This is a genomic window from Halarcobacter mediterraneus, assembly GCF_004116625.1.
Classification (GTDB): Bacteria; Campylobacterota; Campylobacteria; order Campylobacterales; family Arcobacteraceae; genus Halarcobacter; species Halarcobacter mediterraneus.
This window is the reverse complement of sequence record NZ_NXIE01000002.1, coordinates 173015-288357: the sequence shown is the minus strand read 5'-3', so window position 1 is coordinate 288357 and position 115343 is coordinate 173015. Positions and strand designations below refer to the sequence as shown.

Sequence of the window (115343 nt, the reverse complement as noted above, 5' to 3'; positions counted from 1 at the left end):
TCTTATTTAATTTTTAATACAGGAAATAATATTCAAATGAAATCTAGCGAATCTTCAAAGTCTTTGGATTTATCCAATGCAACATATTGTAATGGAACAAGATATGATGGTTCAAAAGAAAAAGCTTTTTATAAAAAGAATAAAAAATATATATTTCACTATCTATTATTTGAGGATAGTTTATTTAAGTCATTAATTAAAGATGAAAATAAATTAAACTCAAGTAGTGAAATCTTAATAGGACAAAATATCTTACTTAAAGAGCTTAATGATATCTCTTTAGTTGACAATAATATTAGAGAATTATATTATGAATCAAAAATTCTAGAATTAGCTTACAGTACAGTAAACAATATTAATGAGTCTTTATCTAGAAGTTTACATTTTCTAAATGAAAAGGATATACAGTCTTTAAAAAGAGCAAAAGATATATTAATTGAGAATATACACAATCCTCCTTCTTTAAAAGAATTAGCCTATAAATCAGCAATAAATGAGTTTAAACTAAAAAAAGGTTTTAAAGAACTTTTTGGTAATACAGTGTATGGTTTTTTACAAGAATATAGGTTAAATGAAGCAAAAAAACTTTTAGAAACAAATGATATAAATATATCAGAGGCTGCATATTTAGTAGGGTATAAAAATATAAGTCATTTCAGTACTATATTTAAAAAACATTTTGGATATTCTCCAATTAATATTAGAAAAAAACAAAAAAGATATTATTTGTAAAACAGGCAAAAAGCCTGTTTTTTAGAATGTATATTTTACAGAGAATTTAAAGTTTCTACCTGGTTCATATCTATATGCTGGAGGAGTTCCTGCTTCAATAGAAGTATGTTTTCCATAGGCTTTATCTGTTAAGTTATCAACACCTGCATAAAAAGTCCAATCTGAATAATTTGAAGGTGTATATCTAATATTAATATCATGAGTTATATAACCTGGTCTTACTACAGGATTATTGATACCTTTTACTGCACTAAGAGTATATGCTAAGTTAAAATTATTATTTATGTCATAATAATTTGTCCAAACTACTTTTCTAGTATCATAGGCACCAACTCTTCTAATAGCAATTGCTTCATTTACTCCTGTTGTACTTGTAGCATTTTCATTATTTGTTTCTGCATTTATGTGAGAATAAGATAAGTTTGTAGTATAGTTTTCATAGTTCCATAAAAATTTAATTTCAAAACCTTCAATTTCAAATTCATTAGAACTATTATATATGTCTTCTAAAGTTCTTCCTCCTTCTCCACTTCCTCCATCAACATCTCTTGCGATAATTAAATCTTCAATTTGTGTTTTAAATAGATTTATATCAAAGGTAAAATAGTCATTGTTTGTTAGTAAGTCATTTGTATTATATTTATATCCTATTTCATATTTTTTTGATGTTTCTGCATTTAAATCATCTGAATAAGTAGTATCTTTTTTTATATGATTCATCCAAGTAAATGGTATAATTCCTGTCATTCTACTACTCTCTCCATAGTTTGCATAAAACTTTGAAGACTCATTAAGTTCATAATCAAAACCTAAGTTAGGAGATAGAGTTGTATCTGTAGCTTTTCCTAAACCTGTTTCAAACTCATAATCATCAAATCTTAGTCCATAGTAGATATTTAATGCATTTATATTCATTCTATTTTGAATAAAAATAGCTTTATTTTCAGAATTTACATCTGCATATTTAGTAATTGCTTCATGACTAGCAAATGGTGTGAATTCTCCTTCTCCTTCTTGTTGTTCATATTGAGCACCAAAAGAGAGTCTATTTGTAGTATTCAAGAAATTAAAATTAAAATGATTTTGACCTTTTATTCCTAATGTTTCATTATCATATTCTAAGTCATTATCTTGTCTGTCAACATTTACAGTAGATAAGTTTAAATCAGTTTGTAAGTTAATTAGATTATTGTCTGGATTATAATTGTGTTGTGCAGAGTAGCTTGTTGTAGTTGAAACAATTTTTTCTAAAGGGTATGGACCATCAGGGTCATGTAGTCCAGCATCACTTCCTAATCTTCCCCATTGAAATCTTCCACTATTTTCATTTTTTCCAAAAGAAGCTTTTAAAGTATGGTCTTCATAATCTAATAAACTAAATTTTAAAAAATAGTCCCTATCTTTATAGGCTGTTGCATATAGTTCACTTTCATTCCCATCTTCATAGTTATCACTATTTACACCTGAAATATTTGCATAAACACCAAAGTATGGATTTATAACATTATATGCAATCAAACTTCCAAGTTTTGTATTAGCATTTGTTTCATATCCTGTTTTGATAATTCCACCAAATGTTTTATCCCCTGTTACAAAATCTTGTGCATCTTTTGTTTCCATAATAATAGAACCACCTAGTGCCCCTGAATTATCAGAAGCATCAGTGTATGTTTTTACTTGAACTTGTTTTAGGATATCAGGGTTTACTCCTAGTTCATTTCCTCTATGTTGGAAAATATTTTTACCTTGTTTTGCTCCATCTAAAGTAATATTTAAACTTGTACTTTCAACACCTCTTAAATAAATTCTTTGGACATTGATAGCTCCTCCTCCAACATCTGTTGATGGGTTATCTTTAAATAAATCAAATAAGGAGTTTACTTGATTATTTTGTGCTCTTTGTAAATCTATTTGAATATTATTTGTGTCATTAAGAACTTCAATAACATCAACTTTTTCTAACTGTGTAGGTGTTTGTGCATATAAGGCATATGGCAATAAAGCAGCTAAACTAAGTTTTATTGGTTTTAGTTTCATTAACTATCCTTGTGTGTTACTTGCAACTAAGTTGCAGTTATAAATTTGTGAATTATACAAAATGCAACTTAGTTGTAAATAAAATAAATATAAGAAATAGTTATATAAGTATATAAATAATAATCGTTATCAATATTATAAAAGATTAAGTTTATAATTGCTAATATTCTAATATTTATTATCAAAAAAATATAAAGGAAAATAAAATGATTTTTGAAAATGATTACAGTGCTTTTATGCGATCAATTTATTTAAATGATATTCAAAAAGCAGAAAGTATTATTGCAGCTTCAGATGTAAAAAATAGTTTTATATCAAATGCAATTGAAGATTTTGGAGAGATGAGAATAAAGACTTTTTTAAATAGCTTTAAAAGTAGTGGGCTTAAAAGAAGTATTTCTAGTTATATAGACCTTTAAAAAGTGTTGCTATGAGGATAAATTATGACAAAAATGATGAATATAATTGAAAAGACCATAAAAGTATTAATTATAGAAGATGAAATGGTTTTAAATATTGATGTGCAAAATTCTTTGGAGGAAATGGGTTATAAAATCTCAGGAATAGAATCAACTGCTCATGGAGCAATAAATAATATTAAAAATAAAAGCCCAAATATTATAATTGTAGATATACATTTAAAAGGTTATATAAGAGGACTTGAGTTAGTAAAACAAATTTGGGAGAAACATAAAATCCCAGTTGTTTTTTTGACTTCATATAGTGGTGATTTAGTTATTAAAAACTCTATGGAGTTTGAACCTTACGCTTATTTAATAAAACCTTCTAAAGAAAGAGATATTGATACTGCTATAAAAATAGCACTAGATATGATTACTTTAAACAATATCTAATTTTAAAGAGTTATTTAATTCTTCTTCTAAAGCATTTTTATACATTTGTTGTAAAACTTCGAAAGTATTATCAATTTTTTCTTGGTCAATTCCTTCAAGTAATTGACCAAGATTATCTTGACCTGCTTGTACAAGTTCTTCTCTTAATTCAAGAGCTTTAGGCGTAGCTTCAATTAGAGAAGCTCTTTTATCTTTTGGATGTTTAATTTTACGTATATAACCTCTTTGTTCCATTCTTTTTAAAGTCATATTTATATTAGAAGGTTCAGTTAAAGTTTTTTCACATAGTTCTCTTTGCGACATTGCTCCATAAGTAAATAGTTTTAAGATTATTTGCCTTTGTTCCAAGGTAATATCATATTTACGAAGCTTTTGATTTAATCTATGTCTTAGCTTTAATTGAACCTTTGAAATTAAAAAGGCTAAACAGGCTTTTTCATCAGTAATTTGTTCATTCATAACATTTATAATACAATAAAATATCTAATAAATTACTTTTTTCTCACCTTTAAACTCTATTAGCTTAAGCTCTACTTCATACGCATGGGATAAAATCTCTTCTTTTAATTTCTTTTTCTCCCCATAAAAAATATTTTCACCATTTTTTAGAAGAAGTATTTTATTTGCATATTTTAAAGCAAGATTTAAATCATGTAAGACTACATAAGTAGTTAAGTTTTTTTGCTTTGTCATATTTTTTGTAATGTCCATTATTTCAAGCTGGTTTTTTATATCTAAATGGTTTATGGGTTCATCTAAAAAAAGGATATTTCCTTCTTGAACTAAAGACCTTGCAATTAAGACTTTCTGAAACTCTCCACCGCTTAGTTTTAGCACATTTTTTTCTTTGAACTTTTCTAAATTAAGTTCATTTATTATTTTTTCACATTTATCATAGTCTTCTTTTTTTGGGAAAAATCTCATATGTGGTTTTCTTCCCAATAAAATGCAATCTTCAACACTACAGGCAATAGCTTTTGTTGTTTGAGGTAAATATGAAATAAGTTTTGATAGTTGTTTATTATCAAAATATTCAATTTGTTTATTATCCAAAGAGATTTCTCCCGAATCTTTTTGAATAAATTTTCTAAGAAGTTTTAAAAAAGTACTTTTTCCTGCTCCATTTGGTCCAATTATAGCAGTAACATCTCCACTTTTTGAATTTATTGTAATATCTTTTAGTATTTGTTTATTTTTTAATGAATAATTTAATTTTTGAGTTTCAATCACGTAAAGACCTTTTTATAAGAATAAATAAAAATAGAGGAACTCCTGCAAAAGCAGTTAAGATTCCTACAGGCACAGTAATTGGTGATAACACTTGCTTTGCAAGTAAATCTGCTCCCATAAGAAAAACTCCACCTAAAACTGAAGAGGAAAAAAATAAAAAGTGATGTTTGGGGTTTTCAAAAAGAAGTTTTATAACATGAGGAGCAATTAAACCTACAAAGCCTATTATTCCATAAAAGGCAGTGGCAATTGCTGCAAGTAAAGATGAAAATAAAAGAGCATAAATTCTTAAACTCAAAACTTTTACTCCTAAGCTTTTTGCATGATTATCTCCCCAAACAATGGTATTAAAATCCCAACCTTTTAAAATAATAAATAAAAGACCTAAAAACCAAAAAGAACAAACAAAAAGTATCTCAGTCCATTTTCCTTTACTTAAATCACCAAAAGTCCAAAATATTGCTGCTGCTAATTGATTGTCATTTGAAAAGTATTGAAGTAGCATTGTGGCCGCATTAAAAAAAGCTGCAATTGCAACCCCTGCTAAAATAAGACCTTGGGAGTTTATTTTTTTTATTGTTGAAAATATTAAAACAAATAAAGAAGAGATTAAGGCTCCCACAAAAGCTCCTATAACCACATAACTTATATTATCAAAACCTGCGATAGAAAAAGTTGCTGAACCTAGAATTATTATACTAAATGAAGCTCCAAATGCAGCACCTTGAGATAAACCTAAAGTAAAAGGAGAGGCTAGGGGATTTTTTAAAACACTTTGTAAAATTGCTCCTGAGAGAGCTAAAACTCCTCCCACACAAAATGCAGATATCATTCTAGGAATTCTTAATTCCCAAATTAAGTAACTGATATTACTATTGTCTGATATGAAAAACAAGGCTTCAAAACTCTCTTTAAAGCTCATATTTACATAGCCTATTTTTAATGTTAATGAAAAAATTAATAAGATAAAAATAAAAAGAATAAACCAAAAATTTCTTTGTGATATCATTGTTATATACTTTCTACTTCTAATTTATTATTTTTAAGGTTTACTTTTTGAAATCCACCCATATCTTTTTTAATCATTTCATATAAGGGTTCTCCTACAAAATGTGTAAAAATCTCATTTGCTTTTTTCACAGGATCTAAGTTTTTATATTTGTTAGGATAAAGTTGTTTTGCGATAAAAAAGCTATTGGCTAACATTTGATCCAAATTGATATAATAAAAGGTATTGGGTAAAGTGATAAAACAATTCTTTTTAAAGGCTTGGAGTTTTTCAAAGTACTCTTTGTTTTTGCCAAACTCCTCTTCAACCAATTGCCATCCTGCATAGTCTATAAAAATAGTAGAAGGATTTTTAAAAAGAAGATACTCTTTATTTATAAAAAGATGTCCTTTCTTTTTTACATCTAAAGCTATATTTGAAACTTGTGCCAACTTAAAAGGCATAAAATCTGCTTGAGTACTAGTAATTCCTTGTAGACCTTTATATGCAACTGCTCCTATATAGGCTTCTTTTTTTTGAGTTATCTCTTTAAATTGATTTTGTATGGTTTTTATATAAGAAATAAGTTCCTTTGCTCTTTTTTCTTTATTTAAGATTTTTGAGCTTATTTCTAAAGATTTATAAATATGTTTAAAATTAATTGCATCCAATCCATAACCTAAAACTACTACAGGAATATTTAATTGAGATGAAAGTAAATCGGCTTCTTTTCTATCTTGCGTTATCGTAAAAATAATATCCGGATTTAAGACTTTTATTGCTTCAAGGTTAGGTCTTTTAGCTCTTCCTCCTTGACCAACTATGGGTAAGTCTTTCGCCCAGTTTCTATTTACATAAGTGTAGGTTCTTTTTTTTATATCTTTTAAGTCTATGGCTTCAATACCTAAAACCACCTCTCTTGCATTTAAATATGTTATAAAGCTCAAGCTTGTACCTAAGGCAATTACTTTTTTTACGTCTTGTTTGATTGTAACTTCTCTATCTAAGACATCTGTTATTTTGATTTGTTCTGCAAAAATGACACTATTTAATATAAAAAATAGTATCAATATCTTTATTTTTCCCATATGAGTAACTCCAGTTTTGTATCTATTTTATAGATCAGATTATTATTGTTTTCTATCTTATGTATAATTTCTTTTGTTTGTGCATCATTGAGTTTAAACTCACTTAAAAAGTATATTTTAGATTTACTCTTATGTCTCTTCCTGGCTCACCTACTGCTTCACCATTACTTGTTAATGAAGTATGTGCAGAATAATCTTTATCAAATAGATTATTAATAGCTATAGAAAATGTTAGGTTCTTGAATTCTATAGGAGTATAAGAAGCTGAAATATCATGTACTGCATATCCTGCTTTATTATTAACATTATCTGTTGTATCATCATTTTCTAATACTCCTGTTAATGTATATCCTAATGTTAAATTATCACTTGGTGCATAGTTAAAATCTGCGATAATTCTATCACCATAACTTCCTGCTAATCTTTTACTTGTTCCAATTAAAGTTTCTCCATTTTGTTCAACATCTGTATGTGAGTAGCTAAGAGACATATTTAAATTTTGTATTTTATAATTACTACTTATTTCAAAACCTTTTGATTGGATATCATCATCATTTATAATATCACTTACCGCAGCTCCTCTTCGTCCTCCTGTTCCTACAACAATTGGATTTTCTATATCAGTTTTAAATAAAGTTAGTTTTAAACCTAGATTATCATTTTTTGAAAAAATGCTAGAACTTTGCCAAGCAGTTCCAAGTTCTATCTTTTTTGATTTTTGAGGATCTAAATTTGAAGTATTGGAACCATTAAATGTAAGATTCTGGCTTAAGTTACTTAACCACCCTACAGGAATAGTGTTTGCTCCACTTACTGCTTCTCCATATCCTGCAAAGACAGTTAGATTTTCAGTTAATGAATAATCGGCATTAATATTAAATGAAATATCTTCATCACTTGTATTTCTGTAGATTAAATCATTTTCAAAGTCATCATATCTTGCTCCAAATGATAAATTGAATTCTTCAAAAGCCATTCTATTTTGTAGAAATAGACCTTTATTTTCATATGTTACACTTCCACTTTGACTTATTCCTTCTTCTTCCTCATAATCGATACCAGCTGTTAAACTATTTACAAAGTTTTTATTTATAAATTCAAAAGTATTTCTAAAATCTACACCTTTACTTTCACTTTCAATATTAGAAGAACCATCTCTTTCTAAATAACTTAAAGTAGTATCATTTTTGTAAAGTTTTAAGTTTGTATTTATATAAGAATTTGAAGGATTATATTTATGATTTAAAATTGTAGTTTCTCTTTCAACTTCTTGTCTTTCTAGTTCTCTATTTCCATCTGGATCATGATATCCCATATCACTTCCTGGACCTCCAGATTGATATAAACCTTCTTGAGTGTTTTTTTCAGTACTTATTTTTAAATCATGGTCATTAAGGTTTAAGAGACTAAGTTTTACTAAATAGTTATCTACTTCTTCTGAAGAACCATAAACTGTCCTTCCATTTCCTGTTTTATAGTCATCTCCATCACCCTTTGTTCCATATAATAAAATTCCAAGATTTTCATACTTTCCATACAAAGCTAGGCTATTTTTGTATGAATCATCAATACTATTAAAACCACTTTTTATAAAAGCGCCATAATTCTTTCCATCTTTTAACAAATCTTGGGCATCTACTGTTTCAAGTTTAATACTTCCTCCAAGGTTTCCTGCTCCTGAATCAGCAGTTGCTACTCCAGGGTTTACACTTACTGTTTTAAGTAATTCTGTATCAATATTACTTAGTCCACCTCTGTGTTGATGTAAATCTTTACTTAACTTCGCTCCATCAATTGTTATATTTGTTAAAGCTTCACTGATTCCTCGAATATAAAACCTTTTTGCATTTGGACTACCTCCTGCGATATCTAGTGCTGACTCATGTCGTAGTAAATCAGTTAAATTTCTTGGGTTTGTTTTTTTTAACTTTTGTAAGTCTAATGATTGTTCTTGTTGTTCAACAATTGTAATAGGAGTTAATTCTTTAGCATCTTTTTTTGAATCAAAACTATTTGCATAAACCGTATTTGATAATGCAACTGTAAGTAAAAATATACTTCTTTTATTTAAATTCATTTCTATTTCCTTTTTAATAGTAATTCTTATAATTGATTTTGTAAATTTACATAAGTTTAGATAAATAATAGCTTAAATAGTTATTTGAATAACTAATTAAGCTAAAAAAATTTTGAAAAAGAAGGAATAGATTATTTAAGAAAGTTACCTACGTAGACTAATTTATAAAAAGGAAGTTCTTCAGATACTTTTGATTGAATAGTTTCAAGTGTAGCAGTAATAGTGTTTTCTTCATCTTTATATCCAGCTTTACTTACAATAGCAATTGCAGTATCTGCAGGATATAAGCTAAGTAAGTGATTTATAAATTCTTCAAAGTCTTTAATCATAAAGAAAACTACTGTAGAGCCAGTTTTTGCAAGTTTTTCGATTAATTTATTTTCTACTTTTCCTATTGTTAAAGTAACTCCAGTTAAATCTTTTTCTCCTGCAATAATAGACTTTTGCAATAAAGCATTTGCAGCATTAAAGCTTGATATTCCAGGGATTATTTTAGGGTTCAGGTCTTTAAATTCTGTTATAAAACCCATTTGTGGACCAAATACAGTAGAGTCCCCATTATCAATAATAACTATTTTTTGTCCTTTATTGTATGCTTCTCTAACAGTTGTTCTTATTCTTTGTTCCTCTTCTTTTGTTTCTTCCTCATTCATTCTTGTATCTGATTCTTTCATAAAAAAAGCATGACCAGCTTTGTGTATAGGTTTCCCTTCTGTTAGTTCTTTATACTCTTCTTCATCTCCTTGCATAGTAAAAAAGATATCAGCTTCTTTTATAGTTTTATAAGCTTTTAGTGTAATATTATCTAAGTCTCCAACTCCTGCACTTACAATTGTCAATTGACCTTTTTTTGATTGTTTCATATATATCCTTTTGATAGTAATTATTAAGATTAAATAAGAGTTTAGATTAAAATAAATAAATAATAGCTTAAATAGTTATGCAAATAACTAATTTGAATTTAATTATCTTACTTGTCATGTATAGACTTCAATACAGCAAAATCTAAACTTATATTTGATAATGTTTCTCAAAAAAAAGAAAAAGAGTAAAAGTGGTAAAATATTATAAGGAAATAGTTTATTTTACTTTTAAAATAGTCAAAGACCAAGAATTAGCTAAAGATATTACCCAAGAAGCTTATACAAGAGTAAGTGAGTTACTTGCCCAAAATAAACTTGAAGAGGATAATATTCGGGCTTTTTTGTATAAAGTTGCAAAAAATATTGCTCTTGATGAAAAAAGAAAAGATAAAAGAGTTACTAAAATACAATATGAAGAAGATAACTTTTTTATTCCAAAAATTGAACAACCTGATGAGATAACTGTTAAAAATAATCAATATGAACAACTTTTAAAAATCATAGATACTCTTCCTACTAGAAGTAAAGAAGCTTTTATTTTACATTCAATTGATGGTTATACTAGAAAAGAGATTTCTGAAATGATGGGAGTAACAGTAAGTGCAGTTGAAAAACATATAAATAGAGCTATTAAAAAATTGCAAGAAAAAATAAATGAAGATAGGAATAAATTTGAAAGATAATGTACAAGATACAGCAATAAAGTGGCTTACCTGTGAGAAAGAAGGCTTAACTAAAGAGCAGAAAAAAGAGTTTTATTCTTGGTTAGAAGCTGATATTTCTCATAAAGAAGCTTATGATGATGCAAAAAATATTTATTCGTTATTTCAAAATATGCCAAAAGAATATTCCAAAGAACTAAGTAAAAAAGCCCATGAAGGAGCAAGAAGAACTAAATTAATAGAAAATTTTAAACCTATAATTTCTTATGCTGCGGTTGTTATGTTGATTATTGTAGCTTTTTTTAATAGTTATAACTATTTTATTCCAAGTTTTGAGCAAACTTTAGTATCTGAAAATAAAAATATAAGTAAGAAACTTTTACCCGATGGTTCAATAGTAAGTTTAGATATAAAAACAAAAATGCAAATAGAGTATTATAAAAATAAAAGAGTAGTTTCACTTTCTACTGGACAAGCTATGTTTGATGTAGCAAAAGATAAAAAGCGACCTTTTATAATAGATTCTGGAAAAACACGAATTGAAGTTTTAGGAACTAAATTTGAAGTTATTAATTTAAATGATAGTACAACAATCAAAGTTGAGGAAGGTGTAGTAAAAGTAGGGCATATTTTTAATAAAAATAAAGAAGCCCAAGTAATTGGCTTATTGAAAAAAGGTCAAGAAATTCAAATAAATAATTTGGGTAAAGTATTGAATTCTGGAAAAACTTCAATATCAGAAATCGCTCCTTGGCGAAATAAGGAATTGATTTTTAATAAAACTACAATAAAAGAAGCTTTAAATAAATTTGCAAGATATGAAGATATTCAGTTTAGTTTTAAAAATAGCAATATTCAAAATAAACTTTTTAGTGGAAAATTCTATACTTATGATTTAGATAAATTCTTAAACTCTTTAGAAAAAATCTATCCTATAAAAATAAAAAAAGAGGAGAATCGAGTCTTTATATATAAAGATTGATTTTCTTTTTTTTCTTAAATTTTAAAATTTATAAAATATTATGTCCGTTTTTTTTCTTTTCAAACGTTATATATAATAGAGAATGGTTCTCAGAATTAAACTTATAATTCATGACTTATAAAAAAATACAAGGAAAGGAAAAAATGTTTAAAACAAAATCAAAATTTATTGCTCCTACTTTAGCAATGCTATTGTTTGGTTCAAGTTTATTGTATGCTGATAAGATATATACAATTGAAGATATGAGTGTAAAAGAGGCTTTAGAAAAAATATCTAAAGAATCAAAACTTTCATATATAGTAGATGAAGAACTAATTGAGGGTAAAAAAGCAAAAAATATAAAAAATATAGAAGGTACAAAAAAAGCTTTAGAAAAGGTTTTAAATAGTACAAACCTTGAAGCTATTATTGAAGATGGAACAATTTTAATAAGAGAGAAAAGAGAAAAAAATACTTCTAATAATGGAAATGATTTAGGTAGTGTAGAAGTTTTAGCAAGCAACTCTACGGAAGGTACAGGTTCATATACTATTGATACTATGAATACTGCAACAAGATTAAATCTTTTAAGTAAAGATACACCACAGTCTATTACAGTTGTAACAAATCAAGAGATTGAAGATAAAAATATCAACTCTTTTAGAAATCTTGCAGATAATGTTGTAGGATTAAATGCTCCAGTATGGGATTCTGATAGAGTTTGGATATCTTCAAGAGGATTTAGTATAGATTATTATCAATTAAATGGTATACCAACTACTTATGATGGATTTGCAACAGAACAAGATATGGTAATCTATGATAGGGTTGAAATTGTAAAAGGTGCTAGTGGTTTAATAAGTGGGGCAGGAAGTCCTGGTGCTAGTATTAATATGGTAAGAAAACATGTACATAGTAAAGAGTTTACGGGGGGACTTACTTTAAAAGGTGGATCATGGGATACTTATAGTGGTACTATGGATTTAACAATTCCTTTAAATGAAGATGGTTCTATTAGATCAAGGGTTATTGCTCAAAAAGAACATCAAGAATCATTTAGAAATTTCTATGAAAAAGATACAGATATTATATATGGGATTATAGATGCCGATTTAAGTGATCAAACTAAAATATCAGCAGGTGCCAGTTATGTAAAAACTGATACATCAGGTAGCACATGGAGTGGTGTTCCTATATATTTTAGTGATGGAAGTCTTACAAATTTTGATCCATCTACTTCCTTTGCACCAAATTGGGCATCATATGATAAAGAATCAACATCAGCTTTTGTAAACTTTGGACATAATTTTTATAATGATATAAAAGTAAATGCTAACTATAATTACCAAAAGAATATTATAGAACCAAAGACAGTAGCATTTATGGGTTATTTAGATAAAAATACAGGTTTAGGACTTGAATCAGTTTGGGGAGTTTGGAATCAGGAAGTTGAAACGACAATAAATGCTTTTGATATATATGCCTCTATCCCTTTTGATTTAGGAAACCAAAATCATGAGATTATTGTTGGGGCGATGACTAGTAAAACAGATTCTTTATCTTATAGTAAAGATGCGTCAACTGGAGATATTAATGCTCAAAGTATTTATTCTTGGGATGGAAATATTGAAGAACCGAGTTATTCCGATAAAGAAAGATCAGGTGAGTCTTCTGTAGAACAAAATGGAATTTATGTGGTAGGTCGATTTGATTTAATGGATGATTTAAAACTTATTGCAGGTGGTAGAATTAGTAATTACGAATATAGTTGCATTTATGGATGTAGTAGCAGTTATAAAGATACTAATGTCTTTACTCCTTATGCGGGACTTATTTACAGTTTGAATGAGAATCATTCAGTATATACTTCGTATACAAGTATTTTTACCCCACAGACACAAAAAGATGTAAATGGGGATAGATTAGATCCAAAAGATGGAAATAGTTATGAAGTAGGATTAAAAAGTCAATTTTTTGACGAGCGACTTGATACTAGTATTAGTTTATTTAAAATAGTTCAAGATAATGTTCCAGAATCAGTAGGTATGAATGATGAGGGTGAGACTTATTATAGAGGGGTAGAAGGTGTTACAAGTAAAGGTATAGAGATAACTGCAAAGGGTGAAATAACAGATAATTGGAATGTGAACTTTGGAATTTCAAGCTTTACTTTAAAAGATGGAAATGGACAAAAAACAAGTACTTTAACACCAAGAAAAGAGATAATGTTATCAACTAAGTATAAACTTGGGAATTTAAGTTTTGGTGGTACTATAAACTGGCAAGATAAAATATATTCAGATACTAAAAATCCATCAGGTAATTATCAAACTATAACTCAAAAGGATTTTTATTTAGTAAACTTGATGGCAAAATATGAGTTTAGTGAAGATTTATCTTTACAACTTAATATCGATAATTTATTTGATAAAGAATATTATTCAAATATTCTTTATGGTTCATATCGTGGAGGCTCTTTTCAATTTGGAGATCCAAGAAAAACTATACTTACTTTAAAATATACATTTTAAATATAAAGAGACACCCGTCTCTTTATAAATTTACGCATGGGTTTCAAAAAAATATATTCTCCCAAGATATCATAAAACCTTGGAATCCAGCCGTAAGTTTATAAATTATTAGCTAAAATTTTTTAGTAAATGGTGGCTTGTTTTTATTGAATATACGAATTATATCAATTGCATTTTTATAATGAAAATTGCTTAATAATTAATTTTAATTATGCTCTAAAAAATTTCATATCTTTTAAATATTAATCCATAGTGCCATTTGCATTGGACTAATACACTCTCTTGACAAACTAATTTCAAGAAGATATAATTGCAACTAAGTCGCATTATCATTATCAATATGATATCTAAATATAAACTTTAGAGTTAATTGTTTTAGTCGATAAATAAATTCTGAAGTATCTTAAATCTAAAAAAGGTAAACAATTATGAAAGTTGTTAATTCATTAAAAAGTGCAAAGAATCGTCATCCTGATTGTAAAGTTGTTAGACGTAAGGGAAGAACTTATGTTATTTGTAAGTCTAACCCTCGTTTCAAAGCAGTTCAAGGGAAACCAAAGAAAAAAAGATAGATTTTATACGCATATAAATATGTATTAATCTCAATAATAAATATATTGAGACAATAAAATCACAAGAGCTAGTAAAGAAAAGTATAAATAGTGAAATCTTTTTTTAAACTTTGGATTATCATTAACTTTTGAAAAAATAAAAGGAACAAAATAAAATAAGATACTTAAAATTGTTCCTAGTAATACTTTTATAAAAAAGATTATTGAATTTATTTCTACAAAAAAGATTAGCAATAAACTTCCAGAAAGAATTAAAAAAATATTATTTATTTTGATAATCTTTCTAGCTTGACCTCCTAAGGCTTGTTGTACTTTCATTAGTTCATTTTTTGTAAAAACTGTAGATAATTTTAGAATTATGAAGGTTCTAAAAAATACAGTTCCTACAAATAACATAACAGTAAAAATATGTATAGCTTTTATAAATTCATACATCTATTTTTTACTTTTAGAACTTCATTCTAAGACCAGTGAAGTAGTATACCCCTTCATTTGAACCTAAAATATCATCAACTTTTTCATCAAATATATTATTTACACCTGCATATACAGAAAAGTTTTTATTTATTTTATAATCTAAATTCAAATCTACAAGTGTTTGTGAATCTGCTATTAAATCAATAGAATTTTCTGTATAGTGTTGTTCTCCTATATATCTTATTGTAGGTGAGATACTTATTTCTTCAAGTGGTTTATAAGTAAGACTTAAAGAAGCTGTTTTATCAGGATTAAACTCTAAATCCTTTCCTGTATCTTTATCTTCTGTTTGTAGATACATAAAGTTAAAATTTGTAGATAGATTATCTAAGATATTATAAGTTAAATTTAATTCTAAACCTTTTGTTTCAGCTTTACTAATATTTTCAAAAGTATAATAACCATTTCTTTGTACTTGAGATATTCTGTCTTCAATATCATTAAAAAATAAAGCTAAATCATATGAAAACTTTGAGTTTCTTCCTGCTAAACCTATTTCATAAGTATTTGTAAACTCTGGTTTTAAATCATAACCAACTACTGTTGCACCTTGTTGTAAACCATTTGGTGTTTGTTTATTTATGTACATTTCTCTAATATCAGGTGTTCTATATCCTTGTGCAAAAATAGTTCTTAAGTTTGCCATATTAGAAAATTTATTTACAAGTCCTACTTTAAAAGTGGCTTTATTATCTGCATTTGATACTTTGTCATATCTTGCTCCTAGTGTAGCATTTAAGGTATCTGTTATTTGCCATTCATCTTGAAGATATATTGATTTATAATCAACATCCCTTGTGTCCATATTTGGGGTACTATCAAATACTGTAGCTTCTCTTTCTTCTTCTCTATATTCAGCTCCTGCTGTTAGTAAATGAGAGTCATTAAGGATATAATTTATCATAGCTTCATAACTTGTAACATCTACATTTGCATTCATCCCATTATTTGCAGAGGCTTCTTCTGATGAGTAACCCATTTGATTATAATAGACTGCTGTCGTAGTATTTCTTTTTTCATAATAAGACTTATAAGCTCTAAATTTAAGTAATAGATCTTGAGTTAAAGAAGTTTCAAAATCAAGACCTAAATCAAGTCTTTTATTTTCATCTTTTGAATTTACAGGAATATTAAATACAGGAACTTTTCCCCCTGCTGGTGTTGCATAGTTAGAAGGGTGGAAATAACCAATATATGAACCTTCTCTATCTTCTTCAAAGGCATTAAAATCAAAACCTATAGTCGTCTCATCTGAAAAGTCATAATCAAATCTTCCTCCTACAGTTGTAACATCACTATCTTCTCTATAAGTAACATCATGGATATATGTATCCTTTAAAGAAGATAATCCTGAGGATGGAGTTCCCGCTGTAAGGTTACTTGGTTTTTGTTTTGTTTGGGTATTTGGTCCTCCAACTTGCATTACTCTTACATTTGCTGTTTCTTTTTGTGTATATGGAGTAGTATTTGTTTTATTTGCATAAATAGAGTATTTGAATTTTTCTTTTGCTCCTCTAATTGAAAAAGAAGCATTTTTATTTTTTGCATCACCATCTGAGTTTTGCCCATATCTTAGATTTATATCTATTTGAGGAGTTTGTGTTGGCTTTTTAGTGATGATATTTATTATCCCTCCTGTAGCATCTGCTCCATAAAGTGAAGACATTGGTCCTTTTACAATTTCAATTCTTTCAATAGAAGATGCTGGAATTCTATCTAAATCATAAGGGTTTTTAACTTCTCCTGCTAATCTTCTTCCATCTAATAAAAATAAAGTTCCATTTGCACTCATACCTCTAATTGAAATTGAAGATTTTGATTTAGAACTTGCACTAGGGAAAGTTCCGTATTGTACAGTTAATCCAGCTGTTTTATTTATTACATCTTTTAAAGATTCTGCCCCTATCTTTTCAATTTCTTCTTGATTTATAACAACTATTGATGCAGTTACTCCTTCTATTGCTTTTTGGGTTTTTGTTGCAGTTGTTACTAGTACTTCACCTAAGTCTGCATTTGCAAAGGCACTATTTACTAAAGCAAAAGCTGTAATCCCCGATAAAATAATACTTTTTTTCATTTATGTGTCCTTTTAGTTTTGTTTATAATATAAACTTTCATCTGGAAGTTTTCCACCAATAAGTTTTGGATTATTGTTTTTTAATACATTAAAAAAGAATTCTAAATCTTCTTTTGCTTCATAAGCATTTGTATTTTCTAAAGTTACGTGCTCAATAGAGTCTTCAAGACCTTCTTCTTCCAACATAGGAAGAGTTTTGACTACCAGTTTTGCAGCTTTTTTATGATTATTTTTATACCAAGTTAAAGATTTATCATACTCTTCTAAAAATCTATTTATTAAGGTTTCTTTCCCTTTAGTATCTCCTAAAAAAGCTAATCCTGCTTGGGGAATTTTTGCTTCTGTCTTAAAAAGTCTTGCCCATTCTTTTTGTAAATCAACACTTCTATACAAATCAGGAGCTACAATTTTTATTGGAAAAGAGTCAGTTTTTCTTAAAGCTATTGAAATAGCAGATTCTGCTAATAAAGCATGGTCAACTCTTCTTAAAATTAACATTTGCATTGCATCTATAGGGTTAGTCACATATCTTACTTTAAAGTCTCTTGCTGGATCTAAACCTTGTTTTTTTGCTAATTCTTGGAAGATTATATCTGGCATATCTGCCCTAAAAGGTACAGCTATTTCTTTGTCTTTAAAATCCTTTAAAGTTTTTAGATTTGGGTCTCTACTTATCATTGCTAAAATACCCCAAACTGAAACATTGAGAAGTTTTATATCTACATCTTTATTATGTAAATTTGCTGCAACATTTGTAGGAAGGGCTATAAAATCTACATTTGAGTTTAAAATTATAGCTCTTAACTCATCAGGGTTTTTCCAAAGTTTAAACTCTATTTTTTTGTTCAAATCCTTTAGTGAATCATTTTCTATCATATGTAAAATAGGGTGAGATACAGAAGCAAAAGGCCCTGCAACAACTATTTTATTCTCATTTTCCGCAAAAAGTGAAAATAAAAACACAAAACTAAGTAGTAAAATTTTTTTCATATTTTTCCTTTATTAACCTTTTATTCCATCTTTTCTTTTTGAAAGTAAAAATGGAAAAAAGATTTTGATATATATAATAAATGGTATTGCCCACATAATTGAAGAAAGAATATAGGCAAGGGTTGCATACTCTTGATAAAAAGGTATTAAGGCTCTAGTAAAAGTTGATAATATAATTAAAAATACCCCAAGATTTAACCAAAAGTTTGTAAATAGTTTTCTTCCCGTATGAATTGTAGATACAACAATCATAACTACATAAAAAACTAAGCCAAAACTTCCCGTTGTAAGAAAGTGTCTAAAATGGTTTAAAGCATAAAATTCTTCACTTAAATAATCATAAGCTAAGAAACCATAAGCCGTAGCTGTAATAAGAATAATACTTATTATGTAAATAATAAAAGGTTTAAATAAAATATTATAATCTTTTAAAATAAAGTCATTTAAAATACCTAGAATTGAAGCAAAACAAGCTAAAGCCAAATATGCTAAGATTGAATTACCAGGAAATAAGAACTCAATTATAGTATAAAGAAGTACACAAAAAATTGCTAGATTATATCTTGGTGCTCTTGCATAAAAAGTTTCATCTATATTTTCATCTTCTAAAAGTTCATTTATAGCTTCCATATTTACTCTTCTTAAAGCAAGTAAAATCAAAACTATAAAAAAACCTAAAGCAAGTATTAAAATAGAAAAAGAGTCAATATTTATATAGTTTGCAATACTTAAAAAAAACATTGTTTGAATAATAAGTAAAGCTACAAGATTAAAAGCTAAAGAGATATGTCTTTTATTAACATCTTGAAATACAGGTTTTATAATAAGCAAAATAATATATAAGCTTAAAAAAATATTTAAGAACCCAACAAAATGAACACCAAAAAAAGATATAAACCAAAAACTTATTCTACTTAAAAGCCAAAGAGATACTATAAATAGTAGTTTTCTTCCTACAATAGGAACTGCACCTGGGAACATTTCTGGAACACCTGTTAAGAAAAAGGCTATAATTCCTGCACTTCCTATTCCAAAAATCATCTCATAAATATGCCAAGTTAAAAGGTCATCAATAAAAGGAAGAGAAATATATCCACTAAAAGTAAAACTCCATAAAATTATAGATATTATTATATATGGAGCAAGTAATAAAAACATAGGTCTAAATCCATATGCTAAATAAATAGGAAAATCTCCTTCAGGATAATGTTCATAGTGTTTAGCTGCGTATTGTTTTTTTTCTTCCATTATTTTAATTCCAATTCAAAAGTATTTATAATATATTCATCTTTTAAAAGTTTTGCTGTTTGTTCATAAACGAAAGTATCGTCTCTTTTTTCTTTTTCTAAATCAAATTTAAAACTTTTTACAATATGTCCTACTGGTTCAGCTTTTAAAACAAGTATTTCATCACTTAGTTTTATAGCTTCCATTAAATCATGGGTAATAAATAAAACACTAAGTTTTTCTTCTTTTATAGTTTTTAAAAGTAAGCTTTGTAACTCTTTTTTTAAACCAATATCTAAAGCAGAAAAAGGTTCATCTAAAAAAAGTAAAGATGGTTTTACAACTAAAGCTCGTGCAAAAGATACTCTTTGTTTCATTCCTCCACTTAAATCTTTTGGGAATTTATCTAAATCATCTTCTTCTAAGCCAAACTTCAAAGCAATATCTTTTGCTAGTTTTTGGGCTTTATCTTTTTTGATTTTATTTGCTTTAAGTCCTAAAGCTATATTGTCAAGAACATTTTTCCAAGGTAAAAGTCTTGCTTCTTGAAAAGCAAAAGAAGAACTTTTAAAGCTATTTTTTATTTTTCCTTCTTCAAGAGTAAGTAGTTTGGCACAAAGATGAAGTAGGGTGGTTTTCCCTCCGCCACTAGGACCAACTATAGATACAACTTGTCCTTTTTCTAATTTAAAATTTATATTTTTTAAAATCTCTTTAAACCCAAAAGAATGAGAAACATCTTTTACTAATAATTGTTCTATTCTCTCCATGCCTCAACCTCTCTTTTTATTGGCTCTAATATTAAATATTCGATTAAAAGTAAACTTCCAATCATAATTACAACTAAAGCTAATGCAGTTGGAGTATCCAATTGACTTCTTGCAATAGCAAGTGCAGCTCCTATTCCATCATTTGCTGATAAAAGTTCAGCCATTACGACAATTTTCCAAGACATTCCTAATGCACTTATCCAAGCAGGAAATACATAAGAAAAAATATGAGGAAAATATAAATCAAACATTTTCATTTTAAAAGGAAGTTTAAAACTATCTGCCATCTCTTTTAAATCACCTTCTAAAGTTCTTGTTCCTTGTAAGGCACCAATAAATATAATAGGAAAAGAAGCTACAATTACTGTAAAAATAACAGTCATATCACTCATCCCAAACCAAATCATTGCTAAAACAATCCATGCAATAGGAGGCATTCCTACAAGAATAGTTACAATTGGTCTACTCATCATTGAAGCTGTTAGGAAAAGACCAGCTAATAAACCCAATATTGAACCAATAATCAAAGAAATAGAAAAACCTAAAAAGGCTCTTTTTATAGTTAGAAATATATCTTTAATAGTGTTTTCTTCTGTGATAATAGAAAATAAAGTTATTAAGGTGTCTTTTGGACTAGGTAATACAAGATTCCCATATAATTGATTACCTAAATCCCATAAAGCAAAAAATAAAAATATTGAAGCAATAGAACCCCAGCCACTCCAAAGGTAAGAAGGAAAGTCTTTTATTATTTTTATGAAGTATTTCATTTTAATCCTAAAGTATATTTTTTAGAATTATAGTGAAAATGATATCAATTATCATTGATTTGGGTCAATAAAATAAAAGAAATTTGATAATTTTTATTTATAATAGAAAGATTAGAATAAGTTATAGAGAGATCAACTCTCTAAACTTCTTAAGATACTTCTTGCTCTTTTTTTATGATAAGGATTACTTATAGCTTTTCTTATAGTTTTGATAGATTTTTTCTTGTCACTAAGTTCATAATAACAAAGACCTTTTAGAATATATTTTTCTCCTGCAATTTTTGTTTTATGTTTAGCTTTTACATTCTTTAAAATATCAATAGATTTTTTAAAGTCTTGTTTTTGATAATATAAATTTGCAAGAATCATTCTATATTTGTTTTCTTTTGCAAAAGGTGAATTATTTAATTTTTCTATAGCTAGATCAGTATCTCTTGCATTTATATGTGTTGAAACTATTAATTCAAATACTTTTTTATCTTCTTTTATTAGACCTTCTTTTACAGCTTTAGTTAATAAGACATTAGCTTTTTTATAAACGTCATTTTGTAAAAGAATGTTTATAAAATATAAGATATTATCTTTTTTTGTCAGAATCTCATTTTTGTAGGCTAATTCTAAAGTAGATAAAGCTTTTTTCATTTTATTAACTTGTTGATATAAAGAAGCTAATTGTACCCAATAATCTTCATTGTCACTAAAAAGTATAGTCATTTTTTTCATAACTTTTATGGCGTTATTATAGTCTTTAAGTTCTACATATGAAGAGTAAAGTATTTTATACCATGACTCTTTTATTTGTTTTTTCATTGAAAAATAAATATTTGAATATTTTACTGACTCTTTATAATTACCATTATAATAATAGGCTAAAATTAAAGTTTCATAGATATTTTCTTTTTTTACTGCTTTACTTTCTAATATCTCTTTTGAAAGATTAATACTCTTTTTGTATTTTTCTAAAGAAAGATAGATTTTAGAAAGTGAAAATTTTATTTTATCAATATTCTCTTTTTCAAAAGTATTAAGTTTGATAATTCTTTCATAAGCTTTTGCAACTTCTTTATAATTGTCTTGGTTTATATAAATATTTGATAAAGTTTGCAAAATATATGATTTTTCATAATCATTACTTGAGTCACTTTTTAGTAAGTCTCTTAACATCTTTTTTGATGTTTTATAATCTTCTTTATCAATTAATTCATTTGCTTTTGATAGGGTATCAAAAGTTTTTTTAGACATTGTCATTTTTGCATATATACTACTATTTAAAATTAAAAATAGTACTAAAATAAGTTTTTTAATCATCCTGCCAACCTAAAGTTAAATGTAATTGTTGCATTCTTAAAGCTTCCTGGAACATCATCTTTAGATGGTTTAAATCTCCATCTTTTAATAGCTTTTATTGAAGCTTCATCAAATACACCTTTTGGATTTGAGTCTACAATTTCTACATCTGAAACAAATCCACTTGCGTCAATTTTAAATACTAATTGTACAAATCCTTCTTGTCTTCTTATTTTTGCACGTCTTGGATATCTTGGATTTACTCTTTTTAGTGCATTTAACATATTTGCATCAAAAAGGTTAGAACCTACTGCAATTTGTGCTCCAGATAAAGCATTTACTGAAGAGATGTCAATGTTTGTATTTACTGCCAATGGCTTAACTTTCACGTTTTTATTAAGCTTTTGATTTAATTCTGCTTTAAATTTTAAGTTTTTTGGTTCTACTTTTTTTATTGGTTCTTTTGGCTTTATTCTTTTTTTTCTTTCAATATTAGTATCTTTTTTATCTCTTAAATAAGTTAATTGAATAGGTTTAGTTTGTTCTTTTACCGCATCACTATCTGCTGAAGTCATTTTTTGCATTAATACAAACATTGCTATTGAAATGACTAAAGAAAAGATAATAGCTATAAATACTCTCATAGTTAATTCTTTAATGTTGAAATTGAGATATTTGTTATACCTGCAAGTCTAACTTGGTCCATAACTTTTACTAAAACACCAGTTTTTGAATCTTTATCCGATTGGACAACTACACTATTTTGTTGATTAGAGGCTTTAAGTCTTTCTATATTTGATCTAACTGCTCTAATATCAACCATTCTTTTATCAATCCAAATTTCATCATTATTTCTAATAGCAATTAAAATATTAGCTTCAGCTTTTTGTTCACTAGTTTTAGCACTTGGTCTATTTACTTGTATCCCTGCTTCTTTAACAAAAGATGTAGTTACAATAAAAAATATAAGCATAATAAATACTACATCTAGCATAGGGGTTAGATTGATTTCTGTTTCTTCTTTATTATTTTTATTTGAAAATCTTCTCATTTATAAAACCTTTGATATTTCTAAGTAAAGTTTATCTGTATGATATTTAATTGATAATTCTAATTTCTTTTCAAATAATATACCACTTAAGGCAACAACCATCCCTGCCATAGTAGGAATAGTTGCCATTGATACACCATTTGCCATAGATTTAACATTTCCTGTCCCATTTAGAGCCATTACGTCAAATACTTCTATCATACCTGTAACAGTACCTAAAAGTCCAACTAAAGGACAAACTATTATTAAAGTTTTGATAAAACTAAGACCTGTTTTTAATCTATTATTTGAGTCTTCAATTAAATATTTTTTAATCTGTTCTTTAAATTTTGTGTTAAAACTATTTTTTTTAACCTCTTCAATAAGTGATTTTCTATATTTTCTATATTCAAAACTAATATAAACATATCTTTCTATTAGTAATGTCCATAAAAAAAGTGCAATTGCAAATACTATGTATAGTACAAAACCACCTTTATCAAAGAAAGCAAAAAAGTTATCTATATATAAATCAATCATTTTATTTTAATGTTTTTGCTAACATTCCAATACTTTGTTCTTCTAATACTGATACAATTGCTTCTGCTTTTGAAGAAATATAAGTATATGCAAACAATAATGGAATAGCAGTTACTAAACCTAAAACTGTAGTAATTAAAGCTGTAGAAATTCCTCCAGCCATTAGTTTTGGATCACCTGTACCAAATAATGTGATAGCTTGGAAAGTTGCTATCATACCTGTAACAGTACCTAAAAGTCCTAATAGAGGTGTTACTGCTGCAAGTAGTTTTACAAAACTTTGTCCTTTTTTAATATCATTTGTTTCTTTTAAGATAGCTTCCCCAATTTTAATTTCTAAATCATTAATTGAATCTTCTTTATTTTTATAAAATACTTCTGCTATTTTTCCTAAAGAGTTTGAATTGTTGTATTTTGATAAATCTTTTTGTTGAGTTTTGATTTTTTTATGAATAATATTTAAGAAAATAATTTTATATAAAGCAAATATTAATCCTAAAACACCTAAAACAATAATAATATATCCTACAATACCACCTTGATTAATTCTATCCATAATTGTAGGATTGTTTCCTAGCATTTCAAATAGATTTCCTCTTGTTGGGTCGATTAATACAGATTTGATTTCACCAGAACTTTCTTCAAACTCTTTTGCTTCTGATGTATAGCTTGTGCTTGGTTGAACAGTTATTTCTACTAGTGATGTAACATCATCTGTGAATTTTAAATATTTACCATCAGAGAAAGCTGAAAATAAACCAACTCTTGTAACTTCTTTTAATTCTTTAGTACCATTTCTAGAAATTACATTTGTTTCATATGTAGCAACATTACCACTTTGAATAATTTCATCTAGCATTGTATGCCAAAAAGTAGTAAGTTCAGTTATTGTTGGAAGTTTTTTTGAATTTGAGAATTTTTCAAAAATTTCTGCTTTTTCAGGATTTTGTGAAGCAGTGAAACTTCTTTTAAAGTTTACTAAAAAGTCTGCTGATGTTTGTCTTACACTTCCAAACATTTCCCCTAAATCACCAACTTTATTTGCTAATTCAGATTCTTTTTCTGTTAATATTTGTTCATTTTTTTCAATAATTGCTTTTAATCTTTCTGTTTCTTGATTTGCTTCTTTTAAATCTTTTTTTACTTTTATATATAAGTTTTTTTGTTCTTCTTTATTTTTTATAAATTCATTAAGTCTTTTTCTTTCTTCAGAAAGTTCTTTATTAGAAGATTGCTTTACATTAGTTAATAAACTGTTTAAGTCTAAGGCAAAGCTATAATTTATTAGTAATATTGCAGTTAATAAATATTTAAACATTAATTATCCTTTGATGTTAAAAATGGAAGATTTAAGAAATCTACATTTTGATGTTTTTTAGCAATTTTAATACCTTTTCTAATATTAGATTTTGCATTTGAACTATCAACTTCTACCCAGCTTTTTGTATCATTATTCCAGTACCCATAATTTTGTAAATCTAAACTTTGATAATAAAGAGCTGTTCTTCCTAATCTTAAAAATTCATAAGTTTTTCCATCAATTTTATCTTGATATGTTTCAATACTATTTGCATAATCGTATTCAATTTTAAATGCTTCTAAAATAATTCTATATTTTTCTGCTGTTTTAATATCTGATTTATCAAGACTTGCTCTAATTCTTTTAATTCTATCTGTTCTTTCTTCTAATAAAAATGGAGTATCCATTTCAACAAGTTTTTCTAGGCTAGTCACCATTCTTAACATAAGTGGAAAAATATTTTTTTGAGTTTCTTCAATATCTATAATTTGTTGTTCGATATTTTTTAATTCATTTTTTTGTGATTGAAGAATTTTACTTAACTGATTATTATAAATTCTCGTGCTTTTTAAATCAGCATTTGTGTATTTGTATTTACTAAGAAGTTCCTCTCTTTGGGCTTCAGAATTGTCAATCTTATTTTGATAGTTCTTCAATTTAGTATTTGTATTTTCAATTACATTTAGTGACTTATCAATTTGATTTGCAAATAAAGTTGATGTCATAAATAATAATGAAAATAAAATAGTTTTGTAACTTTTACTCATCTTTTTCCTTTTGAAAACATTTAATTTTGAGAATTATAATCAATTGATTATAAAAATAAACTTATTCAAAAGTTTATCATGTAAAGGAGAAATAATTGTTAATTAAGTTGTATTAGTAAATAGGGGGTTTTATAAATAATTGGTTTAATATATTATTTATTGTTTTTTCATCATTATTGAAACGGATAAAAGATTCTTTTATATGTTTTATATAATTGCTCTTATTTATTCCTCTAAATTTTTTTATCCTATTAAATAAAAAAATTTCAATGTCATTTGAATTTTTGAAAAAACTTGAAATGAAGTATTTTTTATCATAATTGTTATAGATAATTCTTGCACTATTTGCTCTTTTATGTTTTTCAAGTTGTTTCTTAAGGTTTTTATATGTAAAAGTAGTTATTTCATTTAAAAAGTGTTCTTCTTTACTTATCAGAATCACTTTTTTTTTGTATATTAAGAAATAGATATATTCTTCTTTAAATATTAAATATTGAATTGTTATGCATTCTTTATACAAAATAGCAGTATTTAGGTTTTTTATATTATTAAGTTTTTCTTGTGATATTAAATAGTCTCTAAATAATATAAAATAAGTATTTATTGTCTGTCTTGAAATATTTAGTTTCTTTGCTGTTTGACTAGCTGTCATATCTTTTGCAAAGCAGGTTGAAATAGCTTTTATTCTAGCTGGAGTTAATTTAGTATTTTTTATTTGTCTTTGTAATAAATCTAGTTTTGACATTTCATATTATATTTAAAAAAGATGTGAAAAAAATGTATATTTAAAAAAGAACATTAATGTTACATTTTGCTTGACATGAAGGACTTTTAAATAAAGAAAAACTAAGATGTATTTAGAAATAATTCTGCTCTAATTATGATAATTACTATCATATATTAAAAGGGGAGAATATGAAATATAAAAAGATACTTAAAATATCTATATTTACTGCACTTGCTTTACAAATGCAAGTATTAGCAGATGAAGTAAAAAAAGATTTAGTAAAAGACAGTAAGTCTTTAGGTACAGTTGAAGTTGTTTCATCAAATAATAGTGAAGATACAAATTCTTATACAATTGATTCTATGAATACTTCTACAAAATTGAGTTTATCTGTAAGAGATACTCCACAATCTGTAAAAGTTTTGACAAATGAATATATTGAAGACTTAGGTGTATCTTCATATCAAGATTTACTAAATAATGTAACAGGAGTTACTTTAAACAGATGGGATGAAAGACTTTATCCTACTGCGAGAGGATTTGATATTGATTATTATCAGTTAGATGGAATCCCTACTTATAGCATTTCTTCTTCTGATCCAGATTTATCAATATATGATAGAGTTGAAATAGTAAAAGGTGCAAATGGTCTTATGACAGGTGCGGGAAATCCTGCCTTGAGTTTAAATTTTATTAGAAAACATGCAAACTCAAAAGAGTTAAAAGGTGATATTAACTTATCCGTTGGATCATGGGAAAATTATTCTTCAACAGTCGATATTTCAGGACCACTTAATAGTGATGGTTCTATAAGAGGTAGACTTGTTGCTAAACATGAAGATAAAAATTCGTATATGGATTTTTATGAAAAAACTACTGATGTTTTATATGGTGTTGTAGATATGGACTTAACTGATACAACATATTTATCTATTGGAGCTTCTTATGAAAAACTTGATAGAAGTGGAATTAGATGGGGTGGATTACCTGCTTTTTATTCAGATGGTACAAGAACTGATTTTGATAGATCAAAAACTGTTACTTCTGATTGGACTTATTGGAATCAAAAAACAAAAAGTATATATCTTGATTTAAAGCAGTATGTATATAATGATATTTCTCTTAATTTAAATTATACTCGAAGACAAATCTATGATGATACTGCTTTATTATATTTTGGCGGTACAGTTGATAAAGATACTAATCTTGGTGTAGGGTATACTCCATTAGCATATTCTAATGATTCTTATAACAAAGAGAATAATATTGATATTTATACTTCAATTCCTTTTGATTTTAATAAACTTGGGCATGAAATTATTGCAGGATTTTCATATAATAAATATCAAACAGTAAGTAATTATTCGGGATATCCTTCTACAGGTGTATCTACTTTAGATTTCAATAATATAAATATTTCTGCACCTAGTATGGATTATTCTTATCCTACAACACCTGATGATACTATACAAACAGGTACTTATTTAGTAGGTAAATTTTCTTTAATGGAACAATTAAAATTAATTGCTGGAGTTAGATTAACTAATTGGAAATATGAAAATGATGAAGGTAATGGAAATCGAGAGTTTAAAAATGAGGTAACACCTTATGTTGGTTTAATCTATGATTTAAATGAAAACCATTCTATATATGCAAGTTATACAGATATTTTTAAACCACAAAATAATAAAGATGAAAATGGAGATTATTTAGATCCAAAAAGTGGAGAGAGTTATGAAACTGGAATAAAAGGTGAATATTTTGATAATAAATTAAATGCTGCATTATCTCTTTTTAGAATAGAACAAGATAATGTTGCAGAGAAGATAGACGGTGTTTTTGTTCCAGGTACAACAGATTCTGCATATAAAGCAGTTAAAGGTGTAGTAAGTAAAGGTTTTGAAATTGAATTAGATGGAGAAATTACTGATAATTGGAATTTAAACTTTGGTATTGCTTATTTTAAAGCCGAGAATGCAAATGGTGAGAAAGTTTCAACAGATTCTTCTCAAACTACAGCTAATTTATTTACAAAATATACTATAAATGACTTTAGTATTGGTGGTGGAGTAAACTACAAAAGTAAATATTATACAGGAACAGGAGCAACTCAAGTTACTCAAGACTCTTTTTTCTTAGCTAATGCAATGGCTTCTTACAAAGTTAATAAAAATATAAAACTTCAATTAAATGTAAATAATATTTTTGATAAAAAATATTATTCAGGAATAGGGGCAAATAGTATGGTTTATGGTGACCCAAGAAATGCAACATTAACTTTAAAATATACATTTTAATTAAGAGGAAAAAAGTAATGAAAAATAAAGCTTTATTAAGTTTATCACTGGTTACAGCATTATTCTTGCAAACAAATGGATTTGCTAAAGAAGATGAAAAAGAAAGTAATCTAGGTTCAGTTTTAATATATGGAGAGAAAGAAGAAATAACTTCCGCAACTAAGCTTGATATGACAATATTGGAAACACCTCAAATTGTCTCAGTTATATCTGATGTTCAAATAAGTGATTACAACTTAAAAGATGTAAGTACAATACTTGAACAAGTTCCTGGGGTAAGAGTTGAAAGAACAGAGACAGATAGAACTTATTATAATGCAAGAGGTTTTGATATTGTAAACTTTCAATATGATGGAGTGGGTGTTCCTACAAGTGGAACATTTCATGGAATAGAAGATACCTCAGTTTATGAACAAGTGGAAGTTGTAAAAGGAGCTACCAGTATTATAAGTTCTTTATCAAATCCTTCAGCAACTGTAAACTTTGTTCGAAAAAGACCAACAGCTGAAACACAAGCTTATATATCAGCTTCTTATGGAAGTTGGAGTCAAAAAAGAGTTGAAGGTAATGTCTCTGGAACTTTAATTGAAGATAAATTAAAAGGTAGATTAGTTGTTGCAAAAGAGAAGGGCGATTCTTATTTAGATAGATATTCAAGTGATGTTACATCTTTCTATGGAGTTCTAACAAGTGATTTAACTGATACTACAAGAGTTACTTTTGGACATAGTATTAATGATAATAAAAATAAAGGTATTTCTTCAGGAGCTTTACCTTTATTTTATAGTGATGGAACGGTAACTGATTATGATGTGTCTACAAATACTGCTCCAGATTGGGCAAGAAAAGATTTAACTCTTTCAAAAACTTTCCTTGAACTTGAACAAGATATAAATGCTAATTGGATAGCTAAGGCCATTTATTCTCATAATGAACAAGATACAGATTGGGATTGGTTTTATTTATCTGGAAATCCTGATAGGGGTACTAATACAGGACTTTATTCTTTAGCTTCAAGATATGAGGAAGAAAAGAAAGTAGATGTTGTAGATGTTTTTGCTTCAGGTTATTTTGAAGCCTTTGGTCAAGAACATAAATTAGTAGTTGGAGTAAATCATGCTAATATTGATACTACTGCAAAATCAATATATCCTTCTACGGGAGGTACTTATTTCCCAATAGGAGGTGATTGGGTAAATGGAAATGTCTCTAAACCTGAATTAAATAACTATAATGCAGCTACAAGTAGTACGGATACTACTGAAAAACAAACAGCTTATTATATTTCTTCAAGGTTAAATATATTAGATAATTTATCTATTTTATTAGGTGCAAGGGCAATTGACATTCGGCAAGATGGTATTTCGTATGGAGCTTCTCAAAAAGTTGATGAAAATGAAGTTGCTTCTTATTTTGGAATTACTTATGAAGTTATTCCTGGAACTATGTTGTATTCAAGTTATAGTGAAGTTTTTAATTCTCAGCCTTATGTAAATGAAAGTTTAAACCCATTAGGACCAGTAGAAGGAAACAGTTTTGAAGCTGGTATAAAACAAGAACTAAATGATGGAAATGCGATTTTAACTTTATCTTATTTTAAATCAGAGCAAGAAAACTTAGGTGAGTATGTAACTCAACACTCAACAGGTTTAAATATTTATGAAGGAATTTCAGTTGAAAGTGATGGTTTTGAGTTAGAGTTAGCTGGAGAAGTATATGAAGGTTTAAACTTAAGTATGGGATATACATACATAGATGTTAAAGATAAAGATGGAAATGATGCAAGAAGATACATTCCTACTAAACAGTTTAAAGTATCAACTGCCTATGAAGTTCCTAGTATGTCAAATCTAAGACTTGGAGCTACATTAAAGTGGCAAAATGAAATTTATAGTTCTAATACAGAGGTTCAAGGAAGTTATGCTTTAGTTGATATGTTTACTCAGTATAAAGCTACAAAAAATTTAAGTGTATTATTAAATATAAATAACATTACAGATAAAAAATATAAACAAACAGCTCAATGGGGACAATCAAATTATGGTGCTCCAAGAAATGCAACACTTACTTTAAAATATACATTTTAAAACACGAAAAAGAATAAAGTAAATTTACTTTATTCTTTATCTTTAATACCTTCTTCATGAGATTTTGAATGTCCTTTATCATTTAAATATAGACTCTTTCTGTCTTCACTTATTTTATAAGCAGCACCAAATCCTAGTACAAGGTTACCTTCTTTAGGCATTAATTTGTAAAATCTAAAATCTTTCATTGCAGGGAAAAATGATACTGCTTCTTTAAACTTATCTTTAAATAATTGGTGGATTTTTTCATTTTTAGAATCATTTTCTTCAAATTTTTCTACATTTGCTTTAAAGTACATTCTTTTTCTTGCATAAATATGAGAAGCTTTACTTTCATCTTCAATAAATAAAATATGAGCTTTTTTTGTTGAATACATATTATGAGAATGTGGAACAGCAGTACTAATAAAAACGTAAAAATTACCTTCTTCATCTTCTACAAAAGGAGAATAACTTGCAAATGGTTCTCCTTCTTTACTCACTGTTGAGAGCATTACTGTTTGAATATTTTTTGTAAAGTTTTTTAATTCTTTTAAACTTTCTTCTTTTGATATCTTTTTCATTTTTGTCCTTTTTGCAAAATTATAATGTATAAAATTTCATATAATATAAATTTTGAGTATTAATAGTTGTGATAAAAAATTGTATTTTTAAGCACAATTATGAGTATGACTATTAAAATTAATAGAATATTCAATATAATACGCTATGCCAAAGGAAGAGTATAAAAATTTAAAAATTCTATATGTAGAAGATGAAGATAATATTAGAACTAATGCCGTATCATATTTGAATCGTTTATTTAACAATGTATTAGAAGCAAAAGATGCTTTTGAAGCAATTGATATTATAAATAAATATAAACCGAATATTGTGATTACTGATATAAAAATGCCAAAATTAAATGGTTTGGATATGGTAAGAAAAATAAGAGAATATGATAAAAAAACTCAATTTATTGTTTTAAGTGCTTTTACGGATAAAAACTATTTACTTGATGCTATTGATTTAGGTTTAGTAAAATATTTAACTAAACCAATTCGTCATGAAACTATTTATCCCTTACTTTTAGAGTGTGCTAAGAATATCTTTAAAGATAAAAATAGCAAAAAATATTTTTCTAAAACTTGTTATTATGATGTATTAAATGATGTATTAAACTATGAGAATCAAATAATTAATCTTTCTAAAAATGAACAAAAGCTTCTTAATCTTTTATGTGAGAAGTTCCCAAGAGCAGTTACTTATGAAGAATTACAAAGTTATATTTGGAATGGGGAGTATATGAGTGAAAATGCTATAAGGTTATTAGTTAGAGATTTAAGAAAAAAGCTTCCTGATAACTGCATAAGAAATATCTCAAAATTGGGATATAAAATAGAACTGATTGCATGATAAAATATATATTTTCTTTTTTACTATTTTTTTCAACTCTTTATGGAAAAAATTATTATTCTAAAATTGTTGAAAATGCTTATATCTCAGAAGATTTTAAAATCTATAAAGATTTACAGTATTCAGAGTATCAAAATAAAAAAATAAATAAATTTTCAATAAGACTTGATTTAAAAAATATAAAGAAAAATACTTATTATATGACTGTTATTTCAGATATAGACTCTTTAGTTTATACAAATTTACCCTATATTAGACAAAATAATATTTTAATTTTAAAAATAAATAAAAATACCCCTGAAAAGATTTTTTTCAACTATTCATACAAACAAGCTAAGATAGCTGAATTTAGAATTAATCTTATAAATGAGTTTGAATATAAATATTTATTACACTACGAAGGGATTTTATATGGACTTGCATATGGAATTATCTTTTCTGCTTTTTTATATTATCTAATTATTTATATTTCTTCAAAGCGAAAATGTTTTTTATATTACTCTTTAATGCAATTTTTTGTGTTACTATCTTTAGTAGGTTTTGTTTATTGTAGTTTTAAATCCTATCCTAATGAAGATTTTATTTACACCCAAGCCTTTGTGGATATTTTTGAGACTTTAGGATTTTTATTTACCCTTTTATTTGCAAAAGAGATTTTAAATACAAGAAAAATAATGCCTAAAACAAATATAGTATTAAACTTTTTTATTCTTTTAAATGTATTAGATATTCTTGCAATTTCATATTATAAATATTCTATTCTTTATGAATATATGCCTTTTTCTTTTGGTTTTTTAGTTCCTTCTTTTGCTGGATTTATAGCAATACTTAATAAAAATAAATATGCAATTATTTATACTTTGGGCTGGGCTTTAATGTTTATTTTAATTTTATTAATTGAAAATTACTATTTTCCAATAAGTGGAATATATGCAATTCATCTTGTTGCTCCTTTAGAGTCTTTGGTTTTTAGTTTTGCTTTAGCTTTAATGTTAAGAGAAATAGTTAATGAACAAAATGAAAAAGAGAAACTTTTAATTCATAAAAGTAAGCTAGCTTCCATGGGAGAAATGATAAATAATATAGCCCATCAATGGAGACAACCTCTAACTCACTTAAGTTTTATTAATATGAATTTACAATTAGCTTCATCCCAAGAACTTAGTAAAGAGTTTGTAAATGAAAAAATAGAGGAGTCAAATGAACAAATAGACTTTATGTCAAAAACAATTGATAGTTTTAGGGATTTTTATAAGCCAACAAAAGAAAAAGAAATTTTTTGGGTAGCAGAAGCTGTAAAAAAATCTATAGAGATAATAAAACCTCTTTTAGAAATTTATTCAATACAAATTAAATTAGAAGTGATAAAAGATAAGCAGATAAAATCCTATGAAAATGAATATTGTCAAGTTATTTTAAATCTTTTAACAAATGCAAAAGATGAATTAATTAATAAAAAAGTTAATAATGCAAGTATTTCTATAAAAGTAGATGTTAAAAATAATAAAAGTGAAGTAAAAGTTTGTGATAATGCAGGTGGAATTAGCTTAAAAAATATTAATAAAATTTTTGAACCTTATTTTAGTACAAAAGAAAATGGAAGTGGAATAGGTCTTTATATGTCAAAGACAATTATAGATTCCCATTTTAAAGGGGAACTTTTAGTTTCAAATAAAAAAGAGGGGGCTTGTTTTAAGATCTTGGTTTGATTCTTTTATAATCCTGCTTGTCATGTGAGACTTTTCATTAAAATGCAATTTATATATTATAATATATAATAATATATTGATATTAACTATTAATAATATTTACAAGGCATCTATCATTTATGAATAAATTAATCAATTACTTTTTAAAGAACTCAAATTTAAATCATACACTCTTGTTGTTTATTTTTGTTATGGGGATTTTTTCTTTTATAAAAATACCTAAAGAGATTTTTCCAAGTACTCAACTAGAAGCTCTTAGGGTTACAGGTTATTATAATGGTGCAAGTGCTCAAAATCTAAATAATTTTGCAGTTTCAGAAATAGAAAATCAAATAGAATCAATTGCAGGTGTTGAAAAAGTATCTACTTTTATCTCTTCTGGATATTTTAGTATTAAAGTAGAACTTCAAGATATGGCAGATAAAAGTGAAGTGACAAATGATTTAAAAGATGCTGTAAGTATTGCAAAAAAATATCTTCCAAGTGATATGGATGAACCTACTGTTTCAAGTATTAATTCTCAATGGTCACTTCTTAGTATTTCATTAAGCTCTAGTTCTGTAAATAGAAAACTCTTACAAGATATTTCAGAGAATCTAAAATCTTCTTTAATGCAAATTGATCATATCAGTCAAATAGATATTTATGGAGACTCAGATTTACAAGTAAGTATTATCTTAAATCATAAAAAAATTAATAGCTATGAATTAAATAGTACAAGTATTATAAATGCCATTAGAGAGTTGTCTTATATTTATCCTGTTGCTAATATTGAGCAAGTTGGGAATCATATTTATCTAAGTGCAAAAAACGATAAATTTGATAAAAACTTTTGGAAAAGTGCTGTACTTGAAGTTGATAATAAAAAAGTATTTTTAAAAGATATTGCTGATATAAATATAGGGCTTCCTTCTCAGGATACTATTGCAAGACTAAATGGAAAAAATACAATAAGTCTAAGAGTCTATAAGGATAAAGTAGGGGATAGTATTAAACTATCAAAAAGAGTTAGAGATTTAGTAGAACAAACTCAAAAAAAACATAAAGATATAACTTTAACAATTACAAATGATAATTCAATACCTATTAGTGATAGAATAAAAACTATTATTTCAAATATTACTTTAGGATTGATTTTAGTAGCTTTTGCTATGTATATTTTGATTAGTGCAAGACTGTCTTTCGTTATTGTTCTTGGAATACCTTTTTCTTTTATTATAGGTTTAATTTTTATTGAACTTATGGGTTATAGTTTAAATATGATGTCTATGATGGCAATGCTTATTGCCCTTGGTATTGTAGTTGATGATGCAATTATAGTAAGTGAAAATATTCAAAGATATTTAGATGAAGGTGAAAGTAAAGAAGAAGCTATATTAAAAGGAACTAAACAAATGATAGTTCCAGTAATAATTGCAGGTATGACAACAGTATTTGCTTTTTTACCTATGCTTTTGATTAGTGGAGAAATGGGACTTCTAATGAAACTTGTTCCTATAGTAATTTCTTGTTTAATTCTATCTTCTATTATTGAGTCGTTTTTATTTTTACCTTTACATTCAAAACATATATTAAAAGCAAAAGAAAAGCAGTTGGACTGGACAAAAGTTTATAATCTTTATGAACGTATTTTGCACAAAACTATAGAATATAAGAAAAGTTTTTTAATAGGGTTTTTTATACTTGTTTTTTCTATTATTTATTTAGTAATTTCAAATAGTAGATTTCAGTTTTTCCCTGATATGGATTCAAATAATATTATTTTATCTGTAAAACTTAATAAATCTATGCCTTTACATAAAACTGATGAAATAGCAAAAAAATATGAAAAACTCTTATTGGAAAGTTCAAAAAATATTTATATAAAAAATATTGATAGTTATATTGGTTGGTATAGGGATATTACAGGTTCTAGTGAGACTATTGAAAATGGTTTTACCATTTTTGTAGTTTTAGAAGATTTTAGAGATGAAAACTTTATTGAAAGTTATATAAATCCAGTATTAAATCTAAGTTTTGACTTTGAAAGGAATAATAAAACAAGATTAATCAGTACAAATGAAGCTATGAATAGAATTCAAGAACTATTATTACCTTTATTTAAAGATGATAATGTTTTAGAGCATAATGTAATTACAAGAGGAATAGGAGTTGTTCAAACAGATATTGAAATACTATTAAGTTCTGATGACACTACGATGCTTATAGAAACAATTGGAGATATTAAAAATAAACTAGAAAATATTAAAGGTGTAAAAGATATAAGTGATAATACAAAATTAAGTGATAATGAATATAAATTTAAAGTAAATCAATATGGGAAAACTTTAGGTTTAACAGATACAAAAATAGCAAATGCAATAAATAATTTCTTTTTGGAAAAAGAACAAACCACTACTTTTAATAAAGATGGAATAGTAAAAGTTATGACAAAATCCTTGTATAAAGATAATTTTGAAGAGTTGAAAAGATTCCAAGTTCCTTTTGGTAATAATCAATTTGTTTTATTAGATGAGGTTGTTAATTTTACTATTGAAAAAAACTTTGAAAGAATAGATAAAGAAGATGGGAAAATTTATAAAAAAATATTTGCAAATGTAGATAATACAATAATCAATGCCAATGAAGTATTGAAAAAACTTGAAATAGAGTTTGAGAATGCAAGAGAAAAGGGTATTGTTATAGACTTTGGTGGAGAAAAAGAAAAAAGCGATAAAATGGCATTTGATTTATTAAAAGCTTTTTTAGTTGCTATGTTTTTGATTTTTATAACTTTACTTATAAACTTTCCTTCTTTTAAAAGTGCTTTTGTGATTTTATCTGTTATTCCTTTTACAATTTTAGGACCAATTGTTGGACACTTTATTGTAGGAATAAATCTAAACTCACAATCTCTAATTGGAATGTTAGGATTAGCAGGAGTTGTTATAAATGATGGAATTGTTATGCTTGATTTTTTACAACATAGTAAAACGAAAGAAGACTTTTTCTTAAAAGCAAAACAAAGAGTAAGACCTATACTTATCACTTCTATTACTACTATGCTTGGATTATTTACTTTAATATTTTTCCCAAGTGGAGAATCTGTTATGTTACAGCCAATAGCTGTATCACTTGGTTTTGGAATCCTTTGGGGAACAGTTTTAAATCTTATATATGTACCAGCTTTTTATGCAACTTTATTTAAGATAAAAAATTAAGGAATCTAAAAAATAGATTTTTCTAAATCAATATTTTTTGAAATTTCATTTTTATTTAATTGCTTATTCTGGGAGTTGAGCTGTTTAAGTCTTTGGTTTTTAAATTCTTTAATTTTATTATTCATAGAGTTTGAACGATAAAAAAAGTTTGATTTATCTAAAGAAGAGATATTTAGTGATTTTGTCTTTAAGTCATATTGGTTTTTGTCCATAAAAATGACACCTCTTTGCTCTTCTTTCTTATATAGAATATTATGTTCTTCAGAATGATGAATAACAATAGAAGGATCATCTTTTGAGGGTAATCTAGTTTTTTTAAATAAAAGTTCTTTGGTATTAATCATTTTATTTAAATATTGATTAGCAATATTCTTACTATAAAAAGATAAACCATTTTTATCATATCCCCCACCAATATCAGTGTGACAACCAGGAAGAGATATTTGAAGTTGATTCTTGCCTTGGGCAATGTGAGAGAGAGGGAATAAATCTCTATATTCATTATTAGCATTAATTTGTAAAGCAGAGATTGTAGAATTTGATAAAGAGAAGTTTTCTTTCATATAAGTAGTAACAGGATCATAAAGAAGAACAGCTTGAGGAGTTTGTCCAGGTTTGATTAGATAGTCTCCTGTCAATACTTTTTCTCCATCTTTCCAAACTTTATTTATAGTATCTTTTATTCCTTTTTCATGAATCATTTGATTAAGTAAAGCAATAACACCAGAGCCTCTACTAAAACCGACTTCAACAATAGAGATATTAGCTTTTGGATCATTACTTTTCCAAATATTTGCTTGCTTAGAAAAACTTTTATATAGTCTTTCAACTCTTTTTTTATGAGAGAAAGAAAAAGCAGCATCAACTTTAGCCATGGTTTTATCTATAATATTTCCTTTTCCTTCATAAGTTCCAACTCCTGTTACATATTCAAATTTTATATTTATATTTTTATTATCTCTAAGTTCCTCATGAAGTTTAGCAACATTGGTATATCTTTTAGGATCTTTTAAATCATTTTCAGTTCCATCAGCTAAAGCAATAAAAAGATAATCATGTTTGTTTTTTTCATCAAAGATTTTAGGGATTTTAAAAGAGTTGAAACTGTTTAAATTGTCATTATAAAGTTCCCAATCTTTTTCATCTAAAGAGTGAGAAGATACATTTTTTTTAGAAAGAATATTTCCCATTTATTAAAACTCTTTAGTATATACTTTTTCATGGTACCTGATAGTTTTTATTTTATTTGTTCCAGGAATTAGTGTATCTATATCAACTATAGTATAAATATTAAGAGTTCTATTAATTATTTCTAAAATAATACCAGGATCATCTTCTAAAGGCTCTTCCCAAATAATTAGATCTTCTAACTCTTTTGGATAAGGAATAGTCTTATCAGGAAAGATATCATTAAAATCAAAACTATATTCAATTGGATTATCATTATAATCATGCCAAGTAAGTCTAACTTTTCCAGCAAAAACAGGAAAAATTCCCATATTTGCCCTCATATCCTCTTCATCTTCAGAAGTTTTACTAGGAGCTAAATTTCTTGGCTCATCATCAAACTCTTTTGTACGATTTCCCATAAATAAATTGCTATATCTAAGAGAAGCATCACTTGCTTCATAAATATCAAAACCTAAATCATGATATTCACTAAATTTAATAATATGTTCTTCTGCCATTATCTTAACTCCTAATAAGTGTAAAGTAAATAATATTAATAATATTTTATTAATCAAAGTATCTCTTTATTTTATATAAAAATAAATTATATCTTTTTTTTCTTAATGTTGTTTACTTTTATTCTTTCAATTTTCAAATACCCAACAATCTTTTTTTATTGGAACATATTTATAATATGCTGTCTCATTATCTCCAAACATTTTTACTTTTGTTTCTTTTCTTGGTAATTGTCTAAATTCTTTTTCTGAGATTCTTTCAAGAACTGTACCTCTGTTCCATTCTTCAAGTATATACCATTCTCCTGAACAAGTATATTTAGGGTTTAAGTAAGTATATGAACTACTCATTAATAATTCACAAGATCTAGTAAGCTCAGGATTAATTCTTCTATCTCTTTTATAATATTCTCCATACTCTATTCGATTTAAATTTTCAATAGAGCAATTTTCCGTTATATAAGGGATTATATTGTCTCTTAAATTTTGAAACTCTTTATCTGCTTCTGCACTATCTCCAACAGGGCAAAGAGCTAAAAAATCTTTTCTTGCTTCTAAGGTATCTTCTGCTTTTTTTCTAAGTATAGAAAAATATTTTTCTATTGATGGTTCACATTCACTTGGACGATTTGAAGTAGATAAACAAAGAACAGCTTCACAAGCTAATTTTTTATCTCCTGTAAACTCAGCAAATGAAAAATCTTGACTTAAAAGTGTTGTTGTAAAAATAGAGCTCATTAAAGAGCTCACTATTATTTTTTTCATTTTTCAACCTTATTAAAAAATAGTATATTTACTGTATTAAAATTTTCTTCCTTTGGAACAACTGGTTGGAGTTTAATTGAAGCTGTAACTTGATTATTTGTAAAATAATCTCTATAATCTGTTATTAAATCATTTCTACCTACTATAATTATCTCTTTTGCATTATGTGCAACTAAAAAAGTTTTAACAATTTGTTCATTACTAAAAAGTTCTTTATCTTTTTTTGTTGCATTAACTTGATAAGTCCAATTATTTGTAGATAAAAAAGGATCTTTTGGTACACTTGCAGTTTGTTTTAATAAAAGAGATTTATTAATAGTTAAAGAAGATCCTTTATCCCAGTTTTCAACTGGTTTAGGATCTGGTGCTTTTTGAGAGCACCCACTTAATAATAATCCAGTAATTGCTAAACTTCCTAATAATTTTATTTTATTCATTTTTTATCCTTTTATATTTTTTATTTGTATATTTAATTCATTGCTATTAACAGCATTTTCTAATTGTTCTCTATTTGGTAGACCTTTAACTTGCTTTAATTGCAAGCATACTTTTTTAAACTTATCCATAAAATATTGATCATTGAAGTAAAAAGATTTACTGCAAAAAATAGGTTTCTCATTAGCCATTGTAATAAGTTCATTTTCTTGCCCCATTTCTCTTAATTCTTGCGGTAACATTAAAGCTCTTCTTGCTTCACTTTTATTTTCTCCTCTTGTACCATGTTCTAAAACACTCCTACCACTTGAGTATGATTTAGATTTTATTACCCTTGTTGTATCTCCTAATCTCTTCGATAATTTCTCCGATTCATCTACATCATCAGGAGCAAAAAAGATTTTTAATTTATGATTGTTTAATAAAGTTTTTGCCCCTTCTCTTCCGTATCCCTCGGGGGTAGGTGCTTCGAGTTGTGAAATTGATTGGAAAATTGTCATAAGTCTTATATTGTATGCAGCAATATAAGAAACTGCTTTTAAAAGTATAGGCATATAACCGATACTTGTAAATTCGTCCATAAGAGCTAAACAAGTGTATTTAAGTTCTTTATTTTTAACTGGTAACTCTTTAGTATTTAAAGAAATAAATTGAGAGAAAAAGATATTTAAGATAGGTTTACTTATTTCTAAATTATCAGGGGTAATTCCTAAATAAATTGTCATTTTCTTTTTTCTTACATCTTCTAAACTAAAATCACTTTTACTCGTTGCGGTTCTTATTGGTTCATTTCGATAGATCAATAAAGGCGTATTAAATGTACTTTCAACAGATGATTTAGTATTTACTGATTTGATATTGATATAAGAGCCTAATCTTTCTTTTGCTTCTTCTGATAGAATTTCTAAAAATATTAAGTATTCATAAAGATCATCAAGACCTTTTAATGTTTGTGCTTCTTCCTCTTCTACTTCTCCAGTATCATCATCAATATAACTTTCTGATTCTTGTTCTATCTCAAATCCTTCACTAAGTTTAAGAATACCATACATTGTAAATTCTACATTTAATTCATAATCTTCTAAAAATTCTTTTCCTTTACTTGTAAGAGCTAAATCTTTATATAAATAACAAAGTCCAATAAAAAGGTTTTGGGATTGAGAGTTAAAGAATTGGTTTTGTTCTGAACCTTGAAGAGGATATAATAAATTTGCAAAATCTAATAGTTGTTTATCTCTATTTTCTATATCTTCCATATTAATGACACTTAAAGGGTTATAATGATTTGTTTTATAAGAAAATGGATTAAATAAGTAAACATCATTTTGTAATACTTCTTTTCTATATTTAGCGGTATAATCAAAACATTCTTGTTTAATATCAAGAACCACACAAGATTCTTTCCATTCTAATAAATTCGGTATAACAATAGAAACACCTTTACCACTTCTTGTTGGAGCTCCTAAAGCTACAAACTCTTGAGTATCAAATCTTAATAACTTACCTTTAAATTTTCCGACAATAAGTCCAGATTGAGAAAAAAGTTTCATTTTTACAATTTCCCACTTTTTAGCAAATCTTGCTGATCCATGTAAACTTTTACCTTGTGGAAGAAATGGAATTATTGAGACTAAAACTGTAAAAAATAAAAAAGTATATAGAAAAGAAGAGTAAGCAAGAGGATAATTTTGAATTAAAGCTTTATACGTAAAAGTGTAATTATAGTATTTTGCAATATCCCATAAACTCATATCATTTACAAGGAAAATTACTACACCACTTATAAAATAAGTACAAAATAAATCAACTATAAGTAAGAAAGTTACTTTACCTTTATTTAGAGCTAACATTGTTTGCCCCTTTAAAATAAATATCTGTAATTACTCTTTTACCTTTATGTGCTGTCATATGAACAACAATATCAATAACATCTTTTAAGTTTTTTTGTATTATTTCAAAGGGTAGTTTTTGCCCTTGAGGGTTTTGTAAAGTCATTAGTCCTAATCTTGTAAATGTTTCATTAACCGACCCTGCATGACAAGAAGTCATTGAACCCCCATGACCGCTTGATAATACATTGATAAAATCGTAAGTTTCCGCTCCTCTTAACTCTGCTAAGAGTATTCTATCAGGTCGCATACGTAAACAAGATTTTAATAAACTTGCACTTGTTAAAAAATCTCCTTCTTTTGCTTCACTAGGGTAAAATAATTGTACATAATTTTTGTGCTTTGTAAATTTTATTTCCTCTACATCTTCAATTGTTATAATTCTTTCGTCCTCAGGAATAAAATCAATTAATGATTTCATAAAAGTAGTTTTTCCGCTTCCTGTTTCTCCTGCAATTACAATATTTTTACCATATTCTACGGCTTTTTTTAGAAACTGTTCAATTTCTTTTTTTTCATAATGTTCTAAAAGCTCTTGATCTTTTGGATTAGTTTCATTGTCTTTTATCTGTATTAACTCTTTGAACATACCTTGTTTTTTATAATCATCTAAAGTATAACGAGTGTTAGATGGTTTTCTAATAGTTATACTAATAATATCTTTTTTAGTAGCTGGAGGAATAACAATTTGTGTCCTTTCTCCATTTACTAAAATAGCACTTAATATTGATTTTGTTTCTTTTATAACATCTTCTTTAAAACTTGCTGCACTTGTTGCAAAAGCAAAAGAGGAGTCGAAATTAAGTAATGTAATATGTTCTTTCCATTCTCCTTTATAGTTTTGAGTAAAAATAGAATCTCCACCATTGTAAGCAATTTCTAATATCTCATTATCTTCTAAAAAGTCTCCAAAATATTTTTTTGCATATTTTTTTAAAGATATACTCATAGTTAATCCCTATTTTTAGATAGTTTATAAACTTTTGAAAAGTCAATATCTCTATTTACATAAACACCTACTAAATCCCCTTGATTTTTATAAAGAGTAGGTTTTATATTAATAAAGTTTTCTAAAGCTATACTTGCCATATCTTTTGCATTTTCTCTTGTGTTTTCTGTATAGTCAATATTGTTATCTTCTGTATTATTTCTATCATTAATTTGATAAGCAAGAACATTAAATATATCATCAACTGCACTAAGCATAATGGCAGAACCAAATCTTAACATCCATTTATGATTTACCCAACCCTCTATACCACTACCACCTAAAGTGTCAGAAGCACCACTAAATACAGGAATAACTAAGTTATTAGGAGTCGTTATTTCTTGCCAAATTACAAATATTCTATTAACTCCATCATTCATTTGATCGTTTTTAAACATTCCAGTTATCTTTGACCCTCTTTCAACTAATAAAATATTTCCGTTTGCACTATAAACATTATCACTAACCGTACAAGAAATACCACCTTTTATACTACTTACAAGCCTAGTATTTAATGAACAACCTATATAAGTACCTTTAGGTAATAAAAAGTTAGGATCAAACTTTCTAACACTTGCACTTGAAGGTTGAAAAACTTCCCCTACATAATCAGGGTTAAAACTATCTTTAAAATTAGAAGTTGGGATATCCATAGTAGGGGTTTTAAAAGTTGGACTACTTTTATCTTCTATTAATGCTTTACTTGAACCTTTTACAATCATAGGATTATAATTTATTTTCTCTTTTTCTGTAAAAAGAGGTTTTCTTTCAATAGGTTCTATCTGTGGAGGATTAAAAGGTCTCATAATTTCTTTTAGTGTAGGAGTTGCTTTTTTCTCTCTTTCAAAATCTTTGTGCATTACTCTAGTTGTATGTGAATTATCATCTTTTTGTTTTTTGTCCTCTTCATCATCTTTAATCACATTAAAATAAAAAGCAACAACTAAAAGTATTAAAACAAGTATAGAAAAAATCATTAAAGCATATGCTTGTAATCTTCTATTTCTGTTATTCTCATCTTTATCTAGTTCAGTTAAACGATTGTCTAATTCATTATTTTCCATTTTGTATTACCTCTCTTTTAACTGAGTCGGTTGTTGTATATCTTGTTTTTTCTAAAGGATTTTTTGCGTATCCTTCATTTAATAGACCAACTACTTTTTTACCAGATCTTAAAATAATCATTTTTGCAGTTTTATGAATTACTAAAACATCATATTTTCCATCTTTTTCAATATGAGTATTAAGGATACTTTCTTCTTCATTCTCAAATAAAAACACACTAGGAATTGTTTTAGTTGTATCAAAACCTAAATAAGTAAAGACTCCATCATCATATGCAAAGTTAGGAGCAATACCCTCACTATCTTTATTTACATTCATAAAAAATTCCCAGTTTCTTGGAACTGTAGTTTTGTTTAACTCTTTTTTAATATATTTTTGTTCTTCTTCTTTTGCTTTTGCAATAAGAGCTTCTTTTGTCTCTTTTATTTTTGTATCTGGATAAACAAAATTTATTTTAAAAAATACTGTATTAAATGCTAGTCTTAAGTCAATTAAATACTCTCTTCTATCAGTAGTGATAATCAAATTAGTATTCCATTTATAGCTAGGTTTTATAACACTCTTTTTATTTATTGTTTCCCCATTTTCTGAAACTGAAACTTGAGACATATAAGCTTGAGGTTTAATAAAAACAAAATTATTTTTATTTGTAATATCCCACCCCTCTGAAAAACCAGTTGCTGCATTTATAACTTTTTCCCCATCTTCCAATTTTAAAACTGTTGTATATCCATCTTTTGCATAAATTTTAAATACTTCCTCAGGATTAAAAACTGCGAATCTTACTCTTTTATCAAAAGTTGATTTTTCAGGAATTTCAGCAGAAAAAGAGTTACTTAAAATTAGTGCTAAAACTATTATTAATTTTTTCATTAGTTTACCTCGTCATCAATTCTATATGTTAAAACTTTGTATCCTAAAGGATTTACAAGTCTTTCTTTTGCATTTTGTTTAAGATCAGGATAATAGTCATAAGAGAAAGTAAATACCTTATAACTTCTTATCAATTCTGTATTTGTAGTTAAATTTTTTGAAGATAGTTTTGCCCTAACTGTTGCGATTTTTGTTCCTGCACTTTCAGACAGAACAACACTATTTACATTTACACTTATTTCTACATCATCTTTTAATTCTTTGTCTCTTGAATCGTCGCCACTAAAAATTTTTCTATAATCAGCAGCTACATTTTCAGAAGAAAAGATTTGTGTTTCAATATAATCTTTTTGTAACATATCATAGAAATATTGTTCTCTTGTTTGCACATATACCTTTGCAAAATATTTGTCTAAAGCTTCTTGTTTTGATAATTTTTCAGTAGTTACCGTAGATATAATCTCTACTCTTCCATTTTTATCGACCATTGTCATATAAGGAACAACAGTTTTTAATGGAACTAAAACTATAATAGCAATAGCAAGTAAGCAAGTTACAAAAGTCATAGTAATAGCAACACCCCACGCCCTTCTTTGACTCTTATCATAAAGTTCTTGTTTGCTTGTCTCAAAATCTAAGGCTTTTTCTGAATCATATTTTTCAGCCATTATTTTCCTTTTTAATTTTATTTACTGGTTCCCAATTATTAGAATCAAAAACTTTATTTGGAGTACTAACATTTTTTTGGCAACCAGTTATACTAATTATAAGTATTAAAAATAAACTATTTAAAACTATTCTTACCATTTATTTTCCTTTGAATTTTCCATATACATTTTTTACTACCCTTTTTTACCTCTATATTTATCGACTTGGGTTCTAACAACTGTATAACTGCGACCAGCAGCAGAACCACTTGCACCACCTATATTTTTACCATCCTGTAGAGTTCTTCCGAAACTACTTTTCATTACACTTTCCATGCTAACCGTTGCTACTTTTTCTGCTATATGATAAGCAACATAAACTAATACTACTAATAGAACACCAACTATAATTACTTGAACACCTACATAAAAAGGATCTAAACCATTATTAATAGAGTTACCAGAATGAGAGATAAAATTCTCAAATTTATTTACAACAGCACTAAAAATTAATGTAACAGAAAGAACCGCCAATGTATTAGCAAAAAATAAAGAAAGCCATTGAGTAAACATATTTTTTAACCAACCATAGAAAAGAGCAAAGAACATAAAAGGGGCAATCATAACTAAAATCTTTAATGTAAAAGAGGTAACAATAGTTATGATAAGTGCTGGTATAGCTCCAATGAAGAAACCTAAGTAAACTAAAAGTAAAGCAATAGTACCGCTAAACATATTCCCTTTTTCATATGCCATATTTGCAACCTCTTTAGCTTTTGCAAAGAGTTGATCCATTTCAGCATATAAAGAGACTCTCCCACCTGCCCATTGATGAATACCATTCATTGCATCAATAACCATTGTAAGCCAACCACCTATATTTAAAGCAAAAGTTATAATCACTGCTTTTAACACAAGATCCCATAAAATTTCTCTTATAGGATCTTGTGTTTTACCTGCTAATATTGCATAACCTTTAATTGTAATCATAATAGTAATTGAAATACTAAATAAAATTGATAATTCAGTCATTAAATCAGAAGTTGCTGCACTATCTATTAATGAAAAAATATCATCTATTTCATCTCCAATACTTACAAACATTCCCATTTTAAACTACTTAATTTTTATGTTTTGAAACAGGACTACCAAAAGCATTACTATAATCTTGAGTATCTTTTTTTCTCAAGCTCTCTTTAAATGCCTCTTCTTTTTCGTGATCTACAATAATTTTTTCAGCTGCAATATCTTTTGCTTTTTTTTCTTTATCACTACAACCAGTAAAACCAAAAACTAACCCTAAAGTTAAACCTATTAAAATTGTCTTTTTCATTTTTTTTCCTTTTATTTTTAATGAGCTGCTTTTAATTTCCAAAAGCATTACTATAATCTTGAGTATCAGCTTTTCTCAAGCTCTTTTTAAACTCTTGTTCTTTATTCTTTATATCTATTTGATCCAAGCTCTTACTTTGTTGATTAAAAAGCTCTATTTGAGTTTTTATTACCTCGACTTGAGCCATTTTCATTTGAATAGCATTATTAATGTCTTGAGATTCTTTGATATCAGTTGAATTAGCCAATTTATTAGCTAAACTATTTAGATCATCTGTAATACTTCCTAAACTTGTATTTGCTTCTTGATATACTGCTATCTCTTGTACTCTCCTAGTCATTTTATTTTTACAAATATTCTTTTCTACACTTGTATAATAATTCTCTTCACAATCATCAAAAATATTGTATCTATCGAATAAACTTCTTGCTTTAATTGCTATTATTGAATTACCACTTAAAACATCAGTTGTTAGATTCATATAACTACCATTATAATTTTTAGCAAAATTACTAAAGTCTCGTATATCCTTAATAAACTGTACTGAATCCCTAATCTCTGTTTGACTTAAAAGCTGATCTTCATAAGCTTGTATTTGATCTGCATAATGCGTTGTAGTTTCAATCCATCTTGAAGCTTCTTCTGCCCAAGTAGCTATTTCTTGTATATTTTGAGCTAAAGATTGAGCATTTGCAACAGCATCCACAACAGGAATACCCGAACTAAAAAGTAAACTACTTGAAAGTAATATACTTAAACCAATTTTTTTCATTTTTTCTCCTTTATAAATTTAATTTCTAAGACTAACGCCCTAACGGTTGTTTTCGGTAAGTTTGCCTTAAAAAGTAGATCCTACAAGTAGGACTATTTTTTAAGTTTCCTTATCCGACTTATTAACTAGCCTTGTAATATTCTCGAAGTTGATTAACTTTTTCTTCAAGACTAAGATTTTCTTGTGCAAATATTTTTTCTATAGACTCAACATTTGCTTCTCCTGTACTTAGAATTGAAATATTTTCTTTTCCTATAGTACTTAAGTCTAAACTTGTTACAACACTTTCATCTGTTCTTTTAATCAAACATCTATAATCTGTTTTTACAAAATTTTCAATCGTTTTAAACTCTTTTTCTGTGCATTTAAAACCTTTAACATAATCATCAAAAGTTGCTTTATCATTGTAAAAGAAAATAGAAGTTGCAGATTGTTCAACAATAGTTTTAGCAATATCAAGTTCTAATAAATCACTAGCACTTTGAGTTCCAAAACCTAAAATACCATTTTTCTTTCTAATTGTTTTTAACTTATCTTTTGCCATTTCTTGAACTAAAGAATTTTCTAACCATTTCCAACATTCATCAATTAGAAGTCCAAATCTTCGACCATCAATAAGATTAGTTACTCTCCATAAAATATAAAAGCTCATAGGAGCACTAACATCTTTATCATCTAAAAATTCAGTTCCATCTATTCCAAAAAAATTAATTTCGTCAGGGAAGTCTAAAGAATCATATTCATTGTCAAATACCCACCCAAATTGTTTACCATTTTTCCATAATTCCAATCGTGATTTTAATGAGTTGTCATCATTAAAATCTTTTGTCATATTTTCTAATAAAAGAGAAATACCAAACTTTCGTTCACTTCTTGAAAATTCATTCATAATGAAATCAATCCCATTTGCTATTTTCTTTTCATCAGCTGTAGATAAAATCTCTCCATTTCTTGTTACTAAGATTTTTATTAATGTATTTAAACTTCTTATGTTTGTAGGATTATTCTCAACCATAAAAGGATTAAATCCTGTTGGTTCTCCATTAGCTAAAGATAAATAACGTCCACCACCTGCTAATATATTTGCTAAAGCTCCTTTATCTTTATCAAGATAAACTAAAGTCATTTTTTGTTTTTCATCTGGAACATTATCTGGAAATGTTTCTTTATTAGCATACTTTAAAAGTTGGTTACAAATAAAACCTAAAAAGTTAGTTTTACCTGATCCACTTTGTCCTATAACTGTAAAGTTTCCTAGAGGGAACTCCCCAAAATCATTTTTAGATGAAAATTGATGTAAATTAAAATAATAAGGTTGATTGTTAGTAGTCTTTAAAATTGTGATTGCGTCTCCCCAAGCATTGTTAGATTTTCGACCGTTTGGGAAATTATGCAAAGCTATTAAAGAACTATAATTTTTAGAACTTAATAAACTAACTCTAGGTCTTAAATGATAATTTGTAGGAAATTGTGAAAAATAAGTTGCAGGAAGTGCAATATCTGCTAAAGTAACACTTAATCCTAAATCATTTAAAGCTGTTATAACTTTATTAGTATCTTCTTTTACTCCTTTTAAAGTATCAGAGAAAACTAAAATTGAAAAATGATAATTTCCAAAACTAATTTCATTATTTGCAAGTTCATCTAAAGCTGTACTAAACTGTTCTAATTGAGTTATTGAATCATCTTCTGAACTCATTAATCTACCATGTTGTTTTTTTAATCTACTTCTTGCTTCATGTTTTTGAATAGGATCATAAGATTGAGTGATTGTGTAATTTACATTAAGATATAAAAGGCTATTTAGTATTCCAATATAAGTTTCGCTTGTATAATCTTTTATTTCTATTGCTCGTGCAAAATTTTTGCCACCATCATTATAATTTAATTGAACAGTATCCGAATTAAATTGTAAATTCCTAAGAGCTCCTATTAAATACTCATTTAAAGGTGCATTTAATGCTCTAACTTTAGTATTTTTCCCACCAATTAGATAATTGTAAAATTCCAATTGACTTGAATAACTATTGCCTTCTTTTTCATAAACTTTTAATCTATCTACTTTAAAAGCGTTAAGGTTAGCTTCTAATCGACTTGAATACTCACGCATTTTTTTTATATAAATTTTTAACTCGTTATAACGCTTTCTTGGATTAAGCTTTATAAATGATGATCTATCCACTTTATCTCTAAAAGGATTATAAATCAGAGTTAAATAAAGTTTATTAGCTTTTAAGCTACCTTTTTTAAAGTTTTCATAATATTTAGTGTTTGTTTCTTCTAAAAATTTATTTTTATATTCTGCATTTAGATTTACTTCTATATCTCGTCTAATATTATGAAAATAAAAACTTACATTTTCAGTTGAAAAAGTTTTAAAAATCATATTTAAAGATTTTTTATGTCCTTCAATTTTTTGTTTATCAGTCAATTCAAAAGGAACGCCACTTATTTCCCAAGTTGTCATTAACATAGAATCTTTATTTATTACTATGTCATCTGCAATTAATGAAGAATAAGGAATAAACTTTTCAAAAGAAGGGTTTTTATTCAATGCCAATACTGAAACCTCAGGAAAATCAATTCTTTTTTGCATTTTTCTATACTCCACAGAATGAAATGTTTTTGCACCATAATATTTTTTATTGTTAGTATTTGTTTTAAATTTTAAAAATAATAATCTAAAAATAAATACATCAATTAAAGCCATTGTTCGCATTACTAAAAAAACTGGAAAGATAATAAGTGCTAAGTACAGTTTTAAAGACCAAATTGAAAGTAATAATATAATTGCAGAAACAGAAACTAACGGAACGATAGGAACTCCCCAAAGCATAGCAGGTCGAGTCATTCCTTTGAAAAGAATTTCTCGTTCCATAATTTTTAACTTATTAAAAATGCAGCTATTTCAGCAGCACTAGCAATACAAATAGCTCCTAAGATTACACCACCAAATTCTTGTAATGCTCTTCCACCAAATAAGATTTTATATCCAACCCACATAATACAAACTGTTACCGTAATAATTGCTATTGCGTGCATTGCTGTATATACATTATCCATTAAGGTATTAGCTTTTTCAATACCACTACCAAAAACCAAACTAGGTAAAATTAAAAATAATACCAAAACTAAAAACTGAGACTTTTCTCTCATTTAAACTCCTTTTAAAATAATTTTATTATTATATAAATATTTATATAATATTAAATAAAATTATAAATTATAAGTAACATTTAAATTTATTTGTTTAGAAAAGTAACATTGAATTTAAAAAAAAATTATTTTGATATCTTTTAAGTCATATATTATACTAAAATATTAAGTATTAAAATCTTTATATAAAAATAAGAGTTGGTTTAAATGTAATGTATTAGTAGCTATATTTTAAGGTTTTATAAAGAGACGAATGTCTCTTTATTTTTAGAATTGATAGTTAAAACTAATACCTACTACTCTTGGGTCAGATGCTTGGGATACATCATAAAGACCTCTATATGTTATATATTCTTTATCAAAAAGATTTCTTACATATAATTTTGCAGACCAATTATCATCTGATTTATAAGTGATACTTGTATTTGTTATAAAAGCCGAATCAGATTTTGTTTCTTCAGTATTATCTAAAGTGGCATAACTATGACTTGTATATGTCCCATATAAATTCATCATAATATTTCTATTAAATTTATATGAACCTCCTATAGAACCAGTCCATTTTGGAGCATTTAGGAACTCTTTTCCTTTATAATCAACTCCACCTTCATTATATTCATCAAATTGTGTTTTTGCATATGCTAAATTAAAAAATAGATTTAAAGATTCATTTACATCATAATCTGTTTCAATTTCTGCTCCATATATTGAAGATTTTCCTCCATTTGTAATATAACTATCATATATACTCCCACTTGGACCTACTAATGATATTTGCATATCTTCATATTTTGTATAAAAAATATTTGTATTAAATTTAAGTGTTTTATCTAAAAGTAATGACCTAAATGACAACTCATAATTTGTAGTATATTCTGGATCAAATTCATACTCCTGCCCTAAAGAATTAATTGCACTTCCTCCTGCTCTATATCCTTTTTGTATAGTAAAACCTGTAGTTATATCTTCTTTTATAGTGTATATAAGTCCTAGCTTTGGTAATAATGCATCATATTTTGAATCTTTATCTTCTGTACTACTACTTGCAAAACCAACAGGGTCATAAGGTGTAACAGTAGTTGTTGAAAAACTATCATATACTTGTTTCTCTTTATCATATCTAAGACCTGCAATAACTGTCCATTTATTATTTAATTCATATTCTAGTTCTGTAAAAAGTGCATAATTTGTAGTTTCATCATTTCCTTCCCCAGTAGAATTCATAAAAACTCCTGGATATCCAAATCTTGTAAGTTCCATTCCTGAAAGCTTAGATGAATCTTTTTCTTTATGTAAACTATAATAAGAACCAACAACAAGTCTTAATTTATCTTCAGTATAAAGTACTTTTAATTCTTCAGATAGAACTTCATCATCCACTCCTCTAATAAATCCATCTGACTTTGTAGTATATTCACTATCTAAATATGAACTATTTGATTTAATACTCCATTTATCATCAAAATCATAATTTATATTAAGATTATAAGTATTTGAATCTACTTCCATTTTGTAATCTTTGCTAACTACTCTTCTATGTGGATATTCATTTATATCAATATTTTTTTCAGGAACTTCTCTATAGTTATCTGCAATAGTCAATATCATATCTAAGTTATCATTGGCATATCTTAGTTTTCCCCTAAGATATTTTGTTTCCCCTTTACCTACATCTTCACCTGTAGTTATATGCTTTATATCTCCATCATTTGAAGCATATTCTCCAGCTAATCTAAATGCCCAGTTTTCATTCAAAGGAATATTTATAGCTGTTGCTAATTTTTTCTCGTTGAAAGAAGCATAATCTGCTCTAAATTTATACTCTTCTTCAAAAATAGGATCTTTTGTTCTAACATTTATAGCCCCAGCCATAGCATTTTGTCCTTGTTGCGTTGACTGTGGTCCTCTTAAAACTTCAATTTGTTCTAAATCCCAAGTACTTGTAATAGAACTTCCCCATAAAGCTCTACTTGATGGGATATATGTTCCATCAACTTGATAAGATATAGTCTGACCTTCTCCCACAACTCCACTATCTTTCATTCCTCTAATAGCAAAATTTAAATCACTTCCTACTCCATTGATACCTGCTACTTTTTCAAGGACATCTGATAAATCTTGATCCATTGATGTATCTAGTTTTTCTCCTAATATTACAGAGACACTTGAATGGGTATTTTGTAAGTTTCTTTCTTGAAGTTCTCCTGTTACCATAATATCATCAAATTTATGAATACTATTATTTAAAATAGTATTTTTTTCTTTTAACTTTTTCTTTTTTATAATAATAGTTCCATCTATAATAGTAGCTTCCAATCCACTATTTTCTAAAACCTTATCTAAAGCATTTTTTACCCCACTTATATTTTCTATTTTTTGTGAGGTTTTACCTTTTATTAAATTACTATTTACCATATAAGGTATATTTACTTTTTTCGATATGTTCTCAATAGCCTCTTTTAAACTCATTGATTCTACAGTATATGATTCCTTTGCATATAGGTTTGAATACAATAAAACCGCCAGTGTTGGTGCTATTAAAGATTTCTTTAATAGATTCATTTTATCTCCTTAATTAGTATTGATTGTGAGTATTATTTATATAATCTTCATATATGAAGACGTAAAACTTAGAAAAAGAGGACAAAAATTTTTAAAAAAAATAAAGAAATTTTAGAATTTATTAAAAAGACTATAAAATATAAAGAAAGTTATCTAAGGTTTTAGCTTATTACTAAAACCTTAGATTATAGTATTATTTTCTATCTAAAGCGATTCTTCCTGAACCAATGAACATTAATGTAACAGCTCCAAGTAAGAATAAAAGAGGTGTTTCAATAGCTAAGGCACCTGATCTTTCATTTATTGCAAATATATGACTAGAATGAGCTAAATAAATTGCAAAAAACATAGTTAAAGCATAAATTAAACTACTTATTCTAGTATACAGTCCTATTATTAGTAAAATAGGAATAGCAATTTCACCTAAATAAACTCCATAAGCAAGAAATTCAGGAAGACCTGCTTTTGTTACTAAGCCTTTAATTCCCTCAATACCATTTACATATTTTTTATATCCGTGAAAAAGCATTAAAAAACCTAAATTAAGTCTAAGTATTAACTTACCAATATCTTCACATAAAACTCTTGCTAAAAAGTTTTCTATAGATTTCATTATCTAACTCCTAAATAAAATTTTTGAAATAATACTATAATAAACTTTAAGTGATAATAATTATTAATCTAATATTTTTTTATTTATATAAATTATATTTTTTTCTTTTCTTATTTTTATTGGATAGATAGTTTTTAATGCTAGTAAAAATTTATCTATTTCATTTGTATTAAAATGACCTGTGATAGGAAAGTTTATTATGTCTTTACTTTCAATAGTAATTTTATTTCTTGTATACTTTGAAAACTCTTTTACAGCTTCTTTTAGCGATTTATTATCAAAGAATAGTTTGTTATTTTTCCATAAAGCTATATTATTTATATCTATAGTTGATTTATTAAGGACTTTACTAGATTTATTTAAAGTAAGTTCTTGTCCTTTTTTTAATAAAGTGATTGTTTGCAAGTTCTCAAAGTCATTTATTTTTGAAATTTTTACAATACCTTCTTTTACTTTTATTGTTGTTTTATTTTCTTGATTTTCTACTTCAAAGGAAGTTCCAACTACTTGAATATGAGTTTTATTTGAGATTATATTAAAAGGTCTATTTTTATCTTTTTCTACTTCAAAAAATACTTTTCCATATAAAAGTTTTATTTTTCTAGTATTATGAAAATATTTTATATTTATTTTTGTCTTTGCATCAAGGGCTAATTTTGTATTATCTGGTAGTTTAAACTCTTTGATAGTTTCAATATGTGTAACTAAAGAGTTTATATAGCTAGGTTGAAGATAATAATTATAGCTTTGGAAAAGTCCTGTAAATATTATTATAAAAAAACTTGCAGCAATAGTATAAGATTTAATTTGTTCTAATATCTTTGTTTTTTTTGCTCCTTTTATAGCTTCATCTGCAAGTTCTTCTAAATATTCATCCTCTAAAGAGTTGTAAAGTGTTTGTAGTTTATTTAAACTATCATATGCTTTTTTATGTTCTGTATTTTCATTTAGCCAGTTATTAAAATCTTTTTTTTGTTTAGGTGTTAAACCTTCTTTATTACAGTTATACCAATTTACTGCTTGTTCTTCTATTTTTTCTTGTTTATTCATTTATATCCCAATCATACAAAGATAGATATTCTTTGATTTTTTCTGTAGCTCTTCTTATGTGTTTTTGAGCTGCATTTAGACTTATCCCCATTATTTGTGCTATTTGTTGTTTAGTGTATCCTTTTATAAAGTGTAAAACAAAGGCTTGTTTATTTTTTGCAGGAAGTTTTTCTACAGCTTCTTTTAATAAGTCTTTTTGTATTGAATCAAAAATCAATTCTTCAGGTTGTTCTTCTTTTGGAATTGAATGATTTTCTTCTTCATATAGGACATTTTGATAGTTTTTTTCTTTTCTGGCGTTATCTATAATAATATTTTTTGCAATTTTATACAATAAAGCCCTTTTATTTTTTATAATACTTTTTGATTCAAACTCAAGGGCTTTTGTATAGGTTTCTTGAACTATTTCTATTGCATCTTCTTTATTTTTTACGTTTTTTTGAATATAAGATTTTAATTCTTCATAAAAATGCAACATTTAATTTAATTAGTTTTTTTGTCTAATCTCATTTAATATTTTATTAGTATTTCTTGAACTAAAATATAAAGCTAATAAAAGTAAAACAATACAAATAGTAAATAAAATAATTGTAGTTAAACTCCATTCATTATTAAAGTTTTCAGCTTTTGATAGTTTTTCACTATTTGATTTAGCTTTTTCTTTCACTTCTTTTGCAAAACCTTCAAGGGGTTCTATTCCTTCTTTTACTATAGTATGTCCAGGCCCACCATCAAGAACAACTTGATAAGGTTCTTTTGGTATATCAATAGTTAACTCACTTTCTACAGGAAGTCTTTGTTTAAATAAGATTTCTCCAGAAACTAATGATTCTAATCTTACTAGTGCTCCAGCTGCTTTTTCTCCTGTACTAAATTCTCCAATAACAGTAATTGTATTATCTTCATTATTCATTACATTCATAAGTAAAGTATGTGCATAAAGTGTTGTTATTACAAATAAAGTACTTATTACTACAAATATCTTCTTCATTTTATTTTTCCTTTTTTATTTAAGTTTATTTGCCCAAAATTCTTGAACAGTTTTTCTTTGGCTTGGAAGCTTTTTAGCTACAAAATAAAGTAAAGCCCCAAAAATAAATAATCCAATATCAACACTTAAAATAGTTGTCATATTTTGAGTATAAAGTTCATAAGGATTAAAACCACTATTATAAAAGTGAATAAAAGGACTCAATACAAAAAATAGTGCTCCTATGTACAAGAATTCTTTAGCAGCTTGATAAGAGTTTATTCTATAAAAAGCCCAAGTTAAAGTTCCTATCCAAAAAATAGCGAATAATCCTTTTTGGATTAAAAATCTATTTTCCATATCAAAGGGAAGTAACCATTGTAAGAAAAATAACAATCCAGTTGCAGGAATTATTCCAATCATTCCAGAAAGACAAAATTTACTATAACCATTATAAACAGGAATATTAAGAGGAAATTTTCTAGCTTTTTTTTCTAACCAAAGTAATACCCCTAAACCTAATGCAAAAGCACATATTGTCATAATAGTAGCTATAAACAATCTTGTGAAAGTATCTACTCCAAAAAGTAAATGAAGAAACATCATACTATCATAAAAGATTCCGCTCCAATGTTTATCTAGAACCTTTTGTTGTGTTATGACTTTTCCATCAACACCACTTAATGTTACACTTGGTTTATTTGAAATACCATTTAAAAAAGGCATATATGGATTATAGCCTTCAACTTTTGCAATAGCAGAAGAATCACCCCAGTTTGTAAGTTTTATTCTTTGATAATCAATATTTGGATTTACTTCTTTTGCTTTTTTTAATAATTCATTCATAGTAAGCATAGTAACTGTATCATTTTTCTTTTCTATTCTTGGTTCAGGAGGAAAAAGAACGGGACCTGAAATAGCCCAAAGTTCATGAGTTTGTCCTTTTGAAGCTAAAAATGTCATAGGTGCAGATCCTGAATATCCTATATTCATCAAAGCTCCCGTAAGAGTAATGATAATAAAAGGAGCAAAAAGCCAAGTAAATATTTTACGATGCCATTTAGAAAATTTGCTAGCAGCGTTTTTACCTTTATCTTTGTATTTTATTATAAGAACTTGAATTAAACCACCTATTACTAAAAACATACCTGCAACTGCTACAAAACCAAAGATAATGTAACCTAAGGTTTTAAAAGGTCTACCATAGTGCATATGGTTTAAAAATCTTGCTAATTGAGAGGCTTCATCTTCATTTTTAACTTCTTTAGTTGTATTTGGATTAAATACTTTTGTCTCAGTAAATTGTGTCCAAATTCTAAGTGCAGGATCTTCCATATATCCAGGAAGTGTAATTGAAATAGGGTTTATTTTTGGATATTCAGGGTCAGCAAGAACTGGGTCTATCATAGAAGAGTAATCTATCTTTGTAACATCGGGGATTTGATAATGCCTTGAAGGTTTTTCCCAAACTTGTATATATGGAAGTAAAATAGCAAAAATTCCAAAAAATACAGCTAAATACATCAAAATAGAAAAGCTTATTCCTACAGCTACATGTACTCTTTGTAATCTTTGTTTAAATAGTTTACTTGTCTCTTTTTGTGTTAATTCTAAACTCATTTTAAACCTTATAAATTATATAAAATTGCTATCAGAACTATAAAAATAAAAGAAGGGATGACTGATTTTAAAAGAGCACTCCATTTTGTTGGAGAAATACTTATCCATAAAGCAGTTGCTGCCCAAACAAAAGTGTTTAGCAATAAAGGTACAACTATAGACTCTCCTGGTTTTCCAGGAATTATATATATTAATAAAGTCATTCCTAAATAAGAAACAAATAAACCTCCAAAGATAGAACAAAGTGTTCTAAAAAGTCCTATTTTCTTTCCACTTGTTTCAGGAATAGATAATTCTTTATAAACTAAATAAAGTTTTTCTTTCACAAATCTCCCCTTTTTTATTGACAATTTTGAGAATTATAATCATTGAATAGTAAATTAAGACTTAATCAAAAGTGCTACATGACAAGCAGGATTAAAAATCCGATTTAGCTAAATCTGTAAAAAATTTGATATAATCTCGAAAAATCACGATAAGAAAGAATAATTATGATTGATGTAAGACTACTACAAAAAGATTTTGAAAATATTGCAAATTCACTTGAAAGAAAAGGTGTTGAGCAAGAGGTTTTAGACAACTTAAAAGCCATTTCAGAAGAAGCTAAAGTAAAAAGACAAGAGATGGAAAATGTTACAGCCGAGCAAAATAAATTATCAAAAGAGTTTGGAAGATACAAAAAAGAGGGACTTGATATTGCTCCTTTACAAGCTAATATTAATGAGTTAAAAGCACAAAAGCAAGAAATGGAAGAAGAAGTTAGAGTTTTAGAAGAAAAACTTACTTCTATTGCACTTGGTGTTCCAAATCTTCCAGATGCAAATGTTCCAGATGGTGCAGATGAAGAAGAGAATGTTGTATTAGAAACTATTGGAGAGAAACCAACTTTTGATTTTGAACCAAAAGAGCACTGGGATTTAGATAACGGTTGGTTAGACTTTGAAAGAGGTGTAAAACTAGCTAAATCAAGATTCTCTGCTATTAAAGGGCAGGGTGCAAGACTTGAAAGAGCACTTATAAATTATATGCTTGATTTTAATAGACAAAGAGGTTTTGAAGAGTGGTATGTTCCATTTATGGCAAACTCTAATACACTTCAAGGAACAGGTCAACTTCCAAAATTTGAAGATGATTTATTTAAAATTGAAGGGGAAGATTTATATTTAATTCCTACTGCTGAGGTGTCATTAACAAACCTTTACAATGATGAAATTGTTCCAGCAGAAGAGTTACCTTTAATGTTAACTTCTTATACTCCTTGTTTTAGAAAAGAAGCAGGAAGTGCGGGACGTGATACAAGAGGATTAATTAGACAACACCAATTTGATAAAGTTGAAATGGTTGCTATTACAAAACAAGAAGAGTCAGAAGAAGTATTTGAAAAAATGGTTTCTTGTGCAAGTGATTTATTAACTTCTTTAGGTCTGGCTCATCAAAAGGTGCAATTATGTACTGGTGATTTAGGTTTTAGTGCAGCTGTAACTATTGACTTAGAAGTTTGGCTTCCTGGTCAAAATAAATATAGAGAAATCTCTTCTATTTCAAATACAAGAGAGTTCCAAGCAAGACGTGCAAAAATCAGATATAAAGATGGGAAGAAAAATATTTTAGCTCATACATTAAATGGTTCAAGTTTAGCAGTTGGAAGGACTTTACTTGCAATTATGGAAAACTATCAACAAGAAGATGGAACAGTAGCAATTCCTGAAGTTCTTAAAAAATATATGTAATCTAATATATATAAAACTTTTCTTGTAATTCATATGTAATACTCTAGTATTATAATTCGCCAAATTAAAAAAGGTGAGTTAATATGAAATTTACAAGAAGAGACTTTCTTAAAATATCTGCATTAAGTTTTTATTCTATAGTTGTTTCTACTGGGTTAAGTGCCTGTGGTAGTAATTCAAATTCAACAAATGTTGATTTCTTGCATGGGGTTGCTAGTGGAGATCCTACTGAAGATAGTGTAATAATCTGGACTAGACTTACTCCTGAAAATAATTTAAATGAATTAAGTCTTTCTTATGAAGTCTCAAAATTTGAAGACTTTTCTACTTTGATTCATTCAGGTGATGCAAAAGCTAAAAAAGACAATGATTATACTGTCAAAATAGACTTACAAAACTTAGAATCTGATAAAGAATATTATTATAGATTTAAAGCAAATGATAAAGTTTCAGTTATAGGAAAAACAAAAACTATTTCATCTAATCCTAGTCAAGTAAAAATGGCGGTATTTTCATGTTCTAACTATCCAAATGGATATTTTAATGCATATATGGAAGCTTCAAAAATACAAGATTTAGATGTTGTTTTACATTTAGGTGATTATATATATGAATATGGAATGTTTGAAGCTGATGGACTTACTCCTGCTTATGCTACTAAAAATGCTGTTGAAATAGGTAGAGCTTTGCCTAGTGATAATGACACAGAGCTTTTAACCATAGAGGATTATAGAAAAAGATATGCTTTATATAGAACAGATGAAGGCTTACAAGCTCTACATAAGAAAGTACCATTTATAACTGTTTGGGATGACCATGAAATAGCAAATGATACTTATAAAGATGGAGCCCAGAATCATAATAATGATACAGAAGGAGATTTTCAAACAAGAAAAATGGCAGCTTTAAAAGCTTATTTTGAATGGTTACCTATTAGAGCTTATGAAGAAGATAATAATGAGATTATCTATAGAAATTTTGAGTTTGGAGATTTAGTAAGTTTATATATGCTTGATACTAGAGTATTAAGTAGAGATAAACAATTAAACTATTCAAACTATTTTGATAAAAGTGCAAATTTTGATTCTGTAAGTTTTTCTTCAGATTTACTTGATTCAAGTAGAACAATGTTAGGAAATGAGCAATTATTATGGTTACAAAATAAATTAAGCACATCAGCTTCAACTTGGCAGGTTTTAGGTCAACAAGTACTAATGGGAAGAATGTTTTTACCAGCAGAATTACTAACATCTATTTCTCAGTTAGAAAATGATTTAACAGATGAACAAAAACTTGCTTTATTAACTCAGTTAAATGAACAAGTTTCGGAACTTGTTTCAATAAAAACAAGGATTTTATCAGGAGGTTCAACAGTAAGTGAAGAAGAAGCTTTAAGGCTTAATACTACATTACCATATAACTTAGATGCTTGGGATGGGTATTTTTATGAAAGAGAAGTTCTTTTAGGCACTTCTTTGTCTTTAGGGAAAAATCTTATTGTTTTATCAGGAGACACTCATAATTCTTGGGCAAATGAATTAAAAGATTCTAATGGAAATAGTGTGGGTGTAGAATATGCAGTTACTTCTGTATCTTCACCAGGGATGGAAGATTATGCAGGTTTAACTTCTATGGATTCTGCAAAAGCTTTTGAAAATGCAATTTCTTTTTTAATAGATGATTTAAAATATACAAACTTAAATCAAAGAGGATTTATGACTGTAACTTTCACAGAGGATGAAGCTACTACAAATTGGTATTATTTGGATAATTATGCTTCTACTAATTATAGTTTAGATGCATCAAGACAAGTATCTTTAAAAACTTTAGTTAATACAAATAAAATAGTATAAGAGTAGTTTTACTCTTATATTATTTTTTCAGGCTTTCCAAAATAATAACCTTGTGAGTAATCAACTCCCATTTCTTTTAAGATTTTATATATATTTTCATTTTCTACATATTCCGCAACGGTTTCAATATTTTGTTTTTTTGCAAAACTTACTATGGTTTCTACTAAATTTCTACTAAAAGTGTCTGTCTCAATATTTTTAATTAATGAACCATCAATTTTTAGTATATCTGGAGTATATTCTAATAATCTTTCAAAGTTTGAGTATCCACTTCCAAAATCATCTATAGCAATTTTTACATTACCTATTTCTTTAACTTGTGAAATAAAATTTTTAATAGTAGTAAAGTCTTTAATATTTTCATCTTCTAAAAGTTCAAAGGTAATTCTACCTTTATATTTTTCTTTGCTAATAAGTTCAATAATTTTTTTTCTAATACTATTATTTTCTATATCCAAAACAGATAAGTTAATGCTAACATTATGTTTTATGTGTTCAAGGACATTAAAAGAACTTTCAATTACTCTATTTGTAATTTTTGTATAATAAGCACCTTTTTTAGAAACATCAAGAAAGAAAAAAGGAGAAATTGTTTCTCCTTCTTCATTTATAAGTCTTACTAAAGATTCATATTTTATGATTTTTTGAGTTTTATTTTCAACAATTGGTTGGAAAAAAGAGACAATTTTATAGTTATCAAGGGCTTTTTTTACCATATGAATTGTTTCAATATTTCTTTGGGCTGTTTTTTGTGCTTCTTCTACAAGATTGTTTGCGAAAAGCAAGCTTATATTTGATTCTATAGCTTTTTCAATGCCATACTTAGCATTTTCATAGATATTCTTTTCTCCAATACAATAACTTGCAATAATTGAAATATCATATTCAATATTTTCAAATCTAATGGTTTCTTGTTTTGTATTTATTATTAATTCACTAAGAAGATTGTTTATTGGTTTATTAATCTTTTCTAGTCTTGAATAATCACAGCTAAGAGCAAAAAGACCATCTCCTAATTTATAAATCTTTTCAAAGATTTGAGCTTCTTTTGGTAATAATCCTATAATCGTATCTCCATAAATTTCTTCAATCTTTTCAATACTTTTATTATCATAGAATTTATCTAGAATATCGAAGTTTTCTATTTGAATTAAGGCTAGAAAAACTTTGTTACAAGACTCTAAACTTGCAATTAATTGTCTTCTTTCACTCATTATTTGGGTTACATTATCTCTTAATGCCATATATTCAATAATTTCTCCATTATGGTCAAGTATAGGTTTTATAGTAGATTTTACAAAATAACTTTTCCCATCTTTTGAAAGATTTTTAATAATTCCTGTCCAAGGTCTTTTTTCAACTCTTATTGTTTGCCAAAGTTCAGTAAATAACTCTTTTGGATTATCTGGATGTCTTACAATACTATGATTGTTTCCAACTAATTCCTCTTCTGTATATCCTGATATTTCACAAAAGTTTTCATTTACAAAGGTAATAACACCTCTTGGGTCAGTTTTTGAAATGATTGCACTTTTGTTTGTAATATCTTGATACTGTTTTAAAATGATTAGATTCTTTTTATTTTCTTTTATAAGATTACATTTTTCAATTACTTTCTTTAGGGTTTGATAGAATTGTTCTATTTCTAAAGGTTTAAAGATAAAACCATCTATTCCTGCTCTTATTGCATCATTTATTAAGTTTTTATTGTCATACGCTGAAATGATTATAGTAGGAATATCAATATTAAATTTTCTAATTTCTTCTATTAGGTTTATACCAGTCATTTTGGGCATATTTATATCAGTTATGATTAAATCAATATTTCCTTCTTCTTGAAACTTTTCTAAAGCTTCTTGCCCATCTTTTGCGGTTATTATATTTTGTTTTTTAAATATGGATTCTAATAAGCCAACAATACTTTTCATAATAGCAGGATCATCTTCTGCATAGAGAAGTTTTATTTTTTGAGCTTTATTTTTTAATTCTTCCAAATTAAATTTATTTATCATAACTACTCTTTTTTTTAATGTGATTGATATTGTACAAAAATAATAATAAAAATTAGAATTAGATTTATACTTTTGTAGATAAAAAATAATTATTTAATAAAAACTCTTGAATCATAGAGCTTATCTAGTATCCATACTTTTATATATCCACTTTTTACACCATAATGTTTAAATAATAAAACTTCACCTGTTTTTATTTTATATTTATTATAAATTGATTTAGTAGATTGTAAGTGTCCAATTGAGTTTCCTATTTTTACCATTGGGGTATTACTTCCATAATTTCCATTTACAAAAACTTTTGAAAAACAAGTACCATTATAGTTTTTCTTTGTTTTTCTAATATGTTGTATATTTTCCCCATTTCCATCTTCATCAAAAATGCCAATTGCAAAAGCACTTCTAATATTAGTGGCAAAAGATATGTTTAAAAGTAGTATAGATATTAAAAATATTTTCATAAGAATCATTTTACATAAATTAAGTAAAATTTTTATAAGTTATTGAATAATTTGTGTTAAAATACGAAAAAAGATAGGATTTTTTATGAATTTTTTTAAATATATTAAAGCAGTTGGAACAGGACCAAAGTCTAATAGAAATTTGACAAAAGAAGAGACTATTGAAGCTATTCAAGGAATTTTAGAACAAAAGTGTGAAAGTGAACAAGCTGCAGCTTTTTTGATGCTTTTAAGGGTGAAATTAGAGAGTGATGAAGAGATTGAAGCATGTTTGGAATCTTTTGAAAAGTATATTAGAAGAGAAAATATTCCAGAATCAATTGAATTAGGTTTTTCTTATGATGGGAAAACAAAACAACCTTATTTATTTCCTTTATATGGAAAAATACTAAAAGAGTTTTTTGAAAAGAATAATCATATTAAACCTTTAGATATAGTTATTAGTGGAGATTATTTACAACCTGCAAAAGAGGGTGTTACTGTAAAAGATATTGCTACAAATGTAGACTTAGAAGATAATATACACTTTTATGATAGAAAGAATTATTTTAAAGAGTTATCTGATTTAACGGCTTTAAGAAAAAAATTATATATGAGAACAATTTTTAATACAACTGAGAAACTTTTAAATCCTGCAAATTCAAAATATGCAATAACATCTGCTTTTCATAGACCATATGTAGAAAAATATACAAAACTTTTTTCAAATAAATATAAGAATTTCTTTGTTTTGAAAGGAAATGAAGGAACTCCAGAGGTTTTTTCTAATTTTAAATATTGGATTGAGGAAAATGGAAAACTTGAAGATAAAGGTGTGAATTTAAAAAACCTTGGGATAAATTATAATAAGAAATTTGAGAATTTAACTTTAGAACAGGCTTTAGATTTTGTTAAAAATCCTGATAAAGAAACTATTAAACTTGCAAAATTAAATGTAGCAATATTATTATATGCAGCAAAAAGAGTTGACTCAATAAATGAAGCATATAATATGCTTAATGAAGATAAAAAAGGTTTTTTAAGTTTCTTTAAAAACTTATTTTCTTAATAATTAGTAAGAAACTATTTGTCAAATTTAAGTCTTAATATAATATGCTAACGAAATTTTGACTTAAATGGAGTGTAAATGTTAATAGATGGGCATGGTAGAACAGTAGATTATTTAAGGGTTTCAGTTACAGAAAGATGTAACTTTAGATGCCAATACTGTATGCCTGAAAAACCTTTTTCTTGGGTTCCAAAAGAAGAATTATTAACATATGAAGAATTATTTGAGTTTATTAAAGTTGGTATTGATGAAGGAATTAAAAAGGTTAGAATAACAGGTGGCGAACCTTTATTAAGAGAAGGTTTAGAAAACTTTGTTGAGATGATTTCTTCATATAAAAATGATATTGATTTAGCTTTAACTACAAATGGTTTTTTACTAGAACACGCTGCAGGGAAACTTAAAGATGCAGGTTTAAGAAGAATAAATATATCTCTAGATTCTCTAAAAGAAGATGTTGCCGCTAAAATAGCTCAAAAAAATGTTTTAAAAAAAGTTTTAAAAGGAATTGAAACTGCTCATAAAGTTGGTTTAAAGATAAAAATAAACTGTGTCCCAATGAAAGGGATAAATGATACTGAATTAGTAGATATTCTAAACTTTTGCAAAGAAAAAGGTTTTCCTATAAGATTTATAGAATATATGGAAAACTCTCATGCTAAAAATACTGCAAAAGGTTTAAATAGTGAAGAGATACAAGAACTTATAAGAAAATCATATAGTTTTCAAAAGCAAGAAAGAGAAGGTTCTTCTCCTTCTCAAAATTATAAATTAGATGATGGTTATGTTTTTGGAATTATAGAACCCCATAAAGATGATTTTTGTTCAACCTGTAATAGAATAAGACTTACAGCAAGCGGTGTTTTAATTCCCTGTTTATATTATGAAGATTCAAAAAGTATAAAAGAAGCTATAAAAGAAGGTAATATTAAAAAAGCAGCAGCTATTTTAAAAGAGGTTCTTGCTAATAAACCAGAAAAAAATAAATGGTCTAGCGAAGATTCTAATGAGACTTCAACCAGAGCATTTTACGAAACAGGGGGATAATTTAAAATCCTATTTTTTTTCTTTTCCCCATTTCTTCCAAGGTTTTAAACTCTTCTTTTCTTTTAACCTTATAAAAGTCTATAAAAAGACCTAATACATTTGATTTTAAATGAATATATGAGTCTTTATTTTCTTCATTTTTTACTAAGTATTCATTATTGATATTTTTTTCTACAATTTTATATTTATCATATAAGGTTTCAATTTGAATTCTTAAAGATAAAAATTCTTTTTTATTATCTGAAATGATTCCAGTATAATAATGCTCATTTTCTTTTTTTGTGAATTTTTGATTTTTATTTGTATCTATATTTAATTCTTTGATTAATCTTGAAAATTTTATATCTTGCTTATCTCCTAAATTATTATCAAGAAGAAACTTACATACTTCTTCTGCTTTTTTTAAGCCAAAATCATAAGTAATACCATCAGTAAGAATTCTTTCACTTTTATCTTTTAATTGAAATACTACTTGAAAAGAAGAATAAACATTTCCAAATAAATAGTTTATTTCTGTTTTGATATTTTCAATATCAGTTAGTTTAATAATTTGCTTTTTATTAACTTTATTATTATCGGATACTTCCCATAAAATAGTAGATTCATCAATTTTTATTTCTATAATTCTTTTTATAAAAGTGACATAAATAATAGAAGCAATTTGGAAAGCACAAAGTGCTAAAGAGATAAAAAATAAAATAGAATATATTTCTCCTATTTGTATATGACCTTGATACATAACAGATGAAAATAAAAAAAATGCAATCAACATAAAAAGTTTGTAAGAGTAGGCTTTATTTAAAATAAATCTTTTCTGCATTCGTTTCCTTTGCTTTTAATTTAAACATTATAGTTTACTTATATTAAATATAACTAATAATAAGGTTTTCTTAAAGGTATATTAATATTAACTTAGATAAAATCTTTTTCCACTTTAGTTAAGTGAGATTATTTATATACCTATCAGGAGGTTATTATGGCTTTAGATCAGGACGTAAAAGCACAGATTATTGCAAAGTTCAGAAGAGAAGACAACGATACAGGTTCAGCAGAAGTACAAATTGCACTATTAACAGAGCAAGTTAGAGTTTTAACAGAGCATTTAAAATCAAATAAACAAGATCACTCATCAAGATTAGGTCTTTTAAAAATGGTTGGAAAAAGAAAAAGACTTCTTGCATATTTAAAGAAAACTGATTATGCAAGATTTACTTCTTTAGTTGCAGAGTTAGGAATTAGAGCTAAGTAATTAAAAGCTTATCAAGATTAAAAAAGGTTGCAAGCTTTCCTTGCAACCTTTTTTTTTGAATTAAACATAAAGATAGAAACTAATTTATAATAATAATAAAAATTAATAAATCTTCTTGTAGAATAGTTAGAAAAATTATTAGGAATAATGATGTTACTTACAAAAAAGAGCGAATATGCTTTACTTTCTTTAATTTCTATTGCTAAGAGTGATAGTCCTAAAAATGTTGATGTTTTGTCAAGAGAGTTAAATATTCCAAAATCTTTTTTAGCTAAAATTATGCAAAATCTTGCAAAAAATGATATTGTACTTTCTCAAAGAGGTGTTAATGGTGGATTTGTTCTAAAAAAACCTTATGATGAAATTACAATTTTAGAAATTACAACAGTAGCTGAAGAAAAAATACCTTCAGTATTTGAGTGTTCACCTTCTATTACATCATGTCCACAAGATATTGCAAATGCCTGTAGCGTTTGGCCTTTACTAAATAATCTACAAGGAAAAATAAATGACTTTTTAGGAAGTCTTACATTAAAGGATATAGCTACATGAAGCTTTTTCATTTATCTCATACTGATTTAGATGGTTTTTCTTGTCAACTAATTACAAAAGAGTATTTTAAAGAAGGTTTTTTTTATAATGCGAATTATGGTTTAGAAGTAAAGCTATCTTTGAAAAAGATTTTAGAAACAATTCAATCTTATGAGAATGAAGAAGTACTTTTTCTAGTTACAGATTTAAATCTTACTTTACAAGAAGCAAAAGATTTAAATAGGAGTATTGAAGAATTAAACAATAATGGTTATAAGATAGAACTTCAACTTTTAGATCATCATGCTACAGGAGAAAAAAGTGCTCAAAAATATGATTGGTACTTTTTAGATGTTAGTAAATGTGCTGCAAAAATTACTTATGAATATATTTTGCAAAAGCATAAAGGTTTTGATGAGGAAACTACAAAATGGTTAAAACCTTTAATTGATAGTGTAAATGCAATTGATATTTGGCTTGATAATGAAGTAAAAAATTTTGAATTTGGAAAAGTTTTATTAACTATGATTAGTAGAGTAAGAGAAATAAATAATGTTCTTTTTGCAGATTTAAATAGAGATTTTAGATTATATTTATTAAAAGAAGCTTCAAAGTTTTTAGATAAAGAAAATGGAAATATCTTATTGGATAATAGCATTCATAGTATAAAAAAAGAGTATTTAAAACAAAATGGTAAAGATGATACTATAGACAATTTAGCTGCAAAATATTTAGTTTCTTCAATTGAAGAATTAAAAGAAAAATTAACAGTAACATATAAAGGTCACAAAGGTATTCTAACTTATACATTAGGTTCAATTTCAATTCCAGCAAATGCTTTTTTAGTAGCAAACAAAGAGTATGATTTTTTTATTGATATTAGTAAAAAAGGAAATACTTCATTTAGAGCAGATGGGAAAGTTGATGTTTCCCTTATTGCTCAGAAACTAGCAAATGGTGGTGGTCATGTAAATGCTAGTGGTTGTAAATTTGATGATTTTAAAGAGACTATAGATTATGCTGAGGTTAAAAAGTTTATTCAAAATAAACTAGATAGTTTATCATAAACTTTCAAACTCTTTTTTCTCTTTATTATAACACTCTATAGTTCCATCTTCTATTTTATAATACCAACCATGAATACTTAGATCTCCTTCTTTTATTCTTTTCTTTACTTCTGGAAAAGTTAGAAGATTTTCAAGTTGATATATAACAGAAGTTTTTTCTGTAAGTGTATAAATTTCTTCTTCTTGTGTTTTAAAATTGAGTTTTTTTAGTACTTCTTCTTTTGCTTTCATACCTAGTTGAAGCCATTTTTTCATATGAATTAGTGTTTTGTCATTTTCTAAATCTAAATACAAAGATCTACATGCTCCACAGTTTGAGTGTCCACAAATAATAATATGTTTAACATTTAGTACACTAAGGGCAAACTCAATTGCTGCAGTAGTACCATGGTAATCATTGTCATCTTTGTAAGGAGGAACGAAGTTCCCCACATTTCTTACAATAAACATATCCCCTGGTTTTGAAGAAATTATTAAGTCTGGAACTACTCTACTATCACTACATCCTATAAATAGTATTTCTGGACTTTGACCTTTTTCAACAAGAGTTTCAAAGTCGTTTTTATAATCTTTGAATTTTGTATTTCTAAAGAGTTGATTTCCTTCTTTTAAATCTTCAATTGTCATTTTAGTTTCTCACTTTCACATTCTTTGATTTAATATTTTTTATAAATTGCATAATCTTAGAAATTCTTTTTTCTTCTTCTTGAATATGGTCTTTAGCACTTAATGTAAATAAATCCATTTTTTTATCTAAATAACTAGTTGTTAGATTTCCTTCTTTAAAATCTTCATCTCTTACTATTTCCCTATGTAGTTCAATATTTGTAGGAAAACCTTCTAATACAAATTCATCAAGAGCTCTTCTTGCTTTTCTTACTGTACCATCCCAGTCTAATGCCCAAACAATAAGTTTACCAATCATAGAATCATAATTTGCAGGAACTTTATATCCTGTATAAGCAGCTGAATCAAGTCTTACCCCAGGTCCATTAGGTGTTAAATATTTTTCAATTGTTCCAGAAGAAGGCATAAAGTTTTTTTGAGGATTTTCTGCATTTATTCTAAATTCTATTGCATATCCTCTAAAATTAATCTCTTCTTGCATATATTTCATTTTATCCCCAGCTGCAATTTCAATCATTCTTTGAATAATATCAATACCACTTGTTATTTCTGTTACAGGGTGTTCTACTTGAACCCTTGTATTCATTTCAATAAAATAAATATTATCAGCTTCATCAACTAAAAATTCTACTGTTCCTACACTTTCATATCCTAATTTAAACATTGCTTTTGTAGAGATTCTGTATAACTCTTTTCTTACATCTTGACTTAATCTTGGAGAGGGAGAAATTTCAATTACTTTTTGGTGTCTTCTTTGGATTGAACAATCTCTTTCACCTAAATGAATTACATTCCCATATTTATCTGCAATAATTTGAACTTCAATATGTCTAGGATTTTCAACATATTTTTCAATAAATACTTGTCCATTACCAAAGAATTTAAGAGCTTCATTTGTTGCACTATCAAACATAGAATCAAACTCTTTTTGAGCTCTTACAATTCTCATTCCTCTTCCACCACCTCCAAAGGCAGCTTTAATGATTACAGGAAAGCCAATTTCAGCAGCAATTTTTTTAGCTTCTTTTTTATCTTCAATTGGTTCATCTGTTCCTTCAAGTACTGGAACACCAACTTTCTTCATAGCAACTTTTGAAGCCATTTTATCGCCAAATAATGCAATATGATCAGGTTTTGGACCAATAAATATTAAGCCATTTTCTTCACAAGCTTTTGCAAAATCTGCATTTTCACTTAAAAATCCATATCCTGGATGAATTGCATCACAGTTTGCTTTTTTTGCAATTGAGATTATTACTTCATAATCTAAATAAGCTTTTATTACATCTCCCATTATTGGATAACATTCATCAGCTTTTCTTACCCATAAACCTTCAACATCTACTTCAGAAAATATTGCAACACTTGTAATTTCAAGTTCTTTACAAGCTCTAATAATTCTAAGAGCGATTTCACCTCTATTTGCAATTAATACTTTTGATATCTTTTCCATTTTAAACCTTTAAGTTTTTCTTTTATTGTATGATTATAAAAAGAAAAATTCTTTATCTTTTTTGCTTCTTATTTTGTCTTATAATGTTTAATAAATTGTCTATTTGTGCTTAAAATTTATTCTAAATTTGATAAACTACAATTATGAAAAAAAATACTTTAGAAAAAAGATTAAAAATTGCAAATGATATAATGTACTATATATACACTCATATCGATACTCATATTGATTTAGAAGAGTTAAGTTATGATTTAGATATTAGTAAGTTTCATATGCATAGAATTTTTAAAGAAGCCTTTGGGAAAAATATATATGAAAGCATAAAATCTATTAGATTGCAAAAAGCAGCTAACTTATTATTAACAAATAAATATTCAACAATATCCAATATTGCAAACTTATGTGGTTATAGTTCTCATTCCTCATTTATTAAGGCTTTTTCAAAAAGATTTAATATGTCTCCCAAAGATTGGAGAAAAGGTGGATATAAAGACTATTCTAAGGAGATAATGAAGCAATCTATTAAAGCGATGCAATCAACAGCTAGCTTTTCAAAATTAAGTCCAAGTATTGTTAAGATGCCAGAAATAGATGCTTATTATATTAGAAATAAAGGTTATAATATAAATATCAAACAAACTTGGCAAAAACTTCAAACTCTTATTTTAAATAATGATATAAAAAACTATAAACAAATTGCTTTACTTCATGATAATCCTGTTATTACACCTTTAAATGAGTGTCAATATATTGCTTGTATTGAGACAGAAGAAAAGAGTGAAATTTTGTCTCAAAGGGTTCCAAAGTTTAAAATCTCTAGTGGTGTCTATGCTAAATTTGATTTACAAGGACACCAAGGAGATATTTTAAAATTTATAAATTGGGTTTATCATAAGTGGTTAATCAATAGTGAATATGAAACAACAACAAAACCTTCATATATTATTTATCATAAAAATAATTTTTTAAGTGAAGATAATGAGTTTAATATGAGTTTTTATGTCTCAATAAACTTTTAAAATATTGAGTCTTTAATCTGATTATATTGTGAGATGAAATCAGAATAAATCTTTATGTGTTCTTTAGAATAAGGCTTATCTTGTGTATTTTGAGTATTTGAAACTGCTAAGGAAACAGTATTAATAATATAATCGATATTTATATGTTTCTCTCCTATTTGTGTAGTGTTCTCTTTATTTTTTTCTTCTTTATTTTTTTCATTTATATTATTTGTTTTTCCAATTTCATCTTTTGAAAAAGAAATACCATTTAATATTAAAGAAGAAATCTTTCCATCTTGAATATTTTGAATATTTTCAGTAATTACTAAATCACTCCAAACAGCTACTTTTGAATCTTCTATATCACTTAATTTATTATATATAGTTTCATTTAACTTATCATTATCAGAATAGTTTACTTTTTCAAGCTGAGCTTTAAAAGCAAGAAGGTTATCTTGATCTTCTTTATTAAGGTTATTAGAATTTTTTAATAAGTCTTCTAGAGTTGTTTTTAGTTCATCGTAGTTCCCTTTAGCTTCTTCAAATGATATTTCTCTTAATTGTGCTGTATTATATAAACTATAGTCAATGATTTTTTCTTCTATTTTAGTACTTGATTCTTTCTCTTTTATAGTTTTATATTCATTATCTTCTTTAATGTTCTTATTTACATCATAGATACTAAATCTTTTTCCTGCAATAGATATTTCATCCCCATTTATTAAATAGCCATTGCTAAAACTACCATCACTTTTAACTGTTTTTACACCATGTCTCTCTATAAATTCTTTTGCATCTTTTACTGATTGAAGAATAGCTTTTAAATCTGTTCCTTGTATATTATAAGCACTTCCTGCATTAAATCCGAAGTTTGCACCATCAAGATCAGATATATGTGGTTGCTCATAATAAACTTGGCTATTATCTTCATAATTATTATAAATAGTTTTATTAATTTCATCATTTTCAAAAAAATTAACAATTTTAAATTTATCATTAAAGCTTAGTAAGTCTTGCAATTCGTTATATTCTTTTATATTTATATTTTCATAAGCTTTTTCAATAGTAGGTTTGCTTATATTATATTTTGAACCAAGAGATACAATTTGTGTTGTAGTCTCTTCTATATTTATTTCCATGCGTACTTGGTGTTCTTTTGAACCACCTCTTATCTCATAGTCACCATTTCGTATAAGTTCTTTTTGATAGTTTTTGAAAGAATCTGAATTTAAAATATCTTGAGCTTTTTTTATGCTATATTCTAATCTTCTTTTTATTTCTTCATAATTTTCTTGTACCTCTTCATAAGAAAGTTCACTAAGTTCTTTCGCTGTATAAGTTGAAAAGTCATCTTCTACCTTTTTAGTAAAAGCCGTAATTTCAGTTTGACTTTCTTTATAAATCTTAAAAGAGTCATTATTTGTACTTGTAATATTTTTTTTTGCAATATTAGAAGTAATTTGGTTAAAAAAGTTATTATTAGTTGATATAGTCATAAATGATCCTTTAAATAATAATTATAATTACAACTTTCTTAAAATTAGATAAAATAATATTGTTTGTATTACGGCAATTAATAGTGAATTATATTTCATCAAACCATTTAATCTCTTTTCTTAAATTTATTACTTTTCCTACAATTATTATTGCAGGAGTTTTAATATCTTTAGATTTTTCTACAATATTTTCAAGAGTACCAATAACTGTTTTTTGCTCTTTTGTTGTTCCCTTTGAAATCACTGCACAGGGGTAATCTTTTTCTTTACCTACTTCAATAAGTTTTTTAGTGATTAGTTCTATATTATGAAGACCCATTAAAAAAACAATTGTTTCATCACTTGAAAAAGATTCCCATTGTATTTGAGAAGTCTTTTTTTTAGGTGTTTCATGTCCTGTAACTACTCTAAAAGAAGTTGTGATTCCTCTATGTGTTACTGGAATACCTGCATATGCAGGAACAGAAATTGCAGAAGTTATTCCAGGAATTATTTCAAAACCAATATATCTTTCTTTAAGATATAAGGCTTCTTCTCCTCCTCTTCCAAATACAAAAGGGTCACCACCTTTTAATCTTACAATAATATTGTATTTTAATGCTGCTTGATAAATAATCTCATTTATCTCATCTTGTGATTTACAGTGTTTCCCATCTTCTTTTCCCACATATATTTTTTCACAGTCTGAAGATGCCATATCTAATATTTCAGGATTTGCTAATCTATCATAAATAATCACATCAGCTTTTTTCACTATTTTTACAGCTTTTACAGTCATTAAATCAATATCTCCAGGACCAGCACCTGTTAAATAAACTTTTCCCATTTTTATTCTCCATCTTCATATATAAAAATTCCAGAAGGTTTTTTTACATTTAAAATATCTTTATGTATAAACCATTTTTCTGTATCAATTACTGAAACTTTATTTGTATCATTTACAGATACATATAACTCTTTTTGTTTTTTTGACCATCTTAAATGTAAAACTTTCCCATCAAAGTTAAAAGTATGAACGATTTTTAAACTATTTGTATCTATGATTTGAATAGTTGGAAAGTCTTTGCCTGAGTAAGTAACTGCCAAATATTTTTTATCTGGACTTAAACTTGTAAATACTGGTAAACCTTTAGTTTCTATATTTTTGATTAATTTATATTCATTATCATAAACTAATACTTTATTATCTCCCACAGCAGGAATAAATACTTTATCTCCTCCAATTGACCAAAAACCAAAGTGCGGTACTTTTAAAACCATTTTTTTATCTTTATCTAAAAAGATTTTAACTTTTTTATAGGTATTTGTCTTTAAATCAACTACTCCAAAATGTTTTGATGTAAAAAAACCAACAATATATTTTTCATCTTTAATCATTGCATCAAAGGGTAAACTTCCTACATTTGTAAACTCTTTATATTTTTCAAAAACTGGAGAAGTTTTACCTTCTTTTTTATCTTTATATATTGAAATAGTGTCCTTATCCATTTGTGAAAATATTAAATAGTTTTTATAGATTTTAATACCCACATTTTTGGAACCAGTTTTAATTTTTTTAATTGGTTTTAAATCTCTTGTTAAAATATCAACACTTTTATCATCATAATTTGCAACTGCAACATAATTTTCCCCAATAACAAATCCAATTGCAGATTCTGAAGTTTTATATTCTTTTAATATTTTTTCAGAAATTGGGTCAAATTTGACAACATATCCATCCCTTGAAATAGCATAGGCATCTTTGCCTTTAAATTTTACTACTCCATGATTCATATTATGCATTTTTTCAATAGTTGATTTTTTTAAACCATTGTAGATTACTGCTAAAGATGAATCTTCTCTTTCAACAACAAAAATCTTTTCTTTTGAATAAGCTAGAGTTGTTACAATTACAAATACTATAAATATATTTAAAAGCTTCATTTTCTTTCCTTTATTTCATTTAATGTTAAATAACATGAGGGATCTTCTTCCCATAAGTCACCACTTATTGCATATGCTCTTGCTCTTGAACCTCCATTACAAATATTTAAATAAATACATTCTTGGCATTTTCCTTTTATCTTTCTTGGTACTTCTCTTAATTTATTGAGAATTTCATTATTATTTGTGTTCCAAATATTGTTAAAGGGAGTTTGAAAATAATTCCCTATTGAAAAAGGAAAAAAAGGATCAGGTTTAACATTCCCTAACCAATCTAAATTTAAAAGTCTTTTCCCCGCTGAGTTACCTCCCCAATTTTTTAATTTCTCTTTTAATAATGCAACTTTTTGAGGATACTTATCTTCAAATCTTTTTAGTAGTAAAATAGCATCCATTTCCATATTCCCTGTAACAATATCAATATCTTTACCTTTTTCATAATATTCAAAGGCTTTATCAATTATATAGTTGACATATTCTCTTCTTTCTTCTTTTGATATGTCAATATCAAGATTCTCTTTCCCTCGTCCAGAATAAACAAGATGAGAAATATATAATTTATTTACATTTAATTTTTCGCATAATTCAAACATTTGATAAAAGCTATTTTTTGTTTCTTTTGTTATTGTAAATCTTATTCCTACTTTCCCTGCATTTTTTTGAATAAGCTTTATAGCATTGATTGCTTTTGAGTATGAATTTTTTTGTCCTCTAAATAAATCATGTATTTCTTCAATTCCATCAATAGATATTCCTATATAATTAAAATTGTCAATTATTTGTTTTACATTATTTTCTTTTATATACATTCCATTTGTAGATAAGTAAGTAATAATCCCTTTTTCTCTCATATATTGTGCGATTTCAAATATATCTGAGCGTAAAAGAGGTTCTCCCCCTGATAAGATTACAAAATTTACATTACTCTCTTTTAATCTTAAAATATTTTCTTTTATCTCTTCAAGACTTAAAATATCTTTTCCTTTTGGGTCTGCTTTACTATAACAGTGTAAACATGATAGGTTACATCTATTAGTTAGGTTCCAAATAGCAATTGACCCATTGATTGTTCTTGATTTTTCATCTTCAATAGTTGATTTAATTAAGTTTGATAGCCTGAACATCTTATTTAACCTTTGTATTTTTATATGATTGTATATATTTTGTGATAGAGTTTAATTCTTCATCTGATAATACATTTCCAAAACTAGGCATAACACTTCTTTTATAACCTAAGTTTTTATAAGTGGATTTTGGAGCAACTATATGACCTTTTATTTCTCCTTCTGTTCTTTTATTAGCAATCTCTTTAAAAGAAGGTCCAAAGGCAGTTGATGTTTCATGATGACATCCCCAGCAATACTCTTTGAATACTTTATTGCTAATATTTGATGAAAAAGAAATTGTTATAAGAAAACTTAAATAAATAAATAACTTTAGAAGTACCATAATAAGCCTTTTTTTAAGAATCTTAACATAATAAATAAGTTTGTTTCTTGACCCTTGTCAATAAAAAAATAAAATAAAAAGATAAACTTTTATTTATAAGATTATTTAAAGGAATGAATATGAATGTAGTTTTGATTCTTGTGTATAGTATAGTTTTACTTGTTTTTATGATTTACCCAGCAATGAAAGTTACAGAGCTTATTGAAAAAAAAATAAAGATATCTGATAAATTTTATAATTTTATTACAGTTTTTTTGACAATTTTATTTTCTTTAGTTTTAGGTATAGGTTTATATTACTTATAAAAGTATTAAAACTTTGAAAATACTTTAATAATTGATTTATATCATTTTTTTTAATTATGGTTTAGAATAAAATTCTTTCAGAGTTCTTAATATTTATATAAAAAGGAGAAAAAATGGAACCGATCTTGATAAACAGACCAGAAATTGCTTTAGAAGATTTTCTACCAATATTTTTAGCTTCTTCTTTTGTATTAATATTTGGACTATTTTATGTTGCAATATATACTTTAGTAAAAATGAAAAAGCTAAAAAAAGCATATCAACCCTTTGCTTATGTTTTTTGGGCATTTCAAACATATTGTATGTATTTTGTTGCAATAAAAATTCAGAGTAATGATTTTACTATCAAGGCATTGATGGTAACTATGGTGTGTTATTTAATATTACCACATCTATATTATTACATAAATCTTTTAGCTGAAAAAAGATACGAACAATAGGTAAAGGAGGCAGAAATGTCGAAAAAAATTGTTTCTGTGTGGACTAGTATTCCTTTTTGGAGAAGGTCTGCAGGATGGGTAACAGGTTTTGCTGCAATATTATTAATTTGGCTTACCTTTGATTCTTTAGGACAAATTAGTATGGGAACAGATGAAGACCTAAAAAATGGTATTACAAAAAGAGTACCAGCTCCTACTGTAATTAATTATAAGATTACTTATGAAATGGATAAAAAAAGAGGTCATGAGGTGCCTATTATTGGTGAAAAAGAGAAATTCTTTGGTCGAGATAATTGGTCAAAAGAAGAAGCAAGAGAACTTCTTCATTTAGGAAAATTAGCATCACAAGCTAAAAACTGTATGAATTGTCATACCTTACTTGGTAATGGAGCATATTATGCACCAGATTTAACAAAAGCATGGTTAGACCCTGCATGGGGACCTAATGGTTCATATATACCTATGACTAATTCAAAAACAAAAGAAGAAGCAATGTCAAAATTTTTGCAAAATCCTTCTTTATATCCTTCTCACGAAAGAATGATGCCTAATTTAGGGATTACAGAAAAAGAAGCAATGGGCTTAGTTGCCTTTTTAAAACATATGTCATCTATTGATACTAATGGTTTCCCACGAAATTTTGGAAGAATGTCAACTGATGGTGTAACAGGAGCAATTCATGGTAAATAATTTAAAATTTGAATCTCAAAAGTTAGCAATTAACTATTTTATTGTAGCTGCAATTTTATTTGGAGCACAGTTAATGATGGGACTTATTGCTGCAACACAGTTTTTATATCCAAGTTTTCTTTTTGAAACATTTGATTTTTCAGTTGCAAGAATGGTTCATATTAATGCTTTAGTTGTGTGGATGCTTTATGCAATGATAGGTTCTGTTTATTATTTGATTCCTGAAGAAACTGGAATTGAAACAGTTGGAATCAAACTTGGAAAAATTGCATTTTATATATTAACTGCTGCTGTTACAGTAGTTGTTCTTGTTTACATTTTAGTACAAGTTGGTCCAGCAGAAGAAAGTACAATTTGGTTTATTAATGAAGGTAGAGAATATATTGAAGCTCCAAGATGGGCAGATATAGGAATAGTAGTAGTTGTTTTAGTTTTTGTTTTTAATCTTTTTGCAACAGCAATGAAAGGTGAAAGAACAGGAATTATGACTGTTCTAATGGCAGATGTTTTAGCTTTAGCAGGTTTATATCTTGCAGGTATGTTTTTTACTGATAATATTTCTATGGACCAATATTGGTGGTGGTGGGTTATTCACTTATGGGTTGAAGCAACTTGGGAAGTTTTTGTTGGTTGTTTAGCTGCATATGGATTAATCAAAATGATAGGTGCAAGAAGAGAAGTTGTTGAAATGTGGCTATGGATTGAAGTAGCTATGTTATTTGGTTCAGGGATTCTTGGTTTAGGACATCACTATTTTTGGATAGGTACACCAGAATATTGGTGGGAAATTGGTGCTTTATTCTCAGCTTTAGAACCTGTTCCTTTAGTAGCAATGTTCGTTCATGTAATTTATGACTGGGGTAAAGAAACTGGACTTAAAGGAGATACTAATGAAAAAACAATGAATAATACACCAGCATTTGCATGGTTTGTAACAAATGCTTTTGGGAACTTCTTAGGAGCAGGTGTTTGGGGATTCTTTCATACTTTACCTCAAGTAAACATATATACTCATGGTACGCAATTTACATCAGCTCATGGACATCTTGCTTTTTTTGGAGCATATGCAACGATATTAATTGGGATGTTTTATTTAGGAGTTCAAGGTAAAAATGGCATTAAAGTAATGAAATCTACCTTTGCATCAAAGATGGCAATTTCTTTAATTACTATAGGTGTTTTAGGTATGACTGTTTCTTTAACAGTTGCTGGATATGGACAAGTTCTCGTTGAAAGAGCACAAATGGGTGCTACATGGGAAGCTTTTTTTGTATCTCAAAATCTTGTTTGGTTTGTGCAGGGCTTAGGCTGGAGACTTGCATTAGGTATCGTAACTTTTATTGGTTTTTTATTTTTAATAAAAGATTTATTAACGATATCAAAAAGATATAGACAAGTAACAATATAAAATAAGGAGTGAATAATGTTTGAAGCATTTGTTGATGTTGTGCCAAGTTTTTTTGGCACACTTAATCAAGGACCTCTAACTCTAACTTTATTTCTTCATACTGTAATTGTACTTCCAATGTTTTGGATTTACAAGTCTGAAAAGAAGAGATTAGAAGAAGAGGCAAAAGAGAGTTAGGCAACTAACATAGTTAATAAAAGAATCTAGAAGGAGAAGAAGATGAGATTTATTAAGAACTTTAGAATAATGTTTCTTGTAGCTATTACAAGTACTCCATTACTATTTGCAGGAACTTCTAAAATGGACTTTCCTACTGTTTATGAAAAAGAGTGTCAAGGGTGTCATGGACCAATACATCAAGGAGGTGTTGGTTCAGACTTAAGACCAGCTGCATTGAAGAAGAAAGAAAGACATACTTTACGTGATGCAATTTTAGCTGGTGTTGAAAATACTGCAATGCCACAATGGAAACATATGTTTTCAAAAGATGATGCAGATGGCATGGTTGATTGGTTAATGAATTGGAAAAATAATGTTAAATATAAATTAGATTTTGATCAAATTTATAGTACATGGACAAAACTAGTTGATAGGGAAGAATTACTAAAAAAATATCCTAAAGCTGTTGATACAAAATCTGTATTAGATATTACTTTTGCTACTGAAAGAGATGCATCATTAGTTGATTTTATTGATAGTACTACTGGAAAAGTTTTATCTAGACATAAAGCTGGTTTTGCTGTTCACGTAACAGTTACAAATAAAAAGAATCCAAGATATGCTTATTCTATATCAAGATCTGGAAGATTAACAATGTTTGATATTGCTGCACCAGGTCAACCAGCTCTTGCTTCAGTTCAAGTAGGGTTTGAATCAAGAGGTTTAGCAGTATCTCCTAATGGAAAATATATTATTGCAGGAAATTATACTCCAGGAGGAGCTGTACTTTGTGATGCAATGACTTTAGAACCTTTAAAAGTTTATGATACATCTGCTGTAATTAATACAGAAGGACAAATAGAAGCTTCAAGGGTTGCCTCTTTAGCTGATACTCCATATGGACCATATTTTGCATTAGCTTTAAAAGATGCGGGTAGAGTATATATTATTGACTATTCTAAACCTGATTTCCCTATTGTAGGAGATATCCCAAATATTGGTAAAGTTTTGCATGATGCCTTTTTAAATGAAGATGAAGGTGAAGATTTTGGACGATATTATATGATTGCTTCACAAGGAAGTGATGTAATGGGAATTGTGGATTTTAAAGAGAAAAATCTTGCTGCAAAAGTTTATACAGGAGAAAAAACTAAACCCCATCCTGGACAAGGATCTTCATGGTATAGTAAGAAAAATAAAAAACAATATCATGCTACTGTTTCTATGAATATAGGGTCTGTAGTTATTTGGGATTCAAATTGGAAAATTGTTAAAAAAGTTCCAACGTCAGGTGGTGGATTATTTGTAGGTACTTCACATCATACTCCATATATTTGGGCGGATACTGTACTTGCTAAACCAGAAAATTATAATGAAGTTCACCTAATAAATAAAGATACTTTAGAAACTGATAGAATAATAAAAGTTGGTAAGAAAAAAGGTAAATTAATTGATGCAAAAACTAAGAAAGTACTACAAACTTGGGATGCAACTCAATATAAAACTATAACTTACCCAGAATCAAATCCAAAAATTGGTAAAGATAAAGTTGTTGAATATTCAACTAAAACAGGAGACAAAGTTAAAGAACCTGTACAACCTAGATTACTTCATGCTGAACCAGCAAATCATGGAAAATGGACTATGATTTCAGAATGGACAACAGGAAGAATTGGTATTTATGAATCTGATACAGGAAGATTTATTAAATATATAAATAATCTTACAACTCCTACTTTTACTTATTCAGTAGAACATAGACAAACTATTCCAGGAGCTTAAGATATAAGGAGATATATACTTTTAGGTATATATCTCTTTTAATGCTTCTTTATTAATCATCTTATTTTTAGTGTCAACTACTTTTTCTTTTTTCAAAGAACTTAATACTCTAGAAAAAGTTTCAGGAGATATATTTAAGATTTCTGCAATTTTCAAATTTTTTGTATTAAAAAAATCATCAGCATTATCATATATATATTTTGCAACACGTTTTTTTGAGTCCAAAACTAAATGTAAAGAAATAAGATTTTCTAAGTTTCTAACTTTTTGAATTAAAGATTTTTGAATTAAATATGATAATTGAGGATTTAAAAATATTAACTCTTTTAATTTTTCAAAATCAATTTTGAGTAATTCCGTATCAGTAAAAGATTGAGCTGTTGCAGGGTAGGGTATTTGTTCAAAGTTTGCAACTTCTGCAATTAACTCATTTTTATGAAAATACTTTAAGATAATCTCTTTATCATTTGAAGAGGTTTTATATAGCTTGATAATACCATCTGTTAAAAGATATAAATATTTAGACTCATCACCTTCATAAAAAAGAATATTGTTTTTTGAAAGTTTTAAAATGGAAGTAAAATCTTCCATTTGTTCCAAAACTTCATCTGATAGATTTTTGAATAAATAAATTTCACTTAATTTCTTTTTCATTTAAATCCTTTAGATTGAAATAATTTTTTACCCAAAGTATTTCATCTTTATTTTTTAATTGTATTCCTTTTATCTTTTCATTTTTTTCATTTAAAATATAAAGTGTTGAGTTTTCAAGTTTAAGGAATTTTTTTGCCCACTGTTTTTCTAGTTGTTCTAATCTTATAAATAATTCTTTTGCAGGAGGTTTTTCTTTTATTTTTGTTTCTTTATGAACAATAGAATAGCCACCAACTCTTTTTTCTAAATAATAAGGCATATAGTTTTGAACTATTTTATAAACTCTTTCATTTTTTGATGTGGGCATACCTTCTTTCATAACTGAGATACTTAAGAATAAAAATATTCCTAAGAAAGCTGCCAATAATAAATAATTTTTCATTTTTACTTCTTTAGTTTAGATTTAGAATTTATTATAATAAAAACTTGGCTTCTAATTATTGATTAAAGTCAATGGAAAAAACTTCTCTAAGTGATATACTTTTCAACATTATGGAGAAGAATAATGAAAAATGAAATTTTATACAGAATACAAAAAGGTATTCCTTTTACACAAAGACCTTTTGCAAATATTGCAAGTGAATTAAATATAAATGAAAAAGATGTTTTAGATGTAATTTTAGAAGAAAAAGACAAGGGTACAATTAGACAAACTTCTGCAATATTTGATACTAAAAAATTGGGATATAAGTCTTCTTTAGTTGCTTTTGAAATAGAAGAAAATAATATTGATAAAGCTGTAGAAATATTAAATTCTCATCCAGGTATCTCTCATAATTATGAGAGAAATCATAGGTATAATATTTGGTTTACTCTGGCTATTGCTCCCACATCAAAAACTAATTTGGAAGAATTAGTTTCTATCTTAGCAAAACTTACATCAGCAAAAGATTTTATAATATTACCTACTTTAAAACTATTTAAAATTGCAGTTAAACTTGATACAACGAATAATGCAAACAAAAAAGAGATAGTTTCTCAAAAAAAATATGAAAAAATGACTTTAGAAAAAAAACATTATGATGTAATAAAAGAAGTACAAGATGATTTACAAATTATTAAAGAACCCTTTAAAGACATTATTGAAAGACTAAATATGAGTTATGATGAGTTCTTTTCTATTTTAGAAGCTTTTCAAGATAATGGGATTATGAGAAGGTATGCCACTATTTTAAATCATAGAAAAGCAGGCTTTAATTCAAATGCAATGGTTGTTTGGAATATTGATGAAGAAAAAGCAGATATTATGGGAAAAATAGCAGCTTCTTTTACTGCTGTTACGCATTGCTATTTAAGACCAAAATATTCAACATGGAATTATAATTTATTTACTATGATACATGGTAAAACAGATGAAGAAACACAAAATATAATAGATAATATTGCTAGTGAAATAGAGTATAGAGAATATATGCCTTTACACTCTTTTAGAGAGTTTAAAAAAGTAAGAATTAAATATTTTTCTGATGCTTTTACCAAATGGGAAAATAAATATATTATTAAATAAGGAATAATAAATGGAACTTTTTTTTAAATTAGAAGCAGGGTATTTAGCAATCTCTTTTTTTATCTTAGTGGTTACTTTAATAGTTACTACACGACCTTTTATAGCTAAAGGAGTATGGAAGAGATCTTCAATAATTGTTGGAGCTGTTTTATCTTTATTAGTAGTAACTCATTATAGTATTACTTCATCTAGAATTAATGAAGTTGAAAAAACTTTTAATGAGGGTAAAAAAGTTATTTGTGAAAGTAAAGCAATAAGGAAAGTAGCTCAAAGTATAATTATAGAAAAGGAAAATGGCTGGGATTTAAATAGTCATATGTTTTCATCTCCTAATTATTCAAGAGACTTTTTTAGTGCAAGATGCATAAAATATATTCCTATAGATATTCAAGAATAGATTTTTAGATTTACTTTAACATTAATTTTGCTAATATTTAAAAATATTAGAATTAAAGGATAGCAAATGGAGTGTGAATTCCCTTCAGTAAATAGTAATAATGAAGAAATAAAAGAAATTTTTGAAAATACAAAAACAATTGCAATCATTGGATTATCTCCAAATGAAGAAAAAGCAAGTAATAAAGTTGCAAAATATTTAAAAAATGCAGGCTTTAAAATAGTCCCTGTTTATCCTAAAGAAGATGAGATTTTAGGAGAAAAAGTTTATAGAAGTTTGAAAGAAATACCTTTTAAAGTTGATATGGTGGATATTTTTAGAAAACCAGATGTTATTGGGCAAGTTGTTGATGCAGCCATTGATAGAGGTGACGTTGATACTGTTTGGACTCAATTAGGACTTGTAAATAATGAAGCTGCGAATAAAGCTAAAGAAACAGGAATGAAAGTAGTACAAAATAAATGTACTAAAATAGAACACAATAATATTTTTAATTAATCTTTTTTCTGAGATGTTTTGTTATTTAAAATTAAAGTAGCAACGCATCCAGTTTTTCCATCTTCTCTATTTTTTAGAGAAACTTCTGCTCCTAAAGCATCTGCTGCATTTTTTGCTAAGAATAAACCTAATCCTGCGCCACTTTCTTCTCCCATTCGTTTAAAAGGAGCAAAAAGGTCAATTGATTCATCGATTCCACTTCCATCATCAGTAATTGTAATAGTTGTTGTTTTTTTTGTTTTTTCTAATCTAATTGCAATAGCTTTATCATCTGGAGTAAATTTTATTGCATTTTGGACAAAGTTTTGAATTATTTGATTTAATAAAGTTGCTTGAATATTTACTTTATGGTGATTTACATTAGAAAAAAATGTTAGAACTATCTTTTTTTTAGCACTTAACATTCTGTAGTCATTTGTTTTTCTTTGCATATACTGAACTAAATCTATTTCTTCTGGTTTCTCAAATTGTGCACCTTCTGCTCGACCAATATCTAAAATTGAACTAATCATTTTATTCATATCATTTATTTGTTCAATTGTTAATTTTAAAGTATCTTTATACTTTTGAGGCTCTCTATCTTTCATTAAAGTTACCTCGTTTTTTAGCTTCATTACTGCAAGAGGAGTCTTCAATTCATGAGCAACCCCTATAAAAAGTTCTTTTTTAAATTTAATATTTGTTTCAATTCTAGTTGTTAATGAATTTATAGAATTAGCTAAAGGATGAAACTCTATAGGTAAGTTCTTTTTATTTATTTGAGTAAGGTAATTCTCATCCATATTAGATAAGTTCTTTGTAATTTGTATAATTGGCCTTAATAGTGTTTTTGAAACAGTAAATGCATATAAGACAACCATTATTAATCCACCAAAAGAAATTAATAATATATTATTAAAGATTTTTGTTAACATTTGTATTGAAGAGTTAATATTTTTTACAATTTTTATATATTGTTTTTTATCTTTATTAAAAGGGTATAAAATTTGCATAAAGTGATCATCATTAATTTTGAATGTAGTATATGGAATTTCTGGAAAATGCTTTAGCGTGACCATATCAACATTTATACCTTTATGGGTAATAATATTAAAGTTTTTAGAATTTGCATCTGCATTTTGACTAATTTTAAAAATTAGTTCAGCATCAGAAAGAAGAGACTCTTTAAGCTCTTCATAGATAGTTGATTTAGTATAGCCATAAAAAATAAATGAAAGTATAATAATAAAAAGCGAAGTTGCAAGTATAAGTTTTTGGTAAAACTGTTTATAAATGCTCTTCGCTTGTGTCATACGCCATTAACCTTTTAGGTGTATCTTCTTATGCTTCTTCGTCAGTATCAGGGTAGCAGAATCTGTAACCTCTTCTTCTGATTGTTTCAATAGTAGAAATATTTAATGGTTTATCCATTTTTTGTCTAATTTGGTTAATTGCAACTTCAATTACATTTGGAGTAACTAATTCTGGTTCTTCCCAGATAGCATCTAGTAATTGCTCTTTAGATACAATTTGATCTCTATGTCTAGCAAGGTGAGTTAATACTTCAAAAGGTTTACCTTTTAATTCAATTTCTTCACCATTATATTCAATTTTTTCTTCGTCAGGATTGATTGCTAAATCTTCAATTTCAATTATATTTGTTCCACCAAATCTTAATCTAGCTTCTATTCTTGCTAGTAAGATATCAAAATCAAATGGTTTTTTAATATAATCATCAGCTCCAGCTTTTAAAGCTTCAATTTCAGAGTCTTTATCATCTCTTGCTGATAAAATAACAACTGCTGTTCTTGAACTTCTGTTTTTTACAATTTTACACAATTCTATACCATCACCATCTGGTAACATCCAGTCTGTTAATACTAAATCATAATTTCTAATATCAATAAAGTATTCTGCATCTTTATAGTTTTCAGCAGCATCTACTTGGTATCCAAAGTCTGTTAAACCTTCTTGTAGAGTTCTATTTAGCGTGATTTCATCTTCAATAATTAATATTCTCATTTAGAATTCCCTTATAGCTTTTTAACTTAAATTTAAGTTAACTTTAATTTTGGGGCGTATTATATCATATTTTTTTTTAAATTTAAAGGTTTTTTAAGGAAAATTTTGAAATTTAAAGTAAATAAGAATTAGTTAACTTGATGTTAATAAAATAAAGATAAAATTAGAAAACTAAAAATTATTAAGGATTATAATGATTAAAATTACAAGTAGAAAAATAGTTTCAAGTGTTATTACAGCAGTAGCACTTACAACTGGGACATTAAGCGCTTCAGATGTTGTTGCAACTGTAAATGGAGACAAAATTACAAAACAAGATGTAGCGATATTATTAGGTAATCCTAATATTAATTTTGACTCTTTACCTAAAAAGAATAAAAATCAAATCTTAGATCAAATTATAAATAATAAGCTTCTTACTAAAAAAGCTATTTCAAATGGAATAGAAAAAGATAAAGAGTATAAAGAAAACTTAGAAAAACTAAAGCAAGATTTAGCTTTAAGAGTTTGGCTAAAAAAAGAGTCTGAAAAAATTACTGTTACTGAAAAAGAAGCAAAAGATTATTTCAATAAAAATAAAGCACAATTTAAAGTTCCAGCAACTTTAGAAGCTAGACATATTTTAACTAAAACTGAAAAAGAAGCAAAAGATATCATTAAAGATTTAGATAAAGCATCTAATAAAAAAGATACTTTTGTAGAATTAGCAAAAACTAAATCAGTAGGTCCTAGTGGTCCTAAAGGTGGATATTTAGGAAAATTTCCTGAGACTAAAATGGTTCCAGAATTTTCAAAAGCTGCAAAAGCTTTAGCAGTTGGAAAATATTCAAAAACACCAGTTAAAACACAATTTGGGTATCATGTTATTTATTTAGAAGACAAAGAAGCTGAGAAAAACTTAGCATATAATGAAATACAAGAAAGAATAAAACAAGTAATAAAACAAAAAAAGTTTTCAGATAAATTACAATCTGAAGCTAACAAATTAAGAGATAAAGCAAAAATCGTAATTAAATAATAGAAGGAGAAATTAGTGGCTGTATTAGATATTGTTAAACCTGGTGTTTTAAGTGGAAGTGAGGCAAAAAAATTATTTGCTTATGCAAAAGAGAATAAATTTGCTATTCCTGCTGTTAATGTTGTAGGAACAGATTCTATCAATGCTGTATTAGAAGTAGCAGCAAAAGTAAATTCACCAGTAATTATACAATTTTCAAATGGTGGAGCACAATTTTTTGCAGGAAAAGGTCTTAAAACTGCTGATGTAGCAGTTTTAGGTGCAATAAGTGGAGCTATGCATGTTCATAATATGGCAGAAGCTTATGGAATACCTGTAATATTACATACTGATCATGCGGCAAGAAAACTTTTACCTTGGATTGATGGTTTACTTGAAGCAGGAAAAAAGCATTTTGAAAAAACAGGTAGATCTTTATTTACTTCTCATATGTTAGATTTATCAGAAGAGTCATTGGAAGAGAATGTTTCTACGTGTGTAGAGTATTTTAAGACAATGAATAAACTTGATATGATGATTGAAATTGAGTTAGGTATTACAGGTGGAGAAGAAGATGGTGTTGATAATAGTGATGTTGATAATTCTTTATTATATACTCAACCTGAAGAGGTGTGTTTTGCTTATGAACAATTAAAAAGTGTTTCTAATAATTTTACAATTGCAGCTTCATTTGGTAATGTTCATGGAGTATATAAACCTGGAAATGTTGTATTAAGTCCAAAGATTTTAGACAACTCACAAAAATATATTGAAGAAAAACACAATACTTCTACTAAACCAGTTAATTTTGTTTTTCATGGTGGTTCAGGTTCTGCTTTAGAAGAAATTAGAGAAGCTATTGATTATGGTGTTATAAAAATGAATATTGATACAGATACTCAATGGGCATTTTGGGATGGAGTAAGAGAATTTGAATCTAAAAACCATGATTACTTACAAGGACAAATTGGTAACCCAGAAGGTGAAGATAAACCTAATAAGTCTTATTATGATCCAAGAAAATGGTTAAGAGCAGGTCAAGAATCTATGATAAAAAGATTGGAAACAGCATTTTCTGATCTTTGTTCTTTAAATAAGAACTAAATTAATATAAAAAGAAAGCAAAACTATTTGTTTTCTTTTTATAAATTAACTTTGCTTTTTGATATAAAAAATTAAAATTAATCTTTCATATGAATATTTTTGATAAAATTCTACAAAGGATTTTAGATGAATATACAACTTACAAATACTAGAAATTTTGACTTAGAGATAAAAGTAATTAAAAATCTAAAAAAATGTAATTTAGAAGAAAAAAAATTATTAAAAGATTTAAACTTTAAAGCTTTAGAAGGGCAAGTTCAACTACTAGGAAATAGACTTTTTGTTGGAGTTTCAAAATTAAAAAAAGAAGATATAAAAATAGCTTTTAGTCATACAATAAGGTTTTTAAATAAAACAAAATTTGAAAAAATAAATATCTCTTTAGTTGAAGAAGATTTTGAGTTTGATTTAGAATCAATTATTCAAGGTTTGATTTTGGGTTCATACTCTTTTGATACTTTTAAAACTAAAAAACATCATAATAAAAAAAAGATATATATAGACCCAACAGGAAGTTCAAAAATCTATGAAGAACTTGAAACTGAATTAAATCTTAGTTTAGCTGTTTGTCAAAGTGTAAATATGGTAAGAAATATTGTAAATACTCCTCCTGAAGATTTTTATCCAAAAACTATGAGTAGCAAAGCTTTAGAAGTAGCTAGTAAAAATGATTTAGAGTGTAAAGTTTATGGGGAAGAGTTTTTAATAAACAATAATATGAATGCTATGTATGCAGTAGGAAGAGCTTCAAGACATGAAAGCCAATTAATACATTTAAGCTATAAACCTAAAGCATCAAAAGGAAAAATTGTTCTTGTAGGAAAAGGCTTAACTTATGACTCAGGTGGTTTGAGTTTAAAACCAGCAGCAGGAATGGTTTCAATGAAATGTGATAAAAGTGGTGCAAGTGCTGTATTAGGAATAATGAGTTGTTTAAAAGCTATAAATTGCGAATATGAAGTTCATGGAATATTAGGTGCAGTTGAGAATATGATAGGAGGAAATGCTTTTAAACCAGATGATGTATTAAAAGCAAAAAATGGTATTTCCATAGAAGTTAAAAATACAGATGCTGAAGGAAGACTTGTTTTAGCGGATTGTTTATGTTATGCTCAAGATAAAATTGAAGATATCGATTATATATTTGATTTTGCAACTTTAACAGGTGCTTGTATTATTGGTTTAGGTGAATATACAAATGCAGTATTAGGACATAGTGGAAAATTAAAAAAGAAGATAAAAAAAGCAGCTAAAAGTTCTGGTGAATTAGTAGGTTTTCTACCTTTTAATAGATATTTACCTACTATGATAAAAAGTGAAGTTGCTGATATTGCTAACTCAACCTCTTCAAAAGCAGGTGCAACTATTACAGCTTCATTATTTTTGGATAAATTTATAAAAAAAGAAAACAAGAAAAAGTGGTTGCACTTTGATATAGCTGGACCAGCTTACAGAGATAAGGTTTGGGGCTATAATCCTTATGGTGCAACAGGAGCAGGAGTTAGACTTATTGTAGATTTTTTAAGACAGTAAAAGTTTCACTTTTACTGCTTATTAGATAGGTTTATAATACTTCTTTCGTACTCTTCTTCAAACATTGAAAAGTTTTTTATCTCTTTAGGAACTTTTAAATCTAAAATCTCAAAAACATTTAAGCCATTTTTATTTCCATATTCTAAAGTTGTTTTTAAAAAATTTAGATATTTGATATCTAAATCAAGAGGAGTTTTATCTTTAAAAGCTTTCCCATGTCCTGGAACACAAATATCATAATCTATTTTTTTTAATAAGTTTAGACTATTAACCCATTCTTTTAAATTAGCATCTATAGTTGCCAAAGCTCTATTATTAAAAACTAAATCTGAAGCATATAGGATATTTGTATTTTTGTCATAAATAACTAAATCACTTTTTGTATGACCTTTAAGATAAAAAAAGTGTAACTTATATCCATCAAAATCTTTATTATCATTTTGTAGTATTATGTCCACATTTTTTATCTTAGTTCCTTTCATAGTTTCACCTAATAGGGCAACTAAATTCTTTATATAAAGTTCTCCATTTTTTTTTATTTCTTTTGCAGTGAATTTATCTGAATAAATTGTTGCATTCTTAAAAGCATTATTCCCTAAAAAATGATCTGAGTGATGGTGGGTATTTATTATATGTTTTACAGGCTTTTTAGTTTTTTCTTCAATAAGTCTTTTTACTTGATTTCCATAGGCAAAAGAACTACCTGTATCAATAAGTATAACACTTTTATTTGTTTCTATAAATGATACATTAGCAATATCTCCACCATTTTGTATAGAAAAGTATTCTTCTTTGCCATAAATATAATAGCTATTCTTTGCTAGTTGAATAGCCTTTAAGTTATAATCAAAGTCTTTTGCAGAAGTTACTGCAATAAAGGCTATTATTAGTATAAAAACTCTCATTTTTTACTACTTAAAAGAAATTCATTTCCTGATGTATCATGAAGTTCTAATATAAAGTTTTTTGTTTCTTCTTTTGTTTCAAAAGTGAATCTAGGGTTTTCACTAATTGATGAATAGGTTTTTATAGTTGATAAAACTATATTTTTATCTGTTTTTATTCTTATTTTATTTATATAAAATTCTTCATTTCCAAAAACTAATCCTGTTTCCATTGGATGAAAGATTGAACTTTTTATTTTAAAAGTAGTATTGTTTTTATAAACTGAAATCTTACCCTTTCCCAAAAGTTTTTTTAATTCTTCATTTAAAGAAGAAAGACTACCAACAGAACATCCTCCACCAAAACTTTTTATATTTTCACTTCCAATATGCCAAAGACCATTTTTATCTAAAACTAGGGCTCTTATTGGTGTTTCTTGAGCAACTTTAATATTTAATGAAACTATGGGTAAAAGTTTTTCTAAATCCATATCTATAATTTTTGTAATAGGATTAAAGTCTGCAAAAAGTATTAATCTTTTTGCATTTTTTATTTTTTTTGCATCTACAAAAATAGGAACCTGAAGTGGATTATCTGCAAATTTTGGAACTTTTATAAGTATATTTTTATCATCAAAAACATACTTTTCATCAGCAATTATTTCTTTCCTAATATCATCAAAGTTTGGTGATGAAATAGGGTTTTTTGCATATAAATTAATACTTGCAAAAAGAAATATTATAAGAAGTAATACTCGTAGCATAAGAAATCCTTTTAAAATTGATTTTTAAAATTATATTCTTATTTTATAGCCTTATTATAGCTATGTTCTTATGCTAAATTAATGCTATAAATGCCATTTATATTATTTTAAATATAAAAATAAAATCTTATAAACAGTTGATTTTATGGTGTTTGTCTTAATTTAAAATAGAAAAAAATAGAAAAGTCTAAATTATCAATAGTTTTATAGCAATAAGATTATTAAAAAATAAAGATAAAAAAATCAAAACAATATTTTTATTTTTTTAAAAAATATTAATAGATTATAAATCTATTAATAAAAGCCATTTTTATATTGATTCTTTTTATAAATAAATTATTGAATTTTATTAATTTCTTTGCTTGCTATAATCTAGCTATATCGAAGAGTTATGATTTTCCCCATAAAGTTTTGATAAATGAATTTTGAGTGGAGTTTATTTATTAACTTTGAATTTATCATAAGGGGAAAAGGATGAAGAAGCTTGGTTTATTGAGTTTACTTACGTCAGTGGTATTAACATCAATGAATGCTGGGGAATTAGATTTAATATCTGATTTAAAGGTCAGTGGAGATGTTAGAGTAAGAGGTGTTTCTGTAGAAGGAGATAGTTCTGCTGGATTAAATATGGATAAACAAGAATTTGAATCAAGACTTAGATTAAATCTTGATTTTACAGTTGATGAGGTGGTAAAAATTCATACAAGAATTGTTGCAGATAATAATGCTTGGGGAAATAATGATAATGATGAGTTTACCTGGGATGAAGCTTATGTAACGGTTCCTTTTAATGAAAATAAATTTTTATTAGCTGGTAGAATTGAAGATAGCTATGGTACAAAATTTTATGGTAGTAATGGAGACCCTATTGATTTGGCATATGTAGGATACAATCCTCGTCCAGATATTCTTTTATATGCCTTTGATTATAAAGCTGTTGAAGGTTCTGTAACTAATCAAAGTTCAAGTTTAGGAATTAGTGGTACAGGAGATGGCGATTTTGATGCTTATTCTGTTGGTGGGCAAATTACAATAGATGAAATGCTATTAGGTGGAAGATATGTATATTTACAAAATAATACAGAAGTCCCAGATGGTTTTGCTGATGCTAATAGCCATATGTTTAATGCTTTTGCTTTAGGAAAATATTCAGGATTTGAAATTCAAGCACAAGTAGAAAAAAGAACAGGAGACAAATATTCATCAGGAATTGTAGATGAAAAAATGTTTGGAGCATATTTAAATGTAGCAAGAAATTTTGGACCATTAAAAGTTGGAATTGCAGCGCTTACTACAGAAGAAGGATATGTTTCAGGTCCAGATTTACCAGTATCTTATTTAACTAATGATGATTTAGGAATGGCAGCATTAGGAAGAGTTGGTTTTTATGGAGATACAAGATTATTTGCTTTAAATCTTGGATATAAAATGAACAAAGATTTAACACTTGAAGGAAATTTAGCACATCATTCAATTGATGATATGGGTTTTAATAATATAAATGAAGATATAAAAATAACAGAGTACAATTTAGGAGTCTCTTATAAACTTACAAAACATACGAATGTTACTCTTAGATATGCAAAAGGAAATTTCGATGAGGATAATTTAAAAGATATTGAAACTATAGTTGCAGCAGTTGAGATTAATTTTTAATCATAAAATAAAAAGATTCTTATGAATCTTTTTATTTAAAAAATCACTTTTTCTATAATTCTTTTTATATCTTTATTTATTTGTTTTATTATTTTTTCATCTTTTTTTAAAGCTTTATAATTTATGTATGAAATATAAAAATGTGCTTCTTTCTTTTCTTTATAAACTGCTATACTAAAAGGACAAAAAACTATATTATCTATATTTTCATCAAGTAGTTTAAAACTTAATGAGCCTTTACAAAAAGCAATTTTTTTACCAAAACTTAATTTACTTTCTTTATTTAATAATTTTCCTACTTTTTTTGTAAGTTTTGCAAAGTCACCTTCATATACTATATTGTAGCCATTTGCTAAAAGTTCACTTTTTAAAAACATATAAGCAGTTTCAATATTATTGTTTTCTATTTTATACTTTATATAAGAATTATTTTTTTCTTTTGAAAATAGGAGTGTTAATAAGATAAGAGATAAGAGTAAAACTTTTTTAAACATTTTTTCACCTTTTTATTTTTTTAAGTATATGAAAAATTTATAGCTGTAGTTTAGCATCTGGCTAAATTGACGCTATAAATTTGTAATAAAATATAAAATAAATATAGAAAGAAGTCTTTATGAATAAGTGTGAAAAGAATATTTTAGAATTTAATAATGTAAATTTCTTTTATGGAAAAAAACAGATATTAAATGATGTAACTTTTAATATTAAAAAGGGTGAGTTTTTTGTTTTACTTGGATTAAATGGAGTAGGAAAGTCAACTATTTTCTCTCTTATTACAAGATTATTAAAACTTGAAGATGGAAAAATCTTTATAAATGGTGAATCTATAGAAAATTATACAAAGTCATTAAAAGATATTGGAGTAGTTTTTCAAGAAGCTACTTTGGATTTAGATTTAACAGTAAAACAAAACTTATATTATTATGGAGCATTAAAAGGGCTTGCCTTTGAAGAGAGTTTAGAAAGTATTAAAAAAGAAATAGAAAAACTAAACTTAGATAAATTTCTTGATACTCCAGCAAGGAATTTAAGTGGAGGACAAAGAAGAAAAGTTGAAATACTAAGAGCCTTAATAAACAAACCAAAACTTTTACTTTTAGATGAACCAACAGTAGGACTTGATTTAAAAGCAAGATTTGATATTTTAGATTATGTAAGACAATTAGTTAAATATAAAAACTTATCAGTTCTTTGGATTAGTCACTTATTTGATGAGGTAGAAAATAAAGATAGCATAGCTTTAATTAAAAATGGAGAAATTATTGAACAAACAAAGGTTGAAAATTTGCTTTTGAAATATGAACAAAAGAATTTAGTAGATATCTTTAATGAAATAATGGAATAAAAATGAATATATATTTTAATTGCCTAAAAGGTATAGTTTATAAAGAGTTAATAAGGTTTTTTAAACAAAAAAGTAGATTTTTTTCAGCTTTAATTAGACCATTATTATGGTTATGTATCTTTTCAATAGGTCTAAAACCAAGTTTAGAATTAATACTAACTTCTCCTTATGAAAAAGCAGTGGATTATGAAACTTATATTATTCCCGGTTTAGTAGGTATGGTTATACTTTTTAATGGAATGCAAAGTTCTTTAACTATGATTTTTGATAGAGAAATGGGTAGTATGAAAATTTTATTAGCTTCTTATATAAATAGAAATTATCTTATTTTTTGTAAAATGTTTGCTACTTCAATAGTTTCAACAATACAAGCTTTGACTTTTTTAATTGTAGCAAGAATATATGGAATTGAAATTAGCTTTTTTGCTATTATTCTGACTGTTCCTCTTATAATTTTATCTTCAATAATTTTAAATGCTTTTGCACTTTTTTTATCTTCAGTTATTAAAGAGTTAGAAAATTTTGCTTCAGTGATGAATTTTGTTATCTTTCCAATGTTTTTTTTAAGTTCAGCTTTATATCCTTTATCTCAAATAAAAGAAGCCTCTTTTTTAATATATAAGATTTCTTGTTTCAATCCTTTTACATATATGATTGAAGCAATAAGACATAGTTTATATTTTCAAATTGATATGTACTCTTTATTAATATTATTTTGTTCTTTTATTGTTTCATTAGTAATTGCATTTTTAGGTTTTAAAGTAAAAAAGGTAAATAAATAAAGATTAAAACATAGTATAACTATGTTTTAATCTTCTTCAGGAAGTGTTTCTAAATAGCTATAAATAGCCCAAAGTGCAGAATTAGGAATTATATCATCTGGAAATGGAGGCATATATACATTGTCATTTCTAACAACTCCAGCTCTAACCATACCCGCAAAATATTCATCATCTCCATCTGTTAATAATCTTAAATCTGGTGCAATTCCACCTGATTTTCCTTCTAAACCATGACATCTAGCACAATTTTGATTATATGCAGTTTTACCTACTTCTATTGCTTTTTCATTTCCAGAAAAAGGATTTGTATATACGTCATATCCAATTTCTGGTAAACCTTGTGTATCTACTTTTTGAGGTGCAGCATCACCATGAGCAAATGCTAAAGTAGAAGTTATTAATAGTGAACATGTAATTTTATTTATAATGCTCATATTGTTCTCCTTTTAAAATTATTAGTGAAAGTATATCTTGCTTTTATAGCCTGATTATAGCCATGAAATAGGTTCTAAGAGATACTTTTATAGCATAAATAAAGCAATATAATGAAAAAAAATAGTTCATAAATATTTTATTTTTATAATATTCTCCCAAAAAATCAATAATTAGAAAAGTTTTTTTGTATTGGCTAAATTTAAGCTATAAAACTACATTAAGATTACGTAATCTTTTTAAAAATACTTTACTTTCTCATAAATAAAGAGTTTTAAAAAGTAGACTATAAATTTTCATATAGGAGAAAAAGATGAGTAATCACTTAGTAAGGAAGGTTGCAGCTGTAACACTTCTTGGTTTACTTGGGGTTCAGGCTGGTTTTGCTGATACTAAAACTAGTAAGGTAACTTGGAATGATATTCTAAATGACCAAGAGAGTACAGAAAATGTTTTAGGTTATGGTATGGGACCTAAAGCACAAAGATACTCAAAATTAACTCAAATAAATACTAAAACTGTAAAAGATTTAGTGCCAGTTTGGAGTTATTCTTTTGGTGGGGAAAAACAAAGAGGACAAGAGTCACAAGCTTTAGTTCATGATGGAATAATCTATGTAACGGGTTCTTATTCAAGATTATTTGCATTAGATGCAAAAACAGGAAAAAGAATTTGGGAATATAGTCATAGGTTACCAGGGGATATTAGACCTTGTTGTGATGTTGTAAATAGAGGTGCTGCAATTTTTGGAGATAAAGTATTCTTTGGAACACTAGATGCAGGAATTGTAGCTTTAAATAAAGATACTGGAAAAGTAGTTTGGAAAAAAAGATTTGGATATGATGATAATCCAAAAAGAGGCTACAAAGATGGTTATACAATGACTGGTGCTCCAACAATTGTAAAAGATAAAAAAACAGGAAAAGTTCTTCTAGTACATGGTTCATCTGGAGATGAGTTTGGTGTATTAGGTAAATTATTTGCATTAGATCCTGATACAGGAAAAGAAGTTTGGATGAGACCGCTTGTTGAAGGACATTATGGTAGATTAAATGGGAAAAAATCTACTCCATCAGGAGATCCTAAAGCTCCATCTTGGCCAAATGATCCTAAAAACCCAACTGGTAAAAAAACAGCTTGGAGTCATGGTGGTGGTGCTCCTTGGCAAAGTGCTAGTTATGATGTAAAAACAAATACTATTATTATAGGAACAGGTAATCCTGCACCATGGAATACATGGGAAAGAACTGCTGATGGTGGAGATCCAAGAGATTGGGATAGTTTATATACTTCAGGACAAATTGGAATTGATCCAACAACTGGAGATATTAAATGGTTCTACCAACATACTCCAAATGATGGTTGGGATTTTTCTGGTAATAATGAATTAGTTTTATTTGATTATGTAGAAAATGGAAAAACTATAAAAGCTACAGCTCATGCAGATAGAAATGGTTTCTTCTATGTAATTAATAGAGAAAATATGAAAAAAGCAAAACATCAAAGAGAAGATCAAGCTAGAAGATTTATAAAAGCATTCCCTTTTGTTGATAAAATCACTTGGGCAAGTCATATTGATGAAAAAACAGGAAGACCTGTAGTTGATATAAATCAATATCCACCTCTTCCAAAAGAAGGAGAAAGTAAAGGTAAAGCTATTCAAGTTGCTCCTCCATTCTTAGGTGGTAAAAACTGGAATCCAATGGCATATTCACAAGATACAGGATTATTTTATCTTGGTGCAAATCATTGGGAAGAAGACTATTGGACTACGCCTATTAAATATAAAAAAGGTGCTGCATATTTAGGTCAAGGGTTTAAAATCAAAAAAACTTATGATGACCATGTAGGTGTTTTAAGAGCTGTTGATCCTGTTAAAGGTGAAATTGTATGGTCTCATAAAGAAAAACTTCCATTATGGGCTGGTGTTTTAGCTACTAAAGGTGGACTTGTATTTACTGGAACTGGTGAAGGTTATGTAAAAGCATTTGATGCAAAAACTGGTGAAGAGTTATGGAAATTCCAAACTGGTTCAGGAATTATCTCTTGCCCAATTACTTGGGAAGAAGATGGAGAACAATACATTGGTTTAGCAAGTGGTTATGGTGGAGCTGTTCCTTTATGGGGTGGAGACATGGCTAAATTAACTAAAACAGTTTCTCAGGGTGGATCATTCTGGGTATTCAAAATAAAAAAATAAGTTTTATATAAAAAGTAGATAGTAGTTTTACTATCTACTTATAAAGGTGAGTTATGAAAAATATGATTTTAATATTATTAGTGTTTTTTTCTTTTTGTAAGGCTGACATTAATGAAGAACTTTATCCTACTATAAATGGATGTAAGTTAGAACCTAAAACAAATTGTCCTAATGTTGATTTGAGTAATCAAAACTTATCAGACTTGGATTTAAAAGATTCTAATTTAGAGGGTGCAAATTTTGAAGGTGCAGTTTTAGATGGAGTTGATTTAAGTCATTCTAAATTAAAAGGTGCAAATTTTAAAAATGCTAAATTAAGACATGCAATATTAAACCAATCAGATATGAGTAGGACTAATTTAGAAAATGTGAATTTAGCAAGGGCAGATTTAAGGCATGCAAATATTAGAGCTACAAAAGCTTATAATGCAAATTTTGATGGAGTAAATGCTTGGGCACTTTTTGGACAAGGTGGAAAGTATGATGGAGCATCATTTTATGGTGCAAACTTAAATTTTGCACGAATGAGTGGAGCAAGTATGAAAGATTGTAATTTTCAAGCTTCTAATTTAGAAGCAGCAAGAATGGGAAGTATAGATTTTTCAGGTTCAAACTTCACAAATGCAAATTTACAGGAAGTTAAAATTCCTAACTCTTCTTTATATAAAGCAAATTTAACAGGAGCAAGATTGCATTATGGTAATTTTGCAGATGTTTTAATGGATAAATGTATTAATTGTCCAGTTGATTGGTAATAATAAAAGATAGCAAAAATATAATGCCTATATTCTTGCTATATTTCTTTTATATACTTTTATAAATAAACTTTGAAAGGAGGGAACAAACATGAAATGGGAAACACCTACATTTGTTGATAATAGATTTGGTTTTGAAGTTACAATGTATATTTGTCATGAATAAGAACATATATAATGTAAACGATTTTAATCTTATCCCTAATTTTAAATATTTATAAGTCGGGTACTCCCGACTTATTTTTTATAAAAGGTTTTTTTAACTTTTTATAAAGAATAAAGGAAACAAAAAATGAGAATAGAAATTTTAGGTTCTAGTGCAGGAGGAGGACTTCCTCAGTTTAATTGTAATTGTAATAATTGTAAAGGTTATAGAGAAGGTAAAAAGAGTATAAAAAGAAGAACTCAAAGTTCTATTACTATTAGTGAAGATGGTGAAAATTGGGTTTTATTTAATACTTCCCCTGATATTTTGGAACAAATACATAATTCATCTTTTTTACATCCTACAAAACCAAGAGAAACTAAAATTAAAGCAATTATTTTTATAGATGCTCAAATTGACCATACTACTGGACTTTTGATGCTACGAGAAGGCTGTCCCCATGAAGTTTATTGTACTAAAGAAGTTAATGAAGAACTTAATACTTCTTTCCCTTTATTTAAAATGTTAGAGCATTGGGATGGAGGAGGAACTATTTATAATGAAATTATTCCAAATTCAAAATCTTTTGAACTTCCTATTATGCCTAATCATGAATTTTATGCACTTCCTCTTATTTCAAATGCGCCTCCATATTCTAAATATAGAGATAAACCTAGAAGTGGAGATAATATTGGAATAGTAGTGAAAAATAAACTTACAGGTAAAAAACTTTTTTATCTTCCAGGTTTAGGAGTTTTAGAAAAACATATTATTAAAGAAATGTCTCAAGCTGATATTTTATTAGTTGATGGAACTTTGTGGACAAATGATGAAATGATAAAAAATGGATTTTCACAAAAACTTGGAACAGATATGGGACATATACCATTATCTGGAGAACATGGACTTATTAAAATACTAGATACTTTAGATAAACCTAGAAAAATATTAATTCATATAAATAACACAAATCCAATTTTAGATGAAACAAGTAAAGAATATACTGAACTTATCTCCCATGATATAGAGATATCTTATGATGGAATGAGTATAGAAATATAAAACTAAAGGAGAACAGATGAGTAAAGTACTAAATAAAAATGATTTTGAATTAAAATTAAGAGATATGGGACGAATGTATCATATTCATCATCCCTTTCACATAAGAATGTATCAAGGCGAGTGTTCAAAAGAGGAGATACAAGGTTGGGTTGCAAACAGATTTTATTATCAAACAGCTATTCCTATTAAAGATGCAGCAATTATGTCAAATAATCCACCGTTAGAAGATAGAAGAAAGTGGATTGATAGAATTATAGACCATGATAGTGTGGGTGGAGGAATTGAAGCTTGGTTAGAACTTGGAGAAGCAGTTGGTTTAAAAAAAGAGGATTTACTTTCTCATAAATTTGTTTTACCAGCTGTTAAATTTGCTGTTGATGCTTATGTAAACTTTGCAAAACAATCTCCTTGGAAAGAAGCTGCTATGTCTTCTTTAACTGAAATGTTTGCACCTCAAATTCATCAACAAAGACTTGATACTTGGCCTAAAAATTATCCTTGGATAGAACAAAAAGGATTAAGATATTTTCAAAAAAGATTAAGTGAAGCAAGAAGAGATGTTCAACATGGACTATCTTTAACTTTGGAAGAGTTTAATACTTTACAGTTGCAAGAAAGAGCTTGTGAAATTTTACAATTTAAATTAGATATTTTGTGGACTATTTGCGATGCTTTATATTTAGCATATGAATTAAAAAGACCACCTTACTTTAATATTAAGGATTGTCATGCACAAAGAAAAATTACTAGTAATTAATGAACATTTTCAATTACAATATGAAGAAGCGCAAGAGTGTTTTGTACTTTTATATCCAGAAGGAATGGTTCAATTAAATCAAAGTGCTGGTGAAATAATGAATCTTTGTGATGGAACAAATACTTCAATTGATATTACAAATATCTTAGAAAAAAAGTTCAATATAAAAGATTTACAAAAAGATGTAGTAGCCTTTTTAGAAGAAGCAATAAATAGAAAGTGGGTGTTTTATGGAAACTAAAATTAAGCCACCTCTTTGGTTACTTCTTGAGTTAACTCACAAATGTCCTTTAGAGTGTACTTATTGTTATAATCAATTGGATTTTGCTAAAACACAAGATTCTATGAAAAAAGAAGATTGGTTTAGAGTTTTGCAAGAAGCTAGAAATATGGGTGCTGTACAATTAGGGATTAGTGGAGGAGAACCTTTACTAAATAAAGATTTATTAGAAATAGTTAAAAAAGCAAGTGATTTAAAGTTTTATACAAACCTAATAACCTCTGGATTAGGAAGAGATTTAAGTATCGTAAAAAAGCTAAAAGAAGCAGGTTTAAAAACTGTACAGTTAGCAATCCAATCAGCAAATGAAAAAACTTCTATGCTAATTACAAATAATAAAAATGCTTTGAAGGATAAAATAGCTTTTGCAAAAGAGTGCAAAAAAAATGGCTTACAACTTATTGTTAATAGCTGTATAACAAGACAAAATATAGCTGAGGTAGGAGAAATAATTGAATTTGCAGAATCTTTAGGGGCAAACTATTTAGAAATAGCAAATATTCAATATTATGGATGGGCCTTAAAAAATATAAATGCTCTTTTGCCTACAGAAGAACAGTTGAAAAAAGCTAAAGAAGTAACTGATTATTATCGAGAAAAAAGAAAAGATATGAAAGTTTTTTTTGTAGTACCTGATTATTATGCAACAAGACCAAAAGCCTGTATGAATGGTTGGGGTAGTACTTTTTTGACAATAAACCCTGATGGAGTTGCTCTTCCTTGTAATACTGCAAATACTTTACCTTTGAAATTTCCAAATGTTAAAGAATATTCTATAAAAGAAGTTTGGGAAGAATCAGAAGCTTTTAATTATTATAGGGGTGATAAATGGATGAAATCTACTTGTAGAACTTGTCCTGAAAAAGAAAAAGATTTTGGGGGTTGTAGATGTCAAGCCTTTGCTTTAACAGGTGATATGCATGAAGCTGACCCTGTTTGTGATAAATCAATTTATCATAATAAAGTTTTACAAAAAGTAGAAGAAGCTTTAGTAAGTAGTGAAAAGCCTATTTATAGAAATAGAATTAACTCTATTAAATTTTCTAGTTAAAAGACCTACATAGGTCTTTCAACCATATAACCAATACCTCTAATATTTATAATAAAATCCTCTTTTAAAACTTTTTTAACTCTATTTACTTCAGCTCTAATAGTTGCATTATCTATATAATCATCATTCCAGACATAATCTCTAAACATATCATAATTACAAACTAAACTTCTATTAGCAGCAAGTAAATCTATAATTTGGATTTGCCTTTTAGGTAGAATATGAGGTTCTTTATTAAAATATAAAATCATTTCTTTTGAATCATAACTATATGATTCCGAAAGTCTTTTATGCTCTTGTGGTACAAGTCTTGTTTTTAAAATTTTATTAATTCTTAGGGTTAATTCTTTTAAATGAAAGGGTTTTTTTAAGTAATCATGGCAGCCAATGTCAAAAGCTCTAGTGATATCTTCTATATCAATAAGTGCAGAAATAAATATAGTTGGAACCATCTTTTTTTGTTTGTGTAAATCTTCCAAAATTGATAAACCATCTTGATCTGGAACATTTATATCAAATACCAAAAGGTCAAAACTTTCATTATTTAGAGACTCTATACATGAGTTTCCATCAATTACGGAAATAATTTTATGCCCTGTTGATTCAAGGTATTGAGTAATTGCTTTATTTAACATAATATCGTCTTCAAGTAATAATATTTTCATTTACATCCTTTAAACGAGTAAGAAAAAGTTGTTTGTTCTATATTTGAATTTACTTTAATTAAAACACCTTCTTCTTCACAAATTCTTTTTACTAAGTTTAAACCTAGTCCAAAACCATCCTTTGAATGTTCTTCTCTGTAATATTCTTCAAATATTTTTTTAGGATTTTGTATCCTTCTTGACTTACTTGAAACAGAGAACCTTATACATTCACCTTCACTTTCTAAGTCTACTTTTATTATTTCACCTTCATAAGAATACTTAATAGCATTTGTAAGGGTATTATCAATAATTCTTTGGAGTTTACTCTCACTAAAATCTATAAAAACCTTAACTTTATTACTTCTAAATAAAAATCTTGAATTAGTCATATTTGCAGCAACATTTCTAAAAAAATTTACTCTACTTCTAACAAAATCAATTAAATCAATAGTATAAACCTTATATTCTACTTGGTCTTTTTTTACAAGATAACTTAAATCATCATAAATTGAAAAAAGATTTTTAATAGCAACTTCAATATTTTCTAGATATTTATTTTTACCAAATTCCATTTCATGTAAATCAATATTACTCATAATTACAGATAAAGGAGTATTTGTTTCATGAACAGAATGTTTTAAAAATAATTTTTGATTTTTTAAAAGAGTTTCAGAATATTCAATTTGTTTTTGTAGGGCAATTGCCTGTTCATTTTGATCTTTTGCACTTTGTTGAATTAGGCTAGTTAAAGCTTGAATTGTTTTTGCATAAGAAATATCCTGAGTATTACTAATATTGTTAGATAGTATAGGTTTTTCAACTGATTGAGGGTTTTCAGAAAGACCAACTAAGGTAATTGTTTGATTCATTAATTCATTTTTGTTGTTTTCATGGAAAAACTCGGCATTTGTAAAAAAACCTGAAGTAGTAGCTATTGAAGTGAAAGGTTCAATTTCTAGTAAAGTAAGCTTTTGCATATACCTACGCCTTGCCATACAAGAATAAATAAAAAAACTCTCAGTAGGGTGAGAGTCTATATCTTCTAAATATTTAAAAGGAGTATTAATAATTAGTTCAGCATCAGCAATACCTAATCTTACCTTATCTCCTTCTCTTAATCCACCACCACAACCTAAGCTTCCATCTGGATATCTTGTGACAGCTGCTCTTGCTATTGATATACCTGCTTTTTTAATCATTAATGGAAATTCTGTAAAAGTATGTAAGTTACCATTTCCTAAATATTTTTTATAAAAGTCAATTGCTTTCATACCTGATATTCTATAAATTCTATTACCTTCAATCTTATCAATTGTATGTTCTATACCTATAGGAGACCAACCATGTTTTATATCATTTTTAACTTGTAAAATATCAGAGTTTAATGAAACTGCAACAGCTCCTTTATCAATTATTGTTTTTCCTGCACTAATATAAGTTTTTGAAAATTTTCCATTGTCTCCTGCCATTCCTCCACAAACCATAATTGAATTATTAAAAGAACTAATTCCTTTTAAATAATCCTCTCCATTTGTAGAAGTACTATCTGTAAAAGTAATAATTAATTTTGTATTATCTGTAATAATGTCTTTTGCAATTTCATAACCATTTTCAAAAGAATTCTCACTATTTTTTATTGATATTTTTAAAGTAGTATTTTCAAAAACAGAAATAGCTACCATTGTTCCTAAAGTTGAAACGTTATTATCTTTTATTTCTCCATCTGTTGTAGAACCAATACAAATGGCTTGGGGAAGATGTTTATTTAATAAATTAGTAATATACTCCAAAGTACTTATGTTTTGACCACAAAAAATTTGTATAAGTATATTTTTTTTATTTTTAAATAAAGAATAATCTATTTCATTTTGAAATTGATTATTTTGATATATATAATTGTAAGTTTTCATCTTATAATTGTAGCATAAAATAAAATGAAAATTTACAAAAAAAGGAAGAAATTTTCAATGCTATGTTAATGCTACTATACCCACAGAATAAGGCTTTTGTTGACAAAAATACTTCGCTATATTCATGCTATAAAATTGGCTATATTGAGGCTATAAAATTAAAGTAGAATTTCATTACAGAAAAAGTTTGGCTTACAAAATTTTTCATGTTTTAAATTAACATTAAAAGGAAAAAAAATGGTATTTAATAAACCAAATTTCAAACCTCAGTATGAGAACTTTATTGGTGGGGAGTGGGTTGCTCCAAAAAGTGGTGAATATTTTGATAATGTATCTCCTGTTGATGGAGATGTTTTAACAAGAATCCCAAGGTCAAATGAAGAAGATGTTGAATTAGCTGTTCAAGCAGCAAAAACTGCTTTTGAATCTTATAAAAAAACTTCAGTAATAGAAAGAAGTACAATGCTAAATAAAGTTGCAGATGCAATTGAAGCAAATCTTGAAGCTTTAGCTATTGCTGAAACATTAGATAATGGTAAAACAGTAAGAGAAACTTTAAATGCAGATGTTCCTTTAGTTGTTGATCACTTTAGATATTTTGCTTCAGTAATTAGAGCAGAGTCAGGTACTGTTTCTGATTTAGATGAAACTACAGTATCACAAGAAATTTATGAGCCATATGGAGTTGTTGCACAAATTATTCCTTGGAACTTCCCATTATTAATGGCTGCTTGGAAATTGGCTCCTGCATTAGCTGCTGGAAATTGTGTAGTTATGAAACCAGCATCAGCTACTCCAAAATCAATTCTTTTATTAATGGAAACTATTCAAGATGTTCTTCCAAAAGGTGTTGTAAATATTATTAATGGTTCAGGTGGAAAAATAGGTAAATATTTATCAACACACCCAGATGTAAAAAAAGTAGGATTTACTGGTGAAACTACTACAGGTCAGTTAATTATGCAATATGCAACTGAAAATATTATTCCTTCTACTTTAGAGCTTGGTGGAAAATCTCCAAATGTATTCTTTGAGTCAATTATGGATGCAGACGATGAGTTTTTTGATAAAGCAATTGAAGGTTTAGTTTTATTTGCATTTAACTCAGGGGAAGTTTGTACTTGCCCATCAAGAGCCTTAATTCAAGAATCAATTTATGAACCATTTATGAAAAGAGTATTAGAAAGAATCGAAGCAATTAAATTAGGTGATCCTTTGGATACTGAAAATATGATGGGTGCTCAGTGTTCTCAAAGTCAAAAAGAAAAGATTTTAGAATATATTAAAATTGGTAAAGAAGAAGGTGCTGAGTGTCTAATCGGTGGTGAAGCTTATGAATCAGCTAAACATCCAAATGGATATTATATTAAACCTACAATCTTTAAAGGTCATAATAAAATGAGAATATTCCAAGAAGAAATTTTTGGACCAGTTCTAGCTGTAACAACTTTTAAAGATGAAGAAGAAGCAATAGAAATTGCAAATGATACTATTTATGGACTTGGTTCTGGTGTATGGTCAAGGGATGCGCATCAATTACATAAAGTAAGTAGAGCAATTGAAGCAGGTAGAGTTTGGGTAAATTGTTACCACTTATATCCTTCTCATGCTTCATTTGGTGGATATAAAAAATCAGGTATTGGTAGAGAAACTCATATGATGATGTTAAATTCTTATAGACATACAAAAAATATCTTAACTTCTTACAGTAAAAATGCTTTAGGATTTTTTTAATAGATAGTTAAAATATAATATTTGGGCTGGGGAAGTACTCCTTTCCTAATCTTTCCTAGCTATCCCCAGCCTTATATTTTTAAAGGATATGAAATGAAAATAAAAAGAGTAATTGCAACTGATGAAGCAAAAAAAGTAATTGAGTTATTAAAAGAAAAACATGGAGAACTTGTTTTTAACCAAAGTGGAGGATGTTGTGATGGTACTGCTCCCATGTGTTATGAAAAAACAGATTTTTATGTACCAAGTAGAAATGTGAAATTGGGAGAAATCTGTAATTGTGAATTTTTTATTGACCACGAACAATTTGAGTATTTTAGACACTCTCAGATAATAGTTGATGTAAAAAAAGAACAAGGTGCTTTTGGAAACTCTTTTTCTTTGGAAATTGATGAAGGATACCAATTTCTTACAAAATCAAGAATTTTTAGTGATGAAGAGTATAGAAGAGTATAAAAGTTTAGAAAATTAATTTTTATACTTTATTCTTCCCTTGTAACAAGGGCTAAGTTATTTAAATTATATTTTTGAAGTAAATCTAAAATTTTTACAACTCTTTCATATTCAACTTTTTTATCAATTCTAATTATTATAGGTTTTTTATTATTTTTGATTTCTTTTAAATTATCTTCAAGTGATTCAAAAGATACTTCAATCCCTTTTATGGCAAGTTTGTTTCTATTTACTTCTATAAAAACTTGGTCTTCATCAATTTTTGTAGCCTTTGCATCTGCTTCAGGTAAATCAAGCATAAGAGCAAGTTCATCTTTTTTGAATACTGAAGTAACAATAAAAAATATTAGAAGAATAAAAACAACATCAATAATAGGTGTTAAGTCTATTCCTAAGTGCTCTCTTCGTTTCATTCTTCACCTATAATTTCTTTTTTTGCTTTTAATTCTATTGCATCAATAAGTGAAATGAAATGATTATATGCGATATGATGAGGAATAGCTACAATAAGTCCTGCAATAGTTGTAATAAGTGCAATAGAAATACCACTAGAAAAAATAGTTGGATCGCCTAAACCTTTTTGTGTAATTGCTTCAAATGATTGATAAACACCATAAACTGTCCCTAAAAGACCAAGTAAAGGTGCAACAGAAGCAATATTTTTAATATAAGTTAGTCCACTTTCTAATCTTTTTACTTCATATTCAATTTGTATTTCTAAAGTTGCAAGATTATGTTTATTAATTTTTGTTTTTATTTTTTCTATCATTGCTCTTTTTCTTGGGATTGTAAAAAATTTCCAAAAAATAATTGTAAAACCAATAATATTTAAAAAGATTAGAATATAAACAATTATCCCACCTTTTTCAATATAATCCATAATTTCCATAAATATTTTCCTATTTTTATTTTTTTGTAATTTTAGTATAATATTGTTAATGAATTGTATAAACTCCCCAATAGAAGAAATTAAATTTAAAAATCAAAATATATATTTAAAAAGAGATGACCTTTTAGATGAACATTTTTCAGGTAATAAAGCACGAAAGTTTTACTATTATTTAGTAAGTGACTTAAAAGATATAGAAAAAATTATAAGTTTTGGTTCTGCCCAAGCAAACTCTTTGTACTCTTTATCTGTTTTAGGAAAGATGAAAAATCTTAATATTGATTTTTATGTAAATCATATTAGTTCATATCTAAAAGAAAATCCTCATGGAAACTACAAGGCTGCTTTAAAAAATGGTGTAAATATAATCGAAGATGAAAATTTTGATTTTGAAAAATATGAGTTGAATAAAAATGAAATTTTAATTGAAGAAGGAGCAAGGGTAAAAGAAGCTGAATTTGGTATAAAAATATTAGCACAAGAGATTAAAAAGTGGGCAGAAGAAAATAAAATAAAAAATCTAAAAGTATTTTTACCAAGTGGCACTGGAACAACTGCTGTTTTTTTACAAAAACATTTAAATTTTGAAGTTTTTACAGTAGCTTGTGTTGGGGGAAGTGAGTATTTAAAAAAACAATTTTTTCACTTGGAAAGTAATGAAAAATTTCATCCAAAAATAATAGAAATGCCAAAAAAATATCACTTTGGGAAACTTTATAGAGAGTTTTATGAAGCTTATAATGAATTATTAGTAACTACAAAAATAGAGTTTGATTTACTTTATGATCCCTTAGGTTTTTTAAGTATGCAAAAATATTTAGAAAGTAATATAAAAAAGGATGAAATTCTATATATTCATCAAGGTGGAATATTAGGAAATGAGAGTATGAAAGCTCGATATGAGAGAAAATTCAATAAGTAAAAAAGAAATTAACTTATGTCATTTATTTTTTTACTTTTTTTTAGCTATAATATATGATTTTAAAGATTTATAAATATATTTGGGAATAAAATTTGAGTAAAAAAAATAATATTATACTTGTTGGTTTTATGGGAGTTGGTAAAGGAACAGTTGCTAGAGCTTTAGTTAAAGCAAGTGATTACTTCGCAATTGATACTGATGATTTAATTGAAAGTGTTGAGAATAGAAGAGTTAAAAAAATTTTTGAAGAAGAGGGTGAACCTTACTTTAGAAATTTAGAAAAAAAGTGTGCTCTTTGGCTTGAAAAAAATGTTGATAATACAATTATCTCAACAGGTGGAGGATTTTTTAAACAAGAAAATATCCATAGAATAGGAACAATAATCTATTTAGAATCAAGCTTTGATGGGATTTTAAATAGAATACATTCTGCACCTAATGCAAAAGCAAAACTTAAAAAAAGACCTCTTTTAAGTAATTTAGAAGAAGCAAAAAAACTTTATAATCAAAGAGTTGAAGATTACAAAAAAGTTTCAGATATAACAGTAAATGTTGAAAACAAAGATTTGAATTTAATAGTAGAAGAAATTTTAGGAAAAGTAAATGAAAATAATTAATACAAATGATGCAAACTTTAAACAAGAGTTTGAAAATATTTTAGCAAGAGCGAAAACTGATATTAAAGAGGTATCATCAATTGTAACTTCAATAATTGATGAAATCGTAGAAGATGGAAATGAAGCTTTAAAAAAACACATTGAAAAATTTGATAAATGGGAAGTTAAAAGTGACGAAGAACTTCAAATTTCAAAAGATGATATGAAAAAAGCTTATGAAAATATTGATGAAAAACTAAAAGAAGCTTTACATATTGCATACGATAGAATCAAAACTTATCACGAAAAACAACTTCCAAAATCTTGGATTGACTTTGAAAAAAATGGAACAATCTTAGGACAAAAAGTAACTCCTGTAGATAGAGCTGGGCTTTATATTCCTGGTGGAAAAGCTGCATATCCAAGTAGCTTACTTATGAATGCAATTCCTGCAATTGTTGCTGGTGTTGAAGAGATTGTAGTTTGTACTCCAACTCCAAACAATGAAGTAAATGAGTTATTGCTAGCTGCATGTTATATTTGTGGTATTGAAAAAGCTTTTAAAGTAGGTGGAGCATCTGCTGTTGCTGCTATGGCTTATGGTACTGAAACTATTCCAAAGGTTGATGTAATTACTGGTCCTGGTAATATTTTCGTTGCAACTGCTAAAAAGTTAGTATTTGGAGAGGTTCATATTGATATGATTGCAGGGCCTTCTGAAATTGGAATTTTAGCTGATAGTACAGCTAAACCAAAATATTTAGCAATTGACCTTTTATCACAAGCTGAGCATGATGAGATGGCAAGTTCTATTATGATTACTATTGATGAAGAAGTTGCAAAACAAACAAGTATTGAAGTAGAAAACTATTTACAAACTCTAAGTAGAGAAGAAATAGCTAGAAAATCAATTGAAGATAGAGGAGCTATTATTGTTGCTTCTTCTATGGATGAAGCAATTGAACTTATGAATGAGATTGCCCCAGAACACTTAGAAGTTATGACAGCAAACTCTTTTGAGCTTTTACCAAAGATTAAACATGCCGGAGCAATTTTCCTAGGTGAAAATACTCCTGAACCAATAGGTGATTATATTGCTGGACCAAACCACACACTTCCTACTGGAAGTACAGCTAAATTTTATAGTCCTTTAAATGTTGAAAATTTCTTAAAGAAAAGTTCAATTATCAACTTTTCTAAACAAGCAATTGATGAGTTAGGTGAAGCTTGTGCCTTACTTGCTGATACAGAAGGTTTAACAGCTCACGCAAAATCTGTTAGAGTAAGACTGGAAGATAAATAGTCATGGAAAAGAACTGGCTTTTAGAAGATGAAGATGATATCTTCACAGGAACACCAAAGTCTAAATATTTTGATGTAACAAGACAAGCAAGTAAAGAGGTTGTTGAAGATGAATTTGACAAGCTTCTAGAAAAAGTTGCTGTTATGGAAAAACTTTTAACAGAAGTTAAAGGTGAAGATTTCGATATTAACAATGAAGTTAGAACACAAGTTTTAACAAACAGCGAAGAGATTGAAAGAATGAAAAAAGGTCTGTACTTAGAGCTTACAGGCGATATTATTTGTAGATTAGATTCATAAGGTTAAAAGTGGAAGAGTTACAAGAAGTTAAAAACAAAATAAGAAGTTTCATTGAAGAGTGTAACGACGAAAAGAGTTTAGAGTTATTAGACAAGTTAGCAACTGGAAAGATGTTGAGGTCTAAACTTATTTTGAAAATTGCAGGTGTAAACGAAGAATCAATCAAACTTTGTGCAGTAGTTGAGATGATTCATGCAGCATCACTTCTACATGATGATGTTATTGATGAAGCTGATACTAGAAGAGGAAAGCCATCAATCAATGCCTTATATGACAATAAAACTTCAATTATGTTTGGAGATGTTTTATATTCAAAGGCCTTTACTGAACTTTCTCAAATGAATAAGGAAGTAGCATACAATGTTTCAAATGCAGTTACTCTATTAAGTATTGGAGAGATGCTAGATGTTAATTTAACAAATGAGTTTAACTCTTCATATGATAAGTATCTGGATATGATTTATAAAAAGACTGCTTCATTAATAGAAGCAAGTGCAAAATCTGCTGCTATTTTAGCTGGACTAGATAAAGAAAAATATGCACTTTATGGAAAAAACCTTGGACTTGCTTTCCAAATGATTGATGATATTTTAGATATTACTCAAGATAGTGAGACTTTAGGTAAGCCTGCAATGCTTGATTTTGTAGAAGGAAAAGTAACTATTCCTTACCTTTTATTACATGAAAGACTTGAAGATAAAACAAAATTAGAAAGTTTATATAAAAAAGAGTTATCTCAAGATGAGAGCTCTTGGATAAAAGAACAAATGCAAAGTACAAATGCACTTACTGATTCTATTACAAAAGCAAAAGAACTTGGAGTTGAAGCAATTGAAGCAGTAAAAAATGAAAATAATGAATCTTTAATTCAAATTATGAGTGCAATGATTGAAAGAGAGTTTTAATTTATGAGTTATTTATGTATTAGTTTTTCACATAAAAACACTGATATTCAGACAAGAGAAAAACTAGCATTCCCAAATGAAGAAAACAAAGATAGGTTTTTAAAACAAGTATTAAATGAAAGTATTACTGATGAAGCAATATTATTATCAACTTGTAATAGAGTAGAAATAATTGCTTCAGTAAGTAATACAAAACTTGCTTCAAAAAATATTATAGAAAAACTTGCTAATTATTCTAATCTTGAATTTGAAAATCTTTTTGATAGAGCAGATATTTATGAAAATGATGGAGCAATTCACCATTTGTTTTCTGTTGCTTCTGCTTTAGATTCTTTAGTAATTGGTGAAACACAAATTGTAGGACAGTTAAAAGATGCTTTTAGATTTTCATTAGCAAAAAAATACTGTGGACAAAACCTTCCAAGGGCATTACATTATTCTTTTAAATGTGCAGCAGCTGTTAGAAATGCCACAAGTTTAGGAACGGGTTCTGTTTCAGTAGCTTCAACAGCAGTTTCAAAAGCAAAAGAAATTATAGGGGATACAAGTTCAGTAAAAGCACTTGTTATTGGGGCAGGAGAAATGAGTGAACTTACAATTAAACATTTACTTTCTTCTGGTTTTGAAGTAATTTTAATAAGTAGAGATATAAAAAAAGCTAAAATGTTGGCAGATAGTTTTGAACAACATATTCAAGTAGAAGAGTATTCTCATTTAGAAAAGTTACTAAATCATATACCAGTTATGATTACTGCAACTGCAGCACCATACCCCATTATTAAACAAGAAATGGTAAATGACTGTGCTTTTGATAGATTTTGGTTTGACATAGCAGTACCAAGAGATATTGATGATATTGAATCTCCTAATTTAGATATTTATTCAGTAGATGATTTACAAGATATAGTTGATGAGAATATGACTTTAAGAGCAAAACAAGCAAAAACAGCTTATTCAATTGTAAATAAAATGTCTATGGAGTTTTTTGAATGGCTTAAATCTCTTGAAGTAGAACCGATAATAAAACATATGTATGTAAAAGGTGATACTGTAATAGATAAAAAACTTAAAAATGCTATAAAAAAAGGTTTTATAAAAGCGGAAGATGAAGAAAATATTAAAAAACTTTGTCAAACAGTTTTAACTGAATATTTACATGAACCTTCATTACGATTAAAAACTATCTCAAAAGATAGTCAATGTGATCTTGTTGTGGGAACTGTACAGTCAATTTTTGGATTAAATGATAATTTAAGTGTATTTAATAAATGCGAACATGCAATAAAAAATAATGAATAGGATAAAAATAATATGAAATTTTCTCAAATGTTTATACCAACTACAAAAGAAACTCCAAATGATGCAACTTTGCCATCACATCAATTTTTGATTAGAGGTGGATTTGTTTGTCAAACAGGAGCTGGTATTTATGATTATATGCCTTTAGGGAAAATAGTACTAGATAAAATAAGAAAAGTTGTAAAAGAAGAAATGGATAAAAGTGGTGCAAATGAAGTACAGTTTGGTTTTGTAACACCTTTATCACTGTGGGAAGAATCTGGACGAGCTACAACTATGGGAACAGAATTATTAAGATTTAAAGATAGAAAAAATGCTGATTTTGTACTAAGCCCAACAAATGAAGAAGCAGTTGTAAATATGGTAAAAAATAGAATTACTTCATATAAAGATTTACCAGTTAATCTTTATCAAATTAATACCAAATTTAGAGATGAAGCAAGACCTAGATTTGGACTTATGAGAGGACGAGAATTCCTAATGAAAGATGCTTATTCTTTCCATAGTAGTGCTGAAGATTTAAAAAGAGAGTTTGATCTTATGGAGCAAACTTATAAGAATGTTTATACCAGATTAGGACTTGACTTTAGAGTTGTTGATGCAGATTCAGGAGCTATTGGTGGAAGTGGTTCAAAAGAGTTTATGGTACTTGCTGATAGTGGAGAAGATACAATCGTTGTATGTCCTGATTGTGAGTATGGTGCAAATATTGAAGCAGCAACTAGAGCTAAAAGAGTTGTACCAAATTGGCAAGAAACTACTAATACTCCAATTTCACAAGAGAAAGTTTTAACTGAAGGAATGAAAACTATTGAAGAGGTTTCAAATTTCTTAAGTACTTCTCAAGCTCAATCAATCAAAGCTGTAATGAAAAAAGCTGTTTATGAAGAAAACACTGAGATTGTTGTTTTCTTTGTAAGAGGGAATGATGAGTTAGAAGAGACAAAAGCGTGTAATGCTGTAAATGCTTTAGAATTAGTAGATGCTAATGAAGATGAGATTAAAGAAGCTGGTTTAGTTGCTGGATATTGTGGACCATTTGGATTACCTGAAAATATCAACTTTGTTGTAGATGAAGAAATAAAAGATGAAGTTGGCTTAGTTTGTGGAGCAAATGAAGAAGATTATCACTTTACAGGAACTGATTTATCAACTTTAAAAGATGTTAAATATTTTGATCTTATAGCTGTACAAGAAGGTGATACATGTTCTTGTTGTGGTGGAAAATTACAATATACAAAAGGTATTGAAGCAGGTCATATCTTCCAATTGGGTTCAAAATACTCTGAAGCAATGGATGCAACATTTTTAGATGAAAATGGGAAAGCAAAACCATTTGAAATGGGATGTTATGGTATTGGTGTAAGTAGGCTTGTTGCAGCAGTAATTGAACAAAACCATGATGAAAAAGGTGCTATCTGGACAAAAGAAACTGCACCATTTTTAGTAGATATTATTGTGTCAAATGCTAAAAAAGATGATGAGTTGGAAGCTGGACTTAAAATTTATGAAGATTTAAAAGCCTTAAATATTGAAACAATCATAGATGATAGAAAAAAGGAGAGATTTGGATTTAAAATGTCAGATTTTGAACTTATAGGTTTCCCTTATGCAATAGTGGTAGGAAAGAAACTAAAAGATGGTTTTGTTGAAATAATTGATAGAATGACTTTAGAAAAAGAAGAAGTCGAAATTAATAGAGTAAGTCAAATTATTTTTGAGAAAATAAAAAATTAATTAAGGAAAAAAAATGGAAGACAGTGTACAAATTGTGACGGATATGATTGGTATTTATGCTTTAAATATTGCACTTGCAATTATTATATTTGTTATAGGGAAATATATAGCTAGAAAGCTTACTGATGTATTTTCTAGTTTTATGACAAAAAAGAAAAATATGGATGAGACTTTAGTAAAATTTCTTGATGATATAATTTACTATATCTTAATGGTAGTAGTTATTTTAACTTCTTTAAAACAGTTAGGAATAGATACAACTTCTTTCTTTGCAATTTTAGGTGCTGCAGGTCTTGCTATTGGTTTAGCGCTTAAAGATTCTTTAGGAAATTTTGCTTCTGGTGTTATGATTATCTTCTTTAAACCTTTTAAAGTAGGGGATTTTGTTGAGGCTGGTGGAACAACTGGTACAGTTGAAGAAGTAGGGATTTTTACAACTATTTTTA

Annotated in this window: 117 protein-coding genes (2 of these 117 running past the window's edge); 52 read left to right on the top strand and 65 right to left on the bottom strand. The window is 27.2% G+C overall.

All coding sequences use genetic code 11. The features are described 5' to 3' along the window. A protein-coding gene (locus CP965_RS05595) for a helix-turn-helix domain-containing protein (RefSeq protein WP_129061096.1) crosses the window boundary here: on the top strand, positions 1-732 show its 3' portion. 216 nt of this gene lie to the left of the window's left edge; the window shows 732 of its 948 coding nt (coding positions 217-948); its start codon lies beyond the left edge, outside the window; the stop codon is at positions 730-732. 21 nt (positions 733-753) lie between these two features. On the opposite strand, the gene CP965_RS05590 is transcribed toward CP965_RS05595, so the two are convergent. Beyond that, positions 754-2769 carry a TonB-dependent receptor domain-containing protein gene (locus tag CP965_RS05590; RefSeq protein WP_129061095.1) on the bottom strand — a complete coding sequence of 672 codons (2016 nt, stop codon included), beginning with the start codon at positions 2767-2769 and terminating at the stop codon, positions 754-756. A 206-nt stretch (positions 2770-2975) separates the two neighbouring features. Here CP965_RS05590 and CP965_RS05585 point away from each other — a divergent pair, with 206 nt between their 5' ends. Further along, positions 2976-3188 carry a hypothetical protein gene (locus CP965_RS05585; RefSeq protein ID WP_129061094.1) on the top strand — a complete coding sequence of 71 codons (213 nt, stop codon included), beginning with the start codon at positions 2976-2978 and terminating at the stop codon, positions 3186-3188. Between the two features lie 24 nt (positions 3189-3212). Then, complete coding sequence (locus CP965_RS05580; RefSeq protein WP_129061093.1) at positions 3213-3623, top strand: response regulator; 411 nt, start codon at positions 3213-3215, stop codon at positions 3621-3623. Here the strand turns inward: CP965_RS05580 and CP965_RS05575 are convergent. The 6 genes from CP965_RS05575 to CP965_RS05550 all read right to left on the bottom strand — a co-directional run bounded on the left by CP965_RS05575 (position 3609) and on the right by CP965_RS05550 (position 9869). After that, entirely contained in the window at positions 3609-4082 is a 474-nt protein-coding gene (locus tag CP965_RS05575) for a MarR family winged helix-turn-helix transcriptional regulator (protein WP_129061092.1), read from the bottom strand. The genes CP965_RS05580 and CP965_RS05575 overlap by 15 nt on opposite strands. Before the next feature lie 24 nt (positions 4083-4106). After that, the gene (locus tag CP965_RS05570) at positions 4107-4853 is read right to left on the bottom strand and encodes an ABC transporter ATP-binding protein (protein WP_129061091.1); all 747 of its coding nucleotides are present in this window, start codon (positions 4851-4853) and stop codon (positions 4107-4109) included. Further along, positions 4846-5862, bottom strand: coding sequence for a FecCD family ABC transporter permease (locus CP965_RS05565; RefSeq protein WP_129061090.1), 1017 nt, complete (start codon positions 5860-5862; stop codon positions 4846-4848). Before CP965_RS05565 ends, CP965_RS05570 begins: the two co-directional genes overlap by 8 nt. 2 nt (positions 5863-5864) lie before the next feature. After that, positions 5865-6929, bottom strand: coding sequence for an ABC transporter substrate-binding protein (locus CP965_RS05560; protein WP_129061089.1), 1065 nt, complete (start codon positions 6927-6929; stop codon positions 5865-5867). Between the two features lie 103 nt (positions 6930-7032). Next, positions 7033-9006 carry a TonB-dependent receptor domain-containing protein gene (locus CP965_RS05555; protein WP_129061088.1) on the bottom strand — a complete coding sequence of 658 codons (1974 nt, stop codon included), beginning with the start codon at positions 9004-9006 and terminating at the stop codon, positions 7033-7035. A gap of 131 nt (positions 9007-9137) precedes the next feature. After that, positions 9138-9869 carry an SAM-dependent methyltransferase gene (locus CP965_RS05550; RefSeq protein ID WP_129061087.1) on the bottom strand — a complete coding sequence of 244 codons (732 nt, stop codon included), beginning with the start codon at positions 9867-9869 and terminating at the stop codon, positions 9138-9140. A 191-nt stretch (positions 9870-10060) separates the two neighbouring features. On the opposite strand from CP965_RS05550, the gene CP965_RS05545 reads away from it, so the two are divergent. From CP965_RS05545 to ykgO, 4 genes are all read left to right on the top strand, one after another. Then, positions 10061-10552 (top strand): RNA polymerase sigma factor, encoded by a 492-nt coding sequence (locus CP965_RS05545; protein WP_129061086.1) that lies wholly within the window; start codon positions 10061-10063, stop codon positions 10550-10552. Beyond that, positions 10542-11513: a FecR family protein gene (locus CP965_RS05540; protein ID WP_129061085.1), complete on the top strand. Its 972-nt coding sequence runs from the start codon at positions 10542-10544 to the stop codon at positions 11511-11513. Before CP965_RS05545 ends, CP965_RS05540 begins: the two co-directional genes overlap by 11 nt. 143 nt (positions 11514-11656) lie before the next feature. Continuing rightward, the gene (locus CP965_RS05535; protein WP_164970998.1) at positions 11657-14023 is read left to right on the top strand and encodes a TonB-dependent siderophore receptor; all 2367 of its coding nucleotides are present in this window, start codon (positions 11657-11659) and stop codon (positions 14021-14023) included. Between the two features lie 428 nt (positions 14024-14451). Then, positions 14452-14595, top strand: a complete 144-nt coding sequence (ykgO, locus tag CP965_RS05530) for a type B 50S ribosomal protein L36 (protein WP_129061083.1) — start codon at positions 14452-14454, stop codon at positions 14593-14595. A 30-nt stretch (positions 14596-14625) separates the two neighbouring features. Here the strand turns inward: ykgO and CP965_RS05525 are convergent, their stop codons facing one another. The 13 genes from CP965_RS05525 to CP965_RS05465 all read right to left on the bottom strand — a co-directional run bounded on the left by CP965_RS05525 (position 14626) and on the right by CP965_RS05465 (position 26575). Beyond that, positions 14626-15030 (bottom strand): hypothetical protein, encoded by a 405-nt coding sequence (locus CP965_RS05525; RefSeq protein WP_129061082.1) that lies wholly within the window; start codon positions 15028-15030, stop codon positions 14626-14628. A gap of 13 nt (positions 15031-15043) precedes the next feature. Next, positions 15044-17149: a TonB-dependent receptor plug domain-containing protein gene (locus CP965_RS05520; protein WP_129061081.1), complete on the bottom strand. Its 2106-nt coding sequence runs from the start codon at positions 17147-17149 to the stop codon at positions 15044-15046. A 12-nt stretch (positions 17150-17161) separates the two neighbouring features. Then, the gene (locus tag CP965_RS05515; protein ID WP_129061080.1) at positions 17162-18139 is read right to left on the bottom strand and encodes an ABC transporter substrate-binding protein; all 978 of its coding nucleotides are present in this window, start codon (positions 18137-18139) and stop codon (positions 17162-17164) included. Between the two features lie 12 nt (positions 18140-18151). Beyond that, a complete protein-coding gene (locus tag CP965_RS05510) occupies positions 18152-19387 on the bottom strand; it encodes an NnrS family protein (protein ID WP_228712678.1) in 1236 nt (411 codons plus the stop codon). Beyond that, the gene (locus tag CP965_RS05505; RefSeq protein ID WP_129061078.1) at positions 19387-20136 is read right to left on the bottom strand and encodes an ABC transporter ATP-binding protein; all 750 of its coding nucleotides are present in this window, start codon (positions 20134-20136) and stop codon (positions 19387-19389) included. Before CP965_RS05505 ends, CP965_RS05510 begins: the two co-directional genes overlap by 1 nt. Further along, entirely contained in the window at positions 20124-20906 is a 783-nt protein-coding gene (locus tag CP965_RS05500; RefSeq protein ID WP_129061077.1) for an ABC transporter permease, read from the bottom strand. The genes CP965_RS05505 and CP965_RS05500 overlap by 13 nt, the downstream gene beginning before the upstream one ends. A gap of 132 nt (positions 20907-21038) precedes the next feature. Beyond that, entirely contained in the window at positions 21039-22214 is a 1176-nt protein-coding gene (locus CP965_RS05495) for a tetratricopeptide repeat protein (RefSeq protein WP_129061076.1), read from the bottom strand. Beyond that, positions 22211-22837, bottom strand: a complete 627-nt coding sequence (locus CP965_RS05490) for an energy transducer TonB (RefSeq protein WP_129061075.1) — start codon at positions 22835-22837, stop codon at positions 22211-22213. The genes CP965_RS05495 and CP965_RS05490 overlap by 4 nt, the downstream gene beginning before the upstream one ends. Before the next feature lie 2 nt (positions 22838-22839). Beyond that, entirely contained in the window at positions 22840-23244 is a 405-nt protein-coding gene (locus CP965_RS05485; RefSeq protein WP_129061074.1) for an ExbD/TolR family protein, read from the bottom strand. After that, complete coding sequence (locus tag CP965_RS05480; RefSeq protein ID WP_129061073.1) at positions 23245-23763, bottom strand: MotA/TolQ/ExbB proton channel family protein; 519 nt, start codon at positions 23761-23763, stop codon at positions 23245-23247. It lies immediately after the preceding gene. Position 23764: 1 nt separating this feature from the next. Next, complete coding sequence (locus tag CP965_RS05475; RefSeq protein WP_129061072.1) at positions 23765-25081, bottom strand: MotA/TolQ/ExbB proton channel family protein; 1317 nt, start codon at positions 25079-25081, stop codon at positions 23765-23767. Then, a complete protein-coding gene (locus CP965_RS05470) occupies positions 25081-25830 on the bottom strand; it encodes a DUF3450 domain-containing protein (protein WP_129061071.1) in 750 nt (249 codons plus the stop codon). The genes CP965_RS05475 and CP965_RS05470 overlap by 1 nt, the downstream gene beginning before the upstream one ends. Before the next feature lie 112 nt (positions 25831-25942). Beyond that, positions 25943-26575: a helix-turn-helix domain-containing protein gene (locus tag CP965_RS05465; protein WP_129061070.1), complete on the bottom strand. Its 633-nt coding sequence runs from the start codon at positions 26573-26575 to the stop codon at positions 25943-25945. A 170-nt stretch (positions 26576-26745) separates the two neighbouring features. On the opposite strand from CP965_RS05465, the gene CP965_RS05460 reads away from it, so the two are divergent. Beyond that, the gene (locus CP965_RS05460; RefSeq protein ID WP_129061069.1) at positions 26746-28854 is read left to right on the top strand and encodes a TonB-dependent siderophore receptor; all 2109 of its coding nucleotides are present in this window, start codon (positions 26746-26748) and stop codon (positions 28852-28854) included. 17 nt (positions 28855-28871) lie between these two features. Next, positions 28872-30941: a TonB-dependent siderophore receptor gene (locus CP965_RS05455; RefSeq protein ID WP_129061068.1), complete on the top strand. Its 2070-nt coding sequence runs from the start codon at positions 28872-28874 to the stop codon at positions 30939-30941. Positions 30942-30970: 29 nt separating this feature from the next. Here the strand turns inward: CP965_RS05455 and CP965_RS05450 are convergent, their stop codons facing one another. Next, positions 30971-31504 carry a HugZ family pyridoxamine 5'-phosphate oxidase gene (locus CP965_RS05450; protein WP_129061067.1) on the bottom strand — a complete coding sequence of 178 codons (534 nt, stop codon included), beginning with the start codon at positions 31502-31504 and terminating at the stop codon, positions 30971-30973. 145 nt (positions 31505-31649) lie between these two features. Between CP965_RS05450 and CP965_RS05445 the strand changes: the two genes are divergently transcribed. From CP965_RS05445 to CP965_RS05435, 3 genes are all read left to right on the top strand, one after another. Next, positions 31650-32336 carry a response regulator transcription factor gene (locus CP965_RS05445; RefSeq protein WP_129061066.1) on the top strand — a complete coding sequence of 229 codons (687 nt, stop codon included), beginning with the start codon at positions 31650-31652 and terminating at the stop codon, positions 32334-32336. Next, positions 32333-34045: a sensor histidine kinase gene (locus CP965_RS05440; RefSeq protein WP_129061065.1), complete on the top strand. Its 1713-nt coding sequence runs from the start codon at positions 32333-32335 to the stop codon at positions 34043-34045. The genes CP965_RS05445 and CP965_RS05440 overlap by 4 nt, the downstream gene beginning before the upstream one ends. A gap of 119 nt (positions 34046-34164) precedes the next feature. Continuing rightward, entirely contained in the window at positions 34165-37245 is a 3081-nt protein-coding gene (locus CP965_RS05435; protein WP_129061064.1) for an efflux RND transporter permease subunit, read from the top strand. 5 nt (positions 37246-37250) lie between these two features. Here the strand turns inward: CP965_RS05435 and CP965_RS05430 are convergent, their stop codons facing one another. The 22 genes from CP965_RS05430 to CP965_RS05330 form a co-directional block, all read right to left on the bottom strand. Then, complete coding sequence (locus CP965_RS05430) at positions 37251-38435, bottom strand: phospholipase effector Tle1 domain-containing protein (protein ID WP_129061063.1); 1185 nt, start codon at positions 38433-38435, stop codon at positions 37251-37253. A 3-nt stretch (positions 38436-38438) separates the two neighbouring features. Continuing rightward, positions 38439-38933, bottom strand: coding sequence for a hypothetical protein (locus tag CP965_RS05425; RefSeq protein ID WP_129061062.1), 495 nt, complete (start codon positions 38931-38933; stop codon positions 38439-38441). Between the two features lie 126 nt (positions 38934-39059). Next, positions 39060-39695 (bottom strand): TrbM/KikA/MpfK family conjugal transfer protein, encoded by a 636-nt coding sequence (locus CP965_RS05420; RefSeq protein ID WP_129061061.1) that lies wholly within the window; start codon positions 39693-39695, stop codon positions 39060-39062. Beyond that, complete coding sequence (locus CP965_RS05415) at positions 39692-40132, bottom strand: cag pathogenicity island Cag12 family protein (RefSeq protein ID WP_129061060.1); 441 nt, start codon at positions 40130-40132, stop codon at positions 39692-39694. The genes CP965_RS05420 and CP965_RS05415 overlap by 4 nt, the downstream gene beginning before the upstream one ends. 3 nt (positions 40133-40135) lie before the next feature. Next, positions 40136-41980 carry a type IV secretory system conjugative DNA transfer family protein gene (locus tag CP965_RS05410; RefSeq protein WP_129061059.1) on the bottom strand — a complete coding sequence of 615 codons (1845 nt, stop codon included), beginning with the start codon at positions 41978-41980 and terminating at the stop codon, positions 40136-40138. Then, complete coding sequence (gene virB11 / locus CP965_RS05405; RefSeq protein ID WP_129061058.1) at positions 41964-42968, bottom strand: P-type DNA transfer ATPase VirB11; 1005 nt, start codon at positions 42966-42968, stop codon at positions 41964-41966. Before virB11 ends, CP965_RS05410 begins: the two co-directional genes overlap by 17 nt. 2 nt (positions 42969-42970) lie before the next feature. Further along, complete coding sequence (virB10, locus tag CP965_RS05400; protein WP_129061057.1) at positions 42971-44071, bottom strand: type IV secretion system protein VirB10; 1101 nt, start codon at positions 44069-44071, stop codon at positions 42971-42973. Continuing rightward, positions 44061-44945 (bottom strand): TrbG/VirB9 family P-type conjugative transfer protein, encoded by an 885-nt coding sequence (locus CP965_RS05395; protein ID WP_129061056.1) that lies wholly within the window; start codon positions 44943-44945, stop codon positions 44061-44063. Before CP965_RS05395 ends, virB10 begins: the two co-directional genes overlap by 11 nt. Beyond that, positions 44945-45613 (bottom strand): virB8 family protein, encoded by a 669-nt coding sequence (locus CP965_RS05390; RefSeq protein WP_129061055.1) that lies wholly within the window; start codon positions 45611-45613, stop codon positions 44945-44947. The genes CP965_RS05395 and CP965_RS05390 overlap by 1 nt, the downstream gene beginning before the upstream one ends. After that, positions 45606-45752: a hypothetical protein gene (locus CP965_RS14110; RefSeq protein WP_164970997.1), complete on the bottom strand. Its 147-nt coding sequence runs from the start codon at positions 45750-45752 to the stop codon at positions 45606-45608. Before CP965_RS14110 ends, CP965_RS05390 begins: the two co-directional genes overlap by 8 nt. Before the next feature lie 35 nt (positions 45753-45787). Next, positions 45788-46702, bottom strand: coding sequence for a type IV secretion system protein (locus CP965_RS05385; protein WP_129061054.1), 915 nt, complete (start codon positions 46700-46702; stop codon positions 45788-45790). Positions 46703-46712: 10 nt separating this feature from the next. Beyond that, the gene (locus CP965_RS05380; RefSeq protein ID WP_129061053.1) at positions 46713-46925 is read right to left on the bottom strand and encodes an outer membrane protein assembly factor BamD; all 213 of its coding nucleotides are present in this window, start codon (positions 46923-46925) and stop codon (positions 46713-46715) included. Positions 46926-46956: 31 nt separating this feature from the next. Then, positions 46957-47697, bottom strand: a complete 741-nt coding sequence (locus CP965_RS05375) for a type IV secretion system protein (RefSeq protein ID WP_129061052.1) — start codon at positions 47695-47697, stop codon at positions 46957-46959. Between the two features lie 121 nt (positions 47698-47818). Continuing rightward, entirely contained in the window at positions 47819-50575 is a 2757-nt protein-coding gene (locus CP965_RS05370) for a VirB4 family type IV secretion/conjugal transfer ATPase (protein ID WP_129061051.1), read from the bottom strand. A gap of 5 nt (positions 50576-50580) precedes the next feature. Further along, positions 50581-50853: a TrbC/VirB2 family protein gene (locus CP965_RS05365; RefSeq protein ID WP_129061050.1), complete on the bottom strand. Its 273-nt coding sequence runs from the start codon at positions 50851-50853 to the stop codon at positions 50581-50583. Between the two features lie 267 nt (positions 50854-51120). Next, on the bottom strand, positions 51121-53415 hold the full coding sequence (locus tag CP965_RS05360) for a TonB-dependent receptor (RefSeq protein WP_129061049.1): 2295 nt from the start codon (positions 53413-53415) through the stop codon (positions 51121-51123). A gap of 193 nt (positions 53416-53608) precedes the next feature. Further along, positions 53609-54028 (bottom strand): DoxX family protein, encoded by a 420-nt coding sequence (locus tag CP965_RS05355; protein ID WP_129061048.1) that lies wholly within the window; start codon positions 54026-54028, stop codon positions 53609-53611. A gap of 63 nt (positions 54029-54091) precedes the next feature. Beyond that, positions 54092-55078, bottom strand: coding sequence for a FecR family protein (locus CP965_RS05350; RefSeq protein WP_129061047.1), 987 nt, complete (start codon positions 55076-55078; stop codon positions 54092-54094). Then, positions 55071-55556, bottom strand: a complete 486-nt coding sequence (locus CP965_RS05345) for an RNA polymerase sigma factor (RefSeq protein WP_129061046.1) — start codon at positions 55554-55556, stop codon at positions 55071-55073. The genes CP965_RS05350 and CP965_RS05345 overlap by 8 nt, the downstream gene beginning before the upstream one ends. Positions 55557-55565: 9 nt before the next feature. Continuing rightward, a complete protein-coding gene (locus tag CP965_RS05340) occupies positions 55566-56069 on the bottom strand; it encodes a hypothetical protein (protein WP_129061045.1) in 504 nt (167 codons plus the stop codon). 15 nt (positions 56070-56084) lie between these two features. Next, positions 56085-57668, bottom strand: a complete 1584-nt coding sequence (locus CP965_RS05335; protein WP_129061044.1) for a PepSY-associated TM helix domain-containing protein — start codon at positions 57666-57668, stop codon at positions 56085-56087. Between the two features lie 8 nt (positions 57669-57676). Next, positions 57677-57994 (bottom strand): hypothetical protein, encoded by a 318-nt coding sequence (locus CP965_RS05330; RefSeq protein ID WP_129061043.1) that lies wholly within the window; start codon positions 57992-57994, stop codon positions 57677-57679. Between the two features lie 165 nt (positions 57995-58159). On the opposite strand from CP965_RS05330, the gene serS reads away from it, so the two are divergent. Together serS and CP965_RS05320 are read left to right on the top strand one after the other, a co-directional pair. Continuing rightward, the gene (gene serS, locus CP965_RS05325; RefSeq protein WP_129061042.1) at positions 58160-59398 is read left to right on the top strand and encodes a serine--tRNA ligase; all 1239 of its coding nucleotides are present in this window, start codon (positions 58160-58162) and stop codon (positions 59396-59398) included. Positions 59399-59481: 83 nt separating this feature from the next. Beyond that, entirely contained in the window at positions 59482-61251 is a 1770-nt protein-coding gene (locus tag CP965_RS05320) for an alkaline phosphatase D family protein (RefSeq protein WP_129061041.1), read from the top strand. 14 nt (positions 61252-61265) lie between these two features. Here CP965_RS05320 and CP965_RS05315 read toward each other — a convergent pair whose 3' ends face one another. Then, entirely contained in the window at positions 61266-63263 is a 1998-nt protein-coding gene (locus CP965_RS05315; protein WP_129061040.1) for an EAL domain-containing response regulator, read from the bottom strand. Positions 63264-63352: 89 nt separating this feature from the next. After that, positions 63353-63724, bottom strand: coding sequence for a hypothetical protein (locus CP965_RS05310; RefSeq protein ID WP_129061039.1), 372 nt, complete (start codon positions 63722-63724; stop codon positions 63353-63355). Between the two features lie 85 nt (positions 63725-63809). Here CP965_RS05310 and CP965_RS05305 point away from each other — a divergent pair, with 85 nt between their 5' ends. Beyond that, a complete protein-coding gene (locus CP965_RS05305; RefSeq protein WP_129061038.1) occupies positions 63810-64772 on the top strand; it encodes a glycosyl transferase in 963 nt (320 codons plus the stop codon). Between the two features lie 78 nt (positions 64773-64850). Beyond that, positions 64851-65819, top strand: coding sequence for a GTP 3',8-cyclase MoaA (moaA, locus tag CP965_RS05300; protein WP_129061037.1), 969 nt, complete (start codon positions 64851-64853; stop codon positions 65817-65819). Position 65820: 1 nt separating this feature from the next. Here moaA and CP965_RS05295 read toward each other — a convergent pair whose 3' ends face one another. After that, the gene (locus CP965_RS05295) at positions 65821-66639 is read right to left on the bottom strand and encodes a hypothetical protein (RefSeq protein ID WP_129061036.1); all 819 of its coding nucleotides are present in this window, start codon (positions 66637-66639) and stop codon (positions 65821-65823) included. Positions 66640-66795: 156 nt separating this feature from the next. Between CP965_RS05295 and rpsO the strand changes: the two genes are divergently transcribed. The 3 genes from rpsO (at position 66796) to CP965_RS05280 (ending at position 68666) form a co-directional block, all read left to right on the top strand. After that, complete coding sequence (rpsO, locus tag CP965_RS05290) at positions 66796-67068, top strand: 30S ribosomal protein S15 (RefSeq protein ID WP_129061035.1); 273 nt, start codon at positions 66796-66798, stop codon at positions 67066-67068. 150 nt (positions 67069-67218) lie between these two features. Beyond that, a complete protein-coding gene (locus CP965_RS05285; protein ID WP_129061034.1) occupies positions 67219-67620 on the top strand; it encodes an RrF2 family transcriptional regulator in 402 nt (133 codons plus the stop codon). Further along, positions 67617-68666, top strand: coding sequence for a DHH family phosphoesterase (locus CP965_RS05280; protein ID WP_129061033.1), 1050 nt, complete (start codon positions 67617-67619; stop codon positions 68664-68666). The genes CP965_RS05285 and CP965_RS05280 overlap by 4 nt, the downstream gene beginning before the upstream one ends. Here the strand turns inward: CP965_RS05280 and CP965_RS05275 are convergent. Together CP965_RS05275 and CP965_RS05270 are read right to left on the bottom strand one after the other, a co-directional pair. Beyond that, complete coding sequence (locus tag CP965_RS05275) at positions 68661-69293, bottom strand: carbonic anhydrase (RefSeq protein WP_129061032.1); 633 nt, start codon at positions 69291-69293, stop codon at positions 68661-68663. The two genes, CP965_RS05280 and CP965_RS05275, sit on opposite strands and share 6 nt — an antisense overlap. Before the next feature lies 1 nt (position 69294). Continuing rightward, positions 69295-70746: an acetyl-CoA carboxylase biotin carboxylase subunit gene (locus CP965_RS05270; protein WP_129061031.1), complete on the bottom strand. Its 1452-nt coding sequence runs from the start codon at positions 70744-70746 to the stop codon at positions 69295-69297. 143 nt (positions 70747-70889) lie between these two features. Here CP965_RS05270 and CP965_RS05265 point away from each other — a divergent pair, with 143 nt between their 5' ends. Continuing rightward, positions 70890-71765, top strand: a complete 876-nt coding sequence (locus tag CP965_RS05265; RefSeq protein ID WP_129061030.1) for an AraC family transcriptional regulator — start codon at positions 70890-70892, stop codon at positions 71763-71765. Here CP965_RS05265 and CP965_RS05260 read toward each other — a convergent pair. From CP965_RS05260 to CP965_RS05240, 5 genes are all read right to left on the bottom strand, one after another. Beyond that, entirely contained in the window at positions 71762-73243 is a 1482-nt protein-coding gene (locus CP965_RS05260) for a hypothetical protein (RefSeq protein ID WP_129061029.1), read from the bottom strand. The genes CP965_RS05265 and CP965_RS05260 overlap by 4 nt on opposite strands. Positions 73244-73331: 88 nt before the next feature. Further along, positions 73332-74069, bottom strand: coding sequence for a uroporphyrinogen-III C-methyltransferase (gene cobA, locus CP965_RS05255; RefSeq protein ID WP_129061028.1), 738 nt, complete (start codon positions 74067-74069; stop codon positions 73332-73334). Between the two features lie 2 nt (positions 74070-74071). Further along, complete coding sequence (locus CP965_RS05250) at positions 74072-75166, bottom strand: cytochrome D1 domain-containing protein (RefSeq protein WP_129061027.1); 1095 nt, start codon at positions 75164-75166, stop codon at positions 74072-74074. Beyond that, positions 75163-76290 carry a radical SAM/SPASM domain-containing protein gene (locus CP965_RS05245; protein ID WP_129061026.1) on the bottom strand — a complete coding sequence of 376 codons (1128 nt, stop codon included), beginning with the start codon at positions 76288-76290 and terminating at the stop codon, positions 75163-75165. The genes CP965_RS05250 and CP965_RS05245 overlap by 4 nt, the downstream gene beginning before the upstream one ends. A gap of 1 nt (position 76291) precedes the next feature. Further along, a complete protein-coding gene (locus tag CP965_RS05240; RefSeq protein ID WP_129061025.1) occupies positions 76292-76615 on the bottom strand; it encodes a c-type cytochrome in 324 nt (107 codons plus the stop codon). A gap of 119 nt (positions 76616-76734) precedes the next feature. Here CP965_RS05240 and CP965_RS05235 point away from each other — a divergent pair, with 119 nt between their 5' ends. The 6 genes from CP965_RS05235 (at position 76735) to CP965_RS05215 (ending at position 81399) form a co-directional block, all read left to right on the top strand. Then, the gene (locus tag CP965_RS05235; RefSeq protein ID WP_129061024.1) at positions 76735-76920 is read left to right on the top strand and encodes a hypothetical protein; all 186 of its coding nucleotides are present in this window, start codon (positions 76735-76737) and stop codon (positions 76918-76920) included. Positions 76921-77033: 113 nt separating this feature from the next. Continuing rightward, a complete protein-coding gene (locus CP965_RS05230; RefSeq protein WP_129061023.1) occupies positions 77034-77360 on the top strand; it encodes a hypothetical protein in 327 nt (108 codons plus the stop codon). 15 nt (positions 77361-77375) lie between these two features. After that, positions 77376-78050 (top strand): c-type cytochrome, encoded by a 675-nt coding sequence (locus tag CP965_RS05225; protein WP_129061022.1) that lies wholly within the window; start codon positions 77376-77378, stop codon positions 78048-78050. Then, entirely contained in the window at positions 78040-79458 is a 1419-nt protein-coding gene (locus CP965_RS05220) for a cbb3-type cytochrome c oxidase subunit I (protein ID WP_129061021.1), read from the top strand. The genes CP965_RS05225 and CP965_RS05220 overlap by 11 nt, the downstream gene beginning before the upstream one ends. Before the next feature lie 15 nt (positions 79459-79473). Next, the gene (locus tag CP965_RS14105) at positions 79474-79635 is read left to right on the top strand and encodes a hypothetical protein (protein ID WP_164970996.1); all 162 of its coding nucleotides are present in this window, start codon (positions 79474-79476) and stop codon (positions 79633-79635) included. A 42-nt stretch (positions 79636-79677) separates the two neighbouring features. Continuing rightward, positions 79678-81399, top strand: coding sequence for a nitrite reductase (locus CP965_RS05215; RefSeq protein WP_129061020.1), 1722 nt, complete (start codon positions 79678-79680; stop codon positions 81397-81399). A 21-nt stretch (positions 81400-81420) separates the two neighbouring features. Here CP965_RS05215 and CP965_RS05210 read toward each other — a convergent pair whose 3' ends face one another. Further along, positions 81421-82053, bottom strand: coding sequence for a Crp/Fnr family transcriptional regulator (locus CP965_RS05210; protein ID WP_129061019.1), 633 nt, complete (start codon positions 82051-82053; stop codon positions 81421-81423). Beyond that, positions 82034-82435, bottom strand: coding sequence for a DUF3605 domain-containing protein (locus CP965_RS05205; protein WP_129061018.1), 402 nt, complete (start codon positions 82433-82435; stop codon positions 82034-82036). The genes CP965_RS05210 and CP965_RS05205 overlap by 20 nt, the downstream gene beginning before the upstream one ends. Before the next feature lie 123 nt (positions 82436-82558). On the opposite strand from CP965_RS05205, the gene ahbA reads away from it, so the two are divergent. The 3 genes from ahbA (at position 82559) to CP965_RS05190 (ending at position 84455) form a co-directional block, all read left to right on the top strand. Further along, positions 82559-83560, top strand: coding sequence for a siroheme decarboxylase subunit alpha (ahbA, locus tag CP965_RS05200; protein WP_129061017.1), 1002 nt, complete (start codon positions 82559-82561; stop codon positions 83558-83560). A gap of 10 nt (positions 83561-83570) precedes the next feature. Then, entirely contained in the window at positions 83571-83957 is a 387-nt protein-coding gene (locus CP965_RS05195; RefSeq protein WP_129061016.1) for a hypothetical protein, read from the top strand. Positions 83958-84023: 66 nt separating this feature from the next. Then, the gene (locus CP965_RS05190) at positions 84024-84455 is read left to right on the top strand and encodes a CoA-binding protein (RefSeq protein WP_129061015.1); all 432 of its coding nucleotides are present in this window, start codon (positions 84024-84026) and stop codon (positions 84453-84455) included. Here the strand turns inward: CP965_RS05190 and CP965_RS05185 are convergent. After that, the gene (locus tag CP965_RS05185) at positions 84452-85747 is read right to left on the bottom strand and encodes a sensor histidine kinase (RefSeq protein WP_129061014.1); all 1296 of its coding nucleotides are present in this window, start codon (positions 85745-85747) and stop codon (positions 84452-84454) included. The genes CP965_RS05190 and CP965_RS05185 overlap by 4 nt on opposite strands. Positions 85748-85775: 28 nt before the next feature. Next, complete coding sequence (gene hsrA / locus CP965_RS05180) at positions 85776-86456, bottom strand: homeostatic response regulator transcription factor HsrA (protein WP_129061013.1); 681 nt, start codon at positions 86454-86456, stop codon at positions 85776-85778. Between the two features lie 193 nt (positions 86457-86649). Here hsrA and CP965_RS05175 point away from each other — a divergent pair, with 193 nt between their 5' ends. The 3 genes from CP965_RS05175 (at position 86650) to CP965_RS05165 (ending at position 90090) form a co-directional block, all read left to right on the top strand. Further along, the gene (locus CP965_RS05175) at positions 86650-87474 is read left to right on the top strand and encodes a peptidylprolyl isomerase (protein WP_129061012.1); all 825 of its coding nucleotides are present in this window, start codon (positions 86650-86652) and stop codon (positions 87472-87474) included. Positions 87475-87489: 15 nt separating this feature from the next. Further along, on the top strand, positions 87490-88557 hold the full coding sequence (gene fbaA / locus CP965_RS05170) for a class II fructose-bisphosphate aldolase (RefSeq protein ID WP_129061011.1): 1068 nt from the start codon (positions 87490-87492) through the stop codon (positions 88555-88557). A 126-nt stretch (positions 88558-88683) separates the two neighbouring features. Next, positions 88684-90090, top strand: coding sequence for a leucyl aminopeptidase (locus tag CP965_RS05165; RefSeq protein WP_129061010.1), 1407 nt, complete (start codon positions 88684-88686; stop codon positions 90088-90090). Positions 90091-90101: 11 nt separating this feature from the next. Here CP965_RS05165 and CP965_RS05160 read toward each other — a convergent pair whose 3' ends face one another. After that, positions 90102-90995 carry a quinoprotein relay system zinc metallohydrolase 1 gene (locus CP965_RS05160; protein WP_129061009.1) on the bottom strand — a complete coding sequence of 298 codons (894 nt, stop codon included), beginning with the start codon at positions 90993-90995 and terminating at the stop codon, positions 90102-90104. Then, a complete protein-coding gene (locus CP965_RS05155; RefSeq protein ID WP_129061008.1) occupies positions 90992-91738 on the bottom strand; it encodes a quinoprotein dehydrogenase-associated SoxYZ-like carrier in 747 nt (248 codons plus the stop codon). The genes CP965_RS05160 and CP965_RS05155 overlap by 4 nt, the downstream gene beginning before the upstream one ends. A 474-nt stretch (positions 91739-92212) precedes the next feature. On the opposite strand from CP965_RS05155, the gene CP965_RS05150 reads away from it, so the two are divergent. Continuing rightward, entirely contained in the window at positions 92213-93394 is a 1182-nt protein-coding gene (locus CP965_RS05150) for a porin family protein (RefSeq protein WP_129061007.1), read from the top strand. Between the two features lie 35 nt (positions 93395-93429). On the opposite strand, the gene CP965_RS05145 is transcribed toward CP965_RS05150, so the two are convergent. Beyond that, on the bottom strand, positions 93430-93888 hold the full coding sequence (locus CP965_RS05145; protein ID WP_129061006.1) for a hypothetical protein: 459 nt from the start codon (positions 93886-93888) through the stop codon (positions 93430-93432). 119 nt (positions 93889-94007) lie between these two features. On the opposite strand from CP965_RS05145, the gene CP965_RS05140 reads away from it, so the two are divergent. Both CP965_RS05140 and CP965_RS05135 read left to right on the top strand, forming a co-directional pair. Continuing rightward, positions 94008-94739: an ATP-binding cassette domain-containing protein gene (locus CP965_RS05140; protein WP_129061005.1), complete on the top strand. Its 732-nt coding sequence runs from the start codon at positions 94008-94010 to the stop codon at positions 94737-94739. 2 nt (positions 94740-94741) lie between these two features. Further along, on the top strand, positions 94742-95521 hold the full coding sequence (locus tag CP965_RS05135; RefSeq protein ID WP_129061004.1) for an ABC transporter permease: 780 nt from the start codon (positions 94742-94744) through the stop codon (positions 95519-95521). Between the two features lie 26 nt (positions 95522-95547). On the opposite strand, the gene pedF is transcribed toward CP965_RS05135, so the two are convergent. Then, positions 95548-95955, bottom strand: a complete 408-nt coding sequence (gene pedF / locus CP965_RS05130) for a cytochrome c-550 PedF (protein ID WP_129061003.1) — start codon at positions 95953-95955, stop codon at positions 95548-95550. A 311-nt stretch (positions 95956-96266) separates the two neighbouring features. On the opposite strand from pedF, the gene CP965_RS05125 reads away from it, so the two are divergent. The 7 genes from CP965_RS05125 to pqqE all read left to right on the top strand — a co-directional run bounded on the left by CP965_RS05125 (position 96267) and on the right by pqqE (position 102203). Continuing rightward, positions 96267-98153 (top strand): methanol/ethanol family PQQ-dependent dehydrogenase, encoded by a 1887-nt coding sequence (locus CP965_RS05125; RefSeq protein WP_129061002.1) that lies wholly within the window; start codon positions 96267-96269, stop codon positions 98151-98153. A 53-nt stretch (positions 98154-98206) separates the two neighbouring features. After that, entirely contained in the window at positions 98207-98908 is a 702-nt protein-coding gene (locus tag CP965_RS05120; RefSeq protein ID WP_129061001.1) for a pentapeptide repeat-containing protein, read from the top strand. Positions 98909-98999: 91 nt separating this feature from the next. After that, on the top strand, positions 99000-99074 hold the full coding sequence (pqqA, locus tag CP965_RS05115) for a pyrroloquinoline quinone precursor peptide PqqA (protein WP_129061462.1): 75 nt from the start codon (positions 99000-99002) through the stop codon (positions 99072-99074). A 126-nt stretch (positions 99075-99200) separates the two neighbouring features. Further along, positions 99201-100115 carry a pyrroloquinoline quinone biosynthesis protein PqqB gene (pqqB, locus tag CP965_RS05110; RefSeq protein WP_129061000.1) on the top strand — a complete coding sequence of 305 codons (915 nt, stop codon included), beginning with the start codon at positions 99201-99203 and terminating at the stop codon, positions 100113-100115. A gap of 16 nt (positions 100116-100131) precedes the next feature. Beyond that, entirely contained in the window at positions 100132-100872 is a 741-nt protein-coding gene (gene pqqC / locus CP965_RS05105; protein ID WP_129060999.1) for a pyrroloquinoline-quinone synthase PqqC, read from the top strand. After that, positions 100844-101113, top strand: coding sequence for a pyrroloquinoline quinone biosynthesis peptide chaperone PqqD (gene pqqD, locus CP965_RS05100; RefSeq protein ID WP_129060998.1), 270 nt, complete (start codon positions 100844-100846; stop codon positions 101111-101113). The genes pqqC and pqqD overlap by 29 nt, the downstream gene beginning before the upstream one ends. Continuing rightward, the gene (gene pqqE, locus CP965_RS05095; protein WP_129060997.1) at positions 101103-102203 is read left to right on the top strand and encodes a pyrroloquinoline quinone biosynthesis protein PqqE; all 1101 of its coding nucleotides are present in this window, start codon (positions 101103-101105) and stop codon (positions 102201-102203) included. Before pqqD ends, pqqE begins: the two co-directional genes overlap by 11 nt. A 5-nt stretch (positions 102204-102208) precedes the next feature. On the opposite strand, the gene CP965_RS05090 is transcribed toward pqqE, so the two are convergent. After that, complete coding sequence (locus tag CP965_RS05090) at positions 102209-102868, bottom strand: response regulator transcription factor (protein ID WP_129060996.1); 660 nt, start codon at positions 102866-102868, stop codon at positions 102209-102211. Next, entirely contained in the window at positions 102865-104760 is a 1896-nt protein-coding gene (locus CP965_RS05085) for an FIST N-terminal domain-containing protein (protein WP_129060995.1), read from the bottom strand. Before CP965_RS05085 ends, CP965_RS05090 begins: the two co-directional genes overlap by 4 nt. A 237-nt stretch (positions 104761-104997) precedes the next feature. On the opposite strand from CP965_RS05085, the gene CP965_RS05080 reads away from it, so the two are divergent. Further along, complete coding sequence (locus tag CP965_RS05080; protein WP_129060994.1) at positions 104998-106494, top strand: aldehyde dehydrogenase family protein; 1497 nt, start codon at positions 104998-105000, stop codon at positions 106492-106494. 93 nt (positions 106495-106587) lie between these two features. Further along, entirely contained in the window at positions 106588-106950 is a 363-nt protein-coding gene (locus tag CP965_RS05075; protein WP_129060993.1) for a DUF779 domain-containing protein, read from the top strand. 26 nt (positions 106951-106976) lie between these two features. Here the strand turns inward: CP965_RS05075 and CP965_RS05070 are convergent, their stop codons facing one another. Together CP965_RS05070 and CP965_RS05065 are read right to left on the bottom strand one after the other, a co-directional pair. After that, complete coding sequence (locus CP965_RS05070) at positions 106977-107360, bottom strand: ExbD/TolR family protein (RefSeq protein ID WP_129060992.1); 384 nt, start codon at positions 107358-107360, stop codon at positions 106977-106979. Continuing rightward, positions 107357-107827: a MotA/TolQ/ExbB proton channel family protein gene (locus CP965_RS05065; RefSeq protein WP_407646397.1), complete on the bottom strand. Its 471-nt coding sequence runs from the start codon at positions 107825-107827 to the stop codon at positions 107357-107359. The genes CP965_RS05070 and CP965_RS05065 overlap by 4 nt, the downstream gene beginning before the upstream one ends. A gap of 58 nt (positions 107828-107885) precedes the next feature. Between CP965_RS05065 and CP965_RS05060 the strand changes: the two genes are divergently transcribed. The 8 genes from CP965_RS05060 to CP965_RS05025 form a co-directional block, all read left to right on the top strand. Then, complete coding sequence (locus tag CP965_RS05060; RefSeq protein ID WP_129060990.1) at positions 107886-108758, top strand: 1-aminocyclopropane-1-carboxylate deaminase/D-cysteine desulfhydrase; 873 nt, start codon at positions 107886-107888, stop codon at positions 108756-108758. Between the two features lie 92 nt (positions 108759-108850). Further along, positions 108851-109375, top strand: coding sequence for a shikimate kinase (locus CP965_RS05055; protein ID WP_228712677.1), 525 nt, complete (start codon positions 108851-108853; stop codon positions 109373-109375). Then, positions 109362-110657 carry a histidinol dehydrogenase gene (gene hisD / locus CP965_RS05050; RefSeq protein WP_129060989.1) on the top strand — a complete coding sequence of 432 codons (1296 nt, stop codon included), beginning with the start codon at positions 109362-109364 and terminating at the stop codon, positions 110655-110657. The genes CP965_RS05055 and hisD overlap by 14 nt, the downstream gene beginning before the upstream one ends. 2 nt (positions 110658-110659) lie before the next feature. Beyond that, positions 110660-110956 carry a DUF2018 family protein gene (locus tag CP965_RS05045; RefSeq protein WP_228712676.1) on the top strand — a complete coding sequence of 99 codons (297 nt, stop codon included), beginning with the start codon at positions 110660-110662 and terminating at the stop codon, positions 110954-110956. A gap of 8 nt (positions 110957-110964) precedes the next feature. After that, a complete protein-coding gene (locus CP965_RS05040) occupies positions 110965-111861 on the top strand; it encodes a polyprenyl synthetase family protein (RefSeq protein WP_129060987.1) in 897 nt (298 codons plus the stop codon). 3 nt (positions 111862-111864) lie between these two features. Then, positions 111865-113160: a glutamyl-tRNA reductase gene (hemA, locus tag CP965_RS05035; RefSeq protein WP_129060986.1), complete on the top strand. Its 1296-nt coding sequence runs from the start codon at positions 111865-111867 to the stop codon at positions 113158-113160. 12 nt (positions 113161-113172) lie between these two features. Beyond that, positions 113173-114897 carry a proline--tRNA ligase gene (locus CP965_RS05030; RefSeq protein WP_129060985.1) on the top strand — a complete coding sequence of 575 codons (1725 nt, stop codon included), beginning with the start codon at positions 113173-113175 and terminating at the stop codon, positions 114895-114897. Between the two features lie 13 nt (positions 114898-114910). Beyond that, positions 114911-115343, top strand: partial view of a mechanosensitive ion channel family protein gene (locus CP965_RS05025; RefSeq protein WP_129060984.1) — the 5' portion only. It continues 383 nt past the right edge of the window; only the first 433 of its 816 coding nucleotides appear in the window; it begins with the start codon at positions 114911-114913; the stop codon falls past the right edge of the window.

Bases quoted from the DNA above. Each gene is read 5' to 3' on its own strand.
- CP965_RS05590 (WP_129061095.1), bottom strand. From the start codon at position 2,769: ATGAAACTAAAACCAATAAAACTTAGTTTAGCTGCTTTATTGCCATAT.
- CP965_RS05585 (WP_129061094.1), top strand. From the start codon at position 2,976: ATGATTTTTGAAAATGATTACAGTGCTTTTATGCGATCAATTTATTTA.
- CP965_RS05580 (WP_129061093.1), top strand. From the start codon at position 3,213: ATGACAAAAATGATGAATATAATTGAAAAGACCATAAAAGTATTAATT.
- CP965_RS05575 (WP_129061092.1), bottom strand. From the start codon at position 4,082: ATGAATGAACAAATTACTGATGAAAAAGCCTGTTTAGCCTTTTTAATT.
- CP965_RS05565 (WP_129061090.1), bottom strand. From the start codon at position 5,862: ATGATATCACAAAGAAATTTTTGGTTTATTCTTTTTATTTTTATCTTA.
- CP965_RS05560 (WP_129061089.1), bottom strand. From the start codon at position 6,929: ATGGGAAAAATAAAGATATTGATACTATTTTTTATATTAAATAGTGTC.
- CP965_RS05555 (WP_129061088.1), bottom strand. From the start codon at position 9,006: ATGAATTTAAATAAAAGAAGTATATTTTTACTTACAGTTGCATTATCA.
- CP965_RS05550 (WP_129061087.1), bottom strand. From the start codon at position 9,869: ATGAAACAATCAAAAAAAGGTCAATTGACAATTGTAAGTGCAGGAGTT.
- CP965_RS05535 (WP_164970998.1), top strand. From the start codon at position 11,657: ATGTTTAAAACAAAATCAAAATTTATTGCTCCTACTTTAGCAATGCTA.
- ykgO (WP_129061083.1), top strand. From the start codon at position 14,452: ATGAAAGTTGTTAATTCATTAAAAAGTGCAAAGAATCGTCATCCTGAT.
- CP965_RS05525 (WP_129061082.1), bottom strand. From the start codon at position 15,030: ATGTATGAATTTATAAAAGCTATACATATTTTTACTGTTATGTTATTT.
- CP965_RS05520 (WP_129061081.1), bottom strand. From the start codon at position 17,149: ATGAAAAAAAGTATTATTTTATCGGGGATTACAGCTTTTGCTTTAGTA.
- CP965_RS05515 (WP_129061080.1), bottom strand. From the start codon at position 18,139: ATGAAAAAAATTTTACTACTTAGTTTTGTGTTTTTATTTTCACTTTTT.
- CP965_RS05510 (WP_228712678.1), bottom strand. From the start codon at position 19,387: ATGGAAGAAAAAAAACAATACGCAGCTAAACACTATGAACATTATCCT.
- CP965_RS05505 (WP_129061078.1), bottom strand. From the start codon at position 20,136: ATGGAGAGAATAGAACAATTATTAGTAAAAGATGTTTCTCATTCTTTT.
- CP965_RS05500 (WP_129061077.1), bottom strand. From the start codon at position 20,906: ATGAAATACTTCATAAAAATAATAAAAGACTTTCCTTCTTACCTTTGG.
- CP965_RS05495 (WP_129061076.1), bottom strand. From the start codon at position 22,214: ATGATTAAAAAACTTATTTTAGTACTATTTTTAATTTTAAATAGTAGT.
- CP965_RS05490 (WP_129061075.1), bottom strand. From the start codon at position 22,837: ATGAGAGTATTTATAGCTATTATCTTTTCTTTAGTCATTTCAATAGCA.
- CP965_RS05485 (WP_129061074.1), bottom strand. From the start codon at position 23,244: ATGAGAAGATTTTCAAATAAAAATAATAAAGAAGAAACAGAAATCAAT.
- CP965_RS05480 (WP_129061073.1), bottom strand. From the start codon at position 23,763: ATGATTGATTTATATATAGATAACTTTTTTGCTTTCTTTGATAAAGGT.
- CP965_RS05475 (WP_129061072.1), bottom strand. From the start codon at position 25,081: ATGTTTAAATATTTATTAACTGCAATATTACTAATAAATTATAGCTTT.
- CP965_RS05470 (WP_129061071.1), bottom strand. From the start codon at position 25,830: ATGAGTAAAAGTTACAAAACTATTTTATTTTCATTATTATTTATGACA.
- CP965_RS05465 (WP_129061070.1), bottom strand. From the start codon at position 26,575: ATGTCAAAACTAGATTTATTACAAAGACAAATAAAAAATACTAAATTA.
- CP965_RS05460 (WP_129061069.1), top strand. From the start codon at position 26,746: ATGAAATATAAAAAGATACTTAAAATATCTATATTTACTGCACTTGCT.
- CP965_RS05455 (WP_129061068.1), top strand. From the start codon at position 28,872: ATGAAAAATAAAGCTTTATTAAGTTTATCACTGGTTACAGCATTATTC.
- CP965_RS05450 (WP_129061067.1), bottom strand. From the start codon at position 31,504: ATGAAAAAGATATCAAAAGAAGAAAGTTTAAAAGAATTAAAAAACTTT.
- CP965_RS05445 (WP_129061066.1), top strand. From the start codon at position 31,650: ATGCCAAAGGAAGAGTATAAAAATTTAAAAATTCTATATGTAGAAGAT.
- CP965_RS05440 (WP_129061065.1), top strand. From the start codon at position 32,333: ATGATAAAATATATATTTTCTTTTTTACTATTTTTTTCAACTCTTTAT.
- CP965_RS05435 (WP_129061064.1), top strand. From the start codon at position 34,165: ATGAATAAATTAATCAATTACTTTTTAAAGAACTCAAATTTAAATCAT.
- CP965_RS05430 (WP_129061063.1), bottom strand. From the start codon at position 38,435: ATGGGAAATATTCTTTCTAAAAAAAATGTATCTTCTCACTCTTTAGAT.
- CP965_RS05425 (WP_129061062.1), bottom strand. From the start codon at position 38,933: ATGGCAGAAGAACATATTATTAAATTTAGTGAATATCATGATTTAGGT.
- CP965_RS05420 (WP_129061061.1), bottom strand. From the start codon at position 39,695: ATGAAAAAAATAATAGTGAGCTCTTTAATGAGCTCTATTTTTACAACA.
- CP965_RS05415 (WP_129061060.1), bottom strand. From the start codon at position 40,132: ATGAATAAAATAAAATTATTAGGAAGTTTAGCAATTACTGGATTATTA.
- CP965_RS05410 (WP_129061059.1), bottom strand. From the start codon at position 41,980: ATGTTAGCTCTAAATAAAGGTAAAGTAACTTTCTTACTTATAGTTGAT.
- virB11 (WP_129061058.1), bottom strand. From the start codon at position 42,968: ATGAGTATATCTTTAAAAAAATATGCAAAAAAATATTTTGGAGACTTT.
- virB10 (WP_129061057.1), bottom strand. From the start codon at position 44,071: ATGGAAAATAATGAATTAGACAATCGTTTAACTGAACTAGATAAAGAT.
- CP965_RS05395 (WP_129061056.1), bottom strand. From the start codon at position 44,945: ATGAAAAAATTAATAATAGTTTTAGCACTAATTTTAAGTAACTCTTTT.
- CP965_RS05390 (WP_129061055.1), bottom strand. From the start codon at position 45,613: ATGGCTGAAAAATATGATTCAGAAAAAGCCTTAGATTTTGAGACAAGC.
- CP965_RS14110 (WP_164970997.1), bottom strand. From the start codon at position 45,752: ATGGTAAGAATAGTTTTAAATAGTTTATTTTTAATACTTATAATTAGT.
- CP965_RS05385 (WP_129061054.1), bottom strand. From the start codon at position 46,702: ATGGGAATGTTTGTAAGTATTGGAGATGAAATAGATGATATTTTTTCA.
- CP965_RS05380 (WP_129061053.1), bottom strand. From the start codon at position 46,925: ATGAAAAAGACAATTTTAATAGGTTTAACTTTAGGGTTAGTTTTTGGT.
- CP965_RS05375 (WP_129061052.1), bottom strand. From the start codon at position 47,697: ATGAAAAAAATTGGTTTAAGTATATTACTTTCAAGTAGTTTACTTTTT.
- CP965_RS05370 (WP_129061051.1), bottom strand. From the start codon at position 50,575: ATGGAACGAGAAATTCTTTTCAAAGGAATGACTCGACCTGCTATGCTT.
- CP965_RS05365 (WP_129061050.1), bottom strand. From the start codon at position 50,853: ATGAGAGAAAAGTCTCAGTTTTTAGTTTTGGTATTATTTTTAATTTTA.
- CP965_RS05360 (WP_129061049.1), bottom strand. From the start codon at position 53,415: ATGAATCTATTAAAGAAATCTTTAATAGCACCAACACTGGCGGTTTTA.
- CP965_RS05355 (WP_129061048.1), bottom strand. From the start codon at position 54,028: ATGAAATCTATAGAAAACTTTTTAGCAAGAGTTTTATGTGAAGATATT.
- CP965_RS05350 (WP_129061047.1), bottom strand. From the start codon at position 55,078: ATGAATAAACAAGAAAAAATAGAAGAACAAGCAGTAAATTGGTATAAC.
- CP965_RS05345 (WP_129061046.1), bottom strand. From the start codon at position 55,556: ATGTTGCATTTTTATGAAGAATTAAAATCTTATATTCAAAAAAACGTA.
- CP965_RS05340 (WP_129061045.1), bottom strand. From the start codon at position 56,069: ATGAAGAAGATATTTGTAGTAATAAGTACTTTATTTGTAATAACAACA.
- CP965_RS05335 (WP_129061044.1), bottom strand. From the start codon at position 57,668: ATGAGTTTAGAATTAACACAAAAAGAGACAAGTAAACTATTTAAACAA.
- serS (WP_129061042.1), top strand. From the start codon at position 58,160: ATGATTGATGTAAGACTACTACAAAAAGATTTTGAAAATATTGCAAAT.
- CP965_RS05320 (WP_129061041.1), top strand. From the start codon at position 59,482: ATGAAATTTACAAGAAGAGACTTTCTTAAAATATCTGCATTAAGTTTT.
- CP965_RS05315 (WP_129061040.1), bottom strand. From the start codon at position 63,263: ATGATAAATAAATTTAATTTGGAAGAATTAAAAAATAAAGCTCAAAAA.
- CP965_RS05310 (WP_129061039.1), bottom strand. From the start codon at position 63,724: ATGAAAATATTTTTAATATCTATACTACTTTTAAACATATCTTTTGCC.
- CP965_RS05305 (WP_129061038.1), top strand. From the start codon at position 63,810: ATGAATTTTTTTAAATATATTAAAGCAGTTGGAACAGGACCAAAGTCT.
- moaA (WP_129061037.1), top strand. From the start codon at position 64,851: ATGTTAATAGATGGGCATGGTAGAACAGTAGATTATTTAAGGGTTTCA.
- CP965_RS05295 (WP_129061036.1), bottom strand. From the start codon at position 66,639: ATGCAGAAAAGATTTATTTTAAATAAAGCCTACTCTTACAAACTTTTT.
- rpsO (WP_129061035.1), top strand. From the start codon at position 66,796: ATGGCTTTAGATCAGGACGTAAAAGCACAGATTATTGCAAAGTTCAGA.
- CP965_RS05285 (WP_129061034.1), top strand. From the start codon at position 67,219: ATGTTACTTACAAAAAAGAGCGAATATGCTTTACTTTCTTTAATTTCT.
- CP965_RS05280 (WP_129061033.1), top strand. From the start codon at position 67,617: ATGAAGCTTTTTCATTTATCTCATACTGATTTAGATGGTTTTTCTTGT.
- CP965_RS05275 (WP_129061032.1), bottom strand. From the start codon at position 69,293: ATGACAATTGAAGATTTAAAAGAAGGAAATCAACTCTTTAGAAATACA.
- CP965_RS05270 (WP_129061031.1), bottom strand. From the start codon at position 70,746: ATGGAAAAGATATCAAAAGTATTAATTGCAAATAGAGGTGAAATCGCT.
- CP965_RS05265 (WP_129061030.1), top strand. From the start codon at position 70,890: ATGAAAAAAAATACTTTAGAAAAAAGATTAAAAATTGCAAATGATATA.
- CP965_RS05260 (WP_129061029.1), bottom strand. From the start codon at position 73,243: ATGACTATATCAACTAATAATAACTTTTTTAACCAAATTACTTCTAAT.
- cobA (WP_129061028.1), bottom strand. From the start codon at position 74,069: ATGGGAAAAGTTTATTTAACAGGTGCTGGTCCTGGAGATATTGATTTA.
- CP965_RS05250 (WP_129061027.1), bottom strand. From the start codon at position 75,166: ATGAAGCTTTTAAATATATTTATAGTATTTGTAATTGTAACAACTCTA.
- CP965_RS05245 (WP_129061026.1), bottom strand. From the start codon at position 76,290: ATGTTCAGGCTATCAAACTTAATTAAATCAACTATTGAAGATGAAAAA.
- CP965_RS05240 (WP_129061025.1), bottom strand. From the start codon at position 76,615: ATGGTACTTCTAAAGTTATTTATTTATTTAAGTTTTCTTATAACAATT.
- CP965_RS05235 (WP_129061024.1), top strand. From the start codon at position 76,735: ATGAATGTAGTTTTGATTCTTGTGTATAGTATAGTTTTACTTGTTTTT.
- CP965_RS05230 (WP_129061023.1), top strand. From the start codon at position 77,034: ATGGAACCGATCTTGATAAACAGACCAGAAATTGCTTTAGAAGATTTT.
- CP965_RS05225 (WP_129061022.1), top strand. From the start codon at position 77,376: ATGTCGAAAAAAATTGTTTCTGTGTGGACTAGTATTCCTTTTTGGAGA.
- CP965_RS05220 (WP_129061021.1), top strand. From the start codon at position 78,040: ATGGTAAATAATTTAAAATTTGAATCTCAAAAGTTAGCAATTAACTAT.
- CP965_RS14105 (WP_164970996.1), top strand. From the start codon at position 79,474: ATGTTTGAAGCATTTGTTGATGTTGTGCCAAGTTTTTTTGGCACACTT.
- CP965_RS05215 (WP_129061020.1), top strand. From the start codon at position 79,678: ATGAGATTTATTAAGAACTTTAGAATAATGTTTCTTGTAGCTATTACA.
- CP965_RS05210 (WP_129061019.1), bottom strand. From the start codon at position 82,053: ATGAAAAAGAAATTAAGTGAAATTTATTTATTCAAAAATCTATCAGAT.
- CP965_RS05205 (WP_129061018.1), bottom strand. From the start codon at position 82,435: ATGAAAAATTATTTATTATTGGCAGCTTTCTTAGGAATATTTTTATTC.
- ahbA (WP_129061017.1), top strand. From the start codon at position 82,559: ATGAAAAATGAAATTTTATACAGAATACAAAAAGGTATTCCTTTTACA.
- CP965_RS05195 (WP_129061016.1), top strand. From the start codon at position 83,571: ATGGAACTTTTTTTTAAATTAGAAGCAGGGTATTTAGCAATCTCTTTT.
- CP965_RS05190 (WP_129061015.1), top strand. From the start codon at position 84,024: ATGGAGTGTGAATTCCCTTCAGTAAATAGTAATAATGAAGAAATAAAA.
- CP965_RS05185 (WP_129061014.1), bottom strand. From the start codon at position 85,747: ATGACACAAGCGAAGAGCATTTATAAACAGTTTTACCAAAAACTTATA.
- hsrA (WP_129061013.1), bottom strand. From the start codon at position 86,456: ATGAGAATATTAATTATTGAAGATGAAATCACGCTAAATAGAACTCTA.
- CP965_RS05175 (WP_129061012.1), top strand. From the start codon at position 86,650: ATGATTAAAATTACAAGTAGAAAAATAGTTTCAAGTGTTATTACAGCA.
- CP965_RS05165 (WP_129061010.1), top strand. From the start codon at position 88,684: ATGAATATACAACTTACAAATACTAGAAATTTTGACTTAGAGATAAAA.
- CP965_RS05160 (WP_129061009.1), bottom strand. From the start codon at position 90,995: ATGAGAGTTTTTATACTAATAATAGCCTTTATTGCAGTAACTTCTGCA.
- CP965_RS05155 (WP_129061008.1), bottom strand. From the start codon at position 91,738: ATGCTACGAGTATTACTTCTTATAATATTTCTTTTTGCAAGTATTAAT.
- CP965_RS05150 (WP_129061007.1), top strand. From the start codon at position 92,213: ATGAAGAAGCTTGGTTTATTGAGTTTACTTACGTCAGTGGTATTAACA.
- CP965_RS05145 (WP_129061006.1), bottom strand. From the start codon at position 93,888: ATGTTTAAAAAAGTTTTACTCTTATCTCTTATCTTATTAACACTCCTA.
- CP965_RS05140 (WP_129061005.1), top strand. From the start codon at position 94,008: ATGAATAAGTGTGAAAAGAATATTTTAGAATTTAATAATGTAAATTTC.
- CP965_RS05135 (WP_129061004.1), top strand. From the start codon at position 94,742: ATGAATATATATTTTAATTGCCTAAAAGGTATAGTTTATAAAGAGTTA.
- pedF (WP_129061003.1), bottom strand. From the start codon at position 95,955: ATGAGCATTATAAATAAAATTACATGTTCACTATTAATAACTTCTACT.
- CP965_RS05125 (WP_129061002.1), top strand. From the start codon at position 96,267: ATGAGTAATCACTTAGTAAGGAAGGTTGCAGCTGTAACACTTCTTGGT.
- CP965_RS05120 (WP_129061001.1), top strand. From the start codon at position 98,207: ATGAAAAATATGATTTTAATATTATTAGTGTTTTTTTCTTTTTGTAAG.
- pqqB (WP_129061000.1), top strand. From the start codon at position 99,201: ATGAGAATAGAAATTTTAGGTTCTAGTGCAGGAGGAGGACTTCCTCAG.
- pqqC (WP_129060999.1), top strand. From the start codon at position 100,132: ATGAGTAAAGTACTAAATAAAAATGATTTTGAATTAAAATTAAGAGAT.
- pqqD (WP_129060998.1), top strand. From the start codon at position 100,844: ATGCACAAAGAAAAATTACTAGTAATTAATGAACATTTTCAATTACAA.
- pqqE (WP_129060997.1), top strand. From the start codon at position 101,103: ATGGAAACTAAAATTAAGCCACCTCTTTGGTTACTTCTTGAGTTAACT.
- CP965_RS05090 (WP_129060996.1), bottom strand. From the start codon at position 102,868: ATGAAAATATTATTACTTGAAGACGATATTATGTTAAATAAAGCAATT.
- CP965_RS05085 (WP_129060995.1), bottom strand. From the start codon at position 104,760: ATGAAAACTTACAATTATATATATCAAAATAATCAATTTCAAAATGAA.
- CP965_RS05080 (WP_129060994.1), top strand. From the start codon at position 104,998: ATGGTATTTAATAAACCAAATTTCAAACCTCAGTATGAGAACTTTATT.
- CP965_RS05075 (WP_129060993.1), top strand. From the start codon at position 106,588: ATGAAAATAAAAAGAGTAATTGCAACTGATGAAGCAAAAAAAGTAATT.
- CP965_RS05070 (WP_129060992.1), bottom strand. From the start codon at position 107,360: ATGAAACGAAGAGAGCACTTAGGAATAGACTTAACACCTATTATTGAT.
- CP965_RS05065 (WP_407646397.1), bottom strand. From the start codon at position 107,827: ATGGATTATATTGAAAAAGGTGGGATAATTGTTTATATTCTAATCTTT.
- CP965_RS05060 (WP_129060990.1), top strand. From the start codon at position 107,886: ATGAATTGTATAAACTCCCCAATAGAAGAAATTAAATTTAAAAATCAA.
- hisD (WP_129060989.1), top strand. From the start codon at position 109,362: ATGAAAATAATTAATACAAATGATGCAAACTTTAAACAAGAGTTTGAA.
- CP965_RS05045 (WP_228712676.1), top strand. From the start codon at position 110,660: ATGGAAAAGAACTGGCTTTTAGAAGATGAAGATGATATCTTCACAGGA.
- hemA (WP_129060986.1), top strand. From the start codon at position 111,865: ATGAGTTATTTATGTATTAGTTTTTCACATAAAAACACTGATATTCAG.
- CP965_RS05030 (WP_129060985.1), top strand. From the start codon at position 113,173: ATGAAATTTTCTCAAATGTTTATACCAACTACAAAAGAAACTCCAAAT.